Here is a 115,343-nt window from a genome sequence, read left to right as displayed (position 1 = left end):
TAAGCGAGAAGCCGATGACCAGCAGCGCCATGGTGCCGACGAACCCGGCGCTGAACAGCGGAACGAACAGCAGGCCGAAGGCGAGGATGCCGAACGTCACGGCGATCAGCATCTTGCGGCGGCCGAACTTCTCGGCCAGCGGACCGGACACCAGGGTGAAGATGCCGAAGAACACGACGCCGGCGATCAGCATCCAGAGGAAGTCGTTCCGGGAGTAGCCCAGGCCCGGGACGAACGCTGCGGCAGCGGCCTCGGTCATCGGCTTGCCGGCCTTTTCGGCCGCGGCCTTCGCCGTATCCAGGCTGGAGGCCCGGGTGCCGTAGGTCAGTGTGAACGTGGTCATGAGGTAGAAGAGCACGTACGTGGCGAGCATGATGAACGTGCCCAGGATCAGCGGGCGCCAGCTGGTCTTGAAGACCCGTGCCAGCGGCAGCTTGGCGACCTCTTTGGATTCGAGGACCTTGGTGAAGGCGGGGGTTTCGATCAGTTTGAGCCGGACGTAGAGGCCGATGATCACCATGACGGCGCTGGCCAGGAACGGCACGCGCCAGCCCCACTCCATGAAGGCCTCCGGCGTCAGGGTGTAGCTGAAGACCAGGAAGATCACGTTGGCGATGATGAAGCCGATCGGCGCGCCGAGCTGCGGGAACGTGCCGTAGATGGCGCGCTTGTTCGCCGGGGCGTTTTCGGTGGCGAGCAGGGCCGCGCCGCTCCATTCGCCGCCGAGCGCAAGGCCCTGGGCGAAGCGCATCACGACGAGCAGGGCCGGTGCCCAGAAGGTCCAGCCGGGAACGGTCGCCGTCGGCAGGCACCCGATCAGGAAGGTGGCAATACCCATCGTCAGCAGCGAGGCCACGAGGGTGCCCTTGCGGCCGAACTTGTCACCGAAGTGGCCAAAGACGATCGAGCCGAGCGGGCGGGCGATGAACGCGACGCCAAACACGGCGAAAGAGCTCAGGAGCTGGGTGGTCTCGTTTTGCCCCGGGAAAAACAGCTTCGGGAAAACCAGCACGGCAGCGGTGGCGTACACGTAGAAGTCATAGAACTCGACGGTGGTGCCGATCAGGCTGGCGACTATCACGCGGCCGCGCGAGTTCACCTGCTTGGCGGACCCATGCTCCGCGGAGGTTGCAGTGGATGACATGTAGTAGCGCTTTCATGAAGACCGGACGGATAGTCCCCAAAAGCCCGTTGCCCGGGCCGCCCGGTAAGGATTCGTATATGTCTGATAATAGTTCCCAGCGTCCAGTCAATGGACAAATGGTCCACTATTTGGACCCCGTGTCGTTGTCTCACGTGGTGGTCGTCACAGCATTTCTCACACCGTCATAAATGCCCCGATAGGCAAAAGTCACAGCGCGTTAATAAACCGCGACCGTCCCTGAAACGCGAGATCCCTACCTTTGAAGGACAACACCCCCCAAGGAGGTCTCCCAAGTGACTGCTGAACGCACCGCCGAAATCGGCACTGCAGATGCCGGCGCCGCCCGCACTGCCGACACCCTTACCCTTGACCACCGGCCCGGCCGCTGGATCGCCAACTGGGACGCAGAAAACAAGGAGCAGTGGGAATCGGCGGGCCGCGCGATTGCCCGGCGCAACCTGAACTGGTCCATCTTCGCGGAGTTCCTGGGCTTCGTGGTCTGGCAGCTCTGGTCGATTGTGGTGGTCCAGCTTCCCTCCGCCGGCTTCAAGTTCTCCACCAACGAGATCTTCTGGCTGATCTCCATGCCGAGCCTCGTGGGCGCCACGCTGCGGATCCCCTACACCTTCATGGTGCCGCGCTTCGGAGGCCGTAACTGGACCATCGTCTCGGCACTGTTGCTGCTGATCCCCACGATCGGCCTGGGACTGTGCGTGGCCAACCCGGCCACCCCGTTCGGCGTCATGCTGTTCGTCGCGGCGCTGGCCGGATTCGGCGGCGGCAACTTCGCCAGCTCGATGGCGAACATCACCTTCTTCTACCCCGCACGGGAAAAGGGCTGGGCCCTGGGCCTGAACGCCGCCGGCGGCAACCTCGGTGCCGCCGTCGCACAGCTGGCCGTCCCGATCGCCATCACCCTGCTGGCAGCGGGCACCGTGAACCTGCCCGTCGCGGGCTTCATGTGGGTTCCGCTGATCCTGCTCGCGGCGTTCGGCGCCTGGAAGTACATGAACAACCTCACCAGCGCCAAGGGTGACGTCGCAGGCTCGCTGGCCGCGCTGAAGGAACCGCACCTGTGGATCATGGCGCTGCTGTACATCGGCACCTTCGGCTCCTTCATCGGCTTCGCCGGCGTCTTCCCCAAGCTCATCAAGGACTACTTCCCGGCGTTCTCCTCCATCTCCGTCGGCGCCGTGGCCCTGTCCCTGGCCTTCCTCGGCCCGCTGGTCGGCTCCCTGGCCCGCCCCTTCGGCGGACGCATGGCGGACCGGATGGGCGGGGCCCGCATGACCGTCGCCGCCTTTGCCGCCATGGCCGTCATCACCCTGACCATGCTCTGGACCCTGCCGCTGAAGAACTTCTGGCTCTTCCTGGTCCTGTTCCTCTTCCTCTTCACCGCCAGCGGCTTCGGGAACGGCGCCACCTACCGCATGATCCCGATCATTTTCGCCACGTCCAGCCGGGCCGCCCGCTCCGGGGCCAGCACGCTCACCACCCAGCGGCTCGCGTCCTCGGCCCTCGGCCTGATCTCGGCCATCGGCGCCTACGGCGGATTCATCATCCCCCAGGTCCTGAACGCCTCCAACACCGCCAGCGGCTCCTACACCTCTGCGTTCTACGGATTCGTCGGGGCCTACGTCCTGATGCTGGCCGTCTGCTGGTTCTGCTACATCCGCAACGCCAACCGAAACGCGATGGGACACGTCTAACATGACCACCGGCGCCGACACGCACTGCCCCTACTGCGCCCTGCAGTGCGCCATGACGCTCACATCTCCAGCGGCTCTGACCCCGGCTTCCCAGCCGGGGTCAGACCCCGTACACGCGGCGCCGGCACCCGCCGTCGGCCTGCCGGTCTTGACGGTCACGGGACGGGACTTCCCGACGAACCGCGGCGGCCTGTGCCGCAAGGGCTGGACCTCCGCCGCGCTGCTGGACCACCCGGGCCGCGTCACGGAACCCCTGCTCAAAGACGCCGACGGCGTCCACCGCCCGGTCAGCTGGGACGAGGCCCTCATGCGGATCGTCTCCGCCGTGAAGCGGACCCGCGTCGAGCACGGGGCGGACGCCGTCGGGGTGTTCGGCGGCGGCGGCCTCACCAATGAGAAGGCCTACCAGCTGGGCAAGTTCGCCAGGCTGGCGCTGGGCACCTCCCGGATCGACTACAACGGACGGTTCTGCATGTCCTCGGCGGCCGCGGCCGGCATGCGCGCCTTCGGACTGGACCGCGGGCTCCCGTTCCCGCTGGCGGACCTCGACGCCGCCAGTACCATCCTGATGCTCGGCTCCAACGTTGCCGAGACCATGCCGCCCTTCGTCCAGCACCTCCAGGGTGCGCGCGACGCCGGCGGCCTGATCGTCGTCGACCCCCGGCGCTCCGCCACCGCCGCATTTACCTCCGACGGCGGCGGCCTGCACCTGCAGCCGCTGCCGGGCACCGACCTCGCCCTGCTCCTGGGCATCTCCCACGCGGTGATCCACGAGGGCCTCGCCGACGCCGGGTACATCGCGGAACGGACCACCGGATACGACGCCGTGGTCCGCAGCGTCGGAAGCTTCTGGCCCGAACGGGTTCAGTCGATCACCGGCGTCCCCGCCGGACTGATCCGGGACACTGCCCGGCGGCTGGCCGACGGCGCCCGCAAGGGCGGCAGCTACATCCTCACCGGCCGCGGCGTCGAACAGCACGTCGACGGCACCGATACCGCCACCGCCGCCATCAATCTCGCCCTGCTGCTGGGCCTGCCGGGCTCCGCGCGCAGCGGCTACGGCACGCTCACCGGACAGGGCAACGGCCAGGGCGGCCGCGAGCACGGCCAGAAGGCCGACCAGCTCCCCGGCTACCGGAAGATCACCGATCCCGCCGCCCGTGCCTACATGGCCAAGGTCTGGGGCGTGCCTGAAACCCTGATCCCCGGCCCCGGCCTCCCCGCCGTCGAACTCCTCAAGTCCCTGGGACAGCCCGACGGCGTCCGGTGCCTCTTCGTGCACGGCGCCAATGTGGCGGTGTCCGCCCCGGATGCGAACGCCGTGATCGCGGGCCTGCGCAGCCTGGACTTCCTCGTGGTGTGCGACTTCTTCCTCTCCGAGACCGCCGCCGAGGCGGACCTGGTCCTGCCGGTCACGCAGTGGGCCGAGGAGGAAGGAACCCTCACGAACCTCGAGGGCCGCGTGCTCCGCCGCCGCCGGGCCCTCACTCCCCCGCCCGGGGTCCGCAGCGAGCTGTGGATCATGACCCGGCTGGCCGAGCTCCTGCACGCGCCCTCCACCTTCAGCGAGGATCCGGAAACCGTGTTCGAGGAGCTCCGGCTCGCATCCTCCGGCGGCCTGGCCGACTACTCCGGCATCGACTACGCCATGCTGGACCGCGGCGAGGCCGCCTACTGGCCCTACCCCGCCGGAAGCACCGGCACCCCGCGGCTCTTCCTGGAGTCCTTCGCCCACGCGGACGGCCGGGCTGTGTTAACGCCCGTCTCGCCCCGGCGTCGCACGCCATCTGCCGCCGCGGCCCGCGCCGGCGCTGATCGTGTCGAAGCGGACCGCGGCGCAAAGCCGATGACCCTCATCACCGGCCGCCTCATGGAGCACTACCAGTCCGGGGCGCAGACCCGCCGGGTGGCCGCGCTGGCCGAAGCCCAGCCGGAGGCGAGGCTGCAGCTGCACCCCGCCGCGGCCGCCGCCCAGGGCATTGCCGACGGCGACTTCGTCTTTATTTCCAACGAGCGCGGCGAGGTCAGCTGCCGTGCCGAACTCAGCACGGACATCCGCCCGGAGACGGTGTTCCTGCCGTTCCACTTCCCGGAACTCGAAAGCGCCAACCGGCTCACCGAGGCGGCCACCGACCCCATTTCCGGGATGCCCGAATTCAAGACCAGCAAAGTGTGGATCCGCCCGGCGGTGTCCGGAGACGCTGTCTCCGGCGGCGCAGCCGGCAATCACAGCGGTGTGCAAGCCCGCGTCCTTCAAGCAGAGGAGACCTCATGACTGAGCGGATTGTGGTGGTGGGCTTCGGGCCCGTCGCCGCGAGGTTGATCGACGAGCTGCTGCCCGCCGTACGGAGCGGCCTCGCGCACCTGACGGTGGTCGGCGAAGAGTCCGAAGCGGCGTACAACCGCGTCCTGGTGGCCGATCTCGGCGTCGGCCGCACGTCAGCGGCCGCCCTGGCGCTCGCCGATGCCGCCGCACTGGTGGCCGACGGCGTCGATGTCCGGCTGGGCGTGCGCGTCCGCCGCGTGGACCGCGCCCGGCAGCAGGTCCTGTTGAGCGACGGCACCTCCGCCGGCTACGAGCGGCTCGTCTTCGCCACCGGCTCCCGCCCGGTGATCCCCAACCTCACCGGGCTCAACCCGGACCCGGCAGCCCCCGTGCTCCCGCCGGGCGTGACCGCCCTGCGCGATCTCCGCGACGCGTCCGTGCTCCACTCGGCGGTGGCGGGCGGCAAGCGGGTCGTGGTCCTGGGCGGCGGCGTGCTGGGCCTCGAGACCGCCCTCGCCGCGGCCGAGGAAGGCGCCACCGTCACCGTGGTGCACAACGGCCCGCATCCCCTGGGCCGGAACATCGACCGCGGCGGCGGCGCCGTGCTCGCGGCTTCCCTGCGGAACTGCGGCGTGCGGGTGGCCGGCAACGCCCGCTCCGTCGGCGTGGAACACAACGCGCCCGACGGCGGATTCTCCGCCCTGCTGCTTGATGACGGTTCGGCGATCGACGGCGACCTCCTGGTCCTCTCCTGCGGTGTCCGGCCGCGGACCGAACTGGCCGAAGGCTGCGGGCTCTCCACCGGAGCCGGGATCCTGGTGGACCACAAGCTCCGCGCCCACCACGAGCCGCACATCTTTGCCATTGGCGACTGCGCCGAGGTCCGCTGCCCGGACCCCGAGTGCGTCGAGTGCCGGACCGCCCGCGGCCCGTCCGGGCTGGTTGGTCCGGGCTGGCGGCAGGCCGAATGGCTCGCCGACTACCTGACCCTGTTGGCGTCCGGCGCCGACGCGCAGGCCGAGGCACTGCCGGCGCTGCCGGCGGAACTGCCGGGCGTGATCGTGCTCAAGGCCCGCGGCATGAACATGGCCGTGGCCGGCGATGTGTCCGCCGAGCCGTGGGACGAGGAAGCCCTGACCGCCGGCGCGGTGAACGGCCGGGCCCGGCTGCAGATCGCCCAGTGGGCCGATCCCGAGCACGGCCGCTACGTGAAGATGACCACCCGCGCCGGCGTCCTGGAAGGCCTCGTGGCCGTGGGCATGCCCCGCACCTCCGCCGAGCTGGTGCAGCTGTTCGAACGCGGCGCCGAACTCCCCGCGGACCGGTCGCTGCTGCTGCGCCTGGACGGCCCGGACCAGGCCGCCGCCGCGGGGGCCGTGGACCCGTCGCGGACCGTCTGCCGGTGTGCCGGTGTCAGCGGGACGGCCATTGCCTCTGCTGTTGCGGAGGGCTGCGGGACGGTGCCCGAGGTATCCGCGGCCACCCGTGCCGGCACGGGCTGCGGCGGCTGCCACGACGACATCAAGGGGATCATCGAGGCCCACTTTCAGGGGGCCGTTGCTTGACGAGGTGCCGTTGCCTGACGACGTGCCGTGATGTGCCCCGTTGCGTGCCCGCTGCCTATGCCGCCTCGCGGGCCGAGCGGTGATGCGACTTCCGCAGCGCGCGGCGGAGCTTGTGGGAGATCGCGCCCACAGGGGCGCCGTCGGCGAACATCAGCTGCTGCTGGCGTGTCCAGCCCAAGGCCAGGAATGCCAGCTCAATGAGGGTCTGGTCCTCCACCTCGAGCGGGCGGCTATCCAGTCCCGCGGCGTACAGGAGATCGTCCTTGTATTCGCGGTAGAACTGCTGGTTGAGTGCCGTCCGATCTTCGTCGGCCGAGGCTGCGTCCCGGCTCATTGCTTGCTCCTGTTCAACTGCGCGTCTTTGGAGGGTACGCCTGCCAACGGCGCCGGACACGGGCCTTTCGGCACTAAAGAGAATCCCGGCGGCTCACCTCTGCGTTCTCCGTCACGTCCGACATGTGTGCGGACCGGCCGGGAAGCGCGCCCGCCGGCGGTAAGCTCGTCGGCAGAAACCACGGAGGAACCACCATGACTGAAACTGCCGCCGGCCAGCGCAATGCCGCCTGGGATGAGCTCGCCGACCGGGAAGACCGCATCCGGAGCCTGCGCCACCTCGCCGATGACGAGCTGCGCGCGAAGCTGCTCGACACGCTCCGGGAGGAAGAAGCCGCCGTAGGCCACTGGCTGGATGCGGGAGACTGCTTCGTGATGTCCGGGGCCGGGAGCGTCCACCTGCCGATTTGTCCCAGCATGTCCGCGTTCATCGACCGCGGCAAAGCCTGGGCGCCCTACCTTGATGATCTGGAGCGGGTGCGGGACTGGCACGGCAGCGACAACGTCCCTCCGATGCCGGCGCTGCTGACCCGTGCCGACGTTGAAGCCATGAGCGCCTATAAGGCGTGCCCTGTCTGCGCCCCGGCCCTGGACCACAGGGATAAGCGGGCCGGCGCCAAAGGCTGGACCGTCCTGAAGGCGGGCAGCCTGGACCGCAGGCACCTCGGCACTGCCTTCAGCCTGCCGGACGGCAGCGAAATCGGCGCCCTGGCGAAGATCACCACGGTCCATACACTGGCGGGGACGGACTTCCGGGCGGAGTTCGACGGCCTCGGCTCCCCCATCACCGGTCCGGCCACGGAGCTCATGTACCGGAACTGACGCACCGGAGCTGGATGGGAGCGGAGTCCGACCACCCGCCGCGCTGCCGGCTCCGGCGCAACGAAGCGGGCCTTTCTCCCCTTGGCACCGCCACAGGGGCGGCGATGCAATGAACGTAGGCTCCGTTCGTCAGCAGGAGGCATCCCATGAACGTTCCGGTTATTCTGGCGCTTGGCGCGATCATTGTGTTCGCCATCGTCATCATCATGACGCGCGAGAAAGATCCGCAGCAGCGGGCCACGGTACTGCTGCGGACCGGTGCAGTCATCATGGCCGTGTTCACGGTTCTCGCGGGAATCGTGATCGTCGGCGACGCAGTGCAGGACCCCGGCGGGACTGCAGCGCTGCTGATGACACTCGCCTGGGTGGTGCCGATGCTCATCCTCGCGGCCGCTGCCTGGTTCTGGCCGGCCCCCACTGCTCCCCTGCTGCTCGCCCTGTCCTCTGCCTTCATCGCGGCCTGCGTCTGGCTGGCGTTCGACCCCGCGGCCCTGCGCACTTTCATCAGTGACAACGGACCCGTGATCGCAGTCAGCGTCGTTGCCCTGGCGTTCCCGGCCGCCGTGCTCGGCCTGAAACGCACCGCACTGGGCGGCTGGCTGCTCGTCGCCTTGGGTGTGCTGCCGCTCCTGATCACGTTGATCGCACGGTCCGGCCCCGTCGGATCGCTTACCGCGGCAAGTGTCGTGCCCCTGATCGCGGGAATCAGCTACGTCGCCGCCGCCCGGATGGCCCACGGCAGCCCCGCATCCGGGGGACAACGGGCGGCCGCCGCCTGAAAACCCGCCCGTTACCCGGGGCGCGTAACGCGAATCGGGCCGGAAACAAACGGCAGGTAGCATCGGGGCATGAGCGCCGACGACGACGACATCACCGAAGAACTGCTGGCCGACGCCGGGAAACTCACCGGACTAAGCCTGGAACTGCTGGGCCTTGATCCGCACCCGGATGACATGACGGCCGAGCAGCGGCTCCAGTTTGATCCCGACGACCTGGCCGAAATGGCCGCCGTCGCACCGGTTGACCGTCGGAAAGCCGTGAGCCAGACGCGCCTGCTGGCCGGCCTCCTGTGGAACTCGTCGAGCATCCTCATCGATCAGTTGTTCCGCGATCTCGGCACGCTCAGCGCGCTGGACATTGTCTCTCCGGCCGACATCGCCGGGACCTCGGTCTTGTCCTCGTTGCCGCCGCAGTTCGCCGCCAGCTACGACGCGAAATTCACCCAGAAGTTCATCGTCGTCGCCGCGGACGTCACCGCATGCCTGGTCCGTGGCTGGACCGCCCCCGGCTGCCTCGCCGCGGAACTCGCCGTCCGCTGCCTGCTCGACCAGGCGGAAATCACCGAGGACATCTACGAGCTGGACCTGCCGGACGACTGGCGGGCCGACGTCGAGGAAGTCCTGCTGGAGGATGCTGACAGTGAAGCGCTGTACTCCGAGAACCTCGACGTTCTCGAGGACGATGCTGACAAGCTGGGCTTTGATCAGTGGTTCAAACCCTTCGCCCCCGGTGACACGGTTCCGCCCTACGCGTGCTCGTGAGCGCAAACCTGCCGCGACCTGCCTTTGAGACTTACTACTGGCCTGCCGGCTGGGCCAACCACGCCAGGTAGTCCTCGGTGAAGCGCTGGACGCCGTCCCACTCGGTATAGACGTAGTCACGCGTGGTGTCGGTGTCCTGGGAGCCCTTGTCGCTGGCGATCTTCTTCATCAGGTGTTTCTTGATGAACCCGTAGTGGGTATAGAGCAGAGCACCGGCGAACAACCCGACGTGTGTGGGCCGCCACCCCGTGTCCTCTTCAAACTTCTCGACGTAGCCCTCGGCGTTTTCCTCATCCCCGTGGGCGGCCAAGCTGACCGAAACCAGTGCGGAGCGCAATCTTTCGAGCTCGCCGCGGTTCTTCTTCACGAAGTCCTTGACGTGCCCCTCGTGCTTGCCCATGTGAACCGACGCCGCCACGATCACGCCGTCGTAGCCGCCCGGAAGGGTTTCGCCGGAATGTTTGAGGTCCGCCGTGTCTGCCTGATGCCCGTGCGCCCGGATCAGCTCGGCGATGTAATCGGCAATCTGGGCTGTCTGTCCTTCAACGGTCCCGTAAGGGATATAGATCTTGGCCATGTTCCATGGTGTTGGCACCCGGCCGGGAAGCGATACGGCCGAAGGTCCCCCGGATCCCCTCACGCCTCCGGCCCTTGAACACCGCGCCCTTGAACACCGCGCCCTTCAACACCGTGCCCTTGAACACCGTGCCCTTGACGACGGCGGCCCGCCGACATGAGATGGACCCAGGCCCGGTCCGGTTCTCATGCGGCCGGCGGGTACGCAAGCAAGAGTCCACGACGAAAGGACGCCCCCATGTCCCTGCTCGATTCCGCCCTGTGGGAGGGCAAGATCCATCTCAACGGCTGGCGGCCCGGCGGCGGCGGGACCGGCGACGCCGTCGAACCCGCCACCGGGGAAACCCTGGGCCACTATGGCGTGGCCTCGGTGGAGGATGTCCGCGAGGCCGCCGCCGTGGCGGCGACAGCGCAAAAGGAGTGGGCCGCCCGCAACCCGGAGGACCGCGCCGCCGTGCTGCGCCGCGCGGGGCAGCTCTGGGAGGAGCATGGGCCGGAAATCCAGGAGTGGATCGTCCGGGAATCCGGCGGTATCCCGCCCAAAGCCGGCTTGGAAACCCACATCGCGGCCAACCAATGCTACGACGCCTCGGCCCTGCCCGCCCTCCCGGCCGGGGACGTGCTGACCTCGAACGAGAACCGCTGGTCCTTCGCCCGGCGCCGCCCCGTCGGGGTGGTCTCGGTGATCGCGCCCTTCAACTTCCCGCTTATCCTCTCCATCCGCGCCGTCGCCCCGGCGCTGGCCCTTGGCAACGCCGTGCTGCTCAAACCTGACCCGCGGACGGCGGTCTGTGGCGGCGTCACCCTGGTCCGGGTGTTCGAAGAGGCGGGGCTTCCGCCCGGCCTGCTGTCCCTGCTTCCGGGCGGCGCCGAGATTGGTGCCGCCGTCGTCGAAGCTCCCGAGGTCCGCGTCGTCGCCTTCACGGGGTCGACGGCGGCGGGCCGCAAAGTGGGCGAGGCCGCCGGCCGGCTGCTCAAGCGAGCCCACCTGGAACTCGGCGGGAACAACGCGATGATCGTGCTGCCCGGCGTCGATCTCCCCAAGGCTGTCTCCGCCGCCGCGTTTGGCTCCTTCATGCACCAGGGCCAGATCTGTATGGCGTCCGGCCGGCACATCGTGCATGAGGACATTTACGAGGACTACGTCAGCGCCCTCGCGGAAAAGGCCCGCCATCTGCCGGTGGGCGATCCCAAGAGCGGAACGGTGGCGCTGGGCCCGGTGATCGACGGGAAGCAGCTCCACCGGGTCGACACGATCGTCCAGGACGCGGTGCAGGGCGGCGCGCGGCTGGCAGCAGGCGGCAGCCACGACGGCCGCTTCTACCGGCCCACCGTGCTCGCCGACCTCGATCTCGCCAGCCCGGCATGGAAGGACGAAATCTTCGGGCCCGTTGCCCCGGTGATGAAGTTCTCCACCGTGGACGAGGCTGTGGCCCTGGCCAACGACAACGAGTACGGGCTCTCGATCGGGATCCTCGGCGACGTGGGCATGGCCATGACGATCGCCGACCGGCTCGACTCCGGCAAAGTCCACATCAACGAACAGACCGTGTCCGACGAGGCCAACTCGCCCTTCGGCGGGGTCAAGAACTCGGGCAACGGCTCGCGGATCGGCGGCCATCACGCCAACATGGAGTCCTTCACGGAGATCCAGTGGCTGACCATGCGGCCGGACATCGCACCCTACCCGTTCTAGGATTTGAACACGGAGGAACCGACCATAAAGATGCCGCGCTGGGGGATCCAGAAGTCCCCCAGCCGGTCCTGGCGGGGAAGGGCCGCGGCCTGCCCCAGGCTGTGCCCCGACAGGCGTGCCGTGCTTTCGCGGACAAACCAGATCCGCCGCGGGCGCGCCCCGAAGCTTTGGCCGTTGGGCACCCTGCCCGTCAACCCGATGCGCCCCGCCCCCAGCGCCGGGCCGGCGGCAGCCCCCAGGGCGCGCAGGAACACCCGGCTGCGCCACAGCCGCTCCGGAACAGCACCGGACACTGCGGACATGACCCGGGTGACCGGCGTCGCCGCCAGCGTCAGGTCCCAGCTCAGGTCCACCCCGTCCCCGACCTCCACGCTGAAGGAGTAGCCGTCGCGCCAGCGGATCGAGATGCCGCCCGTCGACGCCGCTCCCAGGGCGCTGCCGAAGTAGCGGGGGCAGGAGGACCCGGGGTCCGTGGTGCTGTGCATCGTCCAGACACCGGCAGGGTCACGGATCCAGACCGAGCTGTAGCCCGGGCCGACGGAGGAGGCAGGAAAATGCCGCAGGGCCAGGATGTAACCGGAGCTGAACGGAACGCCCATCACGCCGTAGCCGGCAAAGCTTTCCTCCGCGCCGGCGGGCAGCACGGGGTTCTGTTCCACCGAGTCAACAACGGTGCGGGGACTCTGCATGGCTGCAACCTCCGTCTTTGTCACCTGTGAACGTGGAGCCGCCGGGCCGCTTCGGAGACGGAGCCGCTCAGGGACGGGTGCCCGGTGAAGGTGCTGGCGACGTCGTCGACGTGCGGTTTCTGGGTCACCGCGAGAGGCCGCGAAGAAAAGTTCCGGGGCGTAAAGACGACACCGCCCATCACGGGATACAGATCTTGGCCATGATCCATGATGTGCGCGCCCGGCCGGGCCGCGCCACGGCCGAAGGTCCCAGGGCCGGCGCCGCTCAAGGAAGTCCCAAAGCTCCAGCGACAGGTGTTGACCCCGCGGTGTAGCCCGCCGGCACGGCAACCCAAAGAGCGCATCCGCCGCTCATCTTGGCCACGGGAAGCAACGGCCTCAGCCTGTTTTCCACCGATCTTCCAAAAGACGATCTTCCAAAAGACGCAGCGCCGTCCGCGGTGCAGTACAACGGGCGCATCGTTTCCACCATCGCCCCCACCGGGACCTTCACCCTTCTCAGCACCTCCGGAACAAGGACAGATATCTGTGCGGCGCCGGCATAGTCGCCGGCATAGTCGCTGACATCCCGGAGACAGGCAAAGGGTCCAACGGCAACATGCCGGTGGACCCTTTGACGTGCAAAGAATCTACATGTGAACGTGGAGCCGCCGGGCCGCCTCGGAGATGGAGCCGCTGAGCGACGGGTACACGGTGAAGGTGCTGGCGACGTCGTCGACGTGCAGTTTCTGGGTCACCGCGAGGGAGATCGCGAAGATGAGCTCGGAGGCGTTCGGGCCGACGACGACCCCGCCGATCACGGTGCCGGAGCCCTTGCGCGCGAAGATCTTGACGAAGCCGTCGCGGTGGTTGCGCATCTTGGCGCGGGCGTTGCTGCGCAGCGACAGCTTGATGATGTCGGCCTGGTACTTGCCGGAGTCGATCTCGGCCTCGGAGACGCCCACGGAAGCGATCTCGGGCGAGGTGAAGATGTTGGACGCCACCTGGTGCAGCTTGATCGGCATGACGGCATCGCCCAGGAAGTGGGCCACGGCAATCCGGCCCTGCATCGCGGCCACGGAGGCCAGGGCGAGGACGCCGGTGCAGTCGCCCGCGGCGTAGATGTTCGGCGCCGTGGTGCGCGAGACGCCGTCGACCTTGATGTGGCCGCTCTCGGTGAGCGCGACGCCGGCTTCCTCCAGGCCGATGCCGGCGGTGTTCGGGATGGAGCCGACGCAGACGAGGCAGTGGCTGCCGGTGACCTTTGAACCGTCGCCGAGGGTGACAACGACGCCGTCGCCGGTGCGTTCCACGGTCTCGGCGCGGGCGCGGGAGAGGACCTTCAGCCCGCGGCGTTCGAAGACGCCCTCCAGGACCTCGGCGGCGTCGGTGTCCGAGCCAGGCAGCACGCGGTCGCGGCTGGAAATCAGGGTGACTTTGGAGCCCAGCCCGTTATAGGCCGAGGCGAATTCCGCGCCCGTGACACCGGAACCGACCACGATGAGCTCTTCGGGCAGCTCGTCCATGTTGTAGATCTGGGCCCAGTTCAGGATGCGCTCACCGTCCGGCCGCGCGGTGGGCAGCTCGCGCGGGTGGGCGCCGACCGCGAGCAGGATGGTGTCGGCTTCCACCAGTTCGGTGCCCTCGGAGGTCAGGACCTCGATGGTGTGGCTGTCCAGCAGCCTGCCGGAGCCGATCAGGATGCGGACGTTCTGGTGTTCCAGCCCGGCCTGGATGTCCTCCGACTGCTTCCGTGCCAGGCGGAGCAGGCGGTCGTTGATGTGCTTGAGGTCCGCGCGCATCGCCGGGGCAAAGTCGCCGCCGTCGACGTCGAACTTGACGCCCAGCTCTCCGGCCTCGCCGACGCGGGTCATCAGGTCTGCCGTCGCGATCAGGGTCTTGGAGGGAACGACGTCGGTCAGCACCGCGGATCCGCCCAGTCCCGCCCGCTCGATGATGGTGACTTGCGCCCCCAGCGAGGCGGCGACCATGGCGGCTTCGTAGCCGCCGGGCCCTCCGCCGAGGATTGCAATACGGGGTGAGCTGAAATCGGGATGCGTAGTCACAATCAACCATTGTCCACCATCCGAACCGGAGCAACCAAGAATCGGGGCCGCCGCGGGCCTCGGCCGACGCCGCAGTGCCCGGGCAGTACCGCGCGGGTGCTGGGCAGCAGGCCCGGCGCGCGATAGCTTGTACCAGTGAGCTATACAGAATTCCTGAATGCGGACCCCTTCGAGGCCGCCCGCGACGCCGCCGACTACATCGCCGAAGAGACGGGCGTGGATGCCCACGACGTCGCGCTGGTGCTCGGATCGGGCTGGGGTGAGGCGGCCGAACTGATCGGCGAGACCACCGCGACCTTGTCCGCGGCCGAAATCCCCGGTTTCACCGAGCCGTCAGTGGTGGGGCACGTGGGCACCATCCGTTCGGTGCTGACCAAGGAGGGCAAACGGGCCCTGGTCCTGGGCGCGCGCACGCACTATTACGAGGGAAAGGGCGTCCGCTCCGTCGTCCACGGCGTGCGCACCGCCGCGGCCACCGGCTGCAAGACCCTCGTGCTGACCAACGGCTGCGGCGGCCTCAACGAGGAGTGGACGCCCGGCACCCCCGTGCTGATCAGCGACCACATCAACCTCACCGCCACCTCGCCCCTGGAAGGCGCCACATTCGTGGACCTGACGGACCTGTACTCCTCCCGCATCCGCGGCCTGGCCCGCGAAGTGGACCCCTCCCTGGATGAGGGAGTGTACGCCCAGTTCACAGGGCCGCACTACGAAACGCCGGCCGAGGTGCAGTACGCCAAACGGATCGGCGCGTCTCTCATCGGCATGTCCACGGCGCTGGAGGCCATCGCCGGCCGCCACGCGGGCATGGAGGTTTTCGGCATCTCGCTCGTGACCAACCTCGCGGCCGGGATCAGCCCGACTCCGCTCAGCCACGAGGAAGTCCTCGAGGCCGGCCACGCCGCCGGACCGCGCATTTCCAAGCTGCTCGCCGGGATCATCGCCAAGCTCTGACCCTCCCCCTCCGCGGGGTGCCGGCCGGAGGGGCGGACACAGCGGAGGCCCTGGGCCGCCGGCTGCGGCTATTCCGCCGCCAGGTAGTCCAGGACCTTCACTTTGTCCGCCGGGAACCGCCGTTCCATCGAGTCCGCGATCCCGGCGATGCTCTGGCGTGCCAGCGCCTGCCGCCAGGCGAGTTCGGCCTGGCGCATGGTCTGGGAGATAAGGCACGTCCGGGCGAAGTTCTCCTGCCGAACCGGCTCCGGGACGTTTCCGAGGATCGCTTCACACCGGAAGGCCGGGTCCTGGCCCTCCAGCGCCAGGACGATGTCCAGCACGGTGATGTTCTCCGGCCTGCGCGCCAGCAGGAACCCGCCGTGCGGTCCCGACACCGACTCGAGCACCCCTGCCCGGACCAGCGACTGGAACTGTTTGTTGAGATAGGCGGCGGGCAGCTTGTAGAACTCCGCGAGCCGGGCACTGTTCACCGGTTCGCCCGGCGGTGTCCAGGCCATGTTGACGCAGCTGTGCACCGCCCATTCCACCCCGCGGCCCATCTTCATATTCCAGACGCTACGTGTCCGGAAATTTGGGTGTCAAGGCCTCACGTGTTCAGGGCGTTCGGGCCGGACGTGATGCAACTGAAACCCCGACTCCCGATTGCCGGGGCGGAATCGGACGCGATTGGCGATAGTTTGGTTCCTATGACGTCTTCTGATGCCGACCTCGGCCGACTCCTGAGCGATGCCCGCGACTGGGCAGACCAGGACCCGGACCCCGCCACTGCCGCCGCACTGTCCGAGCTGGTCCGTCTCACCGATGCCGGCGTCGCGGTGGCCCGGCAGGAACTGGCCGACAGCTTCAGCGGCACCCTGCAGTTCGGCACGGCCGGACTGCGGGCAGCCCTCGGCCCGGGCCCGAACCGGATGAACCGTGTAGTGGTGCGCCGCGCCGCAGCAGGCTTCACCGCCTTCCTCACCTCCGCGGTCGCGCAGGCCTCCCCCGGCACCCGGCCGCGCGCCGTCGTCGGCTTTGACGCCCGCTACAACTCCGATATTTTCGCGGCGGAAACCGCCGCGATCCTCACCGCTGCCGGCGTGGAAACCTTCCTCATGCCCGCCGCGCTGCCCACCCCGCTGCTCGCCTATGCGGTGCGGGCCCTGGACTGCGACGGCGGCGTCATGGTCACCGCCAGCCACAACCCGCCGCAGGACAACGGCTACAAGGTGTACCTCGGCCGTCATGCCGTCGAGGAGAGCGGCCGCGGCGCCCAGATCGTGGCGCCCTACGATGCGCTGATTGCAGAGCGGATCGACGCCGTCGGCGCCCTCGATTCAATCGTCCTGGCCGCGGACGGCTGGACCGTCCTGGCACCCTCCATCGCCGCCGAGTACCAGCGCGCCGTCGCGGCCCTGGCTGCTCGGGAGCACTTCCCGGCCCGCGGGCTGAAGATCGTCCTGACCCCCATGCACGGCGTGGGCGGGGAAACGGCGGTGGCGGTGCTGAACGCGGCAGGTTTCGCCGACGTCACGCTCGTCACGGAACAGGCACAGCCGGACCCCGACTTCCCGACGGTGAACTTCCCCAATCCCGAGGAACCCGGAGCCCTGGACCTGGCCCTCGAGACGGCAGCGCGCGAGGACGCCGACATCGTGATCGCCAACGACCCCGACGCCGACCGGGCCGCCGTGGCGGCGAAGGACCCGGCCACCGGCGCCTGGCGCATGCTGCGCGGCGACGAGGTCGGAGCCCTGCTGGGCGCCCATATCGTGGCCCGGCAGGCCGCCGGCGGTCAGGCACCGGCCGGCGTGTTCGCCAACTCGATCGTGTCCTCCCGGCTGCTGGCGCGGATTGCGGCCGCGGCGGGCTACGCCCATGAGGAAACCCTGACCGGCTTCAAGTGGATCGCCCGCGTGCCGGGGCTCGTCTACGGCTACGAGGAGGCGCTGGGTTACTGCGTCGCCCCCTCGCTGGTGCGCGACAAGGACGGGATTTCGGCCGCGGTCCTCATCGCCGAACTCGCGGCGGCCGCAAAAGCCGAGGGCAAGACCATCTTTGACACCCTGGATGAGCTCTACCTCGTGCACGGCCTGCACGCGAGCGACCAGCTGAGCATCCGGGTGGCGGACCTCGGCCTGCTGGACGCGATGATGAACCGGCTGCGGGTCAGCCCGCCCGAAGCCTTCGGCGGTTCCGGCGTCGAGACCGTCACCGACCTGGCGGTCGGCAGCGAGCACCTCCCGCCCACCGAAGGCCTGCTGTATCTGACCAAGGACCTCAGCCGCGTCATCATCCGCCCCAGCGGCACGGAACCGAAGCTCAAGTGCTACCTCGAAGTCATCCGCGGTGTCGACTCGGCCGCCGAACTGCCGGAGGCCCGGACCGAGGCCCGCGCCGCGCTGGACAGCGTCCTGGCCGACGTCCGTGAGGCCCTCGGACTCTAGCCGGCCGCAATCGGATAAGAGGCCTTTACCTGACCTCGACGTCGATGAAGCCGTCCACGACCCGGGTGCGGTAGGACGGCAGGCTCAGCTCAGGGTTGACGAGGCACTCCCCGGTTTCGAGGTCGTAGACCTCCTTGTGCAGCGGCGAGGCGATGGTCGGGCGCGAGCCGCGGGAACCGGTGATACCCCGGGCCATCACGTGCGCGCCGGTGGCGGGGTCCTCCTGGGCGACGGCGAAAACCTCACCGGTCACGGTCCGGAACAGCGCGATCTGGCGTCCGGAAATCAGTGCAGCCTCGCCCCAGCCGGGCTCCAGGTCCGCTACGGCGCACACACGGTGCCAGCCGGATACAACAGCCTGCCCGGCGGCCTGGTCCTCTACTGCGTCGTTGATTGCGGTTTCAAGTACGGCGGTCATCCCGGCCCCTCTCTAATACATCCCATACGGGCTCAACCGCTGTTGCGGCCACATATTCAAGCTAGGCGGGCGGTGTTTCATCGGGACGTGCCGGATGTGTCCAACGCGTAAAAGAGTGCTCACACGGCCGGAAATGCATTCGTGATGCAGAAGTTAAGATCACGAAACATAAGGGAAACTGAAGCGAAATTCCCGTTGCCTAGTCTGGAACGACAAGCTGCAGAGCACCGTCTGCGGCCCATGCGAAAGGCCCACCGTGACCGGACACCCTTCAAGCCACCCGAACCAGGGCGCAGCCAGCGCCGCCCCGCGCCGTATTGTGGTGGCCGGCGGCGGCCCCGCGGCGCACCGTTTCGCCGATGCCATGCACGCCCGCGGACTCGACGGCTGGCATGTAACAGTCCTCACCGAGGAAGCCCACCTCCCCTATGACCGCGTCGCGTTGAGCAAGGCGCTCACGGACAGCGACGTCGACCTCACCTTGGGCAGCGCCTCCATGTGGGACCACGAGGCGCTGAACCTGAAGACCGGCGAGCGCGTCGTCAGCATCGATGCCGCCGGCAAGTCGGTCAGGACCGCGGCCGGAACCGTCTACCCGTATGACGAGCTGGTCGTCGCCACGGGCTCGGACGCGGCGCGCCTGCCCATCCCGGGCGCAGAACTCACCCACGTGTACCGCACGCTTGAGGACGTCTGGTCCATTAACAAGGCGATCGCGGAGCTCACCGCGAAGCTTGGCCGCAAGGTCAACGCGGTCACCATCGGCGGCGGTCTGCTGGGCCTCGAATCGGCCGCGGGCACCGAACAGCTCGGCGCCACCCCGATCGTCATCAACGGCTCCCCCTGGCTCATGAACACCCAGCTTGACGAGGGCGCCGGTCAGGCGCTCGGCCGGCTCATCGAGGCCAAGGGCTTCACCGTCCACGGCGGCGTATTCCCCTCCGAGGTCCTCTCCGACGACGACGGCCAGGTCACCGGCGTCCTCATGGCCGACGGCCGTGTGGTCGAGGCCGACATCGTGATCGTTGCGATCGGCGTCCGGCCCCGCGATGAGCTGTTCCGCGCCGCAGAAGGTGAAGAGCAGCAGTTCCAGCTCGGCCAGCGCGGCGGCGTCGTCATCTCCGACGACTGCTCCACCGAGGTTCCCGGCATCTGGGCCATCGGCGAGGTCGCCAACTTCGGCGGCATGTGCCTGGGCCTCGTGGCCCCGGCCAACACCATGGCCGAAATCGTCGCGGACCGGCTCCACGGCGGCGACGCAACCTTCCCCGGCTTCGACACGGCCACCAAGCTCAAGCTCTCCGGCGTCGACGTGGCAAGCTTCGGCGACGCGTTCGCACGCACGGAACACTCCCTTGAGATCGTGTACGCCGACCCGGCCCGCGGTGTCTACCAGAAGATCGTCACCACGGACGACGCCAAGACCCTTCTTGGCGGCATCTTTGTCGGCGACGCCGCCCCCTACACTTCCCTGCGCCCCATGCTGGGCCGCGAACTCGCCGCCGAACCCGGCGCCTACCTCACCGCGGCCGGCGGCGGCGACGCCCCCGAAACCGAACTGCCGGACGACGCCATCCTGTGTTCCTGCAACAACGTGACGGCCGGAACCATCCGCGACACCGTCAACGGCTGCGGCGCCTGCGACGGCAACGCGCCCGTCCAGGAACTCGGCGAACTCAAGGGCTGCACCCGCGCCGGAACCAGCTGCGGCTCGTGCGTGCCGATGCTCAAGAAACTGCTCGAAAGCGAACTCACCAAATCCGGCGTCGAGGTCTCGAAGGCGCTGTGCGAGCACATCGAACTGTCCCGCCAGGAACTCTTCGACGCCATCCGCGTCCTGGAACTGACCTCCTTCGAGGAGATCATGGCCAAGTACGGCACCGGCGACGGCTGCGACATCTGCAAGCCGACCATCGCCAACATCCTGGCCAGCCAGAACAGCGCCTACGTCCTGGACGCCGGACGCGGCACCCTGCAGGACACCAACGACCGTGCCCTGGCCAACATGCAGAAGGACGGCACCTACTCGGTGGTCCCGCGCATCGCCGGCGGCGAGATCACCCCGAAGAAGCTCGGCGTGATCGCCGCGGTCGCCGAGCAGTACGGCCTCTACACCAAGATCACCGGCGGCCAGCGGATCGACATGTTCGGTGCCCGGCTGGAGCAGCTTCCGGAAATCTGGAAGCTGCTCGTGGACGCCGGGTTCGAATCCGGCCAGGCCTACGGCAAGAGCCTGCGGACCGTGAAGTCCTGCGTCGGCTCCACCTGGTGCCGGTTCGGGGTCCAGGACTCGGTGGCCATGGCCATCCAGCTCGAACTGCGCTACCGCGGCCTCCGCAGCCCGCACAAGCTGAAGATGGGCGTCTCCGGCTGCGCCCGCGAATGTGCCGAGGCCCGGGGCAAGGATGTCGGTGTCATCGCCACGGCGGACGGCTGGAACCTGTACGTCGGCGGCAACGGCGGGGCCACCCCGGCGCACGCCCAGCTGCTGGCCAAGGACCTTGACGATGAAACCCTCATCAAGTACATCGACCGCTACTTCATGTACTACATCCGCACCGCCGACCGCCTGCAGCGCACCGCGCGCTGGCAGGAAGAGCTCGACGGCGGCATCAAGCACGTTGAGGACGTCGTGGTGCACGACACCCTGGGCATCGCCGCGGACCTCGAAGCCGCCATGGCCAAGCACGTTGACACCTACATCGACGAATGGGCCGACACCCTGAAGGATCCCGAGCGCCTCCGCCGCTTCCGCTCCTTCGTCAACGCCCCGGACCAGAAGGACGATTCCATCACCTTCGTCCCCGACGAGCGCGGCCAGATGCGCCCCGCCACGGCAGAAGAAAAGGCCCTGGCCGGTCAGCAGCCCGTCCTGATCGGCTCTTCCATCCCGGTCCGTGCCACGACCCCTGAACTGCTTGACCAGAACGAGGTATAGCCATGCAGCTCAGCATTGATCTCACCGGACGCGAAGTCCTGGTCACCGGAGCCGACCACGCCGCGCGCCAGGCCGTGCGGCGCTACGAAGCAGCCGGCGCCGTCGTATACCGCCTCAGCACCCCGCAGGGCGCCGGCGTTGACGGCCCGCTGCCGGAGCGCCCGTTCCTGGTCGCGGCAGTCGAGGACGGCCAGCCCGGCTGGGAAGCCCTCCTGGACCGGTGCCGTGCCACCGGCATTCCGGTGGCGGCCGAGCCGGCGGCCGGACCGGCCGGACACGTCACGCTGGTCGGCGGCGGCCCCGGGACCACCGAACTGCTGACCGTCGCCGCCGTGGCGGCGCTGCGGGACGCCGACGTCGTCTTCTACGACCGGCTCGCCCCGTACCATGAGCTCCCGTCCCTGACCTCGGCCGAACTGGTGGATGTGGGCAAGAAGCCCGGCCACCACAAGGTCAGCCAGGGCGACATCGAAAAGCTCATGGTCGAAAGCGCGCTGGCCGGCAACAATGTGGTCCGCCTCAAGGGCGGGGACCCCTATGTCTTCGGCCGCGGCGGTGAAGAAGTCGCTTCCTGCGTTGCTGCCGGGGTCCCGGTCCGCGTGGTGTCCGGCGTCACGAGCGCCATCTCGGTGCCCGCGGCAGCCGGCATTCCGGTCACGCACCGCGAAGTCAGCCACATGTTCACCGTGGTCTCCGGCCACGCCCCGCTGACGGAGAACGAACTGACGCACTTGGCCGGGCTCGGCGGGACCATTGTGGTCCTGATGGGCATCGGCACCCTGCACCACCTCGCGGCCGGCCTTCGCCGGGCCGGGATGCGGGCCGACATGCCGATGGCCGTCGTCGAACGCGGCTACCGCCCCGGCCAGCGCACCACGATCGCCGAGCTGGGCACCATCACCACCGCAGCCGCGGGCTGCAGCAACCCGGCCGTCCTGGTGATCGGTGAGGTCGTCCGGGTGGCCGAGGCCAACAGGGGCTCCGCCGAGGCCACGGCCGAGCTTGACCGCCTGGCCGCATCACTGATGGAAGCATAAGGATTGTCATGAGCGCACTGAACGCCATCGCCGCAGCCTTCCCCGAGCCCGGCGCCGCCGCACCGCCCCACACGTCCGGCACCGCCGCACCGGAACCCGCCGAAGACGGGTCCGAGAAGGACCTGCCCTTGGACGGCTTCCGGATCGGCGTCACCTCGCACCGCCGCTCCCAGGACCTCATCGAGGCCCTGGAGCGCCGCGGTGCCGAGGTGCTTCACGCCCCGGCGCTGAAAATCGCCCCGGTCCGGGAGGACCAGAGCCTGATCGAGGACACCCGGGCGATTATCGATGCCCGGCCCGATCTCTGCATCGCTACCACCGCGTACGGCATGCGCCGCTGGTGCGAGGCGGCGGACACGTTCGGCATTGGCGAACAGCTGCTCGAGACCCTGTCCGCCACCCGCATGTTCGTCCGCGGGCCCAAGGCCCGCGGCGCTGTCCGCGCGGCCGGACTCGCCGACGTCGGGATCAGCAGCGACGAGACCACCTCCACACTGGTGGACATGCTCCTGGCCGAGGGCGTGCGGGGCAAGACGGTCGCGGTGCAGCTGCACGGCTACACCGATGTCCGGCAGCTCGAGCGGCTGCGCATGTCCGGCGCCACGGTCCTGACGGTCACCCCGTACCGCTGGGTCAAGCCGGACGGCGCCGACCGGCTGCCCAAGCTCATCGAAGCCGCGGTCAGCGGCAACCTGGATGTCCTGACCTTCACGAGTGCCCCCGCCGTCGATGCGATGTGGAGCACTGCGCACGAGATGGGCGTCTACAAGCAGCTCGTGGAGAGCCTGAAGACCACCGTGGCGACCGCCGTCGTCGGACCCATCACCGCCCAGCCGCTGCTGGACGCCGGACTCCACCCGCTGATCCCGGAACGGTTCCGGATGGGCGCCCTGATCCGGCTGGTCTGCGAGCACCTGGCGCTCAACCACGTCCGCCGGCTGGACACCGTGGCCGGCAGTGTGGAGCTGCGCGGCCGCTCGCTGCGCATCAACGGCGAACCGATCGAGATGGCACCGGCGCCCCTGCTGCTGCTGCGCGCGCTGATCGGCGCCGGCGGGGCCGTGCTGTCCCGCGAAGCACTCTCGGATCTCCTGGAACTGCGCGGCTCCGTGCATGCCCTGGACATGACCGTCAGCCGGCTGCGGTCCGCCCTGCCGGACACCCGGCTCGTCGAAACGGTCGTGAAGCGCGGCTACCGGATCCGGGTCTAACGCAACGCGGGGTCACTTAGAGCCCGTCCCGCCGTGACTTATGGGCGCCAAGTGACCCCGCGTTGCCTTGTTACCACCTTCGCGGGGTGTGACGCACGACATTACCGGCCGGTAAATACTGGCGAACAGAGAGGGCAAAAGCGGCAACGCCCGGGAAACACCCCGGAAAAATCGGCCGCCTACGCTGGGCTTATCAAGCACACCGGCCACATCATGGCCACCCCAGCGAAAGGGCCTGAACATGTCCGCTCCGGCATTGTCTCCCACCACGTCGTCCCCGACATCAGCCGCCTCCGGCACCGCCTCTGCCACGACGGCCACCACGGCCGCCCGGCCCAGGATCGTCATCGCCGGCGCCGGCCCGGCCGCCCAGGCCCTCGTCCGCCAGCTCACCCGGACCCCGTTTGCCGGTGCCATCACGGTCCTCAGCAACCGCGACGACGCACCCGAGGAACTCCTGGAACTCGCCGTCCTGCCCCAGGTGTCGGTCCGTTTCGGCCAGCCTGCCAGCTACATCGATGCGGGGAACCGCCGCATCACCACCGCCGACGGCATGGAATTCGCCTATGACGAACTCGTCATCGCCACCGGGTCCGCCCCCGCCGACGCTCCGGTGGAAGGCGCCGCACGGTGCCTGAGCTACTCCACGATCGACGACGCCGCCCGGCTGGGCGAAGCCGTCAAGGACGTCACCCGGGTCCTGGGCCGGCGTCCCCTGGGCATCCTGGTCGGCACGGGCTCGGCCGCGGGCCAGGCCGAGGCCGTCCTCCGGTCCCGCGGCGTCCGCCCCGTCCGCACCACCGTCCGTCCCGCCGCCGTCGTTCCGACCCTCGCCGGGTCCGTGCTGCCGGCGTCCGGCATCGTCTTCGAGGACGGCTCCAGCATGAGCGGTGACCTGGTAATCCTCGCCGAGGAGCGCATTGCCCGCGACGAACTGGCCGCCACGGCCGGACTCACCACCGCGCCCGGCGGCGGGATCGTCATCGGCCAGGACTTCCGCACCTCCGTGCCGGGCATCTGGGCAATCGGCGACGCGGCAGCCTACGACGGCGTCCGGCTGGGGCTGCTCGTGGCATCCGGTTCCGCCGCATCGGTGTGCGCCTCCCAGCTGCTCCAGGCCACCATGGCCCGGCCCCTGGCGGCGGCCGCCTGAGCGTCCCGGAACGGGCCCGGCGGAGGCATCCGGCGGGCCCGTTCCTATGGCAAGATGGTCACCTGATAAGCCGCGAACCAAGCGGCGCCGCCAGGGCCCGCAGGCCCACAAGGCCCGGGAAGGGACCGCCGCGTCCCGAGGCCCGCCAGGAAAGGGACCAGCATGAGCCACGAAGCCGCCACCGGAGGCACGCCCGACATCGCCTCCTACATCGACCACACCCTGCTCAAGCCCGAGGCCAGCGAGGCCGAGATCCTCAAGGTCTGCGCCGAGGCCGCCGAGTACCATTTCAAGTCGGTCTGCGTGAACCCGGTCTGGGTCAAAACCGTCAAGACCGCACTGAAGGGCTCCGGGGTGCTGACGTGTTCCGTCGTAGGATTCCCGCTCGGCGCCACGCCGAGCGACGTCAAGGCCTTCGAGGCCCGCGGCGCCGTCCTGGACGGTGCCGAGGAAGTGGACATGGTCATCAACATCGCCGCGGCCCGCGCCAATGACAAGGGCGCGCTGGTAGACGACATCGCCGCCGTCGCCGAGGCCGTCCACGAAGGCGGGGCCATCCTGAAGGTCATCATCGAAACGGCGCTGCTGAGCGATGAGCAGAAGGTGCTGGCCTGCCAGGCTGCCGTGGAGGCCGGGGCCGACTTCGTCAAGACCTCCACGGGCTTCAACGGCGGCGGGGCCACGGCCGGGGACGTCGCCCTCATGCGCCGCACCGTGGGCCCCGACGTGGGTGTCAAGGCCTCCGGCGGCGTGCGTTCCCTGGCTGATGCACAGGCTATGATTGCTGCAGGTGCAACACGTATTGGCGCCAGCTCCGGCATCGCGATCGTCACGGGTGGACAGGGTTCGTCCGCGTACTGATCCGTTTCGGCAGCGCCCACAGTTTTGAGCCCCCAGGGGCCGAGGAGGAACGTATGTCCAGCAACAACACCCAGTCCCGGCAGGTCGAGAACAGCCTCGGATCCAGCATCGCACTGTTCGTGCCGATGATCGTTCTGTTCCTGGGGGCGATCTACTCGCTGTCCTTCCTGACGCTGGCCAACCCGTGGCCGATGGCCGTCTGCCTGGTCCTCTTCGCCCTCGCCTTCTGGATCCCGCAGACGCTGCTGGGCCGTTCGGACTCGGCGGGCGAAAACTAGGCTCTCCCATTCCTTAAATGACTGAAGCTCCGGAGATTTTCCGGAGCTTCAGTCATTTAAACAGGCACGCTACCCGGGCAGCAGCGCGAACAGGCCCCTGACCAGCCCCATGCCGAGCGCCAGGGCCGCCGGGAAGTGCGCCTTGGCCACGGCCAGTCCCGCGCCGAACATCCCCACCATCGCGTAGCCGCTGACCGGGATGAGGACGAGCCACTCCCGCCGCGAGCCTGCCCGCCCCAGCAGCGGGATGGAGAACGCCCCGTTGGCCTTCCAGACGTTCTTGAGCAACGGCAGTTTCCGCAGGACCTTCGGCGGCTTGATGACAATCGGCCAGAGCAGCGGCACTCCGCCGGTGGTGATCATGTCCCCCACGATGTGCACCAGCACGCCGGTGAGCATCGAGACCGGCAGCCAGGTCCACTGGTGCGGGGCAAACCATGTCACCAGGCCCGCCATGGCCAGCGCGAACACCCAGTTGCTGATCCAGCCGTACTTCGGGAAGAGCTTCAGGGCCTTCGCGGCGATGTTGATCATGAACATGCACAGCAAGCCCGCCCCGACGGACAGCAGCCCCCACTGGGTCTGCACCTGCAGCTGCCCGGCGATCGTGGCCAGCAGCACGAAGAACACCGCGCCGATCACCGAATGCGTGCCCTGCCGGTGGCCCCCGCTGACGTGCTCAATGCCGCGCGCCACCAGGTTCGACAGCGGCGGCAGCGCGTGCGCCACGGTGCTGGCGCGGTGGTCCCAGTCGCAGACCAGCGCGGTCCCCGCCGTCGCCATGGCGCCGATCACGATCCCGGTCGGATCCAGCGGATACCAGCCCAGCGCGTACGGGCCGGTCGAGGCAATGGCTACCCAGGCCGCGGCCCCCGACGCGGCATGATGTCCACCCATCATTCTGTTATTTCACCGCCGGTGTGACCGACAGCGGCGCGTCGGAGAAGATGTTGCGGATAACGCCGTTGGCCCACTCCAGGATTTCGGCGTCCTGCAGGTCCCGGCCGCCGATCCTGGCCGTTTTCGGTTTGGGGATGAGCACCGCGTCCAGGGCCGGTTTCGCCTGCGCGCCGGGGTACATCCGGGTGAGGCGCATGAGCTTGGACTCGGGCAGCTGCGCCGGGGAGAACTTGATGAAGTTGCCCTGCAGCGCGACGTCGGACAGGCCGGCTTCGCGGGCCCCCACCCGGAAGCGGGCGACGTCGATCAGGTTCGTTGCGGGCAGCGGCAGTTCGCCGTAGCGGTCCACGAGTTCGGCGCGGACCTCGTCGATCGCCTCGTGGGTGATGGCGCTGGCGAGTTTGCGGTAGGCCTCAAGGCGCAGCCGTTCGCCGGGCACGTAGTCGTGCGGCAGGTGCGCGTTGACCGGCAGCTCGATCTTCATTTCCGCGGCCTTCTCCTCGGCCTCGCCCCGGTATTCGGCCACGGCCTCGCCCACGAGCCGGATGTAGAGGTCGAACCCTACGCCCTGGATATGGCCGGACTGCTCGCCGCCGAGCAGGTTGCCGGCGCCGCGGATCTCCAGGTCCTTCATGGCCAGCTGCATGCCGGCGCCGAGCTCGTTGTGCGTGGCGACGGCCTTGAGCCGTTCCAGCGCCACCTCGCCGAGCGGCTTTTCCGAGGGGTAGAGGAAGTAGGCGTAGGCCCGTTCACGGCCGCGGCCCACCCGTCCGCGCAGCTGGTGCAGCTGGGAGAGGCCGTACTTGTCCGCGCCGTCCACAATCAGGGTGTTGGCGTTGGAGATGTCCAGGCCGGTCTCAATGATGGTGGTGCAGACCAGGACATCGAAGCGCTTCTCCCAGAAGTCCACGATGATCTGCTCCAGCCGGCTCTCGGACATCTGCCCGTGCGCCACCTCCACCCGGGCCTCCGGGACCAGTTCGCGGATCTTGGCGGCAGTGCGGTCGATCGTGGACACCCGGTTGTGGACGAAGAACACCTGTCCTTCGCGCATGAGCTCACGGCGGATCGCGGCGGAGGTCTGCTTGTCCGTGTACGGCCCCACGTAGGTCAGCACGGGGTGGCGCTCCTCCGGCGGCGTGGCCAGGGTGGACGTTTCGCGGATCCCGGTCAGGGACATCTCCAGGGTCCGGGGAATCGGTGTGGCGCTCATGGCCAGGACGTCCACGTTGGTGCGCATCTTCTTCAGCGCCTCCTTGTGTTCGACGCCGAAGCGCTGCTCCTCATCCACGATCACCAGGCCCAGGTCCTTGAAGCCAAAGTCCTTGGACAGGAGCCGGTGCGTGCCGATCACAACATCCACGGCACCCGATTTGACCCCTTCGGCCGTCTCCTTGGCCTCCTTCCCGCCCTGGAAGCGGGACAGCGGCTTGACGACGAGCGGGAACCCGGAAAACCGTTCGGTGAACGTCTCGTAATGCTGCTGGGCCAGCAGGGTTGTGGGCACCAGCACGGCGACCTGCTTGCCGTCCTGGACCGCCTTGAACGCCGCCCGCACGGCGATCTCGGTCTTGCCGTAGCCGACGTCGCCGGAAATGAGCCGGTCCATCGGGATCTCGCGCTCCATGTCGGCCTTGACCTCGTTGATGGTGGTCAGCTGGTCCGGGGTCTCCACGTATGGGAAGGCCTCCTCAAGCTCCCGCTGCCACGGGGTGTCCGGGCCGAAGGCGAAGCCGCGGGAGGCCATCCGGGCCGAGTACAGCCGGATCAGCTCCCCGGCGATCTCCTTGACGGCCTTGCGGGCCTTGGACTTGGTGCTGGCCCAGTCCGCGCCGCCCATCTTACTCAGGGCCGGAGTGTCCCCGCCGACATACCGGGTGACTTGGTCCAACTGGTCGGTGGGCACGAACAGCCGGTCACCCGGGGCTCCGCGCTTGGACGGGGCGTACTCCAGGACCAGGTATTCCCGCACCCCTTCGCCCCCGCCCGCGACCCTGCGCTGGATGAGCTCCACGAAACGTCCGATGCCGTGCTGTTCATGCACCACGGAGTCCCCGGCCACGAGCTGGAGCGGATCCACGGCGTTCCGCCGCTTGGACGGCATCCGGCGCATGTCCTTGGTGGACCCTGCGGACGTCCGGCCCAGCAGGTCAGCCTCGGTCAGCAGCGCCAGCTTGAGCGGCTCCAGGACAAAACCACGGCCGACGGCGGCGGTGGTCACCTCGATCAGTCCGGGCTGCGGCTCGTCGTCGAGCCTGTCGACCCGGGCGCAGGGGATGTTGTTGTCGTGGAAGAGCTCGGCGAGGCGCTGGGCCGGCCCGGGCCCCTCCGTGACCACCACGATCCGCCACTGGTCCCGGACGCGGGAGCCGATGAAGTCCATCATTTCGGCCACTTCGCCCTGGTAGCCGCGGGGCTCGCGGGCATGCAGGTTCAGGACGTCGACGTCGGGCAGGAGTTCCTCGTCGGTGGCGAGGGAGGTGATGGACCACCAGGAGACGCCGTGGGCGAGGGCGGTGGTGCGGGTGTCGGTCAGTGACCGGAAGCTGGCCGAATGCAGGGCCTCAGACGCCGCGGAACTCAAAACAGTATCCAATGCCAGAGGCACTGTTCCGCCATCGGACGCCGTCGACCAGGCCGCCTCGAGGAACTCCTCGTTGGTGGCGGCGAGGTCGTGGGCGCGGGTGCGGACCTTTTCCGGCTCGATCACCACGGCGACGGACCCCGACGGAAGCTGGTCCAGGAGCGGGACCATGGCATCGACGAGGACCGGGGCCAGCGACTCCATGCCCTCCACCGCGATGCCGCCGGCGATCTTTTCCAGCATGTCCGCGGCAGCGGGCAGCTGTGATTTCAGTGTCGCGGCGCGGGACATGACCGACGGCGTGATGAGGATTTCACGGCACGGCGGCGCGTGCAGCTCGGTGGGATGGTGTACACCGGGCGCGGTCAGCGATCGCTGGTCGGCGACGGCGAACCAGCGCATCTGTTCGACTTCATCGCCGAAAAACTCGACCCGGATCGGGTGGTCCTCGGTGGGCGGGAAGACATCCAGCATGCCGCCGCGGACCGCGAATTCGCCGCGGCGGGTGACCATGTCCACACGGGCGTAGGCGGCCGCGGCGAGGCTCTTGACGACGTCGCCGAACGGGGCCTCCTGGCCGGTGGTCAAGGTGACGGGGACAAGTTCGCCCAGGCCCGCCACGAGCGGCTGGACCACTGCGCGGACCGGGGCCACGACGACGCGCAGGGGGCCGGCGCCGGCGGCTTCGGGGTGGGCCAGGCGGCGGAGCACGGACAACCGGCGGCCCACCGTATCCGAGCGCGGGGAGAGCCGCTCGTGCGGCAGGGTTTCCCAGCTGGGGAACTCGGCGACGGCGTCGGCGGGCAAGTAGGCGCGCAGGGCCTCTGTCAGGTCCTCGGCCTCCCGGCCGGTGGCCGTGACGGCCAGGACGACCGGTGCCGTCCCGGTGGCTCCGCCCGCGCCCGTCTCGGCAGTGCCGGATTTGTTCGCCGCGAGAGTCATGAGTCCGTCTGCCATTTCCGCGAGCAGCGTGGACCGCATTCCGGCCGGAGCGCTGATCTGGTAGTCCTCGCTGCGGGCGCTGAATCCCCGGGAGGCCTCGGCCCGGACGCGGGCATAGTTTCGGTCCTCGGCCAGGACGCGGCGCAGACCGGTAAGAGAGGGGCCGTTGAGGCTCATAGCTGTTGCTCCTGAGATGATCACGGAAATGCAGGCAACACGAATAGCCGGAATTCGCGAGAATCCCGGGTCTTCCAAGCCTACCGCGGAGCCCGGCGCCGCCCGCACCCGGCCGGCACGTCCCGGCCCTCACGTCCCGGCCCTGGAACCGGCCGCGGAAAATGTGCGCGGGGTTAGGCTGGCAAAGGAGCGGGCGGCGGCCATCCGCTGCGGCCTGCGCTCCGAATCGCTGAGTAGGCCATTCGCCATCTTGCTGCATGAGAAGGAGTCACCATGAACGGCACCGCCGCAGCCTCTGACCCCGCGGGAACGCCTGTTCCGGCCCCGCAGGCGGCCCCCGCCGCACCTGCCACCGCCAAATCCGTGCTGGTCACGGGGGCCACCGGCTACATCGGCGGACGCCTGGTCCCCCGGCTCCTGGAAGCCGGGCACAGGGTCAAGGTCCTGGTCCGCACGCCGGCCAAGATCGCCGGCGTGCCGTGGCTCAACGACGTCGAGGTGGTCCAAAGCAGCCTCGACGACGGCGAGGCACTGCGGGAGGCGCTAAACGGCGTCGACGTCCTGTACTACCTGGTGCATTCCATGGCGGCCGGGTCCGGCTTCGAGGCCAAGGAAAAGGCGATGGCCGCGACGGCAGCCCGGGCGGCGGCCGCGGCCGGGGTGGAGCGGATTGTGTACCTCGGCGGCCTGCACCCGGCCGGCGCCGAACTGTCCACCCATATGCGCTCCCGCGAGGCTGTGGGGAAAGTCTTCCTGGACAGCCCGGTCGACGCAGTGGTCTTCCAGGCCGGCGTCGTCATCGGTTCAGGCTCGGCGTCGTTCGAAATGATCCGGCACTTGTCCGAGACGCTCCCGCTGATGCCCGCGCCGAGCTGGGTGCGCAACAAGATCGAGGCGATCGCCGTCCGCGACGTCCTGTACTACCTCGTGGCCGCGGCGTCGCTGGAAGGGAGCATCAACCGGACGTTCGACATCGGCTGCCGCCAGGTGCTCAGCTACGCGGGAATGATGAAGGAATATGCCGCCGAGGCCGGCCTGCCGCACCGGGTGGTCCTGGCGCTGCCGGTGCCCGCCCCGAAACTGGCCGGCATGTGGGTGGCGCTGACCACGCCGATCCCGCTCTCGATGTCCCTGCCGCTGGTCGAATCGCTCCAGCACGACGCCGTCGCCCGGGAGCATGACATCGACGCGTACATCCCTGTGCCGGAGGGCGGCCTGACCGCCTACCGGCGGGCCGTGGCCCTCGCCCTGGGCAAGGAACGCGATGGCCAGGTGGAGACCACCTGGGCCAGCGCCGGCGTCGACGCCGATCCGCTGCCAAGCGATCCGGAGTGGGCCGGCCACACGGTGTACGTGGACGAGCGCAGCTTCGCCAGCGATGTGGACCCGAAGCACGTGTGGACCGTCATCGAAGGAATCGGCGGCCGGAACGGCTGGTACTCCCTGCCGCTGGCCTGGCAGGTGCGCGGCTGGCTGGACAAGCTCACCGGCGGGGCGGGTTTGCTGCGCGGCCGCCGGCACCCGCACCTGCTGGCGGAGGGTGAGGTGGTGGACTGGTGGCGGGTCGAGCGGATCGACCGTGGCCGGCTGCTCCGGCTGCGGGCCGAAATGCGGGCCCCGGGCCGGGCCTGGCTCGAACTTTCGGTGGAGCACGACGGCACGGGCAGCCGCTACCGTCAGCGTGCCATCTTCTTCCCCAAGGGCCTCAGCGGCCGCCTGTACTGGCTCGCCGTGTTGCCGTTCCACAGCGTCATATTTCCCGCCATGTCCCGGAATATCACCGCCGCCGCCCGGGATCTGGAAAACCTCGAATCGGCCCCTGCCAGGTACACCACGTAGGATGTTGGAGCCCGAATCGTCCACTTCCTTACAACGGAGGACCCCCCATGGCCCTGAGTGCATCCACCACCGTTCCGCACAGCGTCGACCGCGTGACCGCGGTTTTCGTCAATGAAGACTTCCTGCGCCACACGAGCGAACTCGTCGGCGGCACCCTGGAATCCTTCGCCGTTGACGGAGATCCTGCCGGCGCCTTCAGCACCACCACCGTGCGGACCATCCCCACCACGCGGATGCCCGACATCGCCCGGAAATTTGTCGGCGAAAGCCTGAAGGTGACGCAGCTGGAGGCCTGGGAGGCCCCCGCCGCCGACGGCTCCCGGCAGAGCAAGATCTCGCTCAAGGTCGCCGGCGCACCGCTGGACGTCAGCGCTGTCCAGCGTCTCGTGTCCGACGGCGGCGGCACCCGGATCGAGCTCGAGGGCAACGTAACGTCCTCGGTGCCGTTCCTTGGCGGCAAGATCGCCGATGCCGCCGAGCCGATGGTCGGCAAAGCCCTGAACCTGCAGTCCCAGCAGGCCCAGGCCTGGCTCGAGAGCCACTAACGCCGTGGAACTGCCCGCGTTCCTCGCCGTCGTCCTGATCGTCGCCGGAGTCTGGTCCCTGGTGGTCTGGCCGCAGTTCCTGCGCCGGGTCATGAAGGACCCGCGTGCCCGCGACGCCGACGGCAAGGCCACGCGCTTCCTGACCGTCCATGTGGTCCTCGTGAGCATCTCCATGGTGCTGGGGGCCGCGACGGCGGCGATCGGCATTGCCGGGCTGCTCGCCTAGCAGCCGGCACGGCCGGCAGCCCGCACAACCGGCAGCCCGCACGACTGGAATCCGGCCCGCCGGCGGTTACCTCCGCCGGCGGGCCGTATTGCTGCCCGCGCCCGTGCACTCCGCGGCCGTGTACGAAACCCGGACCGGGCACGTACCCTGTGAACTATCCACGGCAGGGAGGACGGCAGCCATGCGGATTTCGGTGATCGGTTGCGGATACCTTGGCGCGGTCCACGCGGCTTCCATGGCAGCCCTGGGGCACGACGTCGTCGGCATCGACACGGACGGGCACAAGGTGGCGCAGCTGTCCACCGGCCGTGCCCCGTTCTACGAACCGGCCCTGGATGAACTCCTCGCCGAACTCGCCCACTCGGGCCGTCTGCAATTCACCAGCGACATGGCGGCCGCCCGCGGCGCTGAGGTCCATTTCATCTGTGTCGGAACCCCGCAGAAACGCGGCGAAAACGGCGCCGACCTGCGCTACGTGGACGCCGCCGTCGCGGCCCTCGCCGCCCATCTCTCCCCCGGCGACGTCGTCGCCGGAAAGTCGACGGTGCCGGTCGGAACCGCCGCGCGGCTGGCCGAAGTGCTGGCGGACACGGAGCCCGGCGCCGCGCTCGTGTGGAATCCCGAATTCCTGCGCGAAGGCCACGCGGTGGCGGACACCCTGGACCCGGACCGGTTCGTCTACGGGACACCGGACGGCAGCGAAGACCATCCCGCAGTGGCCGTCCTGGACCGGGTCTATGCGGCGCCGCTCGCGGGCGGGACGCCCCGGCTCGTGCTCGACTACGCCACGGCGGAGCTGGTGAAGACGGCCGCAAACTCGTTCCTGGCCACCAAGATTTCGTTTATCAATGCCATGGCCGAGGTCTGTGAAGCCACGGGGGCCGACGTCACCCGGCTGGCCGATGCGATCGGGATTGACGAGCGGATCGGCCGGAAGTTCCTCAATGCGGGCATCGGGTTCGGCGGCGGCTGCCTGCCCAAGGACATCCGGGCGTTCATGGCCCGGGCCGGCGAGCTGGGGGCCGACCAGGCGCTGACGTTCCTGCGGGAAGTGGATGCCATCAACATGCGGCGCCGCACCCGGGTGGTGGAGCTGACGCGCGAACTGTGCGGCGGGTCCCTGCTGGGCCAGCGGATCGCTGTGCTGGGCGCGGCCTTCAAGCCCGAGAGCGACGACGTCCGGGACTCCCCGGCGTTGAGCGCCGCGGCGCAGCTGCAGCTGCAGGGCGCCGTCGTGACCGTCACCGACCCCCAGGCGCTGGCCAATGCGGCCAAGCGCTTCCCTGAGCTCCCGCTCGAACCGGATCTGGACACCACGCTGCGCAGGGCTGACGCCGTGCTGCTGCTGACCGAGTGGCAGGCTTATCGCGAGCTGGATCCGCACGCCGCTAAGGCGCTCGTGTCCGCGCCGCGCATCCTGGACGGCCGCAACGTCCTGGATCCAGCGAAGTGGCGGGCCGCCGGCTGGATCTACAAGGGCTTGGGCAGGCCGTAACGCCGTTCCGTCAGACTGGAGTCAGGCGGCCGCTGCCTGGCCGAGGGCGTCCTCCGCTGCCACCCAGGAGAGCATGGCGCACTTGACCCGGGCCGCATAGCGGGACACGCCCTCGAACGCCGCGGCGTCGCCCAGCACCTCCGGATCGGCCGGCACCTTGCCGCGCGAACGCAGCACCTCGCGGAAACTGTCAATCACGGCGCGGAGCTCCGCGACCGTCATTCCCTCGGCAAGGTCCGTCAGCACGGAGGCCGAGGCCATCGAGATGGAGCAGCCGTCGCCGTCCCAGCGCAACTCGCTGACCTTCCCCCCGGCCACGGACACCCGGACGGTGATCTCGTCGCCGCAGGTCGGGTTCAGCTGGTGGGACTGGCCGCTGCTTGCACCTTCGGGTGCGGCCGCTGCGGCCAGGCCGCTGCCGTGCCGGGCCTTGGAGTGCTCCAGGATGATCTGCTGGTAGAGCTGGTCAAGACTCATGGATGTCCGTCCTAGGCTTTGAAGTAGGCACGGACATCGGCGACAGCGTTGAGGAACGCGTCCACGTCGTCCGTGGTGTTGTACAGGTAGGTGCTGGCCCTGGTCGTCGCCGTCAGCCCGAGCCGGCGGTGCAGCGGCTGCGCGCAGTGGTGGCCGACGCGCACGGCGATGCCCCGGCTGTCCAGGAACTGGCCGACGTCGTGCGCGTGGACGCCCGCGACGTCGAAGGCCGCCAGACCGATCCGCTCCTCCCCTGCCGCAGGGCCGAGCACACGGATTCCCGGAATGGCGCCCAGGCCCTGCACGAGGCGCTGGCCGAGTTCGGCTTCCCAGGCGTGGATGCGGTCCATCCCGGTCTCGGCGAGGTAGTTCACCGCCGCGGCGAGTGCCACGGCCTGCGAGATGCGCTGCGTTCCGGCTTCGAAGCGCTGGGGGCTCGGCAGGAAGCCGGCCCGTTCCATCGTGACGGTGGTGATCATGGAGCCGCCGGTCAGGAACGGCGGCATCGCGTTCAGCAACTCCGAGCGGCCGTAGAGGGCGCCGATTCCTGTGGGGGCGAGCATCTTGTGGCCGGAGAACACCGCGAAGTCGACGTCGAGCGCCTTGACGTCCAGGGGCAGGTGCGGCGCGGACTGGCACGCGTCGAGGACCACGAGTGCCCCCGCGGACCGGGCCAGGGCGACCAGGGCGGCCACCGGGTTGATCGTGCCCAGGACGTTGGACGCGTGGGTGAACGCCAGCACACGGGTCCGCGGGCCGATGATGCCCGCGGCAGCCGCCAGGTCCAGGGCGCCGGCGTCGTCGATCGGGATGAACTTCACGACGGCGCCCGTCCGGGCCGCGAGCTCCTGCCAGGGGATCAGGTTGGCGTGGTGCTCCATCTCGGTGACGACGAGTTCGTCCCCCGGGGCCAGGGCGAACCGGGCTGCCTCCGGGGCGGCGCCGGGCAGGGACGCGTTGAGGAAGGAGTACGTGAGCAGGTTCAGGCCCTCCGTGGCGTTGGAGGTCCAGATCAGTTCGTCCCACTCCGCCCCGACAAAGTCCGCCACGGTTTCCCGGGCGTTTTCGAACGCCTCGGTGGCCTCGACGGCGAGGTGGTGCGCCCCGCGGTGGACCGCCGAGTTCCGCTGCTCGTAGAACTCCTGCTCGGCCTCGAGCACGCTGAGCGGGTTCTGCGAAGTGGCCCCAGAGTCCAGGTAGACGAGGGGCTGGCCGTTGACGTGCTGCTGCAGGATCGGGAAGTCGTTGCGGATCCTCAGGACCTCTTCGTTTCCGAGCGCGGCGGCAGAGCGGCGGAGGTGGGCTGGGGTGGCAACCATGGCGGAGACTCCTGGATCGGCGTTCGCTGCGGCGTCCCCCGCCCGCCGGGAAGCCGGCAGCGGGAAATACGTCACACACATTAAGCCTAATTATCCCACGTTCCCGCAGTCTTCCCGCGCGGCCCTCCTCCGGACGCTCCTGCTAGTAGGCGCCCACGGGATGGAGAACAACCCGGAGCGTCCGCCACAGGATCATGATGTCGCCGGTCAGGGACCAGTTTTCGACGTAGTAGAGGTCCCAGCGGACGCTCTCGTCCCAGCCCAGGTTGGACCGGCCGTTAATTTGCCACAGACCCGTGATGCCCGGTTTGATCAGGAGCCGCCGGCTCACGTACCCCTCATAGCCCTCGACTTCACACGGCAGCTGCGGCCGCGGCCCCACGAGGCTCATGTCGCCCTTCAGGACGTTCCAGAACTGCGGCAGTTCGTCCAGGGAGTACTTCCTGAGCCAGCGTCCGCAGGTGGTGATCCGCGGATCATTCTTCAGCTTGAACAGCAGCCCCGCCCCCTCGTTGAGGTCGCGCAGCGCCGCCAGGTCCTGTTCCGCCGTGGTGACCATGGAACGGAATTTGATCATCTTGAACCGCTCGCCGTTGAGACCGACCCGCTCCTGCCGGAAAAATACCGGCCCCTTGCTGTCGCGGACAACGATCCAGGCCAGGGCGCAAAGCAGGGGTGAGAGGACCAGCAGGGCCGCGGCCGATGCCACAATGTCCACGAGCCGCTTGAGCATGTGCTTGCCGCCGGTGAACCGGGGCAGCTCCACGTGCATGAGGGGCAGGCCTTCGACGGGCCGCCAGTGGATCCGTGGACCTGCGACGTCGGTAAGGCTCGAGGCCAGGACGAGTCCGGCCTTGGTGCCTTCCAGAGCCCAGCCCAGCTGCCGGATGGACCGGTTGCCGCCGTGAAGGCGCCCGGCCACCACCACCGCGTTCGCGCCCGTTTCGGCGACCTTGCCCGCGACCGAGTCGACGTCGCACAGGACAGGAATCCGCTCGGCGGAGATTTGCAGGTGGTTTTCGGTGTAGCCGGAAGGCAGGGCCGCGCCCACGACTTCGTAGGCGGCTCCGGAGACTTTGCCGAACTGCCGGATCACGTATTCGACATCGGCCCGTTCACCCACGACGATCACTTTGGACAGGTAGTGGCCATAGACTCTTTGCCGGTTCAGCCAGGCCCGCCATTGCCAGCGGTTGACCAGCAGCAGCAGGGCCCCTGCCGGGAGTGCGAGCGCGAAGTGGCCGCGGACCACATCGATGCCCAGGAGGATCACAATGATGGCCATGCCGCCGAAGACACCGAGTGTGGCGTCAAGGACCCGTTTGTATTCCTCGGAGCCGATTCCGAGGACGGTCTCCTCGCGCGTGCGATGCACTTCAAGAGCCAGGAGCCAGGCCAGGACGATGGCGATGCTCACGGCCAGGTAGGAACCGCCCGCACCGCCGCGGGTCAGGATGGGCTGGCCTTCCTCGAGGCGGAAGGCGTAGGCGGCGGCGACGGCGATCGCGACGATGGCGGCGTCCGTGATCCGGAGCCAGCGGCGGTAGCGTTTCGCCCAGGATGTACCGGAGTCCACTCCGGCGGCCGGAACGGCCTGGCCCGGAGCTGTGTCGGCGGTGGTCCAGTGCCTGCCGAGCGGTCCGGCGCTTGAGGCCAGGACCGGCGCGGTTCGTCGCGCCCAGCGGCTTCCCCGTGTCCGATATCCCCTGCGGCGCTCATCGATGGCGCTCATGCCGGGTCCGCGTTTCTCAGTGGCGCGGACCCGGTTGTAGACCGTTCTAGGGAGCCGGCGGCGGCTGGGGGGAGAGCCTCGGTCTCAGAAGGCTCTGACGCCGCCGGCTCCGACCTTGGCGCACGGCTGCCGGTTAAGGCACCGTACGAATCCAATGAAGGAGTTCGGTGAAGGGAGGTAACGGCACGACCACCTCTAATGGTGGCAGTGGCTGCTTCAGCAAGCAAGAGGGTCTTTGGGACCATACTTTCCTGCAGGTCATGCCCGCGGCCGATTACCGCCCTGAAGTTCCTCATTTTGAGACCTTTGTGAGTTGTTCGTGGGACTGACTTAAGTCAATCGTCCGGACCGGATCTGCACACGAGTAGCGTTTACCCGACTTCTGTCGGCCTGCTTGCCATGGCACTACTTGGGGATACTCCCGCCGGTCCGCCGGGCCACCCGGGATGTACCCAACTTCGGCCGCCACGGCAGCCGCGGGACCGGAAGGCGGAGGAGAGCGGGGCTCACCGCCGCAGGAGCGGAGCCGGTCGGGGTGCAGGGTTCACGATTGAGGAGTCAAGGTGCGGGGTTTGGGGTCTAAGGTTCGGGGTTCAGGATCCTGGGTGTCCTGGCCGGAAATTCAGAGTCCAGGAGGTCGGCGCGCCGGCCGACGCCGAGCTTGGTGAAAATCCGGGACAGGTGTCCTTCCACGGTCCGATGGGATACACAGAGGGCGGCGGCGATCTCGGCGTTCGTTGCCCCGCCGGATACCAGGTCCAGGACCTCGGTTTCCCGGGCGGTCAGCGCGGCGCCGTGGTCGCTGTGGACGATCTCCAGCTGCGCGGACATGCCGGCCTCCACGAGGCGGTGATGGACCCGGCGCTGGACCGCGGTAAGCCTCCACCGGTCCGGGTCGTCGGCCAGGATCCGTTCGGCCTGCTGCGCGGCCTCGAGGGCCAGGAGCAGGTGCCCGCCGCCGAGCGCGTCGTCGCTGATGCCGATGAGGTCGACAGCGTCGGACGCCGAAACCGCCCTCGCGTAGGACTCCAGCAGGCGCGCCTCCGGCCCGTCTACGGCGCTGCTGCTGAGGGCAAGGTCCTCCGCCCCGGAGGTGTCGCCGCTGCGGAACGCGAGCCGCCTGATATCCGTCTCCACGCCCCGCAGGCCCTCGTGCAGCGCTTCGTCCGCCAGCCGGGCCAACGCCTTTGCACCGCTCCCGTCGGGTCCGTCCCCGGGGTCCGCCGCCCGGCAGTAGGCCTCCGCCAGCAGGCGAAGGGTTTTCGGTTCCCGGTACACCGACAGCCGGTAGGCCAGCGAATGCTGGCCGGCCTCGTGCTGGCGTCCGACGGCGGCAGCCGCGTACGCTGCCACGGCGTGGGCAAACGGCAGCAGGTGCAGGGGGTCGGCTATGGTGAGCTCTTCCACGGCCAGCCGCAGTTCGGCCAGGCTCTCGCGCATCCGGCCCTGGCGCAGCCGCGAGTATCCGCGCATGAGGTGGAGCATGCCGCCGCTGTACAGCAGCCGCCCGGGCTCCCGGGCCGCGTAGTCGTCCAGGACGTTTCCGAGCCCTTCCCAGTCTCCGGCCCGGATCAGGTTCAGGCAGTGGCGCACCACGAGGTCCTCGTACACCAGGGGAAGCTCCAGGCTCGCGCTTCGGGCTCCGTCCCATGCTTCGCCATCCAGCCGCAGCCCGGTCCGCAGCCGGCCCTGGGCGGTCAACAGTTCGGCGACGACTGACACGGCCGGGACGCGGATTTCAGGAGGGATATCGGCCCTATCGATGAGGTCACGCAGCCCGGACCCGACTTTCATGTCCCTGCCATCCCACGCCCGGCTCAGAGGACCGGTCAGCTCCGCAGCCGCAGTCCCGTCCCGCAGCGGTTCCTCCGGGGCGCGCAGCGGCGGGGCCGGTGCCGGGGAGCCGAGCCGGGTGGCGAGCATTGCTGCCAGATAGGACGGCCGCCCGGCGCGCACCGGCTGCGCCGACTCCAGGCACGCCAGGGCGGCCTGCGGGCGTCCGGCGATGAAGTGGGAATAGGCCAGCTGGATCCGGGCCTCGGAGAGGAACCGGACGTCCCGGATGGCGCCGGCAGCACGGGCCGCCGTCGCAGGATCCAGGGCCGTGTTCGCGGCGACGGCGGCCTGCAGCAGCTGGACGGGAGGGATCTCCACGCCACAGTCCAGGGACCAGCGCAGCCGGTTCAGGGCCGCCCCGGGCACCGCGGCACGCGCTGAGGGGAACGCCAGCACGCTCGAGCGCAGGGCCGAACTGCGGCCGGCCGGGACCCGGTGGCGGATGATCTCGCCAACGATCGGGCTCGCGGGCCGGACGAGCCGGTCGTGCCCGGCGGAGACGGCGATGATTCCTGCCGTGTCCAGCGCGTCGACGGCTTTGGGACCGCTGATCCGCAGGATTTGGGCCAGCGAGAGCGGTCCTGCCAGGGCAACGATCGTAGCTGCCGTCTTTTCCTCCGGCGTCATGGAACGCAGCTGCCGGTCAACGACGTCGGCGGCCGGCACCCGGGCCATGTCGGGGTTGGCCAGGAGGAACCACACGCCGTGCCGGAAGCCCAACGCGCCGCTGGCACGGGCATGGTGGATCAGGGACATCAGCATCAGCGGGTTCCCGTCGGCCGCGTCGTGAAACAGCGCGCTGACCCACGGTGAAACGTCGGCCCGCAGAACCTGTTCGCACAGCTGGTGAGTGCCGGTCCGGCTAAGCGGGGCAAGATCAAATTTGCCGATGATCCCGTCGTCCCACAGCGACAGGAATTCGTCCGGGATCATCGGCCCGGGCCGGCAGGTCGCCAGGATACCGGCCGCGCCGGTGGCCGCGGCCAGCGCGAGCTGCCGGACGGTCCCGTGGTCGAGGCAATGCGCGTCGTCGACGACGAACAGCGGGCGGTCGGGCTCGGACTTCAGGCTGCCCGCCATCGCCTCCACGACCGCGGCATAGGAATCGAGTTCGCGGTCGGGAAGCCGCGACAGGTACGGCGCCAGTGCGCCAAAAGGTACGGCGGACAGGGCCGGCGTGGCCGTCAGCCGTATCAGACGGCTGCGGGACCCGAGTTCGCGGATGGCGGCCTTGACGACGGCGGTCTTGCCCGTGCCTGCCCCGCCGATGACGAGCGCACCTGACCTGGTGTCGTCGCGGAGGCAACGCACCAGATCCCTGATCAGCGCTGACCGCTCGATCAGCGGGGCGGTCTCAGCCAGGCTTTCCATTGCCGGTTCTTCCTGCCGCCTTTTGCCCGTCCCGAACACCGTCCCCGGAAGCCGCCCGGAGTGTGCCGGGGTCAGCCGAGCCGGGCGCTGTCTGCCGGAGTTGAGATGACATCTTTGAGTTCCGATCGGCTCGCGACGTGCAGCTTCGAATACACCTGATAGAGGTGTCCCTCCACCGTGCGGACCGACACGTGCATCTGTTCCGCGATCTTGCGGTTTGATGTGCCGGCGGCGGCGCGGACGGCCACTTCGCATTCCCTCGCCGTCAGGGTCGAGGTTGTCAGCGAGTGCAGACCGTTCTTGGGACTGCCGAACTTGTCATCGAGTGACTGCTGCGCCCTTTGGGCGATCCGCAGCGCGATCCGGTTGCCGGCGTCGTTCGCGCAACTGACGGCCTTCCGGGCCGTATCCCGGGCGAAGACGGCATTGCCGGACGCTTCAGCGTCCTTGGACGCCGCCAGCAACCGTTCGCTGTCGGCCTCCCGCATGCCCTCGGCCAGCCGCGAGCACAGGGCCGAGAACTGCCCGCTCACCCGGCTGCTCAGGCTGCCGAGCTTCTGGCCCGTCTGGCGGTCGCCCAACCGGGCGGCGGCGGACAGGAACAGGAGCGCCGGGGCCAGGGCCACGGCGTCCGTGTCGTTGTCGGCCTCGGTCATGAGGGCGCGGATTGACGCGGCCCGCTGGCCAAGCTCGGCCTGGGCCGAGAGTTCGAAATAGCGCGTGAGCCGTTCCACCAGCCAGGCCGCAGGGGGCCCGGGCTGGGCCAGGTCGTCCAGCAGGAGGCCCGCGGTTTCCTCTTCGCCTTGGAGTGCGGCGGCATAGGCACAAACTGCCGTGGCGAGGCCGGCCAGGGTGTCGGGGTCCTGGGCCCGGAGCTGCCACCTGCCCGCCTGAAGCCGGGACACGGCGTCGTCGAGGTGTCCGGCGTGCACGTCAAGGACGCCCTGCCCGATCTCGAACATCCCCCCGAGCCGGGTCTGGGGCTCCCCGCCGGCGTAGGTCTCCTCAAGGTAGACGGATGCCTCCCTGAATTTGGCCGAGAGCAGCAGCAGGAGCAGGAACCTGCCCCTGATCTCCCGGACCGCCCGGTCCGTGAGCCGGACGTTGGCCGTCGCCGCCAGGACCTGCCTGCCCAGTGCCAGCGCCTGCACCACGTTGCCGCTGACCGCCAGGGCCTCACAGCGCACGCTGGCGGTCAGAATCCGTGATTCGCTGCCCAGGTCTGTCGCGTCCAGGCCGTCGGTCGCGGCGAGGACATCGGTGTAGCGTCCCTGGAAACCGGCGAGCCCGGCCTCGGCCAGGCGCAGTTGGTCCCGGGCCGCTGCCAGCGCGGAGCTGTTCCCCGCAGGTTCTGCTGCGAGCCGGTCCGCGAGTTCCCGCAACCTTGCCTTGGGATCGGCGCCCGGGGCGGCGCTGCGCTTTTCCAGTTCCGCGCGCAGGAGCTGCAAGGCGGCCCATTCGGCCAGCGGACGCTCCCGGCAGGCCGCCTCATCGAGCGCCTCCAGGACCCGGCGCGCGGACTCCTCGTTGTTCACCGAGATATGGGCACTGACTGATTCGATGGCCATCGGGACCGCGGGTTCGCTGCCTTCGATCTCCTGGATGAACCGGAGTGCGGCGGCGGGGTCGGAGGCGCTGTTCGCGGTGCGGGCCGCGGCCAGGGCCACTTCCGGGCTGACCTGCTCTCCACAGTCCAACGCCCAGGCGACGCCGGTCGCGCCCCCGGCGTCCAGGGCGTCGGAATCCTGGAGCACGGCCGTGAGCCGGCGCCGGAGTTCGGCGCTGCGCCCCGGCGGGACAACGCTGGCGACGATTCCGGCCGTCACCGGGTTGGCGACGCTGACCATCGGCGGATGATTATGGGTGACCCGGATCAGGGCCCGTTCCTGGAGCGCGTCCATGTCCTGGGGGTTGGCGATGAGCATAAGGGTCTGCAGCGGGACCGCGCCGGCAAGTGCCAGCAGTTCAAAGACGTCACGCTGGCCGGTACCCAGCCGGTTGAGGCGTGCCTTCACGACGTCCCGGATCTCGCCGGTCAAGGCGATGGGGCCGTTGCCCAGGAACCACACGCCGTCCTGGCGGACCACTGTGCCCAGCTTGATCTGTTCCCGGGTCAGGGAATGGAGGAACAGGGCGTTGCCCCCGCTTGCGCTCCAGAGCGCCCGGGCCGCGGTCAGGGAGAACCGGCCGCCGTATTCGTTGTGCAGCGTTGCTGCTGTCTCGGCGAAGTCGAACGGTCCAAGGTCCACCCGCCGGAGCAGGTCATCCTTCCACAGGCCCATGATGTCGCCGCCCACGTGGGGCATGTCCACGCATGCCGCCAGCAGAGTGACGTGCGCCCCCGCACTCAGCTGGGCCACCATCATGCTCGAGAGCTCGTCGAGGTCGTGGGCGTTGTCCACGAAGAGGACGATTTGCCGGCCCTCGGATTTGTTGCGGAGCAGCTGGGTCAGTCCGCGCAGCACCATCAGGGGGTGTTCGAGGTGGGATGCGTCGAGGTCGTTCAGCAGGACGCTCAGGGCTCCATAGGGAAGTTTGGAGGAGATGGAGCTGCCCCTGACCTGGACCACCAGGTACTCGTCGCCGAGCTGTTCGAGGGCGCGCTGGGCGATGAAGGACTTGCCGGCCCCGTGGTCACCCACGAGGACGATGCCGCAGCCGGAACCCGAGGTCAGGGTTTCAACTACCTCGGCCACGACCTGTTGCCGGGTGAAGGGTCTGTCTTTGTTGCGGCCGTATCCATTTCTTGGCGCCGGAAGGATGGCTTCTGTCTGGCCGCTGCCCGCAGGCAAGCCGGCGTCTTGCTGGAACATATGAGAGACCTTCGCAATCAAAGTGTGAGCGGTGATACATCCACCGTATGGACTACGCGAATTTTCGGTATGCGTAAGTAGTACTCGAATACGCAACGAGTATTCGGCCCGCTCTACGTAGCTGTACTCAGTTGGCCCCGCCCTGCCGCAGGGTCAAAACCAAGTAGTCCGAATCGGGTGCCACGTGACCCCGGCCGTAGTATCCCGGACGCCCGGAAAATGGGCTGCCCGGCCGCCCGGCTGGCCGCCCCGGCATGCCCCAGCAACCGGCAACCGGCAACCGGCAACCGGCACGACCGAATGCCCGGCGGCTAGCGTCCGCCGATACCGGGCAACTGTTCACGGCCCTTGACGTTCAGCTTGGCGTAGCTGCGGTAGAGGTGGCCCTCCACCGTGCGCACGGACACCTGGAGTTCGGCAGCAATCTGCCGGTCCGTGAGGCCGCGCACCGCGAGCGCCACGATGTCGCGTTCGCGGCGGGTCAGGATACCCAGCGAGTCATCGCTCTTGGCAGTGCCCTCGCCGGGGAGGTCGTCGGCCCGGTCCAGGCACCTCTTACGCTGGGAGTTCGCCATGCGCTCCCTCAGCGTGTCCCCCGCGGCCCGGTAGGCGTGCGCCGCGCCGTCATAGGCCAGGGCGGCAAAGGTCCACAGCTCCGCTGCCTCACAGGTTTTCGCGGCCTCCAGGTGGTCGGCGGCATTGTCCGTGCCGAGTGCTGCGGCGTAGGCGCAGATCGCGGCGGGCCTTGGCCCTTCGAGCCGGTCCCGGAGTTCCAGCAGCCTCGGCGCCGAGTCCGTGTCCCCCAGGGCCAGGCAGAATGCCAGCGAGTCGAGTTCGAGGCCGGAGGTGTCCGTTCCCGGGTCGTCCGGGCGTCCGAGCCGCTTCAGTTCCTCGATGGCGCCGGGGTAGTTCCCGAGCCTGGCCTTTCCATAAACCACGGCCATCGCGGCCAGGGCGCGCATGTACCGCGGCAACGCCGCAGGGGCGTTCTCGAAGTCGGCGAGGAAAAGCTCTGCCTTTGTTTGGGCGCCGACTTCGGCGGCGGCCGCAAAGGCCATGGCCGCCGTGAAGGCGAAGAGCTGCTGGGGGTCGGTCAGGCGCAGCGCTTCGAGCGCGGCACTGAGGGTGTTCAACGCCTGGGCGGCCTTGCCCTGGTACAGCAGGATGATGCCGTGGGCCGCGTGGACGCCCCCGCCGAAGGAAATCAGGCTGGGTTCGGATCCGGCGACAACGCCGGTCAGGAGGGTTTCCGCGGCCTGCCAGTCCCCGGCCTGGATCGCGGGCGCGGCCGCACGGACCACCAGGAAGTCGGCGAGGAAGTACAGCTCGTCATGGTCGGCTCCGGCGGCTTCGATTGCCTGGGACATCACGGCAAACGCGCTCAGTCCCTTGCCGGCGGCCAGGAGCCGCTCCGCGTCGACGCAGAGCCGGAACGTCGCTTCAAGGTTGTTCGCCGGACGGGTCCCGGCGGCCACCCCCGCTGCGGCAGGGGCGGGCAGGTACTCGCCTGCCAGGGCCATGACCATGGCTTCCATGGTTTCCATTCGCTCCGCTATGGCGGCGCGAATGGCTGCGGCGTCCTCCGGCCGGGCCTGGGCCAGCCGTTCCCCGGCGGGCTGCAGCACCCGGGCCCGCTCCATGATGTCTGCCGGCGTGTGGCCCAGGGCGGACAGCACCGCGGCCCACAGCAGGGTTCCGGCCAGCAGGCTGGGGAGGGTGGTGCCCTGGCCGAAATCCGCGTCGAGGATTTCCCGCGCCGCAACGTAGTCGGAGGCGTTGTAGCGCGTCCGTGCTATCACGGCACGGGCCGCCATCTGCAGTTCCGGATCTTTCACCAGGCCGGCAGCCTTGCGAGCAAGGTCGTCCTCGTAGAGTCTGCTGGCCAGGACCGCGGCCCGCAGGAGCTGCCGGTCCTCGACCTCCGCACCGCATTCGATCGACCAGCTCACGTGGCGCAGCAGCCCTTCGGCCGACGTCGGCTCGCTGTCCATGCGGCGCAGCAGGCTCTGCCGAAGCTGGAGGCTCCTTGCCGGCGAGATCAGGTTCCGCAAGGTGTCGCCGTAGACGGTGTGCCACAGCCGCAGCTCACCGGTGGCCGGGTCCGTCACCCGGATCAGTTCGCTGTCGATCAGGGACCCCACGGCCCCTTCGCCGACCACAGACTCGATCAGTTCCCTGGACACGGGTTCGGCCAGCGCCACGAGGTTTAGCGCCTGCCGTTCTTCCGGCGAACGCAGCAGCAGCTGGCGCCGCACGACGTCGGTCAGCCTGTCGCCGTGGCTGTTCAGGTGCCGGGTGAACAGCCACACGCCGTTGCGCCGGAGCAGTGTCCCGTCCTTTCGGGCATCGTCCAGGAGCCCGTTGAGAAGCATCGGGTTGCCGCCGGAGGCTTCCCACAGGATTTCGGCGACATTGGGCAGCACCTGCGAGCCGAGCTCGCCCTCCAGCATCTCCGTGGTCTGCGCGAGGGTCAGCGGCCGGAGGTCGTGCCGTTCGGCGATGCCTTCAAACCAGAGCTGCAGGAGCGGTTCCGGCAATCCGGGGCGGGCGGCCGCTCCCACGAGCAGCTTCGCCCAGCCGGCCGCGGCCAGTTCCGCCAGGATTCCCGCCGTCGCCTCGTCGAGGTCGTGGGCGTCGTCGACGATGAGCAGCAGGGGCTTCTGCGTGGCGCGCTTCTGCTCTTCCAGGTGCGACCACAGGGTCCTGAGCACGGCCAGCTGCGACGTCGCCTCCTGAACCGGCAGTCCGACGATGAAAGGGCCAAGCACACCGTATGGCACCTTGGACAGCGAGGCACTGCCGTGGATCCGCACCGGAGTCACCTCGGATCCCAGTTCCGCCACAACGGCTTCGATGAGCCTGGATTTGCCCATGCCGCTGTCGGCGAGAATGAACACGGCCACGTGGCTGCCGCCCTGGAGGGCCTCGACCGCCGACATCAGGTCATCCGACCTCCCGGTCAAGGCGCGGGTCGCCTCGCTGCCGGGGACTCCCCCCGGGCCCCTAGATGAGTCCAAGCAGATCACTTCGCGAAGAAACACCGAGCTTCGTGAACACCTGGTACAGGTGGCCCTCCACCGTCCTGACCGAAATGCCCACCTCCAGGGCGATATCCTTGTTGGAGACCCCGTTTCCGGCAAGGGTGGCGATCTGCCGCTCCCGTTCCGTGAGCAGCGGGCCCTTGTTGCGGGGCATGATGGGCAGGGCCGGAACAGACTCCGAAAGGCTCTCGAGCATGCTGTACGCGGCGTTGGCGCTGGCAGTCAGCCCGGCGCCCTTGGCGAAGTCGAACGCGAGCGCCGCGCACCTGGCCTGCACGGCGTCCAGTTCCAGGCCGGCGGCCTGCTCGGCGGCCTCCAGCATGATCGCGGCATCCTTCTTCCGGCTGCCGATGGCCACCGTGCGGGACATTTCGGCGAGGGGGCCCTGCCTCAGCCCGGCCAGCTCCTCCAGGAAAAGGAAATCCTTGACGGTTCCGTTCACGGTGGCCCCGAACACGCAGATGCCGGCAAGGGTGTAGCGGCCCTTGCGGAAATGCGCCTCCCCGGCCCGGATGAGCCGGTCCTTGGCCTCGGGGTCACCGAGCCACCGCGAGGCCATGTCCATGCAGAATTCCGTGGAACTGCTGACAGCGAAGCGGGCCGGGCCGTCCGCGGAGCGGGCCCGGTCCAGGTAGATCGCGGCCTGGACCGAGTTGCCGGTCTGCGCGTAGGCGAAAGCGGTGGCGGCGTAGGCCTGGCGCAGGGACTGCAGGCTCGCCCGGACCTCAAGCTGGGCGATCGCGGCCAGTAGCGGGTCCAGGGCCATATAGCCGCGGCCGGCATAAACGTAGGCCAGTCCCACGGCGAGATCGGTTGCGGCGCTGCCGGAATGCAGCCCGTGCCCCGCCCGGCCGCTGGCGTCCTTAAGCATGTCGATGGCTTGGCGCCACAGACCGGACAGCAACAGGACGTTGTAGGAACGCCAGGCGAAGTTTTCGCGGATGCGCGGCACGTTGGACCATTCGCCCAGCTGCCCGCCGATTTCCCTCATGAGCTTGCGGGCATCGAGTTCCCGTCCCGTCATGGACAAGGCTTCCATCAGGATGATGGCCGACCGGAGCCGGTGCACGGGATCGGAGCCCGGCACGTCAGTGGTCGCTGCCGCGGTGAGCCGCTCCATCATGGGCTCGAAATCCCCGATGAAGGAGAAGTAATTGAACTCGCACAGATCCAGGCACAGCCCGGCCCGGGAGAGCGCGGCAGGATCGGCTGGCGGATCGTCCAGGCTCAGGTCCTGGAGCCGGATCCTGGCCTGCCGGAGGAGTTCCGGGACCTTGCCGGAGCGGTCTTCGAGCCAGGCCATGCAGTCGGCCTTCGCCGCGATGAATTCGGCAAATCCCTCGGCCGCGAGCTCGTTGACCTGCTGGTCGGAGACGTCGTCGAGCGCTGACATGGCTTGCAGGGGCAGGCCGAGTTGGAGGTAGGCGGCCGACTTCTGGAGTTGCCCCTCGGCCCATTCGGCGTCCGAGGGAGACAGGCTGCCGGCGCATTTGAGCGCAAACTTCGGGTCAAAGAGCCTGACGGCGGCGCTGGCCGCGGCCAGCGCGTGGGCGGGCGCCAGCTGGGCGTGGCAGTCGTGGGTCCACGCCGCGTAGGCGAGCAGGTCCTCGACGGTCAGTTCATCAAGCTCATGTTCCTGATGCCCGGGAACCTTGTCCCGGAGCTCCAGGCGGCGCTCCACGCTCATCCAGTTGCGGACAATGTCGCCGAGGTAGCGGTCGCCCAGCGTGACCAGGTGCCGGTCCGTGCGGTCGACGACGATCTGGCCGGCTTCTTCCATGTCGGCGATGACGCCGGGGCTGTACATCCTGGCCAGCCGGGACAAAGGCAGTGTCCGGGCGCAGGAAAGGACGTCGATGACCTCCCGCGCCTCGGGCGTCTCTCTGGCGTACCGGGCCCTGACGATGTCTTCCAGCGCGGTGCGGCCGTCCAGCACGACTTCATCGAGCAGGGTCCACACCGATCCGGACAGGACGAGGTTTCCGCGTTCGATCTGTTCAGAAACGACCGCCTGCAGGAGCGTCGGGCTCCCGCCGACCAGTTGGTGCAGCTGGCTTGCCAGGGCAGTCGAGACCCGGTGGCCCAAGGCTGACTGCAGGACCTCCAGCGTTTCGAGTTCGGTGAGGTTGGCGAGCCGGACTTCGGCGAGCTGGCCCGAGGTGATGAGCCAGTAGAAGTCCGGCGGAAGATCGGTGGTGCGCTGGGCCGTGGCAATCAGCCGGGCGGTCCTGGTCTGCAGCAGGTTCAGCAGGACGCCGGTGCTGAGTTCGTCGAGGGCCCCGGCGTTGTCGAGCAGGATCACGCACTGGCGGCCGGCGGCGTCGTCGCGGATCAGCGAGGTGATGCCGTGCAGGATGGCGGTCGGCGAGCCAAGGGAACTCTGCGGGAGCCGGGCCAGGGTGAACGCGAGGCAACCGTACGGTGTTGCCGAACCCGGTCCTGTGCTCCGGAGCTGGATGGTGTAGACCTCGGGGCCGAATCCCGAGAGGGCGGTCCTGCCGACGAGCGTCTTGCCGACGCCGCGGTCACCGGTGATGACGACGCCCATCCGGTCCTGCGCAAGCAGTTCCGTCCGGACACGCTCGGCATCAGCGTTCCGCGCCAGACCGGACCAGCCGTGCCTCGCGACCGGACCTGCTGCTTGTTCTTCTTCGGCGGGTGCCAATGTAGTGGAAACATTCCCCCAGCCCAGCGAATCCCTCGACATGTAGTTTCCTTCGTACCGCTTTGTAGACAGCAACCCCAACTGCCCACTTAGAAGTAGCGTATCCCTATCCCCCGACATGAGAGTAGACAGATCATAACTGGAATGCCGAAAGCTTGGAAAGGAAACCCGTCATGTGGACGAAACCGGATCTTCCGGGGCCTGTCGGGGAGCCGGCCGGTGAGCCTGGCGGGGACCCTGCCGGTGCGCGGTTAGGGGGCCTTGGCGGGGTGGAACTTTTGCTGTGCGGTGAGGAGCCCGTCCTTGACCAGGACTTCGACGGCGTCGGCCGCTGAGTCGATGAGGAAGGGCAGTTCCTTCTTCTCCGGGGCGGAAAAGTCGCGCAGGACGAAGTCCGCGGTGTCCATCCGGCCGGGCGGGCGCCCCACGCCTACGCGCACGCGCAGGTAGTCCTTGGTGGCGAGGGCCTTGGAGATGTCACGCAGACCGTTGTGGCCGCCTTCGCCGCCGCCGATCTTGAGCTTCACGGTGTCGAAGGGGATGTCGATCTCGTCGTGGACGGCAACGACGTGGGCGGGGTCGATCCCGTAGAACTGCGCCAGGGCCGAGACCGGGCCGCCGGAGACGTTCATGTAGGACTGCGGCTTGGCCAGCACGATCCGGGGACCGCCGATGCCCAGGCGCCCTTCCAGGACCTGGGCACGGGATTTGTGCGACTTGAAGCGGCCGCCGACACGCGAAGCGAGTTCGTCCAGGACCATCTGGCCGACGTTGTGCCGGTTGTGGCTGTACTCGGGTCCGGGGTTGCCAAGGCCTACGATCAGCCAGGTGTCGGTCATGGATCAGTCCTTCGGTGGGCCAGGTTCAGACGGGGCGTTGCAAGCGGGCGTCTCAGGCGGGCAAGCTGCGGGCCGGTTCCGGGGCAGCGGGGCACCGGAGACGACGGCGGCCGGGCCCCTGAGGGACCCGGCCGCCGGAAAATGCGCCGGAATTACTCGGCGGCGACCGAGGAACCTTCGGTGGTGTCGGCCGAAGCCTCTTCCTCAGAGACCTCCGTGGCCTCGGAGATGTGGACGACCAGAGCCTCGGCGTCGGCCAGCAGGACGGAGCCCTTCGGAAGGACCAGGTCGGAAGCGTGGACGTGCTCGCCGGCGGTGCGGCCCTCGATGCTGACCTCGATGGCGGTCGGCAGGTGGGTTGCCTCGGCCTCGAGGGAGACGGTGGTCATTTCCTGGTTGTACACGTTGCCCGGAGCCAGTTCGCCGGTCAGGTGAACGGGAACGTCAACGGTGACCTTCTCGCCGGTGCGGACGGTCAGCAGGTCGAGGTGCTCGATGATCTGCTTGATCGGGTTGCGCTGGATGTCCTTGACGAGGGCCAGGTGCTGCTCGCCGTCGATGTCCAGGGTCAGCAGGGCGTTGGCGGTGCGGACGGCCAGGGTGGTGGCCTTCGCCGGCAGGGTGATGTGGATCGGCTCGGCGCCGTGGCCGTAAATGACGGCCGGGATCAGGTTGGCCATGCGGGCGCGGCGGGCGAAGCCCTTGCCGAATTCGGTGCGTACTTCTGCTGCGAGCTTCTGCTCAGACATGGATATCTCCTGGTGGGATTTCAAGCGGCGGGACTAAACGGTATTCAGCAAGGGCGGAGGTCTGTTTACGACCTTCAACGCCGGGCTGCCGTGCAGCTGACCTTCAGAAGGAGATTCAGACCCAGTCGATAACGGAGACCAGCAGTCCGGTTTCCCGTGCATACGGTGTACGTAGACGGTCTGCCGGCGCTCTCCCTCGCCAAGGTTTCGGTACAAGGCTACCAGCGCGGGCACGCATTCGTGAAAACGTGCCCGCACGGGCCTTATTGATGCGTTTTCTATGCGTTGCCGTCGAAGAGACTGGTGACCGAGCCGTCGTCGAACACTTCGCGGATGGCGCGCGCGATCAGCGGCGCGATGGACAGCACGGTCAGCTGCGGGAAGTGTTTGTCCGAGGTGATCGGCAGCGTGTTGGTGACCACGACCTCGCGGGCGCCGGACTCGGACAGCCGGCGGGCCGCCGGATCGGAGAACACGGCGTGGGTCGCGGCGATGATGACATCCTTGGCCCCGGCGTTCTTGAGCACCTGGACGGCGCCGGAGATGGTTCCGCCGGTGTCGATCATGTCGTCGATCAGGACACAGGTGCGGCCCTCGATCTGGCCCACGACGGTCTTGGAGACGGCCTGGTTGGGCACGGTGAGGTCGCGGCTCTTGTGCACGAAGGCCAGCGGCGCGCCGCCAAGGCGCTCGGCCCACTGCTCGGCGACGCGGACGCGGCCGGTGTCCGGGGAGACCACCGTGACCTTGTCCGAGCCGACGCGGGTGCGGATGTAGTCGGCCAGGAGCGGAATGGCCATGAGGTGGTCCACGGGGCCGTCGAAGAAGCCCTGGATCTGGGAGGTGTGCAGGTCCACGCTCATGATGCGGTCGGCGCCGGCGGTCTTGTACAGGTCGGCGACGAGGCGTGCCGAGATCGGCTCGCGGCCGCGGCCCTTCTTGTCCTGCCGGGCGTAGGGGTAGAACGGGGACACGACCGTGATGCGCTTGGCGGAAGCCCGCTTAAGCGAATCGATCATGATCAGCTGTTCCATGAGCCAGTTGTTCAGCGGGGCCGGGTGGGCCTGGATGACGAAGGCATCGGTACCGCGGACGCTCTCGCCGGCCCGGACGTAGATCTCGCCGTTGGCGAAGTCGTAGGCGTCCAGGGGCAGCAGCTCGGTGCCCAGCTCCTTCGCGATCTCCTTCGCCAGCTCAGGGTGCGCGCGCCCCGCGGCCAGCACCAGCTTCTTCTCGCCGTGTGCCGTAATTTCGCTCATGATTGCTAGCCCTCTTCTGTCGGTGCCGGAGTAGTGGAGGAAGTCGGGGCGTCCGCGTCAGCGGATTCGGCCAGGGCGGATTCGGCCAAGGCGGCGGATTCGGCCAGGGCGGCAGAAACGGACCCGGGGCGGTTGGCCGCAACCCAGCCCTCCGCGTTCCGCTGCCTGGCAAGCGAGACTGCGAGGGCACCGGCCGGGACGTCCTGGCGGATGATCGCACCGGCGCCGCTGTAGGCGCCGTCCCCCACGCGCACCGGAGCCACGAACACGGTGTTGGAACCGGTGCGCACGCCGGAGCCGATCACCGTGCGGTGCTTCTTCTCGCCGTCGTAGTTGGCGGTGATGTTGCCGCAGCCGATGTTGGTGTTCTCGCCGATTTCCGCGTCTCCCGCGTAGCCAAGGTGGGACAGCTTCGAGCCGCGGCCGATCGTGACGTTCTTGGTCTCGTAAAACGCGCCGATCTTGCCGGTCTCGCCCAGGACGGTGCCGGGACGCAGGTACGTGAAGGGACCGACGCTGGCGCGGGCACCGATCGTGGAGCCGGAGCCGTGCGTGCGGAGCACCGTGGCTCCCTCCCCCACCGTGACATCGGTCAGGGTGGTGTCGGGGCCGACGACGGCGTCGCGCGCCACCGAGGTGGCGCCGTGCAGCTGGGTGTTGGGCAGGAGACGGACGTCTTCGTCGAGCGTCACCGTGGAGTCGATCCACGTGGTGGCGGGATCCACGACGGTCACGCCCGCGCGCATCCAGGCCTCGACCGTGCGGCGGTTGTGCTCGGCGCCGAGGGCCGAGAGCTGGACGCGGTCGTTCGCGCCCTCAACCTGCCAGCGGTCTTCGGTGACGACGGCGGCAACGCGGCCGCCCGCAGCGCGGGCCAGGGCCAGGACATCGGTGAGGTACTTTTCACCCTGGGCGTTGTCGGTGGTGATGTGCACCAGCGCCTCCCGCAGGACGGCGGCGTCGAAGGCGTAGATGCCGGAGTTGATTTCGCGGATTTCGCGTTCAGCCTCGGTGGCGTCCTTGTGCTCGCGGATGCCGGTGACGGTGCCGTCGCCGGCCCGGAGGATGCGGCCGTAACCGGCGGCGTCCTCAAGCACGGCGGTCAGGACCGTGACGGCGTTCCCGTCGGCCTCGTGGACGGCGACGAGCTCGGCAAGCAGTCCGCCGGTGAGCAGCGGGACGTCTCCGTACGTGACAACGACGGTGCCGCTCAACAGTCCTTCGGGGTGAAGGGCGTCGAGGGCCTCCAGTGCGGCTTCGACCGCGCGGCCTGTGCCGGGCACGTCGTCCTGGTCCACGATCAGGGCTTTCGGATCGAGGGCGGCGACGTGGGCGGCCACGAGGTCGCGTTCATGCCGGACCACCAGGGCAAGTTCGCGGGGGTGCACGCTGCGGGCGGCCTGCAGGGCGTGGCCGACCAGGGAGCGGCCGCCGATTTCGTGGAGAATCTTCGGCGTACGGGATTTCATCCGGGTACCGGCCCCTGCGGCTAGGACGATCACGGCGGCTGGGCCAGTGTTCTCGGGGCTCACGTATTGGCTCTCCTTGCTTGGTTGCGCAGTGTGTCTCGCCAGTTCCGCCCATAGGACTCGAACCTATACTCCACGGCTCCAAAGGCCGGGGTGCTGCCATTACACCAGAGCGGACCGTGCCGGGCATGACCTGTGGCACGAGAACCAATTCTGCCACGAAGGTCCACGCTCGTGCGACTCAGCGCCCCGGGACGGGCGGCGGCCCGGCGCGGGTGCGGGTGCGGGGCACAGGCGCGGGCTCAGCGGCCGCGGGTCGCCGGGCGACGCGGGCCTCGGGGCGAGAGTGCGGCCTCCGGGCGAGGGTACGGGCCGCGGGCTCTGCGGGTGCGGGGCGAGGGTGCGGCCTCGCGGTAGGGCATGATGGAGCTGTGAGCAAGAGTGGAGGCGCATCCGGCGGGGCGGACGGCGGCAACGGCAGGCCCGTGCGTGCCCCCGGCTACGTTCCCCGGCTCCGCATGACCGGCCAGCAGCGCCGCACCCAGTTGATCGGCATCGGCCGCGGGCTTTTCGCCCTCCGCGGCCTGGACGGAACCACTATCGAGGAAATCGCCGCCAACGCCGGCGTCTCCAAGCCGGTGATCTACGAACACTTCGGCTCCAAGGAGGGCCTGTACACGCAGGTGGTGGACCACGAGTTCCACATCCTGCTGAACTCCATCAACGATGCCTTGGCCGAGGACGCCAAGCCGCGCGTCCTGGTGGAACGGGCCGCACTGGCCCTGCTGACCTACATCGAGGAAAGGACAGACGGCTTCAGGATCCTCATGCGCGATGCACCGCCGTCGCAGCCCGAGGGGGCCTTCTCCTCCCTGCTCTCACAGGTGACGGCCCGTGTGGAACACATCCTCCAAGACGAACTCGCCCGCCGTGGCTTCAGCCCGGCCGACGGTGCCATGTACGCGCAGATGCTCGTGGGGATGGTCGCGATGACCGGCCAGTGGTGGCAGGACAGCCGCACCCCGGACAAACGCGAGGTTGCCGCGCACCTGGTGAACCTGGCCTGGAACGGCCTCACCGGCCTGCAGAAGGACCCGGAGCTCCGCGGCGAGGATTGAGTTCCGTTTTCCGGTAAATGAGTTCCGTGATCCGAAAAATGAGTTACGCGGTCCGATGCGGAGCCGGTTGCTGCGGCGGGGCGGAGAGCCTCCGGCGCTTCCCGGGGACATGCTCTCCCCTGGCCCCGAGCGTTGGACATAACACCACTATGTCCATCCCAGGCGCGCACCACGGGGCATGTCCCCAGGAATTTCAACTCTCCGGGGGACATGCCCATTGCTGGCAACCTCCACCGCGGAACATGTCCGTCCTTAGCCTGAACCCGCGTCACTCAGAGCTCCGCGGACATGTCCATTGCAGGCCCGCCCCGCGGGACATGGCCCCAGGAATTCTGGCTCACCGAGGGACTAGTCCGCCGGGCTTCCTCCGGGCTTCAATGGCTCCGCGGGACATGCCCTCCCCTGGCCCCGAGCGTTGGACATAACACCACTATGTCCATCCCTGGAGTGCGCCAAGGGGCAAGTCCCCAGCAATTTCAACACGCCGCGGGACATGTCCATTGCTGGCAACCTCCACCGCAGAACATGTCCGTCCTTAGCCTGAACCCGCGTCACTCAGAGCTCCGCGGGACATGTCCATTGTTGGCAACCTCCACCGCGGGACATGCCCTCAGGAATTCTGGCTCACCGAGGGACTAGTCCTCCGGGCTTCCTCCGGGCTGCAATTGCTCCGCGGGACATGCTCTCCCCTGGCCGTGAGCGAGGGACATAACACCACTATGTCCATCCCAGGCGCGCACCACGGGGCATGTCCCCAGGAATTTCAACTCTCCGCGGGACATGCCCATTGCTGGCCGGCTCCGCGGGACGTGTCCTCAGGGTTTTAAGTGGTCCGTGGGACATGTCCAGCCGTGCCGCACGACACTGGGCATGTCCCACCCGGGGCCACGGTAAGACTACTCCCCCAGCACCTCGAGGGCCTCGAGCCATTCGAGTTCGAGGGCTTCGCGTTCCCCGGCGAGCTCCTGGAGCTTCTTGTTGAGCTCGGCGAGCTGGTCAAACTTGCTCGCGTCTCCGGCACCGGCCATCATCTGGGCGTGGATCTTGTCTTCCTGCTGCTTGAGTTTGCCCAGCTGGCGGTCGATCCGGTTCTTGGCCTTGCGGGCGTCGCGCTTTTCCGCCTCGGAAGGTCCGGAGGCGGCCGGCGTGGAGCCCCCGCTGGCGGCCGTGACGGGGTTTCCGCCGCCGGTGATGGTGGAGCCCGCCAGCGCGGCCTCGCGCAGTTCGAGGTACTGGTCCACGCCGCGCGGCAGGGCCCGGATCTTGCCGTCGCCGAGGAGCGCCATCTGGTGATCCGTGACGCGCTCCAGCAGGTAGCGGTCGTGGCTGACGACCACGAGCGTGCCGGGCCAGCCGTCGAGCACGTCCTCCACGGCGGCCAGCGTGTCGGTGTCGAGGTCGTTGGTCGGCTCGTCAAGCATCAGTACGTTCGGCTCCCCCACGAGCAGGCGCAGAAGCTGCAGGCGCCGGCGTTCGCCACCGGAGAGATCCTTGACCGGAGTCCACTGCTTCTCGTTGGTAAAGCCAAGCTGCTCCACGAGCTGGCCGGCGGTGAATTCCTTGCCGCCGACGTTGAAGGAGCGCTTTTCGCGCTCGATCACTTCGATCACGCGCAGGTCCGAGACGTCGTCGAGCTCCTTGACCTCCTGCGTGAGGACCGCGGTGACCACAGTCTTGCCGCGCTTGACCTTCCCCGAGGTCGGCTGAATCTCGCCGTTGAGTAGCTTCAACAGGGTGGTCTTGCCGGCGCCGTTGACGCCCACGAGGCCCAGCCGCTCGCCGGGTGCAAGCCGCAGCGTGATGTTGTCGAAGAGCTTCTGCCCGGGGGCGCCGCCGCGGAAGTCGAGCGAGACGTTTTCGAGGTCCAGGACGTCCTTGCCGAGCCGGGCCGTGGCCATCTTGCTCAAGGCCGTCGAATCGCGCGGCTCGGGGACATCGGCGATCAGGGCGTTGGCCGCCTCGATCCGGAATTTGGGCTTGGCGGTGCGGGCCGGGGCGCCGCGCCGGAGCCAGGCGAGTTCCTTCTTCACGAGCTGCTGGCGCTTGCCCTCCGTGACGGAGGCGGCGCGGTCACGTTCGGCGCGGGCCAGCACGTACGCGGCGTAGCCGCCGTCGAACGGGTCCATGATGCCGTCGTGGATTTCCCACGTCTTGTTACAGACTTCATCGAGGAACCAGCGGTCGTGGGTGACGACGAGGAAGGCGCCCTGGTTGGGCCGCCAGCGGGTCTTCAGGTGCCGGGACAGCCACGCGACGCCTTCGACGTCGAGGTGGTTGGTGGGCTCGTCGAGCATGATGACGTCGTGGTCCTCGATCAGCAGTTTGGCCAGCGCCACGCGCCGCTTCTGCCCGCCGGAGAGCGCGTGGACATTGGCGTGCCAGTCGACGTCGGACACGAGGCCGCCCATGACTTCGCGGATCTGGGGATTGCGGGCCCATTCGTAGTCTGCCTGGTCGCCGACGATCGCGGCGCCGACGGTGAGGTCGCCGTCGAGCACGTCGCTCTGGTCCAGGTAGCCGATGTTGACCTCGCTGCGCTTGGTCACCCGGCCGGAGTCCGGGGTGGAGCGCATCGCCAGCAGCCGCATGAGGGTCGACTTGCCGTCGCCGTTGCGGCCCACCATGCCGATCCGGTCGCCCTCTTCAAGGCCGAGGGTAATGCCATCGAGGACGGTACGGGTTGCATACGAAACCGTGAGGTTTTCGCCGCCGAGCAGGTGTGCCACTGGGAACTGCTTTCTTAGGTGTATCGGTGAGGTGTTTCGATGAAAAGTCGGGTGGGGAGCGCAAAAGCTCCTAAAGGAGCGTATCGGAGATGATGCGGGCCCCGTGCACCGGGCCGTGGACGGCCATGGCGTCGAGGCCGTGGTGCCGGAGATCGCCGGCCAGCCCCTCGGCCGCCGCCGGGCTGTGCGCAAGGAACGCGACAGTGGGTCCGGACCCGGACACGATTCCGGCGATCGCCCCGAGGGATTCGCCGAGCCCGAGCGTGTCCCGCAGGCCAGGCGCCAACTCGATCGAGGCGCGCTGGAGGTCGTTGACCAGGACGCGGCTCAGGGCGTCGGAGTCGCCGCTGCGCAGTGCCGTGAGGACGCCGGGGTCGACGGCGACCGGTTCCTCCACCGGCACGCCCTCCGCCGCGCGCAGCCGGTCCAGCGTCCGGAAAACCTCCGGCGTGGACAGGCCGAAGTCGGCCGTGACCAGCACCCAGTCCGTCTGGGCCTTGACGAGGGCCGGCGAGAGGTCATCGCCCACACCCAGGCCGACGGCGGTGCCGCCCAACAGCGCGAACGGAACGTCGGCGCCGAGTTCGGCGGCCAGATGGGCCAGCTCATCGCGGGAGAGTCCGCTGTTCCACAGCGCGTCACAGGCCAGCAGGGTGGCGGCGGCGTCTGCGGACCCGCCGCCCATGCCGCCGGCCACGGGCACTCGTTTGGTGATCTCCAGATGGACGCCGGTGGCGTGCTCGGAGACGTCGGCCATGATCGCCGCCGCCTTGTGCGCCAGGTTACGGTGATCGAGCGGGATGTCCACGCTGTCCAGGTCCAGGGTGCTCGCATCGCTGATGCTTACGGTGATTCCGCCGGTATCAGTGCTGGTGGCGGCGACTTCCTCGTAGAGTGAGACCGCCAGGTAGACGCTGGCCACGGAGTGGTAGCCGTCCGGCCGCAGCGGTCCGACATCCAGTGAGACGTTGACCTTGCCTGGAGCCTTGACCCGAACGGTCCTCGCGGCAAAGCGCCCTCTCACTGCGTTCATGGCTCCACGCTATGGCATCCCGGCCCCGGCTCCAAGCACGGGACGGCACCCAAAAGACTCACAAGCGACTCACAAGCGACTCACAAGCGGCCCGCAAGAGACTCGCGAGCGGCTCGCGAGCAACCCGGCAGGAAGCTCAGGAGTCCGGCTGTGCGTGGGCTTCGGCGATTCTGGCGAACGCCGCAATATCGATTACTTCACCGCGGGCGGACGGATCGACGCCGGCGGCCCGCAGGCAGCGTTCGGCCTCGGCGGCGCTGCCGGCCCAGCCGGCCAGCGCCGCGCGCAGCGTCTTGCGGCGCTGCGCGAAGGCGGCGTCGATCACGGCGAAGACCTGTTCCCGGGTGGCGGTCGTGACAGGGGGTTCCCGGCGGGTGAACGCGACCAGTCCGGAGTGGATCTTGGGTGCCGGCCAGAAAACGTTCATGCCGATCACGCCGGCCTTGCGCATGCTGCTGTACCAGGCGGCCTTGACCGAGGGCACGCCGTAGGTCTTGGAGCCGGGCCCGGCCGCGAGGCGGTCGGCGACTTCGTCCTGGACCATGACGAGGCCGTGCTGCAGGCTCGGGAAGTGCTGCAGGAGGTGCAGCACCACAGGAACCGCGACATTGTAGGGAAGATTCGCCACGAGTGCGGTCGGTTCCGCGGGCAGTTCCGTGACCCGCATAGCATCGGCCAGGACGAGGTGGAAATTCCCGACGGCGTCCGGCCGCCACTCACCGACCGTGGCCGGCAGCCTCCCGGCGAGGACCGGATCGATTTCGACGGCGACCACGGTCCGGGCGGCGTCCAGCAGGCCCAGGGTCAGCGACCCGAGGCCGGGCCCGACTTCGAGGACTGTCTCGTCGGCCCGGATATCCGCGGCGGCCACGATCCGCCGGATGGTGTTGCCGTCAATGACGAAGTTCTGGCCCAGGGTCTTGGTGGGCCGCACGCCGATCTCCTCTGCCAACCGGCGGATATCGGAGGCGCCCATGAGCGGTGCGGGCGCCGCTGACGGCAGGCTTTCGGGGGCGGAGGGGCTCGGTTCAGTCACCTAGGTATCCTATCCCGGCGCCGGTACGCCACAGGCCGGGCCCGGAGGGACTCCGGACCCGGCCTGTGCGGTCACCGCGGATGTGGTCAGCGGCCGGCGGTCAGTGGCCGGCGGTCAAAAGCCGGCGGGGCGTGCTAGCTGGAGGCTGCCCAGCCGCAGCCCCACGGGCCGAGGCCGCGCTGCGCGTAGACGCGGTTGGCGATGTCGATCTGCTGGGCCTTGGTGGCCGCAGCGGCGTTCGGGGCATAGGCGCCGCCGCCGGAACCGAGCCAGGTCCGGACGTCGAACTGCAGGCCGCCGTAGTAGCCGTTGCCGGTGTTGATGGACCAGTTGCCGCCGGACTCGCACTGGGCGATCTTGTCCCACATGGCCTGGTTCATCATGGCGGGGGCGGCCGTGCTGGCGGCAGGCTGGGGCTTTTCCTTGGTGCCCACGGTGACCTTCTCGGTGACCGGCTGGGCACTGACGGTCTCGGACACGAGCGTGCGGGAGGCTTCGCGGCCGTCGACGAGGACCAGCTTGAAGCTCTTCTTGGTGGTGCCGGCGACACCGGCCTGGGTGACAGTCTTCTCACCCTTGAACATGTCGGCGCTTTCGGTGGTCAGCGTCTCAAACGCGACAGGCTCGGTGGTGTCGGCCGTCTTGCTGACGTCCACCCGGGAGACCTTGATGACCATGTCGTTGACCACCGGCGCGTTCCCGGGCTGGGAGACGCGGTCGCTGGCGCCCAGCGAAAGGCCGGCATCCGCGAGGACGTTGGCCACGGTGGCCGCCGTCGTGGTGGTCGCCGCTGCCTTGCCGTCCGCGACGATGCTGACCTTCTTCGGCGTCGAGATGGAAACGTAGGAACCGGAGACCGCCAGCTGGGCGTCCTTGGGCACCGACACCTGCGAGGCGCTGGCCACGCCGAGTTCGGTCACGAGCCCTTCGACGGTGGGCGAGGTGGTGTTGATGGTCCGTTCGGCGCCGTCCAGGCTGACCTTCACGGCCTTGGCGAGGTTGACGTTGATGACTGATCCGTCCTGCACGTGGGCGTCCACCGAAGGCGACACCCGGTCGGAGGGCTGCAGTTCAACCTTGGCACTCTTGACGACCTGTCCGACGGTCCCGCCGAAGATCTGGACGGAGCTGACTTTGCCGTCCACGTTGAGTGTGATCGTCTTGTTGTTGCCGACGAAGGCCACGAGGCCCAGCACCAGAGCCACCAGCACCACGAGCTGCGTGCCAACCTTGACGAAGCTGATCTTGCCGTCCGATGTGAAGAACTTGACCACGATTGCCCGAATCTCTTAGACCTTCCGGGCACGGGGATAGGTGCACGTTTTCACCCTCCGTGAGCGCGCCAAGGGCGGCCCCGGACGGGGTCCGGGGCGTCACAGATTGTGTGTGCACTGCCTCACCCAAAACGAGAGCGCGCATGTGGTTCGTTTGCCACGATGCACGCCCTGCTTGAGTGAAATTATCCGTAGGCCTTCCCCGACCCCGGCTAATAGTTGACCACTGTAACCGTAGCGTTATAAAGCAACCAAGAATTTGTACATACCCGGTATTCTCGGGGAGGCGCCGGACGGGACCGTTTCAGGCCCAGGATCCGTACGCCCGCAGGGAATTTTCGGCGATCTGCGCGCACAGTCCGGAAAGGTCGCTTCCCGTCACATCGGCCATGGCCCGAACCGTGTACGGAACGAGGTAGCTTGCGTTCGGGCGGCCGCGGTGCGGGTGCGGGGTGAGGAAGGGCGCGTCGGTCTCGACCAGGACCCGGGCCGGCTCCGCGATGGCGAGCGCCGCCCTCAGGTTTGATGCGTTCTTGAACGTCACTGTCCCGGCGAAGGACATGTACCAGCCCTCCGCGTTGCACGTCCGGGCGAGCGCCTCGTCGCCGGAGAAGCAATGGAAGACCACGCGCTCCGGGGCCCCTTCTTCGCGCAGCACCTGGACGACGTCGTCGTGGGCGTCGCGGTCGTGGATCTGCAGCGTCAGTCCGAGCCGCTTGGCGATGTCGATGTGGCGGCGGAACGAATAGCGCTGGTGGGCCAGGCCCTCCCCTTCGGTCCGGAAGAAGTCGAGGCCGGTCTCACCGATCGCCCGGACCCGCGGGTGGGCGGCCAGGGCCTCGATCTCGGCCAGGGCTTCCTCCAGTTCGCCGCGCCGGGCATAGTCCGGGGCATCGTTGGGGTGGAGGGCGACGGCGCCCAGGAGCCGGGAATCGAGGTCCACGGCCTGGACCGTAAACCGGGACGATTCGAGGTCGCAGCCCACCTGCACAGCACCCTGGACCCCCACCGCGGCGGCGGCGTCCAGGGCGTCCTTGACGCTCACCGACAGTTCCGCACCGGGAAAGTCCAGATGCGTATGGTTGTCCATGACCGGGACGGGCAGCGGTTCAGGTGCGGGCGGATACCCGGTTCGTCCGGTACCGTCAGTTCCGGGCGACCGGAACGGGACGGGCGTGTGGGGATTGAACATTCATCCACCCTATCGGGCGCCCAGAATTCCCCGGAACTCTCTGTCAGGCCCGGCAGTTGTGTTAGTAGTCTGTTAATACTCTGATATTTACCCTTGAGGAAACAGGCGAACCCCACTGCGGGGCCCGGCGGCCGTTGCCGGTCCGTTCCGGGACCCACCAGTGCTGAAAGGCTGCCGATGGATTACCACCGCACTTCCTTGGATGAAGTCCTCCCCGAAGGACAGAGCTTCCCGGGCCGCCCCGCCATGGATGCAGAGCCTGCCGCGGCACCAACAGCCGGCCAGCGGCCCTCGCCGCATGAACCGGCCGCCATGGATGCAGAGGCCTTCCACTCCGCCAGCACCCGCATCCTCACAGCCATCAATACGGTCATCGACGGCAAGGCCGAAGCGGCAAGACTGGCGCTGACCGTGCTCCTCGCCCAGGGCCACCTGCTCCTGGAAGACGTCCCGGGAGTGGGCAAGACGTTGCTCGCCAAGACCCTGGCCCGGAGCATCGACTGCACGGTCAGCCGGATCCAGTTCACCCCGGACCTGCTCCCGTCCGACGTCACGGGCGTGTCCATCTACAACCAGGCGACCCGGTCCTTCGAGTTCCGGCACGGCGCGGTATTCGCCAATATCGTCATCGGGGACGAAATCAACCGCGCCTCGGCCAAGACGCAGTCAGCCCTGCTGGAGTGCATGGAAGAGCACCAGGTCACGGTGGACGGCACGTCCTACCGGCTGGATGAGCCGTTCATGGTGGTGGCTACCCAGAACCCCATCGAGATGGAGGGCACCTATCCGCTTCCGGAAGCCCAGCGGGACCGTTTCATGGCCCGGATTTCCATGGGTTACCCGGACACGGAGTCCGAGATGGAAATGCTTGAAACCCACCAGGCCTCCTCGCCCCTGGCCCGCGTGACGGCAGTGGTCACCGCGGCGGAAGTGGCCGCGATGATAGCCACGGTGCAGCGGGTCTACGTGTCCCGCTCCATCAAGGAGTACACGGTGGCCCTGGGACGGGCCACGCGGGATAGCGGGCTGCTCCGGCTCGGCGCCAGCCCCCGATCCATGCTGCAGCTCCTGCGGGCGGCGAAGGCCACGGCCGCGCTCGAGGGCCGGGACTTCGTGATCCCGGACGACGTTGTCAGCGTTGCTGAAGCCGTGCTCGCCCACCGGATCATCCTCGACCGCAAGGCGGCCAGCACGGGCGAGACGCCGCAAAGCGTCATCCGGGCCATCATCGCCAAAACCCCCGTCACCCCGGAGGTGACGGCCTCGGCCAACGGGGCCGGCCGCCCTGGCCGGAACAAGGCCCCGGCCGCTGCGGCACCGCCGCCCCGCCAGCCGAATCCGCGCTAGGAAACGGTTCCGCCGTGGCGTTGAGGGATCGGTTCCCCGGACACATCTTCAGCACCCGCGGCTGGGGCCTGCTCGGCGCGGGTGCGCTGTCCCTGCTCGCCGCGCAGATCATGGGGCGCCGGGATTTGCTGGCGCTGGCCGTCCTGCTGCTGGTCCTGCCGCTGCTGTCCCTGGCCGGAACCCGGGTCCTGAAACCGAGGTTCCGGGTCTACCGCGAGTTCAATCCGTCGCCGGTGGAAACGTCCGCGCGCACCACGGTGCGGCTGGCCGTCGCGCGGACCGGGCCCGGAACGGGCCATGCCGTCATGGAAGAGCATCTGCCGGCACGGTTTGGCGAATCCCCCGTCTTCCGTTTCCCGGCACGTGCGGCCGCCGGCGGCACCAGCCGCTACGAGTACCACCTTCGCTCGGCCAAGCGCGGCCAGTTCCTGATCGGGCCCGTCACCGCGGAGTTCAGCGACCCCTTCGGGTTGTCCTTCCACCGGCACGCGATCGACGACGGCGACCTCCTGACTGTGACGCCCGCCGCCGTCGAGCTCCCCGAGACGGGGCTGGCCGGCGCCCGCGGACACGACGGCGTCACGGCCACGCGGGTCCGGGCGAATCCGAGCGACGACGACGTCATGACCCGCGAATACCGTCACGGGGACCCGATGCGCCGGGTGCACTGGGCCGCGACCGCCCGCCACGGGGCCCTCATGGTGCGGCAGGAGGAATCCGTCACGACTCCCGAGGCGACCATCATCCTGGACCACCGGCTCTCGGCCTACCCGCACGGCGTGTTTGGTCACGGCGCCTTTTCCTCCGGCGGCCACCACGGCCCGGCAGGAACCGGGGACACAGACGGCCATGAGCTGCTGACGTGCGACGCCTTTGAATGGTCCGTCACGGCGGCGATGTCGATCGGCGCGCACCTTGCGGAACGCAACTATTCCCTGCGGTTCCTGGACAGCGCCGGGGCCCCCGCCTTCCGGCACTCGCCGTCCGCCCCCGATCCGGAGGCCGAGGAGTACACCGGAGCGTCGGGCCTGCAGTCCGTCGCGGAAAGCCTGGCCGCCATCCAGCTCACCGGACCGCACAACGCCCATGCGCACCGCCATCGCACCCCGCAACCCGGCCGGCAGCCCCGGCCGGCAGCCGATCCGGGAGCCAAGGCCGCACCGTCCGGCCAGGAGGCCGCCCGTTCCGGGGCCGCCGCAGGGTCCGGGACCGCGCCGCAGGCCTTCGACGACGTCCTCATGGACAAGCTCTCCGCCCACCGGCTGCGGGGACCGATCCTCGCGGTCCTGGGCCACCTGACCCCGGCCGAGGCCCGCGCGCTGTCCCCGGCGGCCGGGTTCGGCGCGAACGCGTTCGCTCTGCTGGTCACGGACCAGGCACCCGGTTCCGGCGAGATGCCCGAGGTCCTGGAGGTGCTGCGGCTGGGCGGATGGCGGGCCGTGGCGGTATCCGCCAGGAGCCCGCTGCCCGCCGCGTGGGCCGCCTTCGACGAGGCAGACCCGGCCATTGCCGCTGCCGCCGATGTCCGCCGCGGCGCAGGTAGCCGGCCATGACCCTCACCCCGCACCGCAGCAGCGGGTCGTCCTCGGGCGCCGCCGGCACCGAAAAACCGACAGTCCTGACCCCGGGCGCGGAGTCCCGGCGGGACGGGCCCGGGGCCCAGCCGTGGGTGATGGGTACCGCCGTCGCGGTGGCCGTCGCGGGTGCTGCCCTCGGCTTTAACGGCGTCCTGCGCGGGTGGGCCTGGTACTCCCCCGTGTTCACCACTGTCCTTGCCGTGGCGTTCTCCATGGCGATGCTCCGGTCACTGCGTGCCCGGACATGGCTCGTGGCGGCTGGCGGGCTGGCAGCACTCGTCCTGGTCCTGACCTTCACCTTTTTCCGGCAGCACAGCATCGCCGGGTTCATCCCGTCACCGGACACCCTGAGCTACCTGGGAAAGTTCCTCCGGCGGGCCAGCGAGACCGTCCTGGCCGAGAGCACCCCGGTGGCACCCAACGCCGGAATCGTCATGCTGATCTGTGCCGTCCTTGGGCTGCTGGTGATCCTCATCGATGCCCTCGCATTCCCGCTGGCGCTGCCCGCCACGAGCGGGCTCGCGATCCTGGCAATCCTCGTGGTCCCTGCCATGATCAAACCGCAAAGCGTAGGGGTGCTCGGGTTCGTCGGGGCCGCCGTCGGCTATCTGTTGATTTTGGGGTGCAGCCACTGGTTCACCCCGGATGCCCGCACCCGGGCCGACACTGCACGGAACCCCGGGCAGCTCCGGCGCGGCGCGGTCACGGCCGTCCTGGCACTGGCCATCACACTGCTGCTGCAGCCGGTGATTCCGGGCTTCGACCAGGGCACGTTCCCGCAGGGTTCGCGGCTGAACCCGTTCGGCGGCGCCACCGGCCTGAACCCGATGATCAGCCTGGGCAACAGCCTGCGCAGCCCCTCCGGTGACGGCCGGATCACCTTCGCGACAAACGCATCGACGACGCCGTACCTGCGCTCGGTGACGGTGGACAGCTTTGACGGCGATTCCTGGGCACCCGATGACCGCGAGTCCACACGGCGTTCGGGCACCGTCGGGATCGATTCCGGGCTGGAAACCGCCGCGACGGAGTTCCGCGTGATCACTGCCGTCAACACGGGCCAGTACACGAGCCCCTACCTCCCCGCACCCTACGCCCCGGAATCGGTCAGCGGCCTCACAGGACGCTGGAGCTGGGATCCGGCCACGCTCAGCATCAAAGGGGTGGACACGAACACCCGCGACCAGCAGTACGTGGTCACGTCCATCACCCCGCAGCTCACGGCCGGGCTGCTGGCAGGCGCCTCCGAGCCGGTGCGCGGAGTCCCCGAGCAGTTCCTCCGGCAGCCGTCGAACGTTCCGGAGATTGTGCGCACCACGGCCGATCGCGTGACCGCGGCGGCCGCCACGCCGTATGCGCGTGCCATGGCCCTCCAGAAGTACCTGCGCTCCCTCGAGTTCAGCTATTCCCTGCAGTCTCCCGTGCAGGGCGGCTACGACGGCAACGGCTTGTCCGTGCTGGCGGACTTCCTGACCCAGAAGAGCGGCTACTGCATTCATTTCGCCTCGGCCATGGCCGTGATGGCCAGGCTTGAGGGCATTCCCAGCAGGATCGCTGTGGGCTACGCCCCGGGGCGCTCCACCGGGGCCACGGTGTCCGTCGCCGGCCAGGGCCCGCTTCCGGAGTTCGAGGTCGATGCCCGGGACGCCCATGCCTGGCCGGAGCTCTATTTCCAGGGCGTCGGCTGGGTCCCCTTCGAGCCGACGCCGTCCCGCGGCGTCGTCCCGGCTTACGCCACGGAACCCTCCACGCCCAGTGGTGCCAGCACCAACGACCGCAACGACGCCCTGACACCGGGCGACGGTTCCACCCCGGCGCCGGCCCCCACCGCTGCGCCGGTTCCGCTGCCGGGGTCCGGGGCAGCGGCGCCCGGGAATGCGCATCCGGCGCAGGTGCTCTACGGTGTTGGAACGGTGCTGCTGCTGGCGCTGCTCGTGGCCACCCCCCGGCTCGTGCGCAGCGGCGTGCGGCGCCGCAGGCTGCGGACGGCGGAACGCGGCGAACCGGGCGCGGCGGCCCTGCCGGCCTGGGCGGAACTGCGGGACCTGGCCACGGACTACGGCGTGGCGCCCGGTGCGAGCGAGACGCCACGGCACTTCTCCCGGCGCTTGCGGGCCTCGGCGGCGCTGGGCGAACCCGGCGGCGCGGACGGGGCCGGACAGCGGGCCGCCGCAGCCCTGACCGAAGATTTTGAACGTGAGCAGTACGGCCGCCCGGCCGGTGCTGCCCGCACCGGGGGGTCAGGCGAAACCGGCGGGAACGCAGAATCCGCGGACCCGGCGGACTCCGCCGCGGCCAGGATCGCCCTGGTGCAGGCCTCGCTGCGGGCCAACGCGAAGCCGCTGGTCCGGCTCCGCGCAGCCTGGCTGCCGCCGTCGGTCCTGTCCGGCTGGCGGCGGGACCTGCCGCTGCCCCGCCGGGTCCTGTCCCGGACAGCACAACGCACCCGGCGGGGGCTTGCGGGATCCTGGGGGAAGATCCGCACTGCCGTCCGCCGGGTGCGCCGGAGCTAGCGGGCCGCTGTCAGCGGACGCGCGCAGCGGCCCCGTAAACGGGGCCGCTGACGAGGTGCCGCCTAGGCCTGGCCGGCGTAGGGGTCGGCGATGCCGATGTACTGGGTGTAGAGGTATTCCTCGATGCCCTCGAGGCCGCCTTCGCGGCCCAGGCCGGACTGCTTGACGCCGCCGAACGGTGCGGCCGCGTTGGAGACGACGCCGGCGTTCAGGCCGAGCATGCCGGTCTCGAGGCGTTCGCCCATCCGGATGCCCCGGTTCAGGTCGCGGGTGAAGACGTAGGCGACCAGGCCGTACTCGGTGTTGTTCGCGAGCCGGACGGCCTCGTCCTCGGTGTCGAAGGTGATGATCGGGGCGACGGGGCCGAAGATTTCCTCGGAGAGGATCCGGGTGCCCTCGGTGACGCCCTTGAGGATGGTCGGCTGGTAGAAGTAGCCCGGGCCCTCGACGGCGGACCCCCCGGTCACCGCGACCGCTCCGGAGTTCAGGGCGTCGGTGACGAGTTCGTGGACCTTGTCCCGGCTCTTGGCATCGATCAGCGGGCCGACCTTGGACTCGGCCTCGGTGCCGCGGGCTGTGGTCATGTCGGCCATCTTCGCGGCGAACTTCTCCGCGAACTCGTCAGCGACGGACTCGTGGACGATGAACCGGTTCGCCGCGGTGCAGGCCTCGCCCATGTTCCGCAGCTTCGCCAGCATCGCCCCGGCGACGGCGGCGTCGACGTCGGCGTCCTCGAACACGACGAACGGTGCGTTGCCGCCGAGTTCCATCGAGGTCCGCAGCACGGTTTCGGAGGCGTCGGCGAGCAGCCGGCGGCCGACCTCCGTGGAGCCGGTGAAGGACAGCTTCCGCAAGCGCTGATCCTTGATCAGCGGACCCGTGGTGGCGCCCGCGGTGGAGGTGGGGATGACGTTCAGGACACCGGCGGGCAGGCCGGCTTCCTGCATGACGGCGGCGAACAGCTGGGAGGTCAGCGGGGTCAGGTTCGCGGACTTGAGCACCATCGTGCAGCCCGCGGCGACGGCCGGGGCGATCTTGCGGGTGGCCATGGCCAGCGGGAAGTTCCACGGGGTGATCAGCAGGCACGGGCCCACCGGCTTCTTGGTCACCAGCAGCCGGGACTTGCCGTCCGGGGAGACGGAGTAGCGGCCGAACGCGCGGACGGCTTCCTCGGAGAACCAGCGCAGGAATTCCGCGCCGTAGGTGACCTCGCCGCGGGCCTCGGCCAGCGGCTTGCCCATCTCCAGGGTCATCAGGAGCGCGAAGTCCTCGGCCCGCTCCGTGACCATCTCGAAGGCGCGGCGCAGGATTTCCCCGCGTTCCCGGGCCGGGACCTTGGCCCAGGACTCCTGTGCGGCGGCGGCCGCGTCGAGGGCCGCCTTGCCGTCCTCGGGACCGGCGTCGGCGATGCTCAGCAGCGCCTTGCCCGTCGCCGGGTCCTCGACCTCGAAGGTCTTCCCGGAAGCGGCCGGACGCCACTCGCCGTTGATCAGCAGGCCCGTCGGGACCGAGGCCAGCAGGGCGCTCTCCCGCTCCGCGGAAACAATGGGCTGGGCAGTTACAGTCACAACGACTCCCTCGTCAGCAATTCGGTTGGCCCCAGTCGGCTGGGGCTGGTTTTTGATACTAGTTTGTCGGCACTGTGTGCCGGCTTTAGGCGCTCGTTCCCGCAGGACCGGACGTCTGGATTACTGCCACGGTACTGCCGTGCCGACAGGCAAGTCTATGCATGCGCGCACTACCCGATCCTGACTACGCTGTGCAGCTGCACAACACATGGCGGCCCCGGCTTCGGGCCGTCAGCGGCGGGCCGAAGCCGGGAACCCGCCGCCTGGATCAGCGCGCGGCAAGCACCGCTGAATAGAGTTCGCGCTTGCTGACCTTCGCGTCGTCGGCCACCGCGGCGACGGCCTCCTTCAACCGGATGCCCTGGGCTATCAGCCCGTTGACGGCAGCGACGTGGTCCTCCGGGCGGCCGGGCTCGCGTTCGGGGGCGCCGCCCACCACCACGGCGATTTCGCCGCGCACCTCATTGGTCTCGGCCCATTCGAGCAGGTCGCGCAGGGTGCCGCGGATGACCTCTTCGTAGGTCTTCGTAAGTTCACGGCACACGGCGGCCCGGCGGTCGGCACCGAAGCGTTCGTGCAAGGCCCGGAGCATCGGTTCCAGGCGGTGCGGCGCCTCGAAGAACACCATGGTGCGGCGCTCGGCGTCGAGGTCCGCCAGCCGCGAGGAGCGTTCGCCGGCCTTGCGGGGCAGGAATCCTTCGAAGCAAAAGCGGTCGGTCGGGAGCCCCGACAGGGCCAAAGCGGTCAGCACGGCGGAGGGTCCGGGCGCCGCGGTGACGGTGAGGCCGGCCGCGACGGCGCCCTCCACCAGGCGGAACCCCGGGTCCGATACGGACGGCATGCCGGCGTCGGTCACCATGACCAGGGTCTTGCCGGACCTGACCTGGTCGAGCAGGTCAGCGGTCTTGGCTGCCTCATTGTGCTCGTGGTAGCTGATGATCCGGCCGGCCACGGTGATCCCGAGGTTCTGCACGAGGCGGTGCAGCCTCCGGGTGTCCTCGGCGGCGACGATGTCCGCCGTCGTCAGCAATTCCACGAGACGGGCGGAGGCATCGCCGGCGTTCCCGATCGGCGTTGCCGCGAGCACGATTCTTCCGGGGCCGCCAACGGCGGAAACAGCGGCGGAACCTGCGGCGGCCGGCGCACCCTGTCCGGCCCCCGTGTCCACATCGTTTGCTTCATCGGCAGCCTGGGCGGCGGGATCGCCGTCGGGCGCGTTGTCGGTCAGGGGAAGTTCGGGGGAAGTGCTGGGTTCGTGGTCCACAGGACCAGCCTACTGCCGCCGGGGCGCGGCCCGCCGAGCACAGCCGCGAAAGGTAGCATGGGCAACGTGACCCAGACCCCCACGCGGACGCCCGAGGCAGGACCCGCAGCATCGCCGACGTCAGGCCCGAGCGGCGCGCACGGCAGAGCCGGCAGCCAGGGCCGGTCCGGTACCGGCCGCAATCTTGAGGGGCACCGCTGGATCGGCCGCCCCGCCGAGGCCAACACCGCCGAAGCCCTCAGGGAACGCCTGATCGGGAGCCTGCAGAGCTGGCGGGACTACCCGGCGTCGCTGCGGCTCTGGTACTGGCTCATTCCCGCCCTCACCGCGGCACTGGGCGGAGTCCTGCGGTTCGTCCGGCTGGACACCCCGCGAAACCTGGTCTTCGACGAGACCTATTACGTGAAAGACGCGTATTCGTTCCTGGTCAGCGGCTACGAGCGCAGCTGGCCCGACCGGGCCAACGACTCCTTCATCGCCGGCAACCCCGGAGTGCTCCTGAACACGCCGGAATACGTGGTGCACCCGCCGGTCGGCAAATGGATGATTGCCGCGGGCATGTGGCTGTTCGGCGCGGACAATCCGTTCGGCTGGCGGTTCGGTGCCGCGCTGACGGGGACCCTGTCCGTCTTCCTGCTGGCACTGATCGCGCAAAAGCTCTTCCGCTCGCTGACTCTGGGGGCGGTAGCCGGCGTCCTGCTCGCCGTGGACGGCCACCACCTCGTCATGTCCCGGACCTCGCTGCTGGACATCTTCCTGATGTTCTGGATCCTGGCCGCCTTCGGCGCCCTGCTGATGGACCGCGACGACGGCCGGCGGCGGCTGGCGGCCCGGCTCGGCAGGCAGGCCGCAGCTTCCCCCGCGGGCCGCCCCTCGGCGCTCCAGCTCACCACCGGGCCCTGGCTCGGCATCCGCTGGTGGCGCCTCGCCGCGGGCGTCTGCCTGGGCCTGGCGGTCGGCACGAAATGGTCCGGCCTGTTCTTCCTGGCCGGCTTCGGCCTGCTGAGCGTGTTCTGGGACCTCAGCGCCCGTCGCATTGCCGGCGTGCATGCCTGGATCAGCGGCGGCATCCTCAAGGACGGCATCCCGGCTTTCCTGAGCATCGTTCCGGTGGCCGCCGCGGTCTACGGCGCCACGTGGACCGGCTGGTTCCGGTCCACGGACGCCTACTTCCGGCACTGGGCCGAGACCAACCCCTCCGCCGAGTGGGGCTGGCTGCCGGATGCCGTCCGGTCCCTGGCGCACTACCACCTTGAGGCGTACAAGTTCCATCAGGGACTGAGCTCCGACCACCCCTACGAGGCCAGCGCCTGGAGCTGGCTGGTCATGGGCCGGCCGACGTCCTTCTTCTACGAATCCCCCAAGCAGGGCACCCCGGGCTGCGATCTCAGCAACTGCACCACCGCCATCCTCTCGGTCGGCAACCCGCTGATCTGGTGGAGCGCGGCCGTCTGCCTGGGCATCCTGCTGTTCTGGTGGGCGGGGCGCCGGGACTGGCGCGCCGGAGCGGTCCTGGCAGGGGTGGCCGCCGGCTACCTCCCCTGGTTCATGTATCCGGAACGCACCACGTTCTTCTTCTACGCCGTGTCCTTTGAACCCTTCCTGGTGCTGGCGCTGGTCTACTGCCTGGGCCTTGTCCTGGGCCAGCGCAGCGACCCCCTCTGGCGCCGGCGGTCCGGGTTCTACATTGTGGTGCTGTTTGTCGTGGCGGCCGTGCTGCTGTCCGCGTTCTTCTACCCGGTGTGGACCGCCGAGGTGATCCCCTACCAGGAATGGCGCCTCCGGATGTGGATGCCTTCCTGGATCTAAGGCAGGATTGCAGGGACAGTCCGCCGAACTCCGGGCGGACCAGGAATGGAGACTCTGCTGTGAGAGAAGCAAGCACCGGACTGCTCGTGGAGCTGGACCCGGAGAGCAACGTGACCGACCTGCTCCTGGAGCAGCACGCGAAGGACCCCGTGCACGCCCTCTACTCCCGCAAGGGCCCCGGCGGCTGGACCGATGTCTCCGTCCAGCAGTTCCTGGAACAGGTCACCGCCCTGGCCAAAGGCCTGATTGCCGGCGGGCTGACCCCGGGCGACACGGTCGCTGTCATGTCCGCGACCCGGTATGAGTGGACAGTGGTGGATTTTGCCATCTGGTTCGCCGGCGGCGTCACGGTGCCGATCTACGAGACGTCCTCCGCCAGCCAGGTCGAGTGGATCCTCCACGACTCGGGCGCCCTGCGCGTGTTCGTCGAGGACCACGCCAAGGCTGCCCTCGTCCAGGGCGTCCTGGATTCCTCCGCCGTCCTCCGCGACCGGCTTGTCGCCGTGGTCCGGATGGAGCACGGCGGCGCCGCACCGAACCTGGCGAGCCTGGCCGCCGCCGGCACGGGGGTGACGGACGCCGAACTCGAACGCCACCGGACCACCGCGTCCCTCGCGGACGTGGCGTCCCTCGTGTACACCTCGGGCACCACCGGAAAGCCCAAGGGCTGCGAGATCACGCACGCGAACTTCGCCCTCGTCGCCAAGAACATCGTGCTCTTCCTGCCCGAGATCCTCATGCAGCCGCGCTCCCGGACGTTGATGTTCCTTCCCCTGGCGCACGTCCTGTCCCGGGCGGTGCAGGTGATCTGCCTGAGCTCCGGGGCAACCCTCGGCCACACCGCAAGCGCCAAGGAACTCCTGGCGGACCTGGCGAGCTTCAAGCCGACCTTCCTGCTGGTGGTCCCCCGGATCTTCGAAAAGGTCTACGCCGGAGCAGCCCACAAGGCTGCCGCCGCCGGCAAAGAACGCGTCTTCACGGCCGCCGCGGACACAGCGATCGGCTACTCCAAAGCTCTTGACGCCGCCTCCCGGGGCAACGGCAGGGGCCCCGGACTGCTCCTGCGGGCCCGGCACCGGCTCTTCGACCGGCTGTTCTACCCCAAGCTGCGGCAGGCCTTCGGCGGCCGGCTGCAGTACACGGTCTCCGGTGCAAGCCCGCTGAGCTCCAACGACGCCCACTTCTTCCGCGGCGCCGGCATCCCCGTCCTGGAGGGCTACGGCCTCACGGAATCCACGGCGCCGTGTACGGCCAACACTCCGGCACGGACCAAGGTGGGGACAGTCGGCATTCCCGTGCCGGGAACCACCATCCGGGTGGCGGACGACGGCGAGATCCTGGTCCGGGGCATCGGCGTCTTCAAGGGCTACCACGCCAATGAGGCCGCGAACGCGGAGGCGTTCGTGGACGGCTTCTTCCGGACCGGGGACCTCGGCTCCCTCGACGAGGACGGCTTCCTGACCATCACGGGGCGGAAGAAGGACCTGCTGGTCACCGCCGGCGGCAAGAACGTCGCCCCGGGCCCGCTCGAGGAGAAGATCCGCGAGCACCAGCTGGTCGGCCAGGCCGTGGTAATCGGGGACGGCCGGCCGTTTGTCTCGGCACTGATCAACCTGGACGCCGATGCACTCCACGACTGGTGCGCGGCCCGGAAAATGCCCCACCTGAGCCCGGCCGAAGCCGCCGCGGACGGGACGGTCCGGGCTTCCATCCAGGGCGCCGTGGATGAGGCGAACCTCTTGGTTTCCAACGCTGAATCCATCCGCAGCTTCGTCATCCTGGACGCCGACTTCAGCGTGGAATCAGGGCACCTGACACCCTCGCTCAAGCTCAAGCGGGCCGCCGTCGTGCGGGACTACGAGGAGCACATCAACGCCCTCTACGGCTGAGCCGGCCGAAAACTGCCGGCACAGGCCATAGCGGAACAACGGGCGCAGCGGAACAAAGGGAACAGCGCAACTGGCTCAGAGCAACGGGCACAGCGAAGCCCAACGGGAACAGCGAAGCGGCCGGCACGAAGGTGCCGGCCGCTTCCTTGTTCAGACGGTGTTGCGGGTGCGCACCGTGCCCTCGGCACCGGTGCCGGCGCTGCCGGTCGTCCCGGCGGCGCCCGGCGCATCCGCAGCCGCGGCATTCGCCGCGGCATTGGTCTTGGCGCCAGTCCCGGTACCAGCCGGGTCCGCCTCTGCGCCCGTCTCTGTGGCTGTGCCGTTCGGCTGTGAGGCGTCGGACGCTTTCCGGCCCAGGCCGCGGCGCCGGCGCGTAGGCCAGGTCAGGATGAGCGTGACAATGGACGCAAGCAGGACGAGGCCGCCGATGACGATTCCGGCGTCCATCCAGAACTGGCCCGGGAACAGCCGGATCAGGGTGTCCTGGAGCGAAAAGGTCCAGGTCCCGTTGGCGAAGAATATGCGGTGGAACTCGGTGAAGAACTGCTCCCAGCCGAGCACGGCCAGGGTTCCGAGGCCGATGATGATCGCGAGCGTGACGATTGAGCCGGCGAACAGGCCGCGGCGGACTCCGCCGTTGTGGCGCCGCTTCAGGTAGATCACGGCAACCAGACCCAGCAGGATCAGGAGGGTGCCGGCGCCGAACGTGGACAGGATGACGGCCTTGACGTCGGCCATGTGGCTGACTTCGCCGTCCTTGAACAGCCGGTCCCCGCTTTGGTCCACAAGATCGCCGAGGTAGCGCGGACCCGACCAGTTGCTGAGGTAGTCCACCGCGTAGGAGCCGTAGGTCATGCGGTCATCGGTGCTGAAGCCGTAGCCGTCGCCCGGGAAGCCCGGACGGTTGTATTCCACCCAGAGGAACAGGGGGCTGGTCACGGCGCGGACGGCCAGCACCAGCAGGATGACCGGATAGAACACGGCAAGCAGCACCTGCATCACCCGCGGAAGAACGGGCTTGGCCTTCGCCGCCCGTTCCCGTTCGGCATTCCGGCGTTCAACGTCCTCCTGTGCGGGACGGATCTGGAGGGCCGAGGTCTGCGGCGGTTCCGCGGAGGCGGCATCAGCGGGTGCCCCGAACAAGTCAGCGTCCGGCCGGACGACGGCGGCCTCCGCCGCCTTGCGGTCGGCCCGGCTCCCCGGCTGGCCGGGTGCGGACGCTGCCGACGGCGCTGCTGCGCCAGTCGCCCCGGCCGCTGCCGTGGAGGCGTCCTTCGTGGCGGCGGGCATGGCCGCTGCGCCGTCTTCCTTTCTGGCTGGCGGCGTCGCTGCTGCTCCGGCAGCTGGTGTGGCTGCTGCGGGCTTGGCGGCGGAGGCCGGCTTCATCCAGTCGAAGGCGGGCTCGTCGGTGTCATCGCTCGGATCCAGGTGAGGATCCGGCCGGTCGGGAGGGGTAGGACTTGTGTCAGTCACGTGGAGCTTCGCTTCCGTAGGCTTCTGCGCTGCCCGGCCTGCGCCCGGCTGCGCAACTTATCTGGCTCCGAGCCTACCGTCAGAGGTTTGGGCTCGGCGAGGTGCCACCCCGTCAGTTGGCGTATTGCGCCCACGGGATGTTCCAGTCCCCGAATCCGTCATCGTAGTTGGCATAGTCCCCGTCGGTGTTCACCACCTGGACGACGTCGCCGGTGGTCATGTTGTCGAAGACCCACTGCGCGCCGTCCGGGCCCAGGCCGATGCAGCCGTGGGAGAGGTTCGCCTTGCCGACGTAGGGCATTGCCGAGTCGGTGGCCTGGTGGATGAACTCCCCGCTGGGCGTCAGCCGCGTGGCGTAGTTCACGTCAAGCTGGCCGTAGTAGGCCGGGTCCCCCGGTTTGAGCCCGATGGTGGAGGCGTCCATGTGCTCCACGCGGTGCTTCTCCATGAAGACCAGGAAGCCCCGGGCCGAAGGGAACCGCGTGTCGCCCATGGTCGCCGTCCATTTCCCGGCCGGCTGGTCATTGATGCTGACCGAGAAGGTATGGGCCTGGGCGTCGGCAACCGCCACCTTTTTGTCCCCGATGTGGATGGTCACCGTCTTGTTGAAGTTGCCGACCTGCCCGTTGCCCAGTTCGACGCCGAACAGCTTCATGTCCATGGTGATGGTGCTGTTGGCGGCCCAGAAGGTTTCCGGCCGGTACCTGACGGTGTTCTTGCTGAACCAGCGGAAGTCTCCCTTCTGGCCGGAAGTGGAAGTGATCTTGATGGCCTTTTCGACCGCGTCCCGGTTCAGGACCGGCTCGCTGAAGGTGATCTGCAGCGGCTGGGCCACACCCACCTTCATCCCGTCCAGCGGGTAGATCGCGGCATCGGCCTCGTTGGCCGTGGAGACGGTGGTGAAAGCACGGGTGCTGTGGGTTTGGCGTCCGGCGCCGTCCAGCACGGAGTACGTGTAGTTGTACCGGGTGTTGAATTTGAGGTCCCCGGACGAGGTCCAGGCGGATCCGTCGGCGCTGAGGGTGCCGTCGACCGAGTCCCCGTCGTCGCTTGTCAGGGCCACCCGGTCAATGCGCCCGTTGGTCACCTTGAGCGACACCGGGGCCGCGGGGTTGACCTGCTTGGCGCCGTCGGCGGGGGCGACAGCAAGTTCGGCGGGAGCAACCACCGGGACGGCAAGCCCCGGCGTCGTCCGTGCCGGCGATCCCGCCTCGGAGAAAATCCCGGACTGGGCCAGCCCCGGAGCCGCCGCGGCGAAGGCTCCGCCGCCGGCTGCCAGGGCGCAGACCACCCCCAGCAAGGCAATTTTGCGGCCGGTACTCCAGGTCTTCAGGGCCATCACAGGACCCGGGCGTTTCCACACGTCATCCTGCCAGCATAAAGGAGTTACCTTGGAAGCCCTGGCCGATTGGACCACGATCCGGTTACAAAAGGGCCCCCAAATCGGTCACAACAAAGGGCCCCGGACCTTCGTCCGGGACCCTTTGGGGGGGGTCCTAGTAGCGGTAGTGCTCAGGCTTATACGGCCCGGCCACCTCGACGTCCAGGTACTCGGCCTGTTCCTTCGACAGCTCGGTCAGCTCCACGTCGAGGGCACCAAGGTGCAGGCGGGCGACCTTCTCGTCCAGGATCTTCGGCAGCACGTAGACCTGCTTGTCGTATTCGCGCTCGCCCTCCGCCTGGCCGGCCTTCGTGAACAGCTCGATCTGGGCGATCGTCTGGTTGGCGAAGGAGTTGCTCATCACAAACGACGGGTGTCCGGTGGCGTTGCCGAGGTTCAGCAGGCGGCCTTCGGAGAGGACGATGATGGAGCGCTCGGCCTCGGTGCCCTGGTCGAAGACCCACTCGTGCACCTGGGGCTTGATCTCGACCTTCTTGATGCCGGGGATCCGCGCGAGTCCGGCCATGTCGATCTCGTTGTCGAAGTGGCCGATGTTGCCCACGATCGCCTTGTCACGCATGCCGGCCATGTGCTCGGCCATGATGACGTCCTTGTTGCCGGTGGTGGTGATGAAGATGTGGCCCTCGCTGAGCACGGACTCGAGCTTGGCCACCTGGTAGCCGTCCATGGCTGCCTGGAGCGCGCAGATCGGATCGATCTCGGTGACGATGACGCGTGAACCCTGGCCGCGGAAGGCCTCGGCGGCACCCTTGCCGACGTCGCCGTAACCGCAGACGACGGCGACCTTGCCGCCCATGAGGACGTCGGTGGCTCGGTTGATGCCGTCCGGCAGGGAATGGCGAATGCCGTATTTGTTGTCGAACTTGCTCTTGGTGACGGAGTCATTGACGTTGATCGCCGGGAAAAGCAGCTTGCCCTGCTCCGCGAGCTGGTAGAGGCGGTGCACACCGGTGGTGGTCTCCTCGGTGACGCCGAGCAGGCAGGAGCCGATGCGGGTCCACTTCTGCGGGTCGGCTGCCAGGGAGGCGCGCAGCACGTCCAGGAACACCCGGCCTTCGTCGGACTCATCCTCGGCGGCGGCGGGCACGGCACCGGCGGCCTCGAATTCGACGCCCTTGTGCACCAGCATGGTCGCGTCGCCGCCGTCGTCCAGGATCATGTTCGGACCCAGCTCGGGGTTGGCGTCGGCGCCCGGCCACGTGAGAATCTGCTGGGCGGTCCACCAGTATTCCTCCAGGGTCTCGCCCTTCCAGGCAAAGACGGGAACGCCCTGGGGGTCCTCTGCGGTGCCCGTGCCGACCACGACGGCGGCCGCGGCCTCGTCCTGGGTGGAGAAGATGTTGCAGGAGGCCCAGCGGACCTCGGCGCCGAGAGCGGTGAGGGTCTCGATCAGCACCGCGGTCTGGACCGTCATGTGCAGCGACCCGGCGATCCGGGCGCCCTTGAGCGGCTGGCTGGCGCCGAATTCCTCGCGCAGGGACATGAGTCCGGGCATCTCATGCTCGGCGAGGCGGATCTGATGGCGGCCCGCCTCGGCCAGGGAAATGTCCGCAATCTTGAAATCGAAAGTCATGTGAATCCTTTGTTGTGGCCGGTGGCGCTGCGTGTCTGGAGCCGGTGTTTCTTGGTATGTCTTGGTATGTATTGGTGTTTTTCTGATGTTTCTGGATCGAAAGTCATTCGGTGCCGGGGGCGTCCCCGATGGGTGCCTGGCAGGATTGCTGGGCGGCCGTTGCGGGTCGATGCTCCCGGGGCCGCGGTTTGGCGTTATTCCGCCGCGTGGCGCGGGGCTGCACTGGGCTGACCGGCGTCGTGTTGATCGGAGGGGGCCGCCGTGGCGGCCGGCAACAGTTCCGGCGGCAGGAGCAGCGGGATGCCGTCCTCGATCCGGTAGCGCAGCTTGGTCCCGGATTCGTCCGCCGTGACGGTGACGAGCTCCTCGCCCTCCTGCAGCAGGCCGGACCCGGTGACGGGGCATCGCAGGACAGACAACAGTTCGGGACTGAGCTTGGGCATAGTGAACGCTCCCTGATGGGCGCCGCGGTAGGCGCCGGTGGCTGACGGCTTTTTGCAGTTTCCACCCTACCGCCAGTTGGCGCCTTAGGAAGGTTCGCGCAGGACGCGCAGATGCCCGCGGCGGGTGCCCTCGGCCGGGGCCGGTGCTTCCAGCGCCGGGTGCAGGGTCCGCTGCCCCTTGGCCGGTTCCGCGGCGGCCGGACGGGAGGCAGCTTCGCGGACGGCGTTGGCGAGGGCCAGGAGGTCGTCCGGGCCAGGTCCGGCCGGTGTCGCCGGCATCGCCAGCCGCATGACTTCCCAGCCGCGCGGAACGGTCAGCGAGTCGGCGTGTTGTTCGCACAAGTCGTAGCAGTGCGGTTCGGCGTACGTGGCGAGCGGGCCCAGGACAGCGGTGGAGTCCGCGTACACGTACGTCAAAGTGGCCACCGCAGAATTGCGGCAGGCAGACCTTGAACAAAGACGAATTGCACCCACGACATCACAGACTACTCCCCCTGCGGCCGGGGACCCTGTATTGAATCGCCCGTGGTTCAGCCGGGGCCGGGCCGCGGCGGATCGCCGACGGGTCTATATCGCGTAAATCATTCCGCGGGTTTAGAGTCAAGATATGCAGTCATCGCACCACGATTCGGGTTTCACGGTCCGGTTGGCTGACCCCGACGCCGGACACTCAGGCGCCGGCCCCGCCCCCGCCGGCGCACCCCTTGCCGGGTCGACCGGTGCTGTCCAGGGAAAAAACTTCCGGCAGCGCCGCAGGAACCGGCACGGCCGCGGGCTTCGCGGCGAGCTCATGCTGCCCACGCTTCCCGGCTACCGGACCCGTTCGGACCGCTTTGATGACCTGGTCCTGGACTCGGCGCAGCGGCTGCACGACATCTGGGGCAAACCCCTCGACGGCGTGCGCTTCGCCGTCGACGAGATCCCTCCGGGCCTGGAGCAGCTCGTGGCCGACCACACGCCAGCGCCGATGGGCTCGTTCACGGCTGCGACTGCCGAGGACGGGCCGGTCATCACGCTGTACCGCCGCGTGGTGGAGCAGGCGTGTGGATCCCGGGACGAGCTCCAGGACCTGGTGCACGACGTCGTCGTGGAATACACGGCCGAGATGCTCGGCGTGCCGCCGGAATCCCTCGACCCGGTTTACCGGCGCCGGTACTAGCCGGCCTAGGAATTAGGCCGGCCCCGCCGGGGCCGGCCGCCTAATATCCCAGCGTAACGGGGACTTGTTGCGCTCCTGCCGCCTCCGGCGCCACAGCCACCGTGGAAATGTCCTGCCGGCCGTCCCGGCCCAAGAGCAGGGCGCCATAGGCGGAGTCGCCGGCGGCGGAGACCACATAGCCCACGAGCGGCGAGCCGCCCGCCTCTGCGGGGACCTTGATAGACATGGTGGTCCCGGCGGCAAGTTTCGCCGTGGCGGCGGCCCGGATTTTGCCGTCCGCGGTGATGGGCGTGTAGGACACCGTCGCGGGGCCGTCGGGGGCGCCGAACACGAGCTGCCGGTCACCTGTGCTGGGAACCGGGACGATGTGCTGGCTGCCCAGCCGGGCCGAGGCCGCCGAATATGCGACGTCCGCCGCATCCTCCGGCTTCAGTCCCCGGGTGAGCCGGACAGCGGCCGCGAACGAGATATCCGAACCCGCCGCGACGGTGTACGTCCCGGCGGGGACCCCGGCCAGGGAAACTTCCGTGACCGCGCCGGCCTTGGCCGTGACCACTCCGCCGCCAGGCAGCGCCTTCTGGCCGTCACGTCCGTACAACTTGATCTCGACCACGGCGTCGGCCGCCCCCGGGACGGCGATCTCCAGGGCCGGTCCGGCGTCGGCGAAGCCAGGCTTGGCCGTGAGCGCGGCCACGCCTGCCGGATCCTGGAGGTCCAGCCCGGAGACCACCTGGCGGACTGACGGGGCGGTGCCAGGGGTAATGAAGTCGACGCCGCCGGGCGTGAGGCCGCGGAGCACGCTTTGCTGGATGACGGCAGCCACCGGCCCGCCGGCGCTGCGGACCCGCACGCCGAGCCGCTCCTGTCCCGGGGCGAGCCCGGCCAGGATGATGGAGCGCGTGCTGCCGGGGGCCACGAGCAGGCCGCGGCTTCCTGGTGCCTGGATCGGGCCCTCGGACCCGAAGAGGTCCAGGCTCACCGTCGCCGGCGTGCTGGAGGCATTGGTCAGGTTCAGGACGGCAGACCGGCCAAGGGACGTGTTGGCGCCGACCAGCCAGAGATCGTTGCCCGGTTGCTGGCAGGCGGCGGCAGCAGTGCCCTGGAGGTCCCCGTCCTCGGCTGAGTAGCTCAGGACGGCGCCGGCTGCGGCCTGGCGGTTGTCCTGCGCATCGGCGCGGAGCACGCTGACGTTGTCCACCTCCCGCTGGGCCACGACGCCGGCGAGCAGCACGGGCGTGCGGGCCGCCGGTGCCGTGGCTGCGGGCGTGGCGTCCTTGGCGATCTCCACGAGCGGGGCGCCCTGGAGCGGGGCCAGCCGGCTGGCGGGAACGACGCCGGCGCTTGAGCCGAGCACCGCGGCGCTGACTGCGGTCTTCGCCGTGCCGGATTCGGGGCTGAACTGGGGGTCTGTGCCCACGGGAGTGCCGTCGAGCAGCCGGGCGGGGCCCGGGCAGACCCCGATGCTGCTTCCGCCGGGCACCGAGGCCAGCGGTGCTTCGAGCGTCCGGCTGGCCGGGCTTTGCGGCGCCAGTGACGCCGCCGAAACCAGGCCTCCGCCCGCGGCCACGAGCGCGACAGCGGAGAGGATGCCGCCGATCACACCGCCGCGGGGTACGCCCCGTCTCCGCAGCCGTGACCCGGCGGCCGCGGTGGACGTGGCCCCGGCCGACGTTTCGGCCGTGGAGGGTTCAGCGGGGGATCCGGCGGCCGCATCGGCAGGGTTTTCGATTTCGTTGCCGTTGTCGATTTCGTTGTCGATTCCGTTGTCGCCCTTAGGCATGCTGATGTTCCTTACGCAGGGAGGCTTCGTCCCTGGACAGGCCGGTGTTGGACCGGCGGGCAGGCATGGGCACGGCCAGAAGGACGGTCAGCCCGATCACGATGGCCTGCGCGATTCCGGCCAGGACGGCCCAGGGCGCTTCGTAGCGGATGCTCAACTGGCCGCCCTGGGCGGGCAGCGTGAACGCCTGGGCCCATCCCGACGTCGTTGAGGTCAGGCGCCGCCCGTCGAGCCAGGCGCTCCAGCCCGGATCGGCCCGTTCGGCGAGGACCACCAGCCGGCCCTCGGGGCCGGCCGGGACGGTGCCGGCAGCCGAGACTTCCTCCGCGGGAAGCAGCGCCACGGTTGCCCCGGCGCCGTCCACCACGCGGACCCGGTGCGCGACGTCGGAGGCCGTGATGCCCGGCTGCTCCAGCGGGCTGACCCGCCAGAGCCAGCCCGTGCCGGTCTGGCCGACGGCGACCAGGCCGGGGACGGCGTCCATGCGGCTGGCCGTCAGCTCCGAGGCGGAATCGGCAACGCGGAGCACCACGAAGCCGACGCCGAGCTGCTCGAGATCTCCCCTCGGGTCCACGCCTTCGCCGGCCACAATGGTGGCCACGACTTTCCGGAGCGATCCGGCGACGGCGTCGTCGTCGCGGACCGTCTCCTGGCCCGGCTCCCCCATGATGCTGCGGGCCGCAGCGATCGTGGACAGCCCGTCCAGGGTGGTGCCGGCGCCGCGCATGAGTGAGGCGTCGAAGCTTCCGTCCTCGTTGCTGGAGATCAGGAGGGTCCTGGATTGTTCCGGCCCCTGGCCGCGGTCTACCGCCGTGGCCGGGAGGGTGCGTGCCTGGGCCGGTTGAATGAGCCTCGGGGTGCCGAGTCCGGCGGCCACTCCGGTGGCTGCCGGCGACAAGGCCGGCGACAGGCTCGGTGACAGGGCCGGGGAGGGTGCCGCGGACTGCAGCAGGTTTTGCGCGGTCCACACTGTGAACCCGGCCAGCGGTGCCGCCAGCAGCAGGGTCAGGGCTGCCGCCGCCGTGGTGCGGATCAGAACCTTCCGGGCCAGCCCGGCGCCGGCTGCCCGGTCGGCGGCGTCCAAGAGCCCTTCCGCCGCGATGAGGGCAGCTCCCAGGAGCGCGAAGGCGGCCGCCGACACTGCGGGGCCGGGGAAGGGCGTGACCAGGACGTCGGCGCCGGCGGCGGAGGCGACATGCCCGGCGAGCCAGCCGCCGGCCAGGATCAGGACCGCCGCGGCCCACAGGCAGCGTGCCGTCCAGGTGCGTCCGGCCAGGACCAGCCTGCGCGGCATGAACAGTGCGGCGAGGGCCAGCAGCAGCACCGGAAGCCCGAGCAGCAAAGCCAGCACCAGGGCCCACGGCAGGCCGGAGAGTCCGGCGGAGCCCGCCGCGGACCCGCCGAAAGCGCTCAGCCCGGTCAGTCCGCCGCCGGCGTCGAATCTCAGCGGCTGGCCCAGGGCCTGCTGCCACAGCGGGGCCGCGTCAAAACCGAGCGGCAGGCCCGGATCGGCCAGGAGCGCCCGGGGCCGGTCCAGGACCGAGAACGCGAACGGCACGAACAATGCAAGGCTCGGCAGGAGTGCCCACCACACGGTGCGGCCGCGGCGGCCCAGGAGCACCCCGCACAGGGCAACGATTGCCACTGAGGGCACCAGCAGCGACGGCGCCGCAGCGGTGACCACGGCCAGTGCGAGACCTGCCGCGGCGGCTGCCGTCCACGAGGGCATGCCGTTGATGCCCGGGCGCGCGGCAGGTTTGGGTGTAAGTCGCCGCTGGCCGGGCGCCGGGACGGCGTGGACTCCGTGCCCCGCAGCCGTGCCCGTGGCCCGGAGCAGCGCCAGCACGAGGACCGGGATCATGACGTGAGCCAGCAGTGCGCCGAGCCGGCCCTGGTTCAGAGCCACTTGGAGTGCCGGCGCGCCGGCCCAGACCAGGGCGGCCGCGAGGCGCAGTCTCCGGCGCCGGGTGAGGGCGCCGGCAGCGAACCATGCGCCGAGCGCGGAGAGCGGCATGGCAAGGATCAGCAGCCAGCCGACCGCGCCGTTCGCATCGCCGGCGCCAAGCACGCCCAGCACCCACAGAAGGTAGCCGAAGGGGTCGCCGTGGCCCGGCAGGCCCGCGCCGAGACTGATCCACCAGGTGGAGGCGTGGTTCCAGATTTCGGCGAGACGCACGGAAACGGGGATAAGCGCGCCGCCGGAAACAGCCGGGGCACGGAACAGGCTGAGCAGTCCTGTCAGGGACACCGCCGTCGTGAGCAGGATGGCCAGCAGGGCACCGCTGCCCACCCACCCGCGGTCCGGGGTGGCGATGGCGGCGAAGTCGTCGGCGTCGCCGGTGGGTTGTTCCGCCAGCGAATCGGGGCCGGTGAGGCCGTCGCCGGAGTCGTCCGCGCCCAGCGCCTCGATCAGGGACCGCCGGTGCGCCCAGACCTCACGGCGCGGCGTCTGCAGGCCTTTCATGACGGAGCGCCGGATCCGGCGGGTGCGCGCGGCATTGCGTCGTCCGCGGATGACCGCGGCGGGCCGGCCCAGCGCGGCAAAAGTTGCCAGCAGTTGGGAGAACCCGTGGCCCGGGTCCTTGACGGCAATGCTCAGGACGAGTTTGAAGAGGCTGCCCAGGAGGGCGCCGGCAGCGTGCAGCGGGACTTTCCAGCCGGCCGCGTGCTTGAGCCGCAGATGGACCTGTGCCTTGCGTGCTGCGGTCGCGTTGCCCAGGGCGTGCGGGCGGTGCGAAACATGGAACATCCTTGCACTGGGAACCACTACCACGCGGTGCCCTGCCAGGCGGTTGCGCCAGCAGAAGTCGACGTCGTCGCCACTTCCGGGAAGTGCCGGGTCAAAGCCGCGGAGCTTCTCCCAGATGTCGCGGCGGACCAGCATACCGGCGGAATTGACGGCAAAGGTATCGCTGCGGCCGTCGTACTGGCCCTGGTCGAGTTCGTCGGCGTCGATGAGCGTCAGGCGCTCGGCCCAGCGGCTCGTGGAGAGGCCGACGTCGATCAGCCGCCGCTCGGCGTGCCAGTCCAGCTGTTTGCAGCCTGCCACCGTGACCGACGGCGCGCGCTCGACGGCGTGGAGCAGTTCCGCGAGGGCTTCCGGTGCCGGCGCGGCATCGTCGTGCAGCAGCCAGATCCAGTCGGCGCCTGGCGCGCGGCCAGTGTCACCGTCCCCGTCCCCGTCCCCGTCGCCGGTGGCGTCCGGTTCTGCTGCGCGTTCGGTTCCGCCAACTCCGACACCGCGCACTCCGTCCGCAGGCCACGGCGCGAGGGCCTTGAGCCCCGCCGTGACCGCTCCGCCCATGCCGGACCTGGGCTGGTCGAAGACGGTGACGTTGGCCTTGCCCAATGCTTGCTCGAGGAGGGCCGCGGAGTGGTCGCGGGATCCGGTGTCGACACCAATGACGGCGTCGGCGGGCCGCGTTTGGGCCGCCAGCGCCGCTAGGGTCCTGGGGAGAAAATCACCGCCGTCGTGGGAGACCACGACGGCGGTGACTCGTACTTCTTGAAGAATTAGACTGCTCGCTTCCTAAGCCGGCGCCGCTCGCGCTCGGAGAGGCCTCCCCAGATGCCGAACCGCTCGTCGTTGGACAAGGCGTATTCGAGGCACTGTGAACGCACGTTGCAGGCGCCGCAGACCTTCTTGGCGTCGCGTGTGGAGCCGCCCTTTTCGGGGAAAAAGGCTTCGGGATCTGTCTGGGCGCACAGGGCATCGGTCTGCCAGCCAAGCTCGCCCTCATCGTCAAAGTCCTGGCGCGACGGCAATCCGATCCAGACCGGCTGCGCGAGGGTATCGGCGCCGGGCGAATGGAGCTCCATCGGCGGATCGAGGGGATCGTTGTCTTGATCCGGGCCGGCAAGAAGTTCATCGTGCGCTGCGAGGAAGGCTGTTGCCGCTTCCTGCAGGGAATCCTGGGTGTGTTCGTTGTAGCGGTCAGCTGCGTCCGGATCGGCCGGATCTACATACCAGTCACTCGGCACCCCGCGTGAACGGTATTTCGCCGTGGCCTGGCCGGCAACTACGGCATCTTCATGGATACGCTCTGCTAGCCCCATGGCGTCCCCCTCCTGATTTACAGCCACTGCAAGACCCCCTTGGACACTCGGTTGAGTGCCGGTTTATGCGCAGTGACTTTAGATAACTAATTACACGTGTGTAAGTATCCGGGAGTCAAGCCGCGGCGGAGATAATAATCAACCCGAAACACAAAGTGCAGGCACGCCACGCCCGGGATTTTTTTCGCCCCGCCCGCAAGAACCCGCGGAATAATCAGGGTACTGACTACTTTTGGGGGTTTTCATTGAATTTTCGGGAAATTTTCCGAACCCCCGCCCGACGGGGACCGGATGCCAGGTCCCGGAGCATGACGGACATCACATCGCCGGGCGCCGGGCAGCCCGTGGCAAGATGAAAGCATGAGCATCCCGGCAATCGAATTGATGACAGCGCTGCGGTCCGGGCAGTCCACGGCGCCCCGGCTGACCTGGTACGGCCCCGACTCCGAGCGGGTTGAACTGTCCGGCCGCGTGCTGGACAACTGGGTGGCGAAGACTTCCAACCTGCTGCAGGACGAACTCGACGCCGAACCGGGAATGCGGCTGCGCCTGGACCTGCCCGCCCACTGGAAGTCCGTGATCCTGGCGCTGGCGGCCTGGCAGCTCGGCATGGAGGTGGTCTTCGACGACGCAGAGGCCGAACTGCTGGCCACCGATGACCCGGGCCCGGGGGCCGCGGCGGGCGGGTTCGACGCCGTGATCGCCGTGTCGTTGCCGGCACTGGCCATGAGATGGCCGGGCGAGCTGCCCACCGGCGTCCTGGATTACGCCGCGGAGGTCCGCTCGCACGGGGACTTCTTCATGCCGCACATCGATCCGGAAGAAGAACGCCTGGCCATCCGAACCGCGGATGGGTCAGCCCATGCCCACGGGGCGCTGCTGGACGACTTCGCCGCGGTCAGCGATGCCGGGCTGCGGCTGCTTGTTCCGGCGGCGGACGGCCTCGAAACTGTCCTTGCCCAGTCGCTGGGAACCTGGAAGGCCGACGGCTCCGTCGTCCTGGTGCACCCCGAGGTCGAGGTGACCGGCAAGTTGCGGGCCGCCGAGCGCATCAGCGGGAGCTGAGGCTCAGCCTCAGGCCGGCGGGCCGGGCAGTTCCGGGTCCGCCACGGCCTCCCTGACAGGCGTTCCGGAAATCCGGGCACTGGGCTGCTTGTCATGCTGGGCATGCGGGTGCCGTTCGATGATCTCGTGGTCGTGCGAGAACTCCGGCTCTGCGTCGAGTTCCTGGTTGAACACCAGGAAGCGGTAGGCGAAGAACCGGACCACGGTCGCGACCAGGATGCCGACCACCCCGGCCAGGAAGAGCATGTTCTTGTCGGTAATCCCCATGCTGTACTTCGCGATGGCAGTCAGTCCTGTGGAGATGCCGATGCCGATCCCGTTGATGATGACGAACATCACGAACTCGCGCAGCACATTGGCCTGCCGCCGGTGACGGAACGTCCAAAAACGGTTCGCGATCCACGAGAACACGGTGGCCACACTGGCGCCGAAGAAACGGGCTTTGGCCTCGCTGTCGGTCATGGGACCGTGCATCAGGTAGAACGTGAGTCCGTTGTCAATGACGAACGCGATGCCGCCCACGGCGCCGAACTTGGCCACTTCGCGCCAGAACAGCGAGGCCAGCCCGCGCATGCGCTCGTTAAGTGTAGTAATCATGACCCTCCATGGCCTTCTGGAACTGTCGGCCATTGGGCCAAACGCCCATTTTAGCGCCGTTTCCCGGGAGTCCGCCCTCGGGAGAGCGTGAGATGGCTCGCTGCGCACCGGGTGCCGGGAAGCGTCGGAGGGGGCATCGAACCGCCGCCTCGGCTTTGTTCGCGCGCCTGCCAAGCCGAAAAGCCGGGTTCCCGTGAGGTTTTCGGTAGGCTGGGACTTGTGACTTTTCCTGTAATCGGTGTTGTTGGCGGCGGCCAGCTTGCCCGCATGATGGCTCCTGCCGCCACCGCCCTGGGCTTTGAGCTCCGTGTTCTCGCCGAAAGCGAGGACGTCTCTGCCGTCTCTGCCGTGGCCAACGCCCCGGTTGGTGACTACACGGACCTTGACCACTTGCTCGAGTTCTCGCGCGGCCTGGATGTGCTGACTTTCGACCACGAACACGTGCCCACGGCGCACCTGCGGTCCCTGATCGAGGCCGGAGTCAACGTCCATCCCGGCCCGGACGCCCTGGTCAACGCCCAGGACAAGCTCGTGATGCGCGCCGCGATCGACCGGCTGGAGCTGCCCAATCCCCGCTGGGCCGCCGTCGCGAATGTCGCGGACCTCGTCGCCTTCGGCGAGGAGACCGGCTGGCCGGTGGTGCTGAAGATGCCCCGCGGCGGGTACGACGGCAAGGGCGTGCGGATCGTGGCCTCCGCCGCGGACGCAGGCGACTCCGCCGGCTGGTTCGAGGCCATGTCCCCCCTGCTGGCCGAAGCCAAGGTGGAATTCAGCCGCGAACTTTCGGCCATGGTCGCACGCACCCCGGACGGCGAATCCCGGGCCTGGCCCGTGGTGCACACCATCCAGGTGGACGGCGTGTGCGATGAAGTCATTGCCCCGGCCCTGGACATCCCGTTCGAAGTCGCCGTGGCCGCGGAGGACGCCGCTGTCCGGATCGCCAACGAGCTCGGTGTGACAGGTGTCATGGCGGTCGAGCTCTTCGAGACCCCGGGCGTCGGCGCGGGCTTCCTGATCAACGAGCTCGCCATGCGCCCGCACAACACCGGGCACTGGACCCAGGACGGCTCGGTGACGAGCCAGTTCGAGCAGCACCTGCGGGCCATCCTGAACCTGCCGCTCGGCGCCACGGACCTCCTGGGGCCCGTCGTCGTGATGAAGAACTTCCTTGGCGGGGCCAACCAGAACCTCTATTCCGCCTACCCCGCCGCCCTGGCCAGCGAACCGGCCGCGAAGGTGCACTGCTACGGCAAGGCGGTCCGGCCCGGCCGGAAGATCGGCCACGTCAACCTCGTCGGTAGCTCAGCGGCCGACGTCGACTCCGTGCGGCAGCGGGCCACCACTGTGGCCGACATCATCAGGAACGGCCGGGCCCAGGCCGGCACGACGCCGTCAACCTCCGAGGAGACCGCATGAGCACCGCACCCGAGAACGCAAAAACCCCGCTGGCCGGCGCCGCTCCGGACGCCCCGATCGTGGGCCTCGTCATGGGCTCGGACTCGGACTGGCCGGTCATGGAAGCCGCCGCTGAAGCCCTCGCCGAGTTCGGGATCCCGTTCGAGGCCGACGTCGTCTCCGCCCACCGGATGCCCACGGAGATGATCCGCTACGGCCAGACCGCCCACGAGCGCGGCCTTCGCCTGATCATCGCCGGCGCCGGCGGCGCGGCTCATCTTCCCGGCATGCTCGCCTCGGTCACGCCGCTGCCCGTGATCGGCGTCCCCGTGCCCCTCAAGACCCTGGACGGCATGGATTCGCTGCTGTCCATCGTGCAGATGCCGGCCGGTGTCCCGGTCGCCACCGTCTCGATCGGCGGGGCGCGCAACGCCGGCCTCCTGGCCGTGCGCATGCTGGCCTCCGGCACGGACGACCTCGCGCGCCAGCTCCGGGCGGACCTCCTGGACTTCGCCCAGGAACTCAACGACGTTGCGACCCGGAAGGGCGCGAGCCTGCGGCACAAGGTCAGCGAAGTGTTCGCCGACGGCAACGTGGCCCCGCGTAGCAGCAAATAAGGCAGCCATTAAGGATCCCGGCATGAGCAACAGCTTCGCCCCCGCGCACCGTCCCGAGCAGTCGGGACTGGCGCCGAGCGACCCGGTCCGGCACCCCTCCGGCGCCCCGACCCCGGTGCTGGCCAAGCGGGCGTTCCTCCTGATCCTCATGACGCTGCTGGTCCCCGGCAGCGCCCAGATCGTCGCGGGCAAGCGCCGGCTGGGGCGGGCTGCGCTGCGCGTGACCTTCACTGTCTGGGCGCTCGCCCTGCTGGCTGTGCTGCTGCTGCTCGTATCACGTCCTACGCTGATCAACCTCCTCACCGGGACGGTCCCCTCCCTCCTGCTCGTGCTGGGCCTCGCCGTGCTGGCGATCGGCTGGGCCGCGCTGTTCCTGAACACCCTGCGGCTGATCCGGCCCGGGCTGCTCGCCCCCAGGATCCGTCCTGCGGTGGTGCTGGCGCTCGTGCTCGCCATGATCCTCAGCAGCGGCTCCCTGGGCTACGCGGCCTATCTGCTCAACGTCAGCCGCGACGCCATCGGCAGCATCTTCTCCGGTTCCGGCCCTACCCTTGAGCCCTCCGACGGCCGGTACAACTTCCTGATGATGGGCGGCGACGCCGGCGCCGACCGCACGGGGCGCCGGCCGGACAGCCTCTCCGTTATCAGCGTCGATGCCAAGACCGGCAGCACGGCGATCATTTCCGTGCCCCGCAACCTCCAGAACGCCCAGTTCAGCGCGGAATCACCGATGCGCCAGGTGTATCCGGACGGCTACAACTGCGGCGACGAGTGCCTGATCAACGCCATCAACACCGAGGTCACCAACAACCACCAGGACCTCTACCCCGGGGTTGCCGATCCCGGGGCTCAGGCAACCCTGGAAGCGGTGTCCGGCACGCTGGGCATCAAGGTCCAGGCGTACGTGCTCGTGGACATGGACGGTTTTTCCAAGCTCATCGACGCCATGGGCGGCATCCGGATCAAGGCCGGCGGCTGGGTCCCCATCAGCGGTCCCATGGTGGATGAAGCCAACGGCATCCACGGCATGCCGGACGGCTGGATTCCGGCGGGCGACCAGACCCTCGACGGCTTCCACGCCCTCTGGTACGGCAGGTCCCGGGAATTCGTCGACGACTACGCCCGCATCCAGCGCCAGCAGTGCGTCCAGCAGGCGATGCTGAAGCAGCTCGACCCGGCCACCCTGCTGGCCAAGTTCGAGGACATCGCCAAGGCCGGCACCAAGGTGGTCGAATCGAACATCTCCTCAGGGCAGCTCGGCAGCTTCGTGGACCTGGCCATGAAGGCCAAGGGCCAGGACGTCAGCCGCCTGACCATCGGCCCGCCCGACTTCGACGCGGCTTTCTCCACGGCACCGGACTTCGACGTCATTCACGCGCGGGTCGCCAAACTGCTGGCCGGCCCGTCCGCCAGCGCCCCCGGCGGCTCAGCTGGTGAGGACACCCTCCAACAGGCCGGAACGGCCGCCGGGCCGGTATCCTCAGCGCCGCTGTCCGCCGCCGGGCCGGTATCCTCAACCCCGGTGTCCTCAGCGCCGCTGTCCTCAGGGGCCGCGCCGGCCACCCAGCCGTCGCCGTCGTCGGACTTCACCCCGGTGACCACCACGCCGGACGGGGAGCCGATCACCGAAGAGATGCTTAACCAGTTCAAGCGCAACGGCGACGAACAGTCCATCCGCGACCTCGTCGCCACCAACGGCCAGTGCGCGCCGCTCTAGGACCCGGGCGTCCGCGCCGCGGGCGGCCGAATCAGAGCGGCCAAATTAGGCCGGCCAGGGCAGACCGGCCCGAGCAGACTGACCAGATCAGAGTGACCACATTTCAGTGACCAGACAGGGACCAGGCCATGTACGAACTTGAGAACGTCCTCCGGCCCTATGCCTGGGGCTCCCCGACGGCTATCGCCGACCTGCTCGGCCGGCCGGCTTCCGGCGGACCCGAGGCGGAGCTTTGGATCGGCGCCCACCCGGACTCGCCGTCCGTGGCCCTGACGCCGACGTCCGGCGGTGCGGGGCGGCACACGCCGGACACGCACGACGGCGGACGGCTGGCGCTGGACGCGCTGATTGCCGAGGATCCGGAGCATTATCTGGGCGGCGCAAGCGTGGCCGAATTCGGCCCGCGCCTGCCGTTCCTGCTCAAGGTCCTCGCCGCCGAGTCGCCCCTGTCCCTGCAGGTGCACCCCACCATGGCCCAGGCCAGGGAGGGCTTCGCGCGCGAGGAAGCGGCCGGTGTCTCCCCCACCGCCCCGGAACGCAACTACAAGGACGCCTTCCACAAGCCGGAAATGATCTTGGCGCTGACCCCGTTCGAGGCGCTCTGCGGTTTCCGGCCGGCGGCGGAATCCCGTGCGGTCTTCGAGCATCTGGCGGCATGCTTCGACCGTGCCGGGCTGGACCTTCCCCCGCTGGTTCCGCTGCTGCTGCAGGACTTGGCGCTGCCGGACGAGTCCGCGGCGCTCCGCTCCGCCTTTGAACGGCTCATCACGGGCGGTGAGGACGTCTCCGATGCGACCGCCGTGATCGCCGCCGCGCTCGTCTCCGGTGCTCCCATGGGCGGGCACGAGGCCGGGCTCTCCACCGTCGTCACGCTTAACGCCCAGTACCCGGGCGATCCGGGTGTCCTGATCTCGCTGCTGCTGAACAGGATCTCCCTTGCCCCCGGGCAGGCCGTCTACCTGCCGGCCGGAAACGTCCACGCCTACCTGCACGGCCTCGGGATCGAGGTCATGGCGTCCTCGGACAATGTGCTCCGCGGCGGGCTCACGCCGAAATTCGTGGACGTGCCGGAACTGCTCAAGACGGTGGCGTTCGAAGCCGTGGCAGTGCCGATGCTTCCGGCCGGGACCACGATGCTGGGCCAGGAGCTCTTCCGGCCGCCGTTCCGGGAATTCCAGCTCCAGCGCATTGAGCTGGCCCCGGAGGCCGAGCCCGTTCCGCTGGCGCAGTCCGGTGCCGCCGTCGTGATCGTCACGGGCGGCTCCGTCCGGCTCGACTCGCCGAAGGGCGAGCTGCGCCTGGACCGCGGCGCCAGCGCCTTCCTGCCAGCCGCCGAGGCCCCGGTCAATGTCCACGCCGTCTCGGGCGCCACCGGCACCGCCCTGGCATTTGCCGTCACCACCGCATTGGAGGCCTGACACCATGGATTATTTCCTGCAGAGCCCGCAGTGGGCGCAGTTCCAGCGCGCGCTCGGACGCACGGTCCACGAACAGTCCGGCCCCGGGTGGCGCTTCCTCGCGATCGAGGAATCCAATCCGGCCGGCAAACTGCTCTACTCCCCCTACGGGCCCGTCGCCGAGTCGCTGGCGGCGTTCGACGCCGCGCTGGCGGCGCTGACGGACCTCGCCCGGACCAGCGGGGCAGTGTTTGTCCGGATCGAGCCGGTCACCGCGGGGTTCACGGCCGCCGAAGCCGGCACCGTGCTGCGCGGCCGCGGCCTTCAGCCGGCGCCGGTCAGCCAACAGCCGGAGCTTAGCTGGATCGTCGACGTCGACCGGGACTTCAAGGAGGTCCTGGCGGACATGAAGCCGGCCAACCGGAACCTCTACCGCAACATCCACAAGAAGGGCGTGACTTTCCGCTCCAGCCAGGACCCTGCGGAGATCTCGATCCTGCTGGAGTTCCTGCGCATGACGGCGGCCCGCAACGGCTTCAAGCCGCAAAGCGACGACTACCTGAGCCAGGTGGCCCGCTCGCTGATGCCGGCCGGCGCCGCGACGCTGTTCATCGCCGAACTCGACGGCCACCCCATCGCCGCCGCCCTGGCCTATGACTCAGCCGACACCCGGACCTACGCCCATGCCGCCGTGGACGACACGCACCGCAAGCTCAGCGCGGGCATTCCGCTGCTGGTGACCCTGATCGCGGACGCCCAGGCGAAGGGCCTGAAGCACGTGGACCTGTGGGGCGTGGCGCCCACGGACCAGCCGGAGCACAAGTGGGCCGGATTCACGGCTTTCAAGAAGTCGTTCGGCGGACGCGAGATCGCCTACCCGGGAACGTGGGACCTTCCGGTCCGGAAGGTCCGCTACGGCAGCTACCAGCTGGCCCGCAAGGGTGCCCAGTTCGCCAGGACGCTGCGTGCCCGGTCCAAGGCCCTGACCAGCCGTTAGCCGGCAGCGGCAATCGCGTGCCGCTGGGCATCGTAGGCGCTGGCCACCATCTGCTCCACGGAATGCCGCATCTTCCAGTTCAGGTCGCGGGCGGCCAGGGTGCCGTCAGCCACGATCCGGTCAGGATCCCCTGTCCGGCGCGGCCCGATCTCGGGTTCGAAGTCGATGCCGGTGACCTTGGCCATCGCGGTCATGATCTGCCGTACGGACAGCCCGTCGCCCGATCCAAGGTTGTAGACGCGCTCCAGCGGCCTGCCCGCGGCGAGGGCCTGCGCGGCGGCTACGTGCGAGGTAGCCAGGTCGGCCACGTGCACGTAGTCCCGGACGCAGGTTCCGTCCGGGGTGTTGTAGTCGACGCCGTTGATGCGCGGGGTCTGGCCCGCCGTGAGCGCCCGCAGCACGATCGGGAACAGGTTATGCGGGCTGGTGTCGTAAAGTTCGGGCGCGCCGGAGCCGACCACGTTGAAGTAGCGCAGCGAGGTGTGCTTCAGGCCCCGGGCCCGGCCCTGGTCCCGGATCAGCCACTCGCCGATGAGTTTGCTCTCGCCGTACGGTGATTCCGGGTTGGTGGGCGTGTCCTCGGTGACGACGTCGCCGGCGGGCGTGCCGTACGTCGCCGCGGAGGAGGAGAAGACCAGTTTGTCGACACCGGTGAGCTCCATGGCCTTGAGCAGCTCGGCCGTGCCGGTGACGTTCTGTTCGTAGGTCAGCAGCGGCTCCTGGACGGACACACCGGCGTACTTGAACCCGGCGAGGTGGATCACGCCGGTCACGTCGTGGTTCCGCAGCGTATGGGCCACGAGGTCGGCGTCGAGGATGCTGCCGTGGATGAACGGCACATCGTTCGGCACGAACTCGCGGTGCCCGCTCGAGAGGGAGTCAATCACCACCGGCTGGATCCGGGCGCCGCGCAAAGCGGACACCACATGAGAACCGATATATCCTGCACCGCCAGTTACAAGCCACGTCATGGCTCCACCCTATCGAACGCGCCGGACCTGCGGACGCCCGGCGGCAATAGACACGGCATCAGACTCCGCGATTAACGCGATTAAGACGACGAATCCCGGGGCACGGATGCGGCCCCGGGATTCGTCATGTTCAGTGAGTGGTGCTCAGTGGATGCTGCCTACTGCGCAGGTGCTAGCTCTTGCGGGCGTAGCCTTCCCACTTGCTGGCCTGGTGCTCGCCGTCGACAAAGCGGATGGTGCCGGACTTGGAGCGCATCACGATGGACTGTGTGAGGACCTTGTCCTTGGAGTAGCGCACGCCCTTGAGGAGGTCGCCGTCGGTGATGCCGGTGGCCGCGAAGTAGCAGTTGTCGCTGGAGACGAGGTCATTGGTGGACAGCACCCGCTCGAGGTCGTGGCCGGCGTCGATCGCCTTCTGCTTCTCGTCGTCGCTCGTGGGCCACAGCCGGCCCTGGATGACGCCGCCGAGGGACTTGATGGCGCAGGCCGCGACGATGCCTTCCGGGGTGCCGCCGATGCCCATGAGGGCGTCGACGCCGGTGCCGGCACGGGCAGCGGCGATGGCCCCTGCGACGTCACCGTCCATGATGAACTTCGTGCGGGCGCCGGCTTCGCGGATTTCCTCCACGAGGGGGCGGTGCCGGTCGCGGTCCAGGATCATGACGTTGAGCTGGTTGACCTTGACGCCCTTGGCCTTGGCGATGAGGTGCAGGTTCTGCTTGACGGGCAGGCGAAGATCCACCATGTCGGCCGCTTCCGGGCCGGTGACGAGCTTTTCCATGTAGAACACGGCGGAGGGGTCGAACATGGAGCCGCGTTCGGCCACGGCCAGCACGGCCAGGGCGTTGTTGATGCCGAGGGCCGTCAGGCGGGTGCCGTCGATGGGGTCGACGGCGACGTCGCACTCCGGGCCGGTGCCGTCGCCGACGCGTTCGCCGTTGAAGAGCATCGGGGCTTCGTCCTTCTCGCCCTCGCCGATGACCACCACGCCGTTGAAGTGCACGGTCTGCAGGAAGGAGCGCATGGCGTCCACGGCGGCGCCGTCAGCCTTGTTCTTGTCGCCGAAGCCCACCCAGTGACCGCCGGCGATGGCCGCGGCTTCGGTGACGCGGACAAGTTCCAGTGCGAGGTTGCGGTCAGGCTCGTCGATCCCGACTGCGAGCGAGGGGGAAAGCGTTGAGTACTTCTGGGACATGGGCGCTGGTGTCACGTGAACCTCTTCTTCGAGTGGCGGTCGTTGAACCCGTACGGCCAGGATCGATCCGTCGCGGTGATTCGTCTGATATTGATCATAGTCGTGGCAGCCGCGCCAGGTCATGGGATGACCGGTGCGTGACGTACTTCACCTCCGGGCGGCCGCTGCGCCGCGAATGTGAGATCAGACCGGATATGGGCGACTATAGAGGGGTGAGTGAATTGCAGGACGCCTCCCCCGCTGCCCCCGGTTCTCCGGCTGGCAGCGCCCCCGCGGCAGACCCGGAGACCTCCGGACAGCCGCCGGTCCGGCCCGTCATCGCCGCTGCAGCGGCAAAACGCGCCAACGCCTCCGTGATGGGCATGCTCATCGCCCTGGTGGTGAGCATCGCCGCGTTTCTGCCGATCGTCCTCATGAACCCGTCCCCCAAAACGGACGGCTACCGGCCAAACATCAACGTCAGCGCCACCGCGCAGAACGCGGCGGATGTGGCGGGATTCACACCCGTGGCGGCCGATACCGGCGACACATTTCGTGCCAACTACGCGCGCTGGGAGTCCGGCGCCGGCACCGGCGTCCCTGTCTGGGAAGTCGGCTACCTGACGCCCAAGGAATCCTTCATCGCCCTCGTGCAGACCCGCCAGGCCAACCCCACCTGGCTCCTGCAGCAGACCAAGAACGCGCCCGTGACCGGCACCCGCAACGCCGGCGGCCGGGACTGGGAACTGCGCGACGCCGGCAAGGGCGAGAAGTCCATGGTGCTGGCCGACCGCGGCACCACCGTCATCCTGTCCGGGTCCGCAACGCTCGACGAGTTCTCCGCCCTCGCCGCAGCCGTGGTGAAGTCGCTTGAAAGCAACCCTCCCGCAATTGCACCGAACAGCGCACCAAGCAGCGCACCAAACAGCGCACCGGCGGTCACGCCGGGCGCAACAGTTTCCCCTTCGGCCGCAGCGACACAGTAAAGTCGGGGGCGTGGCCACCTATCTCACCCCTGCACTTGCCTGGCGGCGTCTCCGCGAAGGCAACGAACGTTTCGTCTCCGGCGCGTCCTCGCACCCCAACCAGGATGCATCGCGGCGCTCCTCGCTCGTCGAGAACCAGCACCCGTTCGCCGTAATCTTCGGCTGCTCCGACTCCCGTCTCGCGGCCGAGATCATCTTCGACCTCGGCCTGGGCGATGCGTTCGTCGTCCGGACCGCGGGACAGGTGATCGACGACGCCGTGCTCGGCTCCCTGGAATACAGCGTCAGCGTCCTTGGCGTGCCGCTGATCGTGGTCCTGGGGCACGACCGGTGCGGCGCCGTCACCGCCACGAAGACCGCCGTGGAGACCGGCCAGATGCCGGTCGGATTCATGCGCAGCCTGGTCGAGCGCATCACCCCCTCCGTGCTGACCTCGCTCCGTAACAATCAGGAGGATGTCAACGACATGGTGGTCGAGAACGTGAAGCAGACCTCGCAGCGACTCGTGGACAGCTCCCGTGTGATTTCGGACGCAGTGGGAAGCGGCCGCGCCGCCGTGATCGGCCTCGCGTACAGCCTGGCAGACGGCAAGGCCGACCTCGTGTCCGGAATCGGCGAGCTCTAGACCCGGCTCTCCGGCCCCATCGCTCCGGACCCGGCACTCCTGGCCCTGATCCCCCGTCGCGGCTGCCGCGGCGGGGGCCGTTCACGGTTTTCGGTGCAACGCCTACTCCCAATAAGCTAGGCCCATGACTTCCACAGATGAGTTGAACACCGAAGAGTTCCGCATTGAACACGACACGATGGGCGAAGTCCGCGTTCCCGTGAACGCCCTATACCGCGCACAAACGCAGCGTGCAGTCGAGAACTTCCCGATCTCCGGCAAGACGCTGGAGCGCGCCCACATCGAGGCCCTGGCCAGGGTCAAGAAGGCCGCAGCCCAGGCCAACGCCGAACTGGGGGTGCTCGACGGCGAGCTCGCCCAGGCGATCGCCGACGCCGCCGACCAGGTTGCAACCGGCAAGTACGACGGCGACTTCCCGATTGACGTTTTCCAGACGGGGTCCGGCACGTCCTCGAACATGAACACCAACGAGGTCATCGCCGAGCTCGCCTCGCGTGCCCTCAAGTCCGCCGGGAGCGACAAAGTTGTCCACCCCAACGACCACGTCAACGCCTCACAGTCCTCCAACGACGTCTTCCCGACCTCGGTCCACGTGGCCGCCACGTCCGCGCTGATCAATGACCTGATCCCGGCCCTGGGCTACCTGGCCGAGTCGCTGGAGCGCAAGGCTGTCGAGTTCAAGGACGTCGTGAAGTCCGGCCGCACGCACCTCATGGACGCCACCCCGGTCACCCTGGGCCAGGAGTTCGGCGGCTACGCCGCGCAGGTCCGCTACGGCATCGAGCGCATCAATGCCTCCCTCCCCCGCGTTGCCGAGGTCCCGCTGGGCGGCACCGCCGTGGGCACGGGCATCAACACGCCGGCCGGTTTCCCGGAGCGCGTGATCGAGCTCCTCGCGGCCGACACCGGGCTGCCCCTGACCGAGGCCCGCGACCACTTCGAAGCCCAGGCCAACCGCGACGGCCTCATCGAAGCGTCGAGCCAGCTGCGCAACATTGCGATCTCCTTCATGAAGATCAACAACGACCTGCGCTGGATGGGTTCCGGCCCCAACACCGGCCTCGGCGAAATCGCCATCCCGGACCTGCAGCCGGGTTCCTCGATCATGCCCGGCAAGGTCAACCCCGTCATCTGCGAAGCCTCCATCATGGTCTGCGCCCAGGTGATCGGCAACGACACCGCCATTGCGTGGTCCGGCACCAACGGCGCCTTCGAACTGAACGTCGGCATCCCGGTCATGGCCGCAAACCTCCTTGAGTCTGTGCGCCTGCTGGCCAACACCAGCCGTGTCATGGCCGACAAGATGATTGACGGCATCACCGCCAACGTGGAGCGCGCCCGCTTCCTGGCCGAGGCCTCGCCGTCGATCGTGACCCCGCTGAACAAGTTCATCGGTTACGAGAACGCTGCCAAGATCGCCAAGAAGGCGGTGGCCGAGGGCCTGACCATCCGCGAGACCGTCGTCTCCATGGGCTTCCTCGAGCGCGGCGAACTGACCGAGGAGCAGCTGGACACTGCCCTGGACGTCATGTCCATGACGCGCCCGCCGCACAAGGCCTAGTCCGGCGGCCCAGCCCACCGGACCCGTCACACGGCCGGCGTCTTTCCTCCGAAAGGCGCCGGCCGCGGCCGTGTCCGGCCTAGGACACGGGGCCATCTCCCCCGGCCGCCGCGCGCTCCTCGGGCGTGTAGGCGGCTGCCGCGGAGGCCTCGTCCATGCTGGCACCGCCGATCCGCGCCTCCCGCAGCCGCCGGGTCTTGGCGGACTGGACGGAGAAGGCAGCGTCGACGTTTCCGGCGGCGTAGGTCAGCGCGTCTTCGGCGCGGATGCCCAGGCCGCCGGCCGTCAGCACGGCATCCTGGTTGGCGCCCAGATAGGTGAACTGCCAGCCCCACTGGCTCTGCTGCCGCTGGACCAGGGCTTTGACCAGATCACCGGTGGCCTCGCGCGAAGAGTTCTCGTGGCCGTCCGTCAGCACGGCGACGAGCACGGTGCCGGGGCGCTGGCCCTCCGGGAGGGCCGCGAGTTCGGCGCCCGCTTCCCCGATCAGCCGGACCATGGCGTCGTGGAGGGCCGTGCTGCCGCGCGGCTGCAGGTCCAGGGCCGGGACGTCCTGAATGTCCACCGAGGCGTAGACGCGCTCGTAGGTGTCATCGAACTGCGCCAGCGACAGCTTGCACCGGCCCGCGACCGCTTGCTGTTCACGGACGAAGGCCGCGAACCCGCCCACGGTGTCATCGGCGATGGAGCTCATGGAGCCGGAACGGTCCAGGAGGACGTACACGTGCGTCAGTGCTGAATCTGTCATGCTTCCCCATTTCCGGTCCGAGACGGTGCTTCTGCCTCGTCCGGGACCACGCGTTGCCAGCTGAAGGGCTGGACAGGAGCAGGCTACGGCGGACCAGTGACACTATTGCGATCTGCAGCACCCGATCTTGCGATCTGCCGCACTCGATCCAATTTTGCACTAATCGTGATTTGGTGCAAAAATACACTCCATGGATGACAGTGCAATTAGTTTGGGCGGTCTCCGCGAGCGCAAGCGGGCCGCGACACGGGCGGCGATCACCGCCGTCGCGCGTTCCCTGACCGCCGAACGGGGCCTCAACGGCTACACCGTGGAGGAAGTCTGCGAGCAGGCCGGCATTTCCCGCCGGACCTTCTTCAATTACTTCCCCGCCAAGGAGGACGCGATCCTCGGCCATGTCGACGACGACTTTCCCGAAGAGGTGGTCGCCCGGTTCATGGCGGGAGGCGCGGACTCGCCCGCCGGTGAAATCTCGGCCTCACTGCTCTCCGACCTCGTGCGGCTCTCCCTGGACCTGTCGGAACGGATGAGCACGTCCGAGGAAGAGACCCGCCAGCTGATCGGGGTGATCAAGAAGGAGCCCCAGTTGATGCTCCGGATCATCGGTGCCTCCGAGGAACGCGAGGCTGAATTCGCGCGCATGCTCGCGGCCAGGGAAGGCGTCCCCACCGACCACCCCGTGGTCCGCATGGCCGTGGTCCTGCTAGGAAATATCGCCCGGAAGACCAGCGCCGAATACTTCTCCGAAGGCAATACGCGCCCGTACAAGGACATGCTGCTGGAAAACGTGGCCGCCGCCCGCACGCTCTTTTCGATGCCGTTCGACGCGTCTCCGGCCGGTACACCCAGGGCCAGCACGTCGCCCTCCAGCTCTTCCCTTCCCAGCACCTCCCAGTCCAGCACCTCCCAACCCAATTCATCCGAAGGAGCGCAATGAGCGCCGCCGTCAGCATCAAGCCAGCAGCCGAGCCGCTGCTGCTGACCCAGAAACGCATCTGGATCATCTTCTCCGCCCTCATCGCGGGCATGCTGCTCTCCAGCCTGGACCAGACCATCGTCTCCACCGCCATGCCCACCATCGTCGGCAAGCTCGGCGGTGTGGAGCACCAGGCGTGGATCACCACGGCCTATCTGCTGGCCACCACCATCGTCATGCCGATCTACGGAAAGTTCGGCGACATCCTGGGGCGCCGGAACCTGTTCCTCGTGGCCATCGGGCTCTTCACCCTTGCCTCGGTCGGCTGCGCCCTCGCCACGGACTTCTGGGGCTTCGTGGTCTTCCGCGCCATCCAGGGCCTGGGCGGCGGCGGCCTGATGATCCTCTCGCAGGCCATCATCGCCGACATCGTCCCGGCCAAGGAACGCGGCAAGTACATGGGACCGCTGGGCGCAATTTTCGGCCTCTCCGCCGTCGCCGGCCCCCTCCTGGGCGGCTTCTTTGTGGACCACCTGACCTGGGAATGGGCCTTCTACATCAACATCCCGATCGGCATCGCCGCCTTCACCATTGCCTGGTTCACCCTTACGCTGCCGAACAAGAAGGCCGAGAAACGGATCGACATCCTGGGCGTGCTGCTGCTCTCCGCCGCCACCACGTGCCTGATCTTCTTCACCGACTTCGGCGGCAAGAAGGACGAAGGCTGGGACTCGCCGCTGACGTGGGCTTTCGGCGCCGGGCTGGTGCTCGCCGCAGCAGCCTTCGTCATGGTGGAGCGCCGGGCCGAGGACCCCATCATTCCGCTGAGCCTGTTCAAGAACCGGATCTTCGTGAACTCCACGGCCATCGGCTTCACTCTCGGACTCGGTATGTTCGCTGCGATCGCGTTCGTTCCCACCTTCCTGCAGATGTCCTCCGGGACCTCCGCCGCGGAATCCGGCCTGCTGATGCTGCCCATGATGGTGGGTCTCATGGGCATGGCCATCTTCTCCGGCATCCGGATCTCCAAGACCGGCAAGTACAAGATGTTCCCAATCCTCGGGGCCGCCCTGACCATCGCGGCGATGCTGTGGCTGACCACGCTCACGGCCGCCACGCCCATCTGGGTGATCTGTGTGCAGCTGTTCATCTTCGGCGCCGGGCTGGGCTCGATCATGCAGGTGATTGTCCTGGTGGTGCAAAACTCCGTGCCGGCGGACCAGATCGGCACGGCGACCAGCACCAACAACTACTTCCGTGAGGTCGGAGCGTCCCTCGGTGTGGCAGTTTTCGGCTCGATCTTCACCACCCGGCTCGCCGAGTCCCTGACCAACGCCTTCACCGGAGCCGGCGCGTCCGCGGAGCAGGCGTCCCAGTCCACCCGGACGATGGACCCCCAGACCCTCAGCCAGCTCCCGGCCCAACTCAAGGACGCAATCGTCAACGCCTACGCCGATTCGCTCGCTCCCGTCTTCTGGTACCTGCTGCCGTTCCTGGGCATCGCCCTGATCCTGGCTTTGACCCTGAAGCAGATCCCGCTCTCGGACACCGCCGGTATGGTGGCCCGCGGCGAGGCCGTCGGCGGCGAGGAGGCCGAGCGGCTCGAGGCGGAACGGGCAGCCCACCGGTAAAGACCAGGGGCGCCGCAATCTTTGGGGGTTGCGGCGCCCCTGCCGCATGCCGGACGGCTGGTGCCGGCAGCCTGGCGCCGGATCAGGGCCATGTCAGTGCCGGTAGTGGACCTCGCCGGCGGGGTCAGCGGCCCGGCGGATCATCTCCAGATGCCCGGGCATGAGCTCGGGGAACTCCGCCCGCCGGAACCAGCCGACCTCGAGGGATTCGTCGTCGTTGACCCGGGCCTCTCCCGAAACGAAACGGCAGCGGAACACCAGGGTCAGGAAATGACACACGTCGCCGTTGGGGTAGCGAGTGGGCCCGACGGCGTCCACCGAAACCAGCCGCTCGGCGGCGGCCACCACACCGGTCTCTTCGAGGATTTCCCGCAGCAGGCCCGGCGCGGGCTCCTCGCCCGGTTCCAGGATTCCGGTGATCAGCCCCCATTGCCCGTTGTCGGCCCGCCGGCCGAGCAGGACCCGGCCGGCGTCGTCGAACACCACTCCCCTGACGCCGGGCAGCCAGAGGGCCTCGTGTCCGATTTTCTCCCGCAGCTTCAGGATGAATTCCGGGGTCGCCATGCCGCCAGCCTAACCGGCCGGTATCAGAAGCATCGCGGCCGCGGCTCCGGCCAGCATGAACGGCCCGAAGGGAATGGCCGACTGCAGCGTGCCGCGCCGCAGGGCGAGCAATCCGAGGCTCCACAACCCGCCGAACATGAATGCGGCGAAGGTCCCGGCAAAGACGTGCCCCCAGCCCAGGAACCCCAGATACATCCCCAGGACGCCCGCAAGCTTCACGTCGCCGAAGCCCATTCCCGGCGGATACACCGCGTGCAGCAGGAAGTAGAAGAGCCAGAGGGCCGCCCCGCCGGCAAGGACGCCCAGCCCCGGCACACCGAACAGCACGGCGTCCGGCGTACCGGCACCGTCCTGCCCGGCGGGCAGCAGCTGGCTGGCGGCCGCGCCCAGCAGGAGGACTCCGGCGATCGCATAGGACGGAAACACGATCCGGTCCGGCAGCAGGTGGTGCCGGACGTCGATCACGGTGAGCCGAACGGCCATGAGGGAAAAATAGGCGCACGCGGCCACCACGAGCCAGAAGGCCAGCGGGTTGGCGGCGCCGAGGGTGCCGAGTCGTTCGATCACTCTCGGATGCTACTGGATATTCGTCCGGCCCGTGGGGCCCGCGCGTAAACTGTGGATATGGCCGGATGGGACAGCAGGAACGGGCGCGGGCCGCTCGCGCCCCGCGGCCCGGCAAATCCGGCTGCGGCCTTCCGGCACCTGTGCCGGTCCTCGCCCTGGAAGTGGCAGTCGCTGAGGTTCGAGTACCTTGACCGGCCCCTCACGCGTTCCGCAGGCTCCCCCATGGCTTCTCCGGAGGGCCTCGTCAGGGCGTGGCTGCGCAGGCCCGGCGCCTTGCGGCTGGAGACCGCCGACGGGCTGGTGATTGCCAGCACCACCGGCATCAACGACTCACGCGGCGGCTTCTATGTCAGTTCCACGCGGAAGACCTGGCTCCTGCCGCCACACCTGGTCACCCCGGTGTACGACGACGACGGGCTGGTGCGCCGCCGTCCGGAGGCAGCCTACGGCGAACCGTCGTTCGGGAACGGCCGGTTCGCGGCGGCCCTGGACCCGGTGGAGCTCGCAGGCAACTCCCCCGTGCCGCTGGAATTCCCCAACGCCAACGCCGTGGAACTTGGCCCCGTCACGGAAGTCGACCACGAGGGCCGGGCCGCCCTGGAAACCACGGTCAGCCCGAACCCTTCGTACCGTCCCGCCGATCCTGCCGCCCCGCTCTGCCGGCCGGGACACACGCTGCTGAGGATCGACGCCGGCACCGGCGTCTGCGTTGCGAGCCGCTGGCTGGACGCGCCGGGGGCTGGCGACGATGCCGCCGGCTACGGCCACTGGATCAGGATCCTGGGCGTGGATGAGTACATGCTCGATGACCTGTTCCTGGCCGAATCCATGAACCTCACGGACGTCCGCCGCCACATCAGCTGGGATGTACCAGCCGAGTAAACGGGGACACCAGAAGGGTGCAGCGGCGTGACTGGCGTCCTGGGGCCGGCGCCGCTAGGATTCCCCGATGATTGAGCCCGCCACATATTGGCCTCCTTTCGGCCTGACTCTGACCACGCCGCGCCTCAAACTGCGGCCCATCCGCGACGGGGACATTCCTGCCGCGGTCGAGGCCGCACTGAGCGGCGTGCACGAGCCGGGCCGGAGCCCATTCAGCAACCCGTGGACCGAAGCCCCGGCCCACGAGCTCGCGACCAGCATGGCGCAGTGGTACTGGCGGTGCCGCGGTGCCACGGCGCCCGAGGACTGGGCCCTCCTGCTCGGCATCTGGCACAAGGACGAATTCGTCGGTTGCCAGGACATCGGGGCCAAGGACTTCGCCACCATCAGGACAGTCACCACGGGCTCATGGCTCCGCCGGAGCGCCCAGGGCCGCGGCCTTGGCAAGGAAATGCGTGCCGCCGTCGCACTCTACGCCTTCGACCACCTCGGTGCCGACCTCGCAACGTCCGAGGCCGCCGTCTGGAACCGCCAGTCTTTGGGCGTCTCGCGCTCCCTCGGCTACGAATTCAACGGCATCACCCGGGCCATCTGGGGCGGCAAGGCCCAGGAAGTCCAACACGTCCGCCTGACCCCCGCAACCTTCAAGCGCCCGGACTGGAACCTCCACGTAAAGGGCCACGAAGCAACGGCAAAGTACCTGGGCATCCAGAAGTAACCCGAAACGTCGCCGCGGCGACCCGCGGGCTTAGACACGTCCCGCCGCTGGGTTGCCGTGGTTGAGTTCGCGGTGCAGCGGCGCCCCGCCGTCGCTTAGACACCTCCCCTCGCTGGGTTGCCGTGGTTGGGTTCGCGGTGCAGCGGCGCCCCGCCGTCGCTTAGCCTCGATCCACCGGTCGGGTTTGTTGGGCGGGGTCGCCCTGATCTTGGTCCGGGTTTCGGCCGGGGGCGTGACTGAGTTGCCGGCCTTGCTGCCGGTGGTGTTCCGTGGTCCTGGTTGCGCCGGATTGGCTGGGTGGTCAGATGGCGGCGGCCCGTGGCGGCCCGCAGGCCGCTTCGAAGAGCTGTGACCATCCGGTTTCCCAGGGCCAGTGCGCGGGCAGGTGCAGGACGATTTTCCGTGCCGAGGTCGAGATCCGGGCCGGGATGGTGATGAGTTTTCGGCGGATTGTGCCGCTGCGTGCTTTGCCCAGGTCGGTGCCGGCGAGGGTGCCGATGGCGCGCGAGAGGTTGAAAGCGATGCTCGCCAGGACTAGCCAGGCTGCGTTGGCGGTGAACTTTCCCGAGGGCAGGTGCGCGAGGGCGCTGTCTTTGAGGTCCGCGTTGACCTGCTCGATGACGGCGTGTTGGCGGTGGGTTTTATCTGCCGTGACCGTGTCCAGTTCGCTGGTGGTGAAGAAGGCGTGGAAGCGGTGGGTGTCGAACAGGGTCTGTTGCCCCGTGCCTGCTTCGGCATTCAGTTCAGGGATCCGCCGCACGACCAGGCGCCCGTGGACGCGTTCGGCTTTCTTCCGGCCCACGAAGGCGGTGAAGGCAGTCTCGGCGACTTCTGCCGAGGAAATCCAGGCCCCGGTGGTTTCATCGCGGACCGCGTCGGTGTACTGGATGGTGGTCCAGGCATCCTCATCAATGGTGGCGATGGCGCGTTTGACGGCCGGGTCCATCCGGGCGGTAATGGACACTTTCGCGCCGGCGCGGTGCGCGGCCGTGACGACCGGGTGGCCATAGAACGCGCTGTCGGCGCGCAGCAGCACCAGCCCGGTGGCCCCCCTGCCGCGCAGCCGTTTCACGGTAGCCAGGACGTCACCGATGAACTTCCCTGCCCCGCGCGGGGACCCGGCGCTTCCCTTGCGCAGCCGGGCGCCGATGATGACCGGCGCCGCGGTCGCGGTCGAGAGGATCCCGATCAGCGCGTTCAATCCCCGGACCCCGGAGTAGCCGTATCCGGAGCCCTGTTTCCGGTAGCCGTGGACTTCCTTGATGGTGTCGTCGATATCGACCAAGGCGTAATCATCGATACCGGAGGCGATCGGGGCCACCGCGGCGACATTGACCAGCCACCGGGCCGCGAGGGCATCGAGCTGGCGGACATGGCCGAAGGTGAACGCCCGCAGGAACGATCCCAAGGTCGACGGGGCATACGCGCCGGCGAAGAGTTTCTTCATCCCACCGTGACGCAGCAAGGCCATGTCATCGATGGAATCGGCGCCGGCGACCATGCCCGCGACCAGCGCGGTGACTTTCAGGCCCGCGTTGGCGCCGAAGTACCCGGGCAGCGTCAGCCACTGATCAGCGAGTTCGCCGAGGCAGGTTTTCACCGCCAGTGCCATCGCCGGGACCAGCCCCGAGGCCGACACGAGATTGGAATCATCGAACGTGGCTGACACGTGCGTGGATCTATGGAAAAGTTGCATCTACGAGATGCCTCTCGGACTGGCCAAACGGAGTTCTAGACAAACCCCATTTTTCCCGATCCGGCAGGCATTCTCCGTTTAAAACGCCGCAACAACATCAACCCGACCGGTGGATCGAGGCTTAGACACCTCCCGTCGCTGGGTTGCCGTGGTTGGGTTCGCGGTGCAGCGGCGCCCCGCCGTCGCTTAGACACCTCCCGTCGCTACGCTACGGTCGGCGATGCGCTCCTTTGCTGGACACCGCAGCCCCGCGGAGGCGAGACGCTCACCAAGCCGGGACGCGGTCTTTCGTAAAGGAGCGCATCGCGGCGCATCGGACCCCGGAGGTCGCCCCGCGACCGCAGCGGGTCCCATGCGCCGTGTCTAAGCGACGGCGAAAGGCCGTGACCCGGCGAAACCGACAACGACAAACCCAACCCGGCGAAACCGACAACGACAAACCCAACAACAGCGAACGGCCGCGGCCCGGCTAACCGGACCACGGCCCCACGCCAGGACGAGCCTAGATCTCCGCCCCCTCCAGCAGGTCCGTCACCAGGGCCGCGATCGGCGAGCGCTCCGAGCGGGTGAGGGTGACGTGGCCGAACAGCGGATGCCCCTTCAGCGTCTCCACGACCGCGGCGACGCCGTCGTGCCGTCCGACCCGCAGGTTGTCGCGCTGGGCGACGTCGTGGGTCAGGACGATCTTGGAGTTCTGGCCGATCCGGCTCATCACGGTCAGGAGCACATTCTTCTCCAGGGACTGGGCCTCGTCGACGATCACGAACGCGTCATGCAGCGAGCGCCCGCGGATGTGGGTCAGCGGCATGACTTCGAGCATGCCCCGGTCCATCACTTCCTCCACGACTTCCTGGCTGACCAGCGCCCCCAGGGTGTCGAAGACGGCCTGCGCCCACGGGTTCATCTTCTCCGCCTCAGAACCGGGCAGGTAGCCCAGTTCCTGGCCGCCCACCGCGTACAGGGGGCGGAAGACGATCACCTTGCGGTGCTCCCGTCGCTCCAGGACGGCTTCGAGGCCGGCGCAGAGGGCCAGCGCGGACTTGCCCGTGCCGGCCCGGCCGCCGAGGGACACGATACCGACGGACGGGTCCATCAGGAGGTCGATGGCGAGCCGTTGCTCGGCCGAGCGGCCGTGGAGTCCGAAGACGTCGCGGTCGCCCTTGACGAGTCTGACCTGTTTGTCGGCCCCTACGCGCCCGAGCGCCGAGCCGCGGCTGGAGAGCAGGACCAGCCCCGTGTTGGTCGGCATTTCGGCCGCGGCCGGAATGAAGACCGGCTCGTGCCCGTAAAGGGTAGCGACCTCGTCCTCGCCCGCGTCGAGCTCGGCGACGCCGGTCCAGCCGGAGTCCTTGACGAGTTCGTTGCGGTATTCATCGGCCAGCAGCCCCATGGCCGAGGCTTTGACGCGCATCGGCAGGTCCTTGGACACCACCGTCACGTCGCGGCCCTCGTTGGCCAGGTTCTTGGCCACCGCGAGGATGCGGCTGTCGTTGTCCGCCCCGCGGAAGCCTGCGGGCAGCACCTCGGCGGAGATGTGGTTCAGTTCCACCATGAGTGTGCCGCCGTCGTGGCCGAGCGGGATGGGACGGTCCAGGCCGCCGTGCTCGAGCCGCAGGTCATCGAGCAGGCGGAGCGCCTTGCGAGCGAAGTAACCCAGTTCCGGGTCGTGGCGCTTTCCTTCGAGCTCGGTGATAACGACGATCGGCAGGATGACTTCGTGCTCGGCGAAGCGCAGGAGGGCCCGCGGATCGGAGAGCAGCACGGAGGTATCGATCACAAAACTGCGGGCCGTGCCCCGTTTTCCTGTTCCTTCCCCGGAAACAGCAAGACCGGCCGCGGCGGAATCCGCTGCACCGGTCTTTGAGGTGGCTCGCTTGGCGCGAGAGGTAGCTTTCTGTCCCTGGTCGGAAATGACGTCGGGCAGTTGCTCAGAAGTAGCCACATCGACTCCAGCCCCGGGGCAATGCCCGGATTTGTTATTGGTGAGGCGGCTCGGCCTGAAGACCGCACGCGGCCTCCCATACACCCGGTGCGAAAATCCGCTCCATGTACTGGCCTCCCCGATCGGCCGGCGAATTGCCCGCCGATGGGATTAACGTACGTCTCCGGAGGCGGGTTTGTCCGTCAATTTCCCGGCGATTCTTGTTGCATTCTTGTGAACTCCGCGTGAACGGCTTCAGGCGCCGAAGCGGCGCTGCCTTCCGGCGTAATCGCGGAGGGCGCGCAGGAAATCGACCTTGCGGAACGCCGGCCACAAGGCCTCGCAGAAGTAGAACTCACTGTACGCGCTTTGCCACATCAGGAACCCGGAAAGCCGCTGCTCGCCGGAGGTCCGGATCACGAGATCCGGGTCCGGCTGGCCCCGGGTGTAGAGGAACCGCGAGATGTCGTCCACGGTGAGGTCATCGGCCAGTTTTCCGATGTCCGCGCCCCGGGCGACGGCGTCGTGCAGCAGTTCCCGGACGGCGTCGACGATTTCCCGCCGTCCGCCGTAGCCGACGGCGACATTGACGTGCAGCTTTTCGTGCGCGGGCGTGCGGGCCGTGAGTTTGTTCAGCCGCTCGGCGAGGTAGTCCGGCAGCAGCTCGGGGGCGCCCATGGCGTGCACCGAGATGTCGGCGTCGTCGTCCAGCCGGTCCAGGGTGTTGGCAATGATGCCCATCAGGAGATCCAGCTCTTCGCCGGAGCGGTTCATGTTGTCCGTGGAGAGCATGTACAAGGTGACCACCTTGATGCCCAGCTCCTGGCACCAGCCGAGGAATTCGTGGATCTTATCCGCGCCGGCCTGATGCCCCTGGCTTGTGGGGGCGTTGAACTGGCGGGCCCAGCGCCGGTTGCCGTCGACCATGACGCCGACGTGCCGGGGGATCCGTTCCGGGTCCAGGGAGCGCTGGAGTTTGCGCTCGTAAAAGCCGTAGAGGAACCCGGGCATTTCCATCCGGAGATTCACCTGGCTTCCTTGAGGTCCTTTGTTCAGTGCACATCCTAGGGTACCTGCCGGAGCGCGCTGCCGCGTGCAGGACCGCCGCCGGACAGCGCCGGAACGCTTGTTACTCGCGGGTAACTTACTAGTGCGTAGGTTATTATTGCGGCATGGAAAGCAACAGTCTGGAGCCCAGGCCGGAGCCTGCGGCAAGGAAGGGCACGCCGGTGGACGACGCCGCCGTGAGGCTTGCCGAGCTGCTGATGATCAAGCCGAAATGGCGGGGCTGGATCCACACAGTGACCGCCCCGCTGGCCTTCGTCGCCGGGCTGGTGCTGGTCATCCTGGCGCCGCCGGACCTGAAGATCGCCTGCGCCGTCTATGCCGTCACCGGGGTCCTGCTTTTCGGCGTCAGCGCCGTCTACCACCGGGGGAACTGGTCTCCGCGCGTCAAGATCGTCCTGAAGCGGCTGGACCACACAAACATCATGCTGGTGATCGCCGGAAGCTACACGCCGCTCGCCTGGGCCCTCCTGGAACGGCCGCAGGCCGAACTGCTGCTGTGGGTCATCTGGTCCGGGGCCATCCTCGGCGTCCTGTTTCGCGTGCTGTGGACCAACGCCCCGCGGTGGCTCTATGTGCCGATCTACATCGCGCTGGGCTGCGGGGCGCTGTTCTACCTCCCGGACTTCTTCGCCGCCAATGTCGCCTCGGCCGTGCTGATCTGCGTCGGAGGCGCCCTGTACATCACCGGAGCCGTCTTCTACGCCCTGAAGAAGCCGAACTTCAGCTACAAGCACTTCGGCTTCCACGAGCTGTTCCATGCCCTGACGGTGGTCGCTTTCGCCGCGCACTACATCGCCATTGCCATCGCGGTCCTGAGCTGACCCGGTCGGGCCGCCGCTGCTCCCCGGACCACCGCTGCCCCGGCGCGTGCCTGCGCGTACTCTCCCCACCTTTGTGACCGCGAGGCCGCGACTCACCGGCTCTTGTGCCCGACACTCCGGGAGTGGCCCGCAAAAGTGGGGAATGTCCGGCGCCAAGGGCCGGGTCAGGCGAACCGCGCAGGCCGCCCCGCCGTGATGAGCCCGGGCAGCCGGCGCATGTCGGAAAAGACGGTGGTCCCCGGACCGGCCAGCCGCTCGGCCGGGGTCACGCCGCCGGCATACGCGAAGACGTGCATTCCGGCTGCCCGGGCGGCCTGGACGCCGTAGGCACTGTCCTCGACGACGGCGCACCGCTCCGGCGCGGTGTTGAGGCTCGCTGCGGCATGGAGGAACAAGTCCGGCGCCGGCTTGCCGTTGGCTACCTCCGTGGCACTGAAGATGCGGCCGTGGAAGCGGTGCAGCAGCCCGGTCTTGCCCAGGGTCCGCTGCATCTTGTCATGGCTGCCGCTGGACGCGACGCAGTGCGGCAGGCGCAGCCGGTCCAGGGCGTCCTCGATGCCGTCGACCGCCTCGAGGTCGCGTTCGAACGCCTCCTGGTACCACCGCCCGTACTCCCGGTCCAAGCCGTCGGCCAACCGGACACCCAGCTGCTGTTCGACGGCGGCAACAAAGTGCGCCTCGGACTTACCGACGAACCGCTCCACGATTTCATCCAGTTCCAGCTCCCAGCCGAGATCGGCCAGCACCAGCTGGTCCACCCGGATGGCGATCACCTCGGAATCAACCAGGACACCGTCGCAGTCGAACACCACCAGCTCAAAGCCGTCCCGAGAAGTCGCCGGAGAAGTCATCAGCCCATCCTAGCCAGACGCTCCCGCACCCCTTCCACGGAATCCGTCGGGCTGTCGCAGACCATGCCGCGGCACAGGAACACCTGCGGGGAGCCCGCCGGACCCGCGCCCCGGCCCAGCAGCAGCGGCACGGGCCGGACGGCGTCGTTGTCCTGGACCGCGACCACCAGCCCCGGGCTGGCCGAGAGCAGCAACTCCCGGTGGAGTGCGGCCCGCTCGGGCGTGTCCGGCCCCGCGACGGCGGCCTCGACGGGCCCGGCGAGCGCGGCCTGGGCGGTCGCGAGCAGCCAGCCGGCCACGCGGGGCACCCGGCTTGCGAGCGGGGGCAGCAGCGCGAGGATGTTGGCCGCCAGGGCGCGGTGCTCCGAGGAGCCGGACAGGGCCGCGTGGGTCACCAGCGCCCCGGCCAGCGCGGCGGCGCCGCTCGGGGTGGCGTTGTCGAACGGATCCAGCCCGTCCCGGCCGCCCTGGGCGGCCGTGACCTGCGTCGATTCCCCCGCAGCGTCCTGCAGGCCGCCGTCGGCCGCGAAGCGTTCGCAAGCAGCGTCCAGCATGGCCTCGGCCAGGTCATACCAGCGGGTGTGCCCGGTAGCCCCATAGAGGGCGAACAAGCCTTCGGCGCACAGCGCGTAGTCCTCCAGCAAGCCCCCGATCCCGCGCGCTGACCCGCCGTGGGACACACGGATGAGCCTGCCGGGGCCGCCCTCGGCCGGACGCCAGTGCACGCGCTCCAGATAGGCCGCAATCCGTTCCGCGGCGTCAACCAGTTCCGGCCGGGCCAGGGCGGCCCCGGCGTCGGCGAGCGCCGCGACGGCCAGGCCGTTCCACCCGGCCACCACTTTGTCATCCCGGCCGGGCTGCGGCCGTCCGCTGCGGGCGTCAGCCAACAGTGGCCGCACCCGCCGCCACAGCTCGGCCTCCCGCCCGGTGATCGCCCGGCCCGGATGCAGCGGCGAGCCGTCGGCGGTCACGGTCCCAGGCGTGTGGATGTTCATGAGGGCCGCCACGGCGGCGCCGTCGGCCGGCCCCAGCAGTGCCTCGAGCCCGGCCGGAGTCCACAGATAGGTGGCGCCCTCGGCGTGCACGCCGTCGACGACGGTGTCGGCGTCCAGCGAGGACGCCAGGGCCACGGCCACCCTGTCCGGGGCCGTGCCCGATGCCGGGTCCGGGTCAGCCGACGGCGCCGAGCCTGGCGCCGTCTCAGGGGGCAGCCCGAGGCGGCCCAAGAGCCAGTCCGCGGTGCGCCCGGCGACTTCTGCGGCCTCTGCGGCCGGATACTCGGCGGTGCCGCCCAGCCGGAACCAGTGGGCGTAGACGCGCAGCAACTGGGCGTTGTCGTAGAGCATTTTCTCGAAGTGCGGAACGGACCAGTCCCGGGTCACGGAATAGCGCGCAAAGCCGCCGTCGAGCTGGTCGAACAACGCCGACCGGGACATCGCCGCCAAAGTGCGTCCCGCCATGTCCCGGGCCGCCGCGGCGGTGTCGGGGTGACCGGCATCAGAGGCAGTGGTGCCAGGGGCAGCGGCTGCCGACGGCACGGCAGCGTGCCGGATCAGGAATTCGAGCACTGCCGAGGGAGGGAACTTCGGTGCGCTGCCGAAGCCGCCGTGCGTCTGGTCTTCGGAGCGGGCCAGGGCGGCAACGGCTTCGCCCAGCAGGCCAGCGTCCAAGGGCTCGGGCGGCCCGTCGAGCCGTACCGCGGCGGCCGGCTGGGACGCGGCGATGCCGCGCGCCAGCGTGGCGGCATTGGCTTCGACGGCGCCGCGGCGCTCCGTCCAGGCCTCGCTCACGGCTTCCAGGACCTGCCGGAAGGAAGGACGGCCCGGCATGGGCCGGGGCGGGAAGTATGTGCCGGCGTGGAAGGCCCGGCCGTCAGGGAGGAGGAAGACGGACATGGGCCAGCCGCCTTCGCCGCTGATGGCCTGGGTGGCGGCCATGTAGACGGCGTCGACGTCGGGGCGCTCTTCCCGGTCCACCTTGATGGAGACAAAGTGGGCGTTCAGGTAGTTGGCCGTGTCCGGGTCTTCAAAGGATTCGTGGGCCATGACGTGGCACCAGTGGCAGGCCGCGTAGCCGATCGAGAGAAACACGGGCACGTCCCGGTCGGCCGCGGCGGCGAAGGCAGGGTCGCCAAACGGCTGCCAGTGAACGGGGTTGCCGGCGTGCTGGCGCAGGTAGGCAGAGGGTTCCGCCGCCAGGGCGTTCGAGGCCCCTGCCAGCGGATCGGGGGAACCGCCGTCAGCGGGTTCCGGGTCCCGCATCGCCGTTGACCTCCGGCCGGGAAACCCCGCCGTCGGCGGGGAAAGCGCTGCCGTCGGCGGGGAAAGCACTGCCGTCGACGCCGGCGGTCCCCGCTCCGGCGGTTCCGGCGGTTTCCTCGGCAGCCTCACGCTCGGCCTCCACCTGGGCACGGTAGCGGACCCGGCGGATCCGCCGCACCATGTCCACGATCAGCAGTGCCGTCAGAATCACGATGAAGGCTGTCAGCAGGAAGCCCAGCAGACCCGGGGTGACCTGGTCCTCGGACAGGCCCGGGCGCAGCGACGGCGTGGGGGTCGGCGCCGGGGTCGTTGCCAGGGCGATGAGCAAGGAGTGCACGGTAAAACCTTCTGTGGAACTGGTGTCGTTTATCTGGGCATCTTCTCGATGGCGTCTTTTCTACACCGGATAGAAGAGCCCTTTCCCGTCTATCTTAGCCCGGCAAACAGGTCCGTTTCGGGCAGGTCGACCGGGATCCGGGACTCGATCAGGGAGTAGTCCTCCCACGGCCAGACCTTGCGCTGCATGGCCGCTGATACCGCGAAGAAGAATCCCTCCGGGTCTACCTGCGTGCGGTGGGAGCGGAGCGCCGCGTCGCGGGCTTCAAAGAAGTCCCCGCACTCCACCTGGGTGGTGGTGGGGTGCGTCGGCATTGGCGGGGTGTGCCCTTCGGCATCCGCCTCCAGCCAGGCGGCCAGCCGCTCGGCATACGGGGACTGCAGGCCGGCTTCCTCCAGTGCGAAGTGCAGCGCGCGGAAGCGGTCCGGGCTGAACGCTCGGTCGTAGTAGAGCTTGCTGGGCGCCCATGGCTCCCCGATGCCCGGGTACCGTTCGGGGTCGCCGGCGGCCGCGAAGGCCTCGACGGCCACCCGGTGCGCCATGATGTGGTCCGGGTGCGGATAGCCGCCGTTTTCGTCATAGCTCAGGATCACGTGGGGCTTGAAGTTCCTGACCAGCCGGACCAGCGGCGCGGCCGCCCGCTCGAGCGGCTGTAGGGCGAAGCACCCGGCCGGCAGGGGCGGCAGCGGGTCACCCTCCGGGAGTCCGGAGTCGATGAATCCGAGCCAGCGCTGCCGGACGCCGAGGACCTTCGCGGCGGCATCCATCTCCAGCCGGCGCGCCCCGGCCATGTCGCGTTTGGGGTGCGGCTGCCCCTCCATCGCGGGGTTCTGGATGTCGCCGCGGGAGCCGTCGGTGCAGGTGGCCACGAGGACGTCCACGCCTGAGGCGGCATACATGGCCATGGTGGCGGCACCCTTGCTGGACTCGTCGTCGGGATGAGCATGGACCGCCAGCAGGCGAAGCGGTGCTGACGGGCTGGGGGATGCTGTCATCGTGGGACGGCTCCTCTTTCTGCTGTTCTGCTCTGTACGGGCGGGTCTGTTCTGGTGGATATCTTGTGGCGGATATCTTGTGGCGCATAG

At 68.7% G+C, this 115,343-nt stretch carries 88 protein-coding genes, 1 tRNA gene and 1 pseudogene (1 of these 90 only partly in view); 40 read left to right on the top strand and 50 right to left on the bottom strand.

The annotated features are described in order from the left end of the window. On the bottom strand, positions 1–1,144 hold the 5' portion of the coding sequence (locus LDO15_RS06360; protein WP_223985144.1) for an MFS transporter. Its footprint begins 269 nt before the window's first position; only the first 1,144 of its 1,413 coding nucleotides appear in the window; it begins with the start codon at positions 1,142–1,144; its stop codon lies off the left edge, out of view. A gap of 317 nt (positions 1,145–1,461) precedes the next feature. Between LDO15_RS06360 and LDO15_RS06355 the strand changes: the two genes are divergently transcribed. Genes LDO15_RS06355 through LDO15_RS06345 form a run of 3 tightly spaced genes read left to right on the top strand, consistent with a single transcriptional unit; the run spans position 1,462 to position 6,684 of the window. Then, a complete protein-coding gene (locus LDO15_RS06355; RefSeq protein WP_223987138.1) occupies positions 1,462–2,853 on the top strand; it encodes an MFS transporter in 1,392 nt (463 codons plus the stop codon). Position 2,854: 1 nt separating this feature from the next. Beyond that, a complete protein-coding gene (locus tag LDO15_RS06350) occupies positions 2,855–5,128 on the top strand; it encodes a molybdopterin oxidoreductase family protein (RefSeq protein WP_223985142.1) in 2,274 nt (757 codons plus the stop codon). Continuing rightward, positions 5,125–6,684 carry an FAD-dependent oxidoreductase gene (locus LDO15_RS06345; RefSeq protein ID WP_223985140.1) on the top strand — a complete coding sequence of 520 codons (1,560 nt, stop codon included), beginning with the start codon at positions 5,125–5,127 and terminating at the stop codon, positions 6,682–6,684. The genes LDO15_RS06350 and LDO15_RS06345 overlap by 4 nt, the downstream gene beginning before the upstream one ends. Positions 6,685–6,739: 55 nt before the next feature. Here LDO15_RS06345 and LDO15_RS06340 read toward each other — a convergent pair whose 3' ends face one another. Then, entirely contained in the window at positions 6,740–7,018 is a 279-nt protein-coding gene (locus tag LDO15_RS06340) for a hypothetical protein (protein ID WP_223985138.1), read from the bottom strand. 194 nt (positions 7,019–7,212) lie between these two features. On the opposite strand from LDO15_RS06340, the gene LDO15_RS06335 reads away from it, so the two are divergent. From LDO15_RS06335 to LDO15_RS06325, 3 genes are all read left to right on the top strand, one after another. After that, positions 7,213–7,839: a hypothetical protein gene (locus LDO15_RS06335; RefSeq protein ID WP_223985136.1), complete on the top strand. Its 627-nt coding sequence runs from the start codon at positions 7,213–7,215 to the stop codon at positions 7,837–7,839. A 146-nt stretch (positions 7,840–7,985) separates the two neighbouring features. Further along, entirely contained in the window at positions 7,986–8,618 is a 633-nt protein-coding gene (locus LDO15_RS06330) for a hypothetical protein (RefSeq protein ID WP_223985134.1), read from the top strand. Between the two features lie 69 nt (positions 8,619–8,687). Next, the gene (locus tag LDO15_RS06325; protein WP_223985131.1) at positions 8,688–9,380 is read left to right on the top strand and encodes a hypothetical protein; all 693 of its coding nucleotides are present in this window, start codon (positions 8,688–8,690) and stop codon (positions 9,378–9,380) included. A gap of 34 nt (positions 9,381–9,414) precedes the next feature. Here the strand turns inward: LDO15_RS06325 and LDO15_RS06320 are convergent, their stop codons facing one another. Further along, the gene (locus LDO15_RS06320; protein ID WP_223985128.1) at positions 9,415–9,957 is read right to left on the bottom strand and encodes a flavodoxin domain-containing protein; all 543 of its coding nucleotides are present in this window, start codon (positions 9,955–9,957) and stop codon (positions 9,415–9,417) included. A 237-nt stretch (positions 9,958–10,194) separates the two neighbouring features. Here LDO15_RS06320 and LDO15_RS06315 point away from each other — a divergent pair, with 237 nt between their 5' ends. Then, positions 10,195–11,652, top strand: a complete 1,458-nt coding sequence (locus tag LDO15_RS06315) for a benzaldehyde dehydrogenase (RefSeq protein WP_223985125.1) — start codon at positions 10,195–10,197, stop codon at positions 11,650–11,652. Here the strand turns inward: LDO15_RS06315 and LDO15_RS06310 are convergent. The 3 genes and pseudogenes from LDO15_RS06310 to LDO15_RS06300 form a co-directional block, all read right to left on the bottom strand. Next, positions 11,649–12,341, bottom strand: a complete 693-nt coding sequence (locus LDO15_RS06310; RefSeq protein WP_223985123.1) for a hypothetical protein — start codon at positions 12,339–12,341, stop codon at positions 11,649–11,651. The two genes, LDO15_RS06315 and LDO15_RS06310, sit on opposite strands and share 4 nt — an antisense overlap. Before the next feature lie 20 nt (positions 12,342–12,361). Beyond that, a pseudogene (locus LDO15_RS06305) lies at positions 12,362–12,475 on the bottom strand (NAD(P)H-quinone dehydrogenase); the annotation flags it as partial. Between the two features lie 495 nt (positions 12,476–12,970). Then, positions 12,971–14,386, bottom strand: a complete 1,416-nt coding sequence (locus tag LDO15_RS06300; protein WP_223985121.1) for an NAD(P)H-quinone dehydrogenase — start codon at positions 14,384–14,386, stop codon at positions 12,971–12,973. 135 nt (positions 14,387–14,521) lie between these two features. Between LDO15_RS06300 and LDO15_RS06295 the strand changes: the two genes are divergently transcribed. Then, entirely contained in the window at positions 14,522–15,340 is an 819-nt protein-coding gene (locus LDO15_RS06295) for a purine-nucleoside phosphorylase (protein WP_223985119.1), read from the top strand. 68 nt (positions 15,341–15,408) lie between these two features. On the opposite strand, the gene LDO15_RS06290 is transcribed toward LDO15_RS06295, so the two are convergent. Next, positions 15,409–15,888, bottom strand: coding sequence for an Rrf2 family transcriptional regulator (locus LDO15_RS06290; RefSeq protein WP_223985117.1), 480 nt, complete (start codon positions 15,886–15,888; stop codon positions 15,409–15,411). A 141-nt stretch (positions 15,889–16,029) separates the two neighbouring features. On the opposite strand from LDO15_RS06290, the gene LDO15_RS06285 reads away from it, so the two are divergent. Then, positions 16,030–17,769: a phospho-sugar mutase gene (locus LDO15_RS06285; protein ID WP_223985113.1), complete on the top strand. Its 1,740-nt coding sequence runs from the start codon at positions 16,030–16,032 to the stop codon at positions 17,767–17,769. A gap of 25 nt (positions 17,770–17,794) precedes the next feature. Here the strand turns inward: LDO15_RS06285 and nirD are convergent, their stop codons facing one another. Continuing rightward, a complete protein-coding gene (nirD, locus tag LDO15_RS06280; RefSeq protein ID WP_223985110.1) occupies positions 17,795–18,187 on the bottom strand; it encodes a nitrite reductase small subunit NirD in 393 nt (130 codons plus the stop codon). Between the two features lie 364 nt (positions 18,188–18,551). On the opposite strand from nirD, the gene nirB reads away from it, so the two are divergent. The 6 genes from nirB (at position 18,552) to LDO15_RS06250 (ending at position 25,665) form a co-directional block, all read left to right on the top strand. After that, positions 18,552–21,125, top strand: a complete 2,574-nt coding sequence (gene nirB, locus LDO15_RS06275; RefSeq protein WP_263428377.1) for a nitrite reductase large subunit NirB — start codon at positions 18,552–18,554, stop codon at positions 21,123–21,125. Positions 21,126–21,127: 2 nt separating this feature from the next. Continuing rightward, on the top strand, positions 21,128–22,162 hold the full coding sequence (gene cobA, locus LDO15_RS06270) for a uroporphyrinogen-III C-methyltransferase (protein WP_223985105.1): 1,035 nt from the start codon (positions 21,128–21,130) through the stop codon (positions 22,160–22,162). A gap of 8 nt (positions 22,163–22,170) precedes the next feature. Then, complete coding sequence (locus tag LDO15_RS06265) at positions 22,171–23,373, top strand: uroporphyrinogen-III synthase (RefSeq protein WP_223985101.1); 1,203 nt, start codon at positions 22,171–22,173, stop codon at positions 23,371–23,373. A gap of 241 nt (positions 23,374–23,614) precedes the next feature. Beyond that, a complete protein-coding gene (locus LDO15_RS06260; RefSeq protein ID WP_223985098.1) occupies positions 23,615–24,526 on the top strand; it encodes an FAD-dependent oxidoreductase in 912 nt (303 codons plus the stop codon). A gap of 162 nt (positions 24,527–24,688) precedes the next feature. Beyond that, positions 24,689–25,387, top strand: a complete 699-nt coding sequence (deoC, locus tag LDO15_RS06255) for a deoxyribose-phosphate aldolase (RefSeq protein WP_223985096.1) — start codon at positions 24,689–24,691, stop codon at positions 25,385–25,387. A 53-nt stretch (positions 25,388–25,440) separates the two neighbouring features. Beyond that, positions 25,441–25,665: a hypothetical protein gene (locus tag LDO15_RS06250; RefSeq protein WP_223985093.1), complete on the top strand. Its 225-nt coding sequence runs from the start codon at positions 25,441–25,443 to the stop codon at positions 25,663–25,665. Positions 25,666–25,734: 69 nt separating this feature from the next. Here LDO15_RS06250 and LDO15_RS06245 read toward each other — a convergent pair whose 3' ends face one another. Both LDO15_RS06245 and mfd read right to left on the bottom strand, forming a co-directional pair. Beyond that, positions 25,735–26,565, bottom strand: coding sequence for a metal-dependent hydrolase (locus tag LDO15_RS06245; protein ID WP_223985091.1), 831 nt, complete (start codon positions 26,563–26,565; stop codon positions 25,735–25,737). A 4-nt stretch (positions 26,566–26,569) separates the two neighbouring features. Then, entirely contained in the window at positions 26,570–30,268 is a 3,699-nt protein-coding gene (gene mfd / locus LDO15_RS06240) for a transcription-repair coupling factor (protein WP_223985089.1), read from the bottom strand. Positions 30,269–30,541: 273 nt separating this feature from the next. On the opposite strand from mfd, the gene LDO15_RS06235 reads away from it, so the two are divergent. The 4 genes from LDO15_RS06235 to LDO15_RS06220 all read left to right on the top strand — a co-directional run bounded on the left by LDO15_RS06235 (position 30,542) and on the right by LDO15_RS06220 (position 34,373). Continuing rightward, the gene (locus LDO15_RS06235; RefSeq protein ID WP_223985087.1) at positions 30,542–32,107 is read left to right on the top strand and encodes an SDR family oxidoreductase; all 1,566 of its coding nucleotides are present in this window, start codon (positions 30,542–30,544) and stop codon (positions 32,105–32,107) included. Between the two features lie 47 nt (positions 32,108–32,154). Next, positions 32,155–32,652, top strand: coding sequence for a DUF2505 domain-containing protein (locus tag LDO15_RS06230; protein ID WP_223985085.1), 498 nt, complete (start codon positions 32,155–32,157; stop codon positions 32,650–32,652). A 4-nt stretch (positions 32,653–32,656) separates the two neighbouring features. Continuing rightward, on the top strand, positions 32,657–32,878 hold the full coding sequence (locus tag LDO15_RS06225; RefSeq protein ID WP_223985083.1) for a hypothetical protein: 222 nt from the start codon (positions 32,657–32,659) through the stop codon (positions 32,876–32,878). A 181-nt stretch (positions 32,879–33,059) separates the two neighbouring features. After that, entirely contained in the window at positions 33,060–34,373 is a 1,314-nt protein-coding gene (locus tag LDO15_RS06220; protein WP_223985080.1) for a UDP-glucose/GDP-mannose dehydrogenase family protein, read from the top strand. Positions 34,374–34,394: 21 nt separating this feature from the next. Here LDO15_RS06220 and sufU read toward each other — a convergent pair whose 3' ends face one another. From sufU to LDO15_RS06160, 12 genes are all read right to left on the bottom strand, one after another. Then, positions 34,395–34,850 (bottom strand): Fe-S cluster assembly sulfur transfer protein SufU, encoded by a 456-nt coding sequence (gene sufU / locus LDO15_RS06215; protein WP_223985078.1) that lies wholly within the window; start codon positions 34,848–34,850, stop codon positions 34,395–34,397. 11 nt (positions 34,851–34,861) lie between these two features. Then, complete coding sequence (locus tag LDO15_RS06210) at positions 34,862–36,169, bottom strand: SufS family cysteine desulfurase (RefSeq protein ID WP_223985076.1); 1,308 nt, start codon at positions 36,167–36,169, stop codon at positions 34,862–34,864. A 142-nt stretch (positions 36,170–36,311) separates the two neighbouring features. Next, complete coding sequence (locus tag LDO15_RS06205; RefSeq protein WP_223985074.1) at positions 36,312–37,901, bottom strand: sugar transferase; 1,590 nt, start codon at positions 37,899–37,901, stop codon at positions 36,312–36,314. A 579-nt stretch (positions 37,902–38,480) separates the two neighbouring features. Beyond that, on the bottom strand, positions 38,481–41,108 hold the full coding sequence (locus LDO15_RS06200) for a LuxR C-terminal-related transcriptional regulator (protein WP_223985072.1): 2,628 nt from the start codon (positions 41,106–41,108) through the stop codon (positions 38,481–38,483). A gap of 71 nt (positions 41,109–41,179) precedes the next feature. Continuing rightward, positions 41,180–43,921 (bottom strand): LuxR family transcriptional regulator, encoded by a 2,742-nt coding sequence (locus tag LDO15_RS06195; RefSeq protein WP_223985069.1) that lies wholly within the window; start codon positions 43,919–43,921, stop codon positions 41,180–41,182. 311 nt (positions 43,922–44,232) lie between these two features. Beyond that, positions 44,233–46,860 (bottom strand): LuxR family transcriptional regulator, encoded by a 2,628-nt coding sequence (locus LDO15_RS06190; RefSeq protein WP_223985067.1) that lies wholly within the window; start codon positions 46,858–46,860, stop codon positions 44,233–44,235. 64 nt (positions 46,861–46,924) lie between these two features. Beyond that, on the bottom strand, positions 46,925–49,669 hold the full coding sequence (locus LDO15_RS06185; protein ID WP_223985065.1) for a helix-turn-helix transcriptional regulator: 2,745 nt from the start codon (positions 49,667–49,669) through the stop codon (positions 46,925–46,927). 209 nt (positions 49,670–49,878) lie between these two features. After that, the gene (gene pth, locus LDO15_RS06180) at positions 49,879–50,466 is read right to left on the bottom strand and encodes an aminoacyl-tRNA hydrolase (protein WP_223985064.1); all 588 of its coding nucleotides are present in this window, start codon (positions 50,464–50,466) and stop codon (positions 49,879–49,881) included. Between the two features lie 152 nt (positions 50,467–50,618). Further along, positions 50,619–51,215 carry a 50S ribosomal protein L25/general stress protein Ctc gene (locus LDO15_RS06175; RefSeq protein ID WP_223985063.1) on the bottom strand — a complete coding sequence of 199 codons (597 nt, stop codon included), beginning with the start codon at positions 51,213–51,215 and terminating at the stop codon, positions 50,619–50,621. A 278-nt stretch (positions 51,216–51,493) separates the two neighbouring features. Continuing rightward, entirely contained in the window at positions 51,494–52,474 is a 981-nt protein-coding gene (locus LDO15_RS06170) for a ribose-phosphate diphosphokinase (protein ID WP_223985062.1), read from the bottom strand. 5 nt (positions 52,475–52,479) lie between these two features. After that, on the bottom strand, positions 52,480–54,006 hold the full coding sequence (gene glmU / locus LDO15_RS06165; protein WP_223985060.1) for a bifunctional UDP-N-acetylglucosamine diphosphorylase/glucosamine-1-phosphate N-acetyltransferase GlmU: 1,527 nt from the start codon (positions 54,004–54,006) through the stop codon (positions 52,480–52,482). A gap of 42 nt (positions 54,007–54,048) precedes the next feature. Then, positions 54,049–54,120: transfer RNA gene (locus tag LDO15_RS06160), tRNA-Gln, on the bottom strand. A gap of 341 nt (positions 54,121–54,461) precedes the next feature. Between LDO15_RS06160 and LDO15_RS06155 the strand changes: the two genes are divergently transcribed. Continuing rightward, positions 54,462–55,061 (top strand): TetR/AcrR family transcriptional regulator, encoded by a 600-nt coding sequence (locus LDO15_RS06155; protein ID WP_223987136.1) that lies wholly within the window; start codon positions 54,462–54,464, stop codon positions 55,059–55,061. Positions 55,062–55,957: 896 nt separating this feature from the next. On the opposite strand, the gene LDO15_RS06150 is transcribed toward LDO15_RS06155, so the two are convergent. The 5 genes from LDO15_RS06150 to LDO15_RS06130 form a co-directional block, all read right to left on the bottom strand. Next, positions 55,958–57,787 (bottom strand): ABC-F family ATP-binding cassette domain-containing protein, encoded by a 1,830-nt coding sequence (locus LDO15_RS06150; protein WP_223985059.1) that lies wholly within the window; start codon positions 57,785–57,787, stop codon positions 55,958–55,960. Positions 57,788–57,857: 70 nt separating this feature from the next. Then, positions 57,858–58,820 (bottom strand): 4-(cytidine 5'-diphospho)-2-C-methyl-D-erythritol kinase, encoded by a 963-nt coding sequence (locus LDO15_RS06145; protein ID WP_223985057.1) that lies wholly within the window; start codon positions 58,818–58,820, stop codon positions 57,858–57,860. Between the two features lie 136 nt (positions 58,821–58,956). Further along, positions 58,957–59,796 carry a 16S rRNA (adenine(1518)-N(6)/adenine(1519)-N(6))-dimethyltransferase RsmA gene (gene rsmA / locus LDO15_RS06140; RefSeq protein WP_223987134.1) on the bottom strand — a complete coding sequence of 280 codons (840 nt, stop codon included), beginning with the start codon at positions 59,794–59,796 and terminating at the stop codon, positions 58,957–58,959. A 194-nt stretch (positions 59,797–59,990) separates the two neighbouring features. After that, positions 59,991–61,130, bottom strand: a complete 1,140-nt coding sequence (locus LDO15_RS06135) for a transglycosylase family protein (protein ID WP_223985055.1) — start codon at positions 61,128–61,130, stop codon at positions 59,991–59,993. A gap of 304 nt (positions 61,131–61,434) precedes the next feature. After that, entirely contained in the window at positions 61,435–62,322 is an 888-nt protein-coding gene (locus LDO15_RS06130; RefSeq protein ID WP_223985052.1) for a TatD family hydrolase, read from the bottom strand. A 246-nt stretch (positions 62,323–62,568) separates the two neighbouring features. On the opposite strand from LDO15_RS06130, the gene LDO15_RS06125 reads away from it, so the two are divergent. From LDO15_RS06125 to LDO15_RS06115, 3 genes are read left to right on the top strand one after another with little or no spacing between them, the layout of a single operon-like run. After that, positions 62,569–63,669 (top strand): AAA family ATPase, encoded by a 1,101-nt coding sequence (locus LDO15_RS06125; protein WP_223987131.1) that lies wholly within the window; start codon positions 62,569–62,571, stop codon positions 63,667–63,669. A gap of 14 nt (positions 63,670–63,683) precedes the next feature. After that, positions 63,684–65,222, top strand: coding sequence for a DUF58 domain-containing protein (locus LDO15_RS06120; protein WP_223985051.1), 1,539 nt, complete (start codon positions 63,684–63,686; stop codon positions 65,220–65,222). Then, a complete protein-coding gene (locus LDO15_RS06115; RefSeq protein ID WP_223985048.1) occupies positions 65,219–67,759 on the top strand; it encodes a DUF3488 and transglutaminase-like domain-containing protein in 2,541 nt (846 codons plus the stop codon). The genes LDO15_RS06120 and LDO15_RS06115 overlap by 4 nt, the downstream gene beginning before the upstream one ends. Positions 67,760–67,821: 62 nt before the next feature. Here LDO15_RS06115 and LDO15_RS06110 read toward each other — a convergent pair whose 3' ends face one another. Both LDO15_RS06110 and rsmI read right to left on the bottom strand, forming a co-directional pair. Further along, entirely contained in the window at positions 67,822–69,327 is a 1,506-nt protein-coding gene (locus tag LDO15_RS06110) for an NAD-dependent succinate-semialdehyde dehydrogenase (protein WP_223985046.1), read from the bottom strand. A gap of 268 nt (positions 69,328–69,595) precedes the next feature. Next, positions 69,596–70,417 carry a 16S rRNA (cytidine(1402)-2'-O)-methyltransferase gene (rsmI, locus tag LDO15_RS06105; RefSeq protein ID WP_223987128.1) on the bottom strand — a complete coding sequence of 274 codons (822 nt, stop codon included), beginning with the start codon at positions 70,415–70,417 and terminating at the stop codon, positions 69,596–69,598. 231 nt (positions 70,418–70,648) lie between these two features. On the opposite strand from rsmI, the gene LDO15_RS06100 reads away from it, so the two are divergent. Beyond that, positions 70,649–72,400, top strand: a complete 1,752-nt coding sequence (locus LDO15_RS06100; RefSeq protein WP_223985043.1) for a phospholipid carrier-dependent glycosyltransferase — start codon at positions 70,649–70,651, stop codon at positions 72,398–72,400. Between the two features lie 59 nt (positions 72,401–72,459). Further along, positions 72,460–74,289, top strand: a complete 1,830-nt coding sequence (locus tag LDO15_RS06095; RefSeq protein WP_223985040.1) for an AMP-dependent synthetase/ligase — start codon at positions 72,460–72,462, stop codon at positions 74,287–74,289. 150 nt (positions 74,290–74,439) lie between these two features. Here LDO15_RS06095 and LDO15_RS06090 read toward each other — a convergent pair whose 3' ends face one another. From LDO15_RS06090 to LDO15_RS06070, 5 genes are all read right to left on the bottom strand, one after another. Further along, positions 74,440–75,762 (bottom strand): TIGR01906 family membrane protein, encoded by a 1,323-nt coding sequence (locus tag LDO15_RS06090; RefSeq protein WP_223985038.1) that lies wholly within the window; start codon positions 75,760–75,762, stop codon positions 74,440–74,442. A gap of 112 nt (positions 75,763–75,874) precedes the next feature. Next, entirely contained in the window at positions 75,875–77,101 is a 1,227-nt protein-coding gene (locus LDO15_RS06085) for an Ig-like domain-containing protein (RefSeq protein WP_223985035.1), read from the bottom strand. A 157-nt stretch (positions 77,102–77,258) separates the two neighbouring features. Continuing rightward, positions 77,259–78,737, bottom strand: a complete 1,479-nt coding sequence (gene ahcY, locus LDO15_RS06080; RefSeq protein WP_223985032.1) for an adenosylhomocysteinase — start codon at positions 78,735–78,737, stop codon at positions 77,259–77,261. 194 nt (positions 78,738–78,931) lie between these two features. After that, complete coding sequence (locus LDO15_RS06075; RefSeq protein WP_223985028.1) at positions 78,932–79,180, bottom strand: hypothetical protein; 249 nt, start codon at positions 79,178–79,180, stop codon at positions 78,932–78,934. A gap of 84 nt (positions 79,181–79,264) precedes the next feature. Further along, the gene (locus tag LDO15_RS06070; protein WP_091250737.1) at positions 79,265–79,654 is read right to left on the bottom strand and encodes a DUF3499 domain-containing protein; all 390 of its coding nucleotides are present in this window, start codon (positions 79,652–79,654) and stop codon (positions 79,265–79,267) included. A 133-nt stretch (positions 79,655–79,787) separates the two neighbouring features. On the opposite strand from LDO15_RS06070, the gene LDO15_RS06065 reads away from it, so the two are divergent. Next, positions 79,788–80,339, top strand: a complete 552-nt coding sequence (locus LDO15_RS06065) for a metallopeptidase family protein (protein WP_223985025.1) — start codon at positions 79,788–79,790, stop codon at positions 80,337–80,339. Positions 80,340–80,379: 40 nt separating this feature from the next. On the opposite strand, the gene LDO15_RS06060 is transcribed toward LDO15_RS06065, so the two are convergent. The 3 genes from LDO15_RS06060 to LDO15_RS23360 are packed head-to-tail and all read right to left on the bottom strand — an operon-like array spanning position 80,380 to position 86,175. Next, positions 80,380–82,119 (bottom strand): DUF5719 family protein, encoded by a 1,740-nt coding sequence (locus LDO15_RS06060; RefSeq protein WP_223985022.1) that lies wholly within the window; start codon positions 82,117–82,119, stop codon positions 80,380–80,382. Then, positions 82,112–85,633 carry a glycosyltransferase family 2 protein gene (locus LDO15_RS06055; RefSeq protein ID WP_346655993.1) on the bottom strand — a complete coding sequence of 1,174 codons (3,522 nt, stop codon included), beginning with the start codon at positions 85,631–85,633 and terminating at the stop codon, positions 82,112–82,114. The genes LDO15_RS06060 and LDO15_RS06055 overlap by 8 nt, the downstream gene beginning before the upstream one ends. After that, positions 85,633–86,175, bottom strand: a complete 543-nt coding sequence (locus LDO15_RS23360) for a WhiB family transcriptional regulator (RefSeq protein ID WP_263428348.1) — start codon at positions 86,173–86,175, stop codon at positions 85,633–85,635. The genes LDO15_RS06055 and LDO15_RS23360 overlap by 1 nt, the downstream gene beginning before the upstream one ends. Before the next feature lie 360 nt (positions 86,176–86,535). On the opposite strand from LDO15_RS23360, the gene LDO15_RS06045 reads away from it, so the two are divergent. Next, positions 86,536–87,240, top strand: coding sequence for a TIGR03089 family protein (locus tag LDO15_RS06045; RefSeq protein ID WP_223985017.1), 705 nt, complete (start codon positions 86,536–86,538; stop codon positions 87,238–87,240). 9 nt (positions 87,241–87,249) lie between these two features. Here LDO15_RS06045 and LDO15_RS06040 read toward each other — a convergent pair whose 3' ends face one another. Continuing rightward, complete coding sequence (locus LDO15_RS06040; RefSeq protein ID WP_223985014.1) at positions 87,250–87,837, bottom strand: GtrA family protein; 588 nt, start codon at positions 87,835–87,837, stop codon at positions 87,250–87,252. A gap of 267 nt (positions 87,838–88,104) precedes the next feature. Here LDO15_RS06040 and LDO15_RS06035 point away from each other — a divergent pair, with 267 nt between their 5' ends. From LDO15_RS06035 to LDO15_RS06015, 5 genes are all read left to right on the top strand, one after another. Further along, positions 88,105–89,253: a 5-(carboxyamino)imidazole ribonucleotide synthase gene (locus LDO15_RS06035; RefSeq protein WP_263428376.1), complete on the top strand. Its 1,149-nt coding sequence runs from the start codon at positions 88,105–88,107 to the stop codon at positions 89,251–89,253. Then, the gene (purE, locus tag LDO15_RS06030) at positions 89,250–89,849 is read left to right on the top strand and encodes a 5-(carboxyamino)imidazole ribonucleotide mutase (protein ID WP_223985008.1); all 600 of its coding nucleotides are present in this window, start codon (positions 89,250–89,252) and stop codon (positions 89,847–89,849) included. The genes LDO15_RS06035 and purE overlap by 4 nt, the downstream gene beginning before the upstream one ends. 22 nt (positions 89,850–89,871) lie before the next feature. After that, on the top strand, positions 89,872–91,566 hold the full coding sequence (locus LDO15_RS06025) for an LCP family protein (protein WP_223985005.1): 1,695 nt from the start codon (positions 89,872–89,874) through the stop codon (positions 91,564–91,566). 128 nt (positions 91,567–91,694) lie between these two features. After that, entirely contained in the window at positions 91,695–92,984 is a 1,290-nt protein-coding gene (gene manA / locus LDO15_RS06020; RefSeq protein ID WP_223985002.1) for a mannose-6-phosphate isomerase, class I, read from the top strand. Between the two features lie 4 nt (positions 92,985–92,988). Then, complete coding sequence (locus tag LDO15_RS06015; protein ID WP_223985000.1) at positions 92,989–93,960, top strand: peptidoglycan bridge formation glycyltransferase FemA/FemB family protein; 972 nt, start codon at positions 92,989–92,991, stop codon at positions 93,958–93,960. On the opposite strand, the gene galE is transcribed toward LDO15_RS06015, so the two are convergent. After that, positions 93,957–94,931, bottom strand: a complete 975-nt coding sequence (gene galE / locus LDO15_RS06010) for a UDP-glucose 4-epimerase GalE (RefSeq protein WP_223984999.1) — start codon at positions 94,929–94,931, stop codon at positions 93,957–93,959. The two genes, LDO15_RS06015 and galE, sit on opposite strands and share 4 nt — an antisense overlap. Positions 94,932–95,103: 172 nt before the next feature. Continuing rightward, a complete protein-coding gene (glpX, locus tag LDO15_RS06005) occupies positions 95,104–96,126 on the bottom strand; it encodes a class II fructose-bisphosphatase (RefSeq protein WP_223987125.1) in 1,023 nt (340 codons plus the stop codon). A 194-nt stretch (positions 96,127–96,320) separates the two neighbouring features. On the opposite strand from glpX, the gene LDO15_RS06000 reads away from it, so the two are divergent. From LDO15_RS06000 to LDO15_RS05990, 3 genes are all read left to right on the top strand, one after another. Continuing rightward, the gene (locus LDO15_RS06000) at positions 96,321–97,091 is read left to right on the top strand and encodes a DUF4245 domain-containing protein (RefSeq protein ID WP_223984998.1); all 771 of its coding nucleotides are present in this window, start codon (positions 96,321–96,323) and stop codon (positions 97,089–97,091) included. Positions 97,092–97,101: 10 nt separating this feature from the next. Next, positions 97,102–97,716 carry a carbonic anhydrase gene (locus tag LDO15_RS05995; protein WP_223984997.1) on the top strand — a complete coding sequence of 205 codons (615 nt, stop codon included), beginning with the start codon at positions 97,102–97,104 and terminating at the stop codon, positions 97,714–97,716. A 124-nt stretch (positions 97,717–97,840) separates the two neighbouring features. After that, entirely contained in the window at positions 97,841–99,277 is a 1,437-nt protein-coding gene (locus LDO15_RS05990; RefSeq protein ID WP_223984996.1) for a class II fumarate hydratase, read from the top strand. A 79-nt stretch (positions 99,278–99,356) separates the two neighbouring features. On the opposite strand, the gene LDO15_RS05985 is transcribed toward LDO15_RS05990, so the two are convergent. Beyond that, positions 99,357–100,025 (bottom strand): vWA domain-containing protein, encoded by a 669-nt coding sequence (locus LDO15_RS05985; RefSeq protein ID WP_223984994.1) that lies wholly within the window; start codon positions 100,023–100,025, stop codon positions 99,357–99,359. Positions 100,026–100,215: 190 nt separating this feature from the next. Between LDO15_RS05985 and LDO15_RS05980 the strand changes: the two genes are divergently transcribed. Both LDO15_RS05980 and LDO15_RS05975 read left to right on the top strand, forming a co-directional pair. Then, complete coding sequence (locus LDO15_RS05980) at positions 100,216–100,962, top strand: TetR/AcrR family transcriptional regulator; helix-turn-helix transcriptional regulator (protein WP_223984992.1); 747 nt, start codon at positions 100,216–100,218, stop codon at positions 100,960–100,962. Continuing rightward, complete coding sequence (locus LDO15_RS05975) at positions 100,959–102,572, top strand: MDR family MFS transporter (RefSeq protein ID WP_223984989.1); 1,614 nt, start codon at positions 100,959–100,961, stop codon at positions 102,570–102,572. The genes LDO15_RS05980 and LDO15_RS05975 overlap by 4 nt, the downstream gene beginning before the upstream one ends. 93 nt (positions 102,573–102,665) lie before the next feature. Here the strand turns inward: LDO15_RS05975 and LDO15_RS05970 are convergent, their stop codons facing one another. Both LDO15_RS05970 and LDO15_RS05965 read right to left on the bottom strand, forming a co-directional pair. After that, positions 102,666–103,136, bottom strand: a complete 471-nt coding sequence (locus LDO15_RS05970) for an NUDIX domain-containing protein (protein ID WP_223984987.1) — start codon at positions 103,134–103,136, stop codon at positions 102,666–102,668. Between the two features lie 9 nt (positions 103,137–103,145). Further along, positions 103,146–103,703 (bottom strand): A24 family peptidase, encoded by a 558-nt coding sequence (locus tag LDO15_RS05965; protein ID WP_223984985.1) that lies wholly within the window; start codon positions 103,701–103,703, stop codon positions 103,146–103,148. A 57-nt stretch (positions 103,704–103,760) separates the two neighbouring features. On the opposite strand from LDO15_RS05965, the gene LDO15_RS05960 reads away from it, so the two are divergent. Both LDO15_RS05960 and LDO15_RS05955 read left to right on the top strand, forming a co-directional pair. Next, a complete protein-coding gene (locus tag LDO15_RS05960; RefSeq protein ID WP_223984983.1) occupies positions 103,761–104,585 on the top strand; it encodes a hypothetical protein in 825 nt (274 codons plus the stop codon). Positions 104,586–104,652: 67 nt separating this feature from the next. Then, positions 104,653–105,303, top strand: a complete 651-nt coding sequence (locus tag LDO15_RS05955; RefSeq protein ID WP_223984981.1) for a GNAT family protein — start codon at positions 104,653–104,655, stop codon at positions 105,301–105,303. Between the two features lie 301 nt (positions 105,304–105,604). Here the strand turns inward: LDO15_RS05955 and LDO15_RS05950 are convergent, their stop codons facing one another. The 3 genes from LDO15_RS05950 to LDO15_RS05940 form a co-directional block, all read right to left on the bottom strand. Then, the gene (locus LDO15_RS05950) at positions 105,605–106,999 is read right to left on the bottom strand and encodes an IS1380 family transposase (protein ID WP_223980416.1); all 1,395 of its coding nucleotides are present in this window, start codon (positions 106,997–106,999) and stop codon (positions 105,605–105,607) included. Between the two features lie 502 nt (positions 107,000–107,501). Then, positions 107,502–108,941: a PhoH family protein gene (locus LDO15_RS05945; RefSeq protein WP_223984979.1), complete on the bottom strand. Its 1,440-nt coding sequence runs from the start codon at positions 108,939–108,941 to the stop codon at positions 107,502–107,504. Positions 108,942–109,175: 234 nt separating this feature from the next. Beyond that, positions 109,176–109,937 (bottom strand): isoprenyl transferase, encoded by a 762-nt coding sequence (locus LDO15_RS05940; protein ID WP_223987122.1) that lies wholly within the window; start codon positions 109,935–109,937, stop codon positions 109,176–109,178. A gap of 155 nt (positions 109,938–110,092) precedes the next feature. Here LDO15_RS05940 and LDO15_RS05935 point away from each other — a divergent pair, with 155 nt between their 5' ends. After that, the gene (locus tag LDO15_RS05935) at positions 110,093–110,809 is read left to right on the top strand and encodes a hemolysin III family protein (RefSeq protein ID WP_223984977.1); all 717 of its coding nucleotides are present in this window, start codon (positions 110,093–110,095) and stop codon (positions 110,807–110,809) included. A gap of 164 nt (positions 110,810–110,973) precedes the next feature. Here the strand turns inward: LDO15_RS05935 and LDO15_RS05930 are convergent, their stop codons facing one another. From LDO15_RS05930 to mca, 4 genes are all read right to left on the bottom strand, one after another. Beyond that, positions 110,974–111,660: an HAD family hydrolase gene (locus tag LDO15_RS05930; RefSeq protein WP_223984974.1), complete on the bottom strand. Its 687-nt coding sequence runs from the start codon at positions 111,658–111,660 to the stop codon at positions 110,974–110,976. Continuing rightward, positions 111,660–113,921: a thioredoxin domain-containing protein gene (locus tag LDO15_RS05925; RefSeq protein ID WP_223984971.1), complete on the bottom strand. Its 2,262-nt coding sequence runs from the start codon at positions 113,919–113,921 to the stop codon at positions 111,660–111,662. The genes LDO15_RS05930 and LDO15_RS05925 overlap by 1 nt, the downstream gene beginning before the upstream one ends. Next, the gene (locus LDO15_RS05920; RefSeq protein WP_223984968.1) at positions 113,899–114,258 is read right to left on the bottom strand and encodes a hypothetical protein; all 360 of its coding nucleotides are present in this window, start codon (positions 114,256–114,258) and stop codon (positions 113,899–113,901) included. The genes LDO15_RS05925 and LDO15_RS05920 overlap by 23 nt, the downstream gene beginning before the upstream one ends. 89 nt (positions 114,259–114,347) lie before the next feature. Beyond that, the gene (gene mca / locus LDO15_RS05915) at positions 114,348–115,253 is read right to left on the bottom strand and encodes a mycothiol conjugate amidase Mca (protein WP_223984965.1); all 906 of its coding nucleotides are present in this window, start codon (positions 115,251–115,253) and stop codon (positions 114,348–114,350) included. Positions 115,254–115,343: the final 90 nt, after the last annotated feature.

The sequence above is a fragment of the Arthrobacter sp. NicSoilB8 genome (genome assembly GCF_019977355.1).
Classification (GTDB): domain Bacteria; phylum Actinomycetota; class Actinomycetes; order Actinomycetales; family Micrococcaceae; genus Arthrobacter.
This window is presented reverse-complemented; position numbering and strand designations above follow the sequence as displayed.

Coding starts and splice junctions, on each gene's coding strand:
- LDO15_RS06350 (WP_223985142.1), top strand. CDS start 2,855: ATGACCACCGGCGCCGACACGCACTGCCCCTACTGCGCCCTGCAGTGC.
- LDO15_RS06345 (WP_223985140.1), top strand. CDS start 5,125: ATGACTGAGCGGATTGTGGTGGTGGGCTTCGGGCCCGTCGCCGCGAGG.
- LDO15_RS06340 (WP_223985138.1), bottom strand. CDS start 7,018: ATGAGCCGGGACGCAGCCTCGGCCGACGAAGATCGGACGGCACTCAAC.
- LDO15_RS06335 (WP_223985136.1), top strand. CDS start 7,213: ATGACTGAAACTGCCGCCGGCCAGCGCAATGCCGCCTGGGATGAGCTC.
- LDO15_RS06330 (WP_223985134.1), top strand. CDS start 7,986: ATGAACGTTCCGGTTATTCTGGCGCTTGGCGCGATCATTGTGTTCGCC.
- LDO15_RS06325 (WP_223985131.1), top strand. CDS start 8,688: ATGAGCGCCGACGACGACGACATCACCGAAGAACTGCTGGCCGACGCC.
- LDO15_RS06320 (WP_223985128.1), bottom strand. CDS start 9,957: ATGGCCAAGATCTATATCCCTTACGGGACCGTTGAAGGACAGACAGCC.
- LDO15_RS06315 (WP_223985125.1), top strand. CDS start 10,195: ATGTCCCTGCTCGATTCCGCCCTGTGGGAGGGCAAGATCCATCTCAAC.
- LDO15_RS06310 (WP_223985123.1), bottom strand. CDS start 12,341: ATGCAGAGTCCCCGCACCGTTGTTGACTCGGTGGAACAGAACCCCGTG.
- LDO15_RS06290 (WP_223985117.1), bottom strand. CDS start 15,888: ATGAAGATGGGCCGCGGGGTGGAATGGGCGGTGCACAGCTGCGTCAAC.
- LDO15_RS06285 (WP_223985113.1), top strand. CDS start 16,030: ATGACGTCTTCTGATGCCGACCTCGGCCGACTCCTGAGCGATGCCCGC.
- nirD (WP_223985110.1), bottom strand. CDS start 18,187: ATGACCGCCGTACTTGAAACCGCAATCAACGACGCAGTAGAGGACCAG.
- nirB (WP_263428377.1), top strand. CDS start 18,552: ATGCACGCCCGCGGACTCGACGGCTGGCATGTAACAGTCCTCACCGAG.
- cobA (WP_223985105.1), top strand. CDS start 21,128: ATGCAGCTCAGCATTGATCTCACCGGACGCGAAGTCCTGGTCACCGGA.
- LDO15_RS06265 (WP_223985101.1), top strand. CDS start 22,171: ATGAGCGCACTGAACGCCATCGCCGCAGCCTTCCCCGAGCCCGGCGCC.
- LDO15_RS06260 (WP_223985098.1), top strand. CDS start 23,615: ATGTCCGCTCCGGCATTGTCTCCCACCACGTCGTCCCCGACATCAGCC.
- deoC (WP_223985096.1), top strand. CDS start 24,689: ATGAGCCACGAAGCCGCCACCGGAGGCACGCCCGACATCGCCTCCTAC.
- LDO15_RS06250 (WP_223985093.1), top strand. CDS start 25,441: ATGTCCAGCAACAACACCCAGTCCCGGCAGGTCGAGAACAGCCTCGGA.
- LDO15_RS06245 (WP_223985091.1), bottom strand. CDS start 26,565: ATGATGGGTGGACATCATGCCGCGTCGGGGGCCGCGGCCTGGGTAGCC.
- mfd (WP_223985089.1), bottom strand. CDS start 30,268: ATGAGCCTCAACGGCCCCTCTCTTACCGGTCTGCGCCGCGTCCTGGCC.
- LDO15_RS06235 (WP_223985087.1), top strand. CDS start 30,542: ATGAACGGCACCGCCGCAGCCTCTGACCCCGCGGGAACGCCTGTTCCG.
- LDO15_RS06230 (WP_223985085.1), top strand. CDS start 32,155: ATGGCCCTGAGTGCATCCACCACCGTTCCGCACAGCGTCGACCGCGTG.
- LDO15_RS06220 (WP_223985080.1), top strand. CDS start 33,060: ATGCGGATTTCGGTGATCGGTTGCGGATACCTTGGCGCGGTCCACGCG.
- sufU (WP_223985078.1), bottom strand. CDS start 34,850: ATGAGTCTTGACCAGCTCTACCAGCAGATCATCCTGGAGCACTCCAAG.
- LDO15_RS06210 (WP_223985076.1), bottom strand. CDS start 36,169: ATGGTTGCCACCCCAGCCCACCTCCGCCGCTCTGCCGCCGCGCTCGGA.
- LDO15_RS06205 (WP_223985074.1), bottom strand. CDS start 37,901: ATGAGCGCCATCGATGAGCGCCGCAGGGGATATCGGACACGGGGAAGC.
- LDO15_RS06200 (WP_223985072.1), bottom strand. CDS start 41,108: ATGGAAAGCCTGGCTGAGACCGCCCCGCTGATCGAGCGGTCAGCGCTG.
- LDO15_RS06195 (WP_223985069.1), bottom strand. CDS start 43,921: ATGTTCCAGCAAGACGCCGGCTTGCCTGCGGGCAGCGGCCAGACAGAA.
- LDO15_RS06190 (WP_223985067.1), bottom strand. CDS start 46,860: ATGTCGGCGGTCGAGGCCCTCCAGGGCGGCAGCCACGTGGCCGTGTTC.
- LDO15_RS06185 (WP_223985065.1), bottom strand. CDS start 49,669: ATGTCGAGGGATTCGCTGGGCTGGGGGAATGTTTCCACTACATTGGCA.
- pth (WP_223985064.1), bottom strand. CDS start 50,466: ATGACCGACACCTGGCTGATCGTAGGCCTTGGCAACCCCGGACCCGAG.
- LDO15_RS06175 (WP_223985063.1), bottom strand. CDS start 51,215: ATGTCTGAGCAGAAGCTCGCAGCAGAAGTACGCACCGAATTCGGCAAG.
- LDO15_RS06170 (WP_223985062.1), bottom strand. CDS start 52,474: ATGAGCGAAATTACGGCACACGGCGAGAAGAAGCTGGTGCTGGCCGCG.
- LDO15_RS06155 (WP_223987136.1), top strand. CDS start 54,462: ATGACCGGCCAGCAGCGCCGCACCCAGTTGATCGGCATCGGCCGCGGG.
- LDO15_RS06145 (WP_223985057.1), bottom strand. CDS start 58,820: ATGAACGCAGTGAGAGGGCGCTTTGCCGCGAGGACCGTTCGGGTCAAG.
- rsmA (WP_223987134.1), bottom strand. CDS start 59,796: ATGGGCGCCTCCGATATCCGCCGGTTGGCAGAGGAGATCGGCGTGCGG.
- LDO15_RS06130 (WP_223985052.1), bottom strand. CDS start 62,322: ATGTTCAATCCCCACACGCCCGTCCCGTTCCGGTCGCCCGGAACTGAC.
- LDO15_RS06125 (WP_223987131.1), top strand. CDS start 62,569: ATGGATGCAGAGCCTGCCGCGGCACCAACAGCCGGCCAGCGGCCCTCG.
- LDO15_RS06115 (WP_223985048.1), top strand. CDS start 65,219: ATGACCCTCACCCCGCACCGCAGCAGCGGGTCGTCCTCGGGCGCCGCC.
- LDO15_RS06100 (WP_223985043.1), top strand. CDS start 70,649: ATGGGCAACGTGACCCAGACCCCCACGCGGACGCCCGAGGCAGGACCC.
- LDO15_RS06085 (WP_223985035.1), bottom strand. CDS start 77,101: ATGGCCCTGAAGACCTGGAGTACCGGCCGCAAAATTGCCTTGCTGGGG.
- ahcY (WP_223985032.1), bottom strand. CDS start 78,737: ATGACTTTCGATTTCAAGATTGCGGACATTTCCCTGGCCGAGGCGGGC.
- LDO15_RS06075 (WP_223985028.1), bottom strand. CDS start 79,180: ATGCCCAAGCTCAGTCCCGAACTGTTGTCTGTCCTGCGATGCCCCGTC.
- LDO15_RS06065 (WP_223985025.1), top strand. CDS start 79,788: ATGCAGTCATCGCACCACGATTCGGGTTTCACGGTCCGGTTGGCTGAC.
- LDO15_RS06060 (WP_223985022.1), bottom strand. CDS start 82,119: ATGCCTAAGGGCGACAACGGAATCGACAACGAAATCGACAACGGCAAC.
- LDO15_RS23360 (WP_263428348.1), bottom strand. CDS start 86,175: ATGGGGCTAGCAGAGCGTATCCATGAAGATGCCGTAGTTGCCGGCCAG.
- LDO15_RS06045 (WP_223985017.1), top strand. CDS start 86,536: ATGAGCATCCCGGCAATCGAATTGATGACAGCGCTGCGGTCCGGGCAG.
- LDO15_RS06040 (WP_223985014.1), bottom strand. CDS start 87,837: ATGATTACTACACTTAACGAGCGCATGCGCGGGCTGGCCTCGCTGTTC.
- LDO15_RS06035 (WP_263428376.1), top strand. CDS start 88,105: ATGATGGCTCCTGCCGCCACCGCCCTGGGCTTTGAGCTCCGTGTTCTC.
- purE (WP_223985008.1), top strand. CDS start 89,250: ATGAGCACCGCACCCGAGAACGCAAAAACCCCGCTGGCCGGCGCCGCT.
- LDO15_RS06025 (WP_223985005.1), top strand. CDS start 89,872: ATGAGCAACAGCTTCGCCCCCGCGCACCGTCCCGAGCAGTCGGGACTG.
- manA (WP_223985002.1), top strand. CDS start 91,695: ATGTACGAACTTGAGAACGTCCTCCGGCCCTATGCCTGGGGCTCCCCG.
- LDO15_RS06015 (WP_223985000.1), top strand. CDS start 92,989: ATGGATTATTTCCTGCAGAGCCCGCAGTGGGCGCAGTTCCAGCGCGCG.
- galE (WP_223984999.1), bottom strand. CDS start 94,931: ATGACGTGGCTTGTAACTGGCGGTGCAGGATATATCGGTTCTCATGTG.
- glpX (WP_223987125.1), bottom strand. CDS start 96,126: ATGTCCCAGAAGTACTCAACGCTTTCCCCCTCGCTCGCAGTCGGGATC.
- LDO15_RS06000 (WP_223984998.1), top strand. CDS start 96,321: ATGGGCGACTATAGAGGGGTGAGTGAATTGCAGGACGCCTCCCCCGCT.
- LDO15_RS05990 (WP_223984996.1), top strand. CDS start 97,841: ATGACTTCCACAGATGAGTTGAACACCGAAGAGTTCCGCATTGAACAC.
- LDO15_RS05985 (WP_223984994.1), bottom strand. CDS start 100,025: ATGACAGATTCAGCACTGACGCACGTGTACGTCCTCCTGGACCGTTCC.
- LDO15_RS05980 (WP_223984992.1), top strand. CDS start 100,216: ATGGATGACAGTGCAATTAGTTTGGGCGGTCTCCGCGAGCGCAAGCGG.
- LDO15_RS05975 (WP_223984989.1), top strand. CDS start 100,959: ATGAGCGCCGCCGTCAGCATCAAGCCAGCAGCCGAGCCGCTGCTGCTG.
- LDO15_RS05970 (WP_223984987.1), bottom strand. CDS start 103,136: ATGGCGACCCCGGAATTCATCCTGAAGCTGCGGGAGAAAATCGGACAC.
- LDO15_RS05960 (WP_223984983.1), top strand. CDS start 103,761: ATGGCCGGATGGGACAGCAGGAACGGGCGCGGGCCGCTCGCGCCCCGC.
- LDO15_RS05955 (WP_223984981.1), top strand. CDS start 104,653: ATGATTGAGCCCGCCACATATTGGCCTCCTTTCGGCCTGACTCTGACC.
- LDO15_RS05950 (WP_223980416.1), bottom strand. CDS start 106,999: ATGCAACTTTTCCATAGATCCACGCACGTGTCAGCCACGTTCGATGAT.
- LDO15_RS05940 (WP_223987122.1), bottom strand. CDS start 109,937: ATGGAAATGCCCGGGTTCCTCTACGGCTTTTACGAGCGCAAACTCCAG.
- LDO15_RS05935 (WP_223984977.1), top strand. CDS start 110,093: ATGGAAAGCAACAGTCTGGAGCCCAGGCCGGAGCCTGCGGCAAGGAAG.
- LDO15_RS05930 (WP_223984974.1), bottom strand. CDS start 111,660: ATGACTTCTCCGGCGACTTCTCGGGACGGCTTTGAGCTGGTGGTGTTC.
- LDO15_RS05925 (WP_223984971.1), bottom strand. CDS start 113,921: ATGCGGGACCCGGAACCCGCTGACGGCGGTTCCCCCGATCCGCTGGCA.
- mca (WP_223984965.1), bottom strand. CDS start 115,253: ATGACAGCATCCCCCAGCCCGTCAGCACCGCTTCGCCTGCTGGCGGTC.